Raw genomic sequence first — 115343 nt, forward strand, 5'->3', positions numbered from 1 at the left:
GCGACACTCCAAGGAGGGGATAAATTGAGTATTCGGGCGTAAAGAGACTTTTCGTCCATGATAGTAATCCCTGATCATAAAATATGCATTATGATATTATCAGCCACCATAACAAGGGAAGTCCCATTGATAAACACTTTATCGGCATCACCATACTGCACCACTTTTATCGTCAATCACAATATAGACACCCGCTACCGTTGCCGCCATAGGTACAATAATGCTTTGCCATTCAAATAAAGAAAAATATTTTCCCAAAATAAAACAGCAAGACAAGTAGTTAAGAATAGCGCCACTCACTACCACATCATTGACTATACTGCATACTGCAAGTTTCCTAATTTTGCCTCCGCGGAAAAAATAGAATTAATCACATAGCCATCAGTACTAAGGGCTAAGCTGTCATCCAAAGTGGGTCTGTCTAATCAAAATAAATTAAATTCACAATATATAATTTAAATATTTGTGAGCAACATCAAATGTTATATATAATTAAAATACTTAAATAAAAATAGTTGTGATTAATATCAAATTAACTTTACTACTCATCTAAAAAATAAATATGGCTGAATATAAAAATAAAATATATCAAATTAATTCATGAGGTTACATTTGAATTTTAATAGATTAAATCTAGAATTTATACTTATAAAAACTGGTATCAGATCACAGTTCTCATAAATTAACATTGTAAAAAAAGCCAACCCGTTTTAAATATATAGCAAATGGTGTGTTACTAGCATGACTAGGCAAGAACCTGAATTTTTATGCGTTTTTAAAAACGTATAAAAATTCAGGTTTTTTTTTACCTAAAGTTCCTGCTCAGTAACAAAATGTTACTTAATCTATAAAAACAAAATTAAAAATTAAAATTAAATGCTAATAAATAAGAATAAAGGTTGGTATATGAAAAAAAGTCGACTACTAAAAGGCTCTCTGCTCATCACTATGCTATTTTCCTCAGTACTAGAAGCTCAGGAATATAAGCTAGTTGATAGTCTAAGTAATGAACCATTAATAAAAGACAGTAAAATGGATTTATTTCTTAGAAATAGATTAAAATACTTAAATGAAAATGAGGTTGGAAAAACCTATATTCATACAGCATGGGCTCAAACGATCGGATTAGATTATCAATCAGGTTTATGGAAAGAAACTCTTGGCTTTGATGTATCTTACACTTATGTTGCAAAATTAGGAGCCAGCAATTATTTTGTGAGTAGAGACTTATTGTGGAATGATGGCTCAGGATTTAAATCATCAAATGCTAAAAGCTACAAGAAATTTAATAAACGCAATATTAAATTGCAGCTAGGTGATGACAAAGAATTAAATTTTAAAGCGAAATATGGTTGGCAAGCACCAGATAGATATACTGTATTAAAAAGCTCTTATGAATCAGCAGAAAATAGCTATTTAGGTTATACTGGCACACTCAAATATCATGATCTCTCAATAGATACATTATACATTGATAGTGTAATGGAACGATTTTCCCCCAACAAAGAAAAGCTACGTACCAGAAGTAATGAGGCTGTAGAATATATTGCAGCAGGTGGCCTTAATTATAACGCTAAAGCACTAAAGGCTACCTATAATTACGGATACGCTAAAGATTTTATTGATCGTCATTTCATTGATGTTAATTATATGCCGTATTCCGATATTACTCTCGGGTTTCGAGCCGTTGGAAATGTCCCTAAAGAAATGTATAAAAATATGCCTTTATCACGACAGGCAGCAAGTGGTAGTTCTTGGGTATATGAAGGTACGGTCAAATGGCAATATGACAGCCTAGGAATGAAGGTTGGCGTTGGATACACCGATGCAGCTAAAAAGGATGGTTCGCTCGGTTATTTTGATAGACACCCAGTTAAAAACGTTCGTTGGCGTTTAGACCCTATGTCTTCTGCCGCCTACCATTATCAGCGTGATGGGGAACTGGCACTTACTGGGCTAATTGACTACAAATATGCTGAGGATTTTTATTCCGCAATACAATTAAATTATGGTCAATTCGATTTCAAAAATAATAAAATTAAAACAGGAGAACTAAATATTATAAATGCTTGGCAGCCAAGTGACCCAAGATTAAAAAACTTTACGATATTTACTAAATTAACCAAAGCTTGGTTATATCAAACTGAAGGAAATCGAACGCAACCAGTCTTTAATGATAATGGTCATTATATAAGAAGAAATGCAATTGCCGCAGATATTATTTTTGACTATAAATTCAATATTTTTTAAACCCTAATCATGTGTAGAGGTGAAAAATGAAAAAAACAATATTAGCTATTAGTTTATTAACTTTATTTGGGCTACAAGCTCAAGCTAGCAACGATAAAATGCGTATTTTATTAGTTAATGACGATGGATGTGAAGCATTTGGTCTAACTGAATTAAAATCTCAATTAGATGCAAAAGGCTATGATGTTTGGCTCGTCGGCCCTTCAACCAATCAAAGTGGAATTGGTACCGCAATTACATTTAAAGCAGGTAAAGAGTTCGATATAAAAAAAATAAATGATCGTACTTATTGCTTCCCAGGTACTCCTGCGGATTCACTGGATTTTGGTTTACAAGGGCTATTGCGGGAAACACCACCTGATCTGGTTATCTCAGGCGTTAATGACGGGCCAAACACGGGGGCATCTCAATTAAATTCAGGAACAATATCTGCCGCAGCGCGTGCTGTACGCTTGGGTTATCCTGCAATTGCAGCCAGTGTTGGTTACATTATGACAGAGGAAGAGATGAAATCAGGTTGGCCTAGCACTCATAAATATTGGCCTGATTCAGTCACCTATGTTGTTGATCTCGTAGATGATTTAAATAAAAAATGGGTATCAGGCGAAAAAGTTCTTCCTGCTAAATCAGGACTAAGTATCAATTACCCAGCACTGCCTAAAGATAAAATTAAAGGCGTAAAATTTGTTGAAAATGAATATGCTGTTTCACCACAAATTTTATATGAAATAACCGCTGAGGGGAAAGCCAAACAAGTTATTAATCCTGATGCATTAAAAATGAGAGATGATAATTCTGATACTGGGTACCTTGATAAAGGATATATTACCTATACCATCTTTGATGGTGACTGGAATGCCCCTGAAGAAAAAGTCAAAGAATATAAAAATATTCTTAATATAAAATAACGTTATTATTTTAATAAATAGAGGCGTAAGGCATGAGCAATACAAACCAAAATTTCCAATTGATGGCTAAACCTTCAGGTTCAGTGTGCAATATTGATTGTACTTATTGCTTCTATTTAGAAAAATCAAAGCTTTATCCTAATAGAAAAAACCAATGGCGAATGACTGATGAGATTCTAGAACAATACATTCGCACTAATATAGAGCAACAACCTGCTGATATAATTGATTTTGTTTGGCAAGGTGGTGAACCAACTCTGCTTGGACTCGGTTTCTACAAAAAAGCTGTTACACTTCAACAAAAATATGCAGGTAAAAAAAGGATAAACAATTCATTTCAAACTAATGCATTAAACCTTGATAGTGATTGGTGCCAGTTCTTTAAACAACATAATTTCTTATTGGGCGTTTCAATCGATGGTGATCAATCTTGTAACGACCAATACCGATTAACTCGATCGAAAAAAAGCACTTTCGATCGCTTAACTAACAGTATTGAGCTACTCAATAAATATCGAGTAGACTTTAATACACTAACTGTTGTAAATAATTATAACGTAAAAAGACCGATTGAAATTTATGAATTTTTAAAAAGTATTGGCAGCTATTATATGCAGTTTATCCCTGTCGTTGAGCGGCAGGCACAACAAACAACGACGGAAGGATTATCACTCATTTCCCCTGAATTCTCAGGAAATGCTGACGTTACAGATTGGTCAGTGAACTCTTCAGACTATGGCCACTTTTTAAATACACTGTTTAACCATTGGCAAAAAAAGGATATTGGCAGCGTCTTTGTTATGAATTTTGAGCAAACCATGAGTCAAAGTCTTGGGTTCCCAAGTAGCTGTGTTACGAGTGAAACCTGTGGGGCAAATTTAATTATCGAAGCCAATGGCGATATTTATTCTTGCGATCACTTTGTTTACCCCGAAAATAAAATTGGTAATTTGATGGTCGAGACTGTTCCTAATATGTTGAAATCAAAAAATCATGAACGTTTTTCATCACTGAAAAAAGATAAGATCAGTCAAGATTGTTTAGCTTGCGAGTTTAAACCACTATGTCACGGTGGTTGTCCAAAACATCGGTTTTTAATTGATTCAAAAGGATTACCTAGGAAAAATTATTTTTGCGATGCCTATAAAATCTACCTATCGCACTCATTAGGAAAAATGAAAGCGATATTAAAAGAAATTCACGCCAATTAAGAAATAGTCAATTAGAATTAAATTAAAAACCGAGTTGTAAATGAAATGATGAAGTGACCCCATAAAGCTAAACTCGGTTTTTAATGAAAAACTTATAGCGCGTATTTTTCTATCGCCTTTGCAACCCCATCCGTATCATTACAACTGGTCACGTCCGTAGCTCGCGACTTTAATTCATCAGTTGCATTTTCCATTGCAATACAGGTTCCTGCAACATCAAACATGGGTAGATCGTTATTTTGATCACCAATACACATAATTTCGTGCTTACGTAAATCTAGCTGTTGTGCGAGTGCTTGTATTGCTAAGCCTTTATTCGCATTTTTATTTAACACTTCTAAAAAATACGGTGTACTTCTGACTAAAGTATACTGTTGAAAATAAGAAGATGGGATCTTTTTGATAACACTAGATAAGTAGTTTTCCTCGGAAGAAATCATCAATTTAGTAAATAAGATATCAGCCGGCATCTCATCCATTGGGACATAATGGATTAAAGTATTCGAGAGATAAGCTTCATGCGTAGTATAAAAACCAATAATTTTATTTGCCGTGAAAATTTTATTATCACCAAGCGCATGTAATGAAAGTGCCAGCTCTTCAGTTTGTGTATAAATTTTTTTATAGTCATCAAGATCTAATAAAAAGTCTATAAGATGACTGCCATTTGAAGCATCGTGAATAACACTACCATTGTTACTTATACAGTAGTTACCAGGTTTATCTAAAGCTAGCTGTTGTAGATAAGGTTGGATGCCTGAGTAAGGCCTACCAGATGCAAGAATAATATGTATGTTATTTCTTTGGGCTTGCTGAAGAATGTTCATAACATTATCACTGATTTGATGATGAGTATTTAATAACGTGCCATCAAGATCGATAGCAATTAGCTTTATAGCCATACGGTTTTCCTTTTCTATTCCCATTTTTAATGACAATAATATTTTTGCCAAGGGAAAATACTAATCAGGTTAATGCCTAGTCTCACCTAGTTACACACCCATACTAAATAATAATTAAAATTCAGATCTAAACTGAATTTAAAAGCCTTTCTATATGCAATGCTAAATAAATAATTTCCTCACGAGAAACAGGAAGGTTATATTCAGATTGTATCAGTGCCGCAATTTTTTTGGCACATGCAAAATTTTTCAGTAATTCCTTCTCAACCAACTCCTCAAGAACTGAGTTAAATTGGCTACTCTTGTCACGATTAGCCTGACAACGGATCAATAAATATTTTAAATGATTAATAAATCTAGAAAAGCTATCTGATTCTGTATTTACTTGAATATGAAATGAATAATTTACAATATTTACAATTTTATAAACTATTTGTGTAAACCTTAAAGTGTCACCAACGCTTTTATTATTTAATTTTGCATTAACAAAATGAAGTGCTATAAGAGATGCCTCACTTGGGGGTAGGCTTACATCAAGTTTTTCATTAATATAATCAACAGCAACTTTTCCCGCAATAAACTCAAGATGATATAAATAAGGCACTTCATAGAGAGAAATACTCATCTCCCTACTTTTACTTCTCTCTATTGCAAAAGTAATATGTTCAGAAAGTGTAATAACTAAGCTATCGCTTAGTTCTGCATTTAAAATTGGTTTACATTTATTGATAACTTCAATCGTCAATTTGATAATATCGATAGGGATATTATCAAGAAAATTATGTATATCATGATCATAGGGCTTGATAAAAAGCTCATCATTTTCATTACAGTGGTAGTTTTGACCTGCTTTAGATTTAAAGCCTATGCCTTTACCAATAATAACGACTTCTTGTTGGGCTTCGTTGTCTACAAGTATCACATTATTATTTATAACTTTTTTTATTAGGTACATATAGGCGACTTCCATTATTATACGTTATAAATGCAAAAAAACCTGAAATGACATGAAGTAACACTTCAGCATTTTCAGGTTTTTGCCTAGTCTAGCTAGTAACACACCAATTAATAATGTAGATATATCTTTTCTACTAGATAAAAGCAAGATTGGCACCTATTTTTTGTGATCGATATCGGAGTAAGTAGTTAGCATTTTTTGTCATCAAGAACAGTTATTATTTTAATAACACATTATTTTCCTAAGCAAAAATTAAAATTACATAATCTTTTTCTCGTTACAATTAAAATGATAACTTAATCTTAAGAAAATGGTATGTCTCTGTCGTACAGATCACAAATCTATTATTCTCATATTGTCTTTTATGAATAAAAATTCTATAAAGTAGCGGTAGGTCTGTAACTAGTTCGACTAGGCAATAACCTGAAATGTATTGAATTTCACTATTCAACAGTTTCAGGTTTTTTTATGCCTAACTTTTGAGTTACAGAGCATAACCTAATGAATAACAATGATTTTTAATGTATAAAAAGCATTATTATTCATCAATATTTTAGTATTACTTATTGGGTTATTTATAAAACAAAATAAGTCAGGCATAAACTTTGGCTTGAAATATAACAGGTGTGTAACTGGCAAGACTAGGCATTAACCTGAACAACACTTCCAAATGAAATTGGAGGCCGTTGTTCAGGTTTTTTTATAGGTATACTTATGGAAAGTAGACAAGTCGCAGAACAGATTATCGCTCTTATCGGCGGAAAAAATAATATTAGCCAGCATTGGCATTGTATTACACGCTTACGTTTCAATCTTCATAACAATGAATTAGTTAATGTAGAGAAACTCCGTGATATTCCGTGGGTACTGGGTGTTAATTTCCAAGGTAATCAATTACAAGTCATATTAGGCAGCCACGTTACGCATGTTTTCACTGAGTTACATAAAATAGTTGAACCTAATGGCTCAGCAATAACTGATGAAGCACCACAAGCAGAAATATCTGAGCCTAAACAAAATATTATTAATACTTTTTTTGATTTTCTATCGGGTATTTTCACCCCAATATTACCTGCTATCATAGGAACTGGGTTACTCAAAGGGTTACTCGCTCTATTTGATATGTCTGGCCTTATTCCTAATGGGAGCTCCGAGTACCGGATACTCTATGCCATTTCGGACTCAGCCTTCTATTTTTTACCTATTTTGCTAGCGTTTTCTGTTGCTCGTAAATTTAAAACCAATGAATACATTGCAGTAACCTTAGCTTTCATTCTAGTTTACCCAATATACCAAGGCGAACCTGCACTTTCTTTCTTTGGTATTAATATTCCTAATATTACTTATAATTTTACTGTTATTCCGATTATTCTTGGAGTCTGGTTACTAAGCTATATCAATCGATGGGTTGAGAAAATTATCCCTGCGAGTGTTAAAATTATTTTTGTGCCACTATTGGTGCTGATAATCTCATCAATTATCACTCTTTCATTACTCGCTCCATTAGGCTATTACATTGGTGAATATTTACAGCAAATATTTTCTTCTCTCTTTAATATTGCAGGCCCTATAGCAGGCTTTATTATGGGAGGATGTTTATCACTGTTAGTGATAACTGGCATGCACTATGCTTTTTTCCCAGCCACATTTTCAAACTTTAAAACATTAGGCTACGACTTTGTTTTATTACCTATTAGCTTATCCAGTAATCTTGCTCAGGCAGGTGCAACATTAGCTGTCGCCATCAAAAGTAAAAATACAAAATTAAAATCTATCGCCTATTCCTCTTCCCTTTCTGCAGTTTTTGGTATCACTGAGCCTGCAATTTATGGCGTTACCATGCGCTTGAAAAAACCTTTCTATGCAGCGTTGATCGGTGGTGCAGTAGGAGGTGGAATCATTGGTACATTCGCCGTAAAAACCTTTGCGTTTAGTATTCCTGGGATCACAGCCTTACCAACCTATGTTGAGGCTGGCACAGATAACTTTATGTTTATCTGCCTTGCAGTAATAGTTAGCTTTGCTTTGGCATTTATTATCACTCTGTTTCTAAAATTAGATGAGCCAGGACTTGAGCCTAATAAAGACGGTGTAACCACTTCCCATGAAAACGCGTCACCTCATCGTGAAATGGAAGAAAAAATACAGGCCCAAATGCCCCCTCATAATAAACAATCAACACATTCATTACTTGCGCCAATTTCAGGGGAAACATTACCACTCGAACAAGTACCCGATACCGTTTTTGCCAATAAAATCATTGGCGATGGTATTGCCATTATTCCTTCAGATAACAAAGTTTATGCGCCAACTGATGGTGTTGTTTCAATGGTCACGCCAAGTAAACACGCCATCGGTATTACAACCAATGATGGTTTGGACATCCTTATTCATGTAGGCATTGATACTGTTTCATTAAATGGCGAAGGGTTCACCCTCCATGTTAATGAAAAGGATAGCGTTAGATCCGGTGACCTACTTATCGAGTTCGATATTGAAAATATAACTAAACATTCATTATCAACAATCACCCCGGTTTTGATAACCAATTTTGACGAGTTCAGTGAATTACACCTAACAAATCAACAACATGTTACTTGTAATGAAACCACACTGCTCACCGTTAATTGATTTAGAAAGAGGAAATTATGAAATTAGATACTAAAAACACCAGTACAATCGGTTTTCCAAAAGATTTTTTATGGGGAGGTGCAACAGCTGCTAACCAAATCGAAGGTGCATTTGATCTAGGCGGTAAAGGCCTTTCTACCTCAGATGTCGCGGCATACAAAGACCCTTATGCAGACGGCGGAGTCAACAACTTTACCTTTAACGTCACGTCAAAAGAGCTTGAAGAGTATTTAAAACCTGAGTGTAAAGCGCTATTCCCTAAACGCTGGGGTATCGATTTTTATCATCGTTATGAAGAAGATATCGCATTATTTGCTGAAATGGGTTTTAAAGTATTCCGCTTATCTATTTCTTGGGCCCGTATATTCCCAAATGGTATTGATGAGCAGGCCAACGAAGAAGGTTTAGCATTTTATGATCGCGTTTTTGATGAGTTAGCTAAGTACGGCATTGAGCCACTTGTCACGCTTTCTCACTATGAAATGCCATTAACGTTAACGCAAAAATTCAACGGTTGGCAAGATCGTCGCCTCATTGATTTATTCGTAAAATTTGCGACTACTTGTTATAAGCGATATGAATCAAAAGTGAAATATTGGATCACGTTCAATGAGATGAACATGAATCTCAATAGCTTATATACCGGTGCAGGGACATTGCCAGATACCGTCAAAAACGTCGAAGAAGCGGCATACCAAGCCTCCCATAACCAATTTGTTGCTAGTGCAATTTCAATCAAACTCGGCAAACAGATGATGCCGAATGCAAAAATTGGCTGCATGATCTGCCGCTTAGAAACCTACGCAGAAAGTTGTAACCCAGAAGACCAATTACAAGCACTGAAAGAAGATCAAATCAATCTCTTCTACCCTGATGTTAGTGTACGAGGTGAATACCCAACGTATATGTTGCGTTATTTTGAAGAAAATAACATTAATATTCAGGTAGAGCCTGAAGACTTCAAAGTACTTAAAGAAGGTGTAGCAGACTTTATCTCACTAAGCTATTACATGACCTATGTCACCAAAGGCGGCCCTGATGCGAAAGAGTTATCTGGACACTTAGTGAGCAAGATCAAAAACCCATTCCTAACTCAATCTGAGTGGGGCTGGCCGATTGACCCTACTGGACTGCGTATCACACTGAATAAATTGTGGGATCGCTATGGTGTTCCTCTGTTTGTGGTCGAAAATGGCCTAGGTGCTCGTGATACTTTAAATCCAGATGGTACTGTTTCTGACCCATATCGTATCGAGTACATCAAAGAACACATTATCGCCATGAAAGAAGCGATTCGTGATGGCGTTGATTTAATGGGATATACCACATGGGGCTGTATTGACCTGATTAGCTGCGGAACATCACAAATGACTAAGCGTTACGGTTTCATCTATGTAGAACAAGATGATGAAGGTCGCGGTTCACTAAAACGTATTCCTAAAGAATCATTCTATTGGTACCAACGTGTAATCGCCTCTAATGGTGAAAACCTTGATTAATCAATAAATTATAGTATAAAAGCACCTTAACTCGTTAGCGATACCCGTTAAGGTGCTCTTGCTTCTACAAATCATGAGCATGAAAACATCATTATAACTAAAGTTATACGCATTGACTTTCCGGTAGTTGCCCATTTAGAAAACCCATCAAGAATGAGGGCAATTGCTCAACCTCTATGCCATCAACATCACAACGAATTGAGGACGAAAAAGACGATACCGCCAGCAACGATGCTGACCGTCAACATCAATACTCCGAAATAACGGTATAAGTAAAAAAGCACCGCAAAAAGCCCAAGGCCAATCACCGGAAAAAGAACCCTCCCCGGCCGAATACCAACATAATACCAGCCCACTCCCGGTACCATCATCTGCGGCCAATAAATCTCAACAATGGTCTTTGCAAAAAACATGCAACCAACCAGTAGACTAACCAGCAAAATATAATGGAAAAAGCGAAAGTACAGCCCCCCGTTACGCATTAGATTTTGGCTCGCTACCATTAGCCGCAGTGGCAATAACTGTGCCCAATTCCTGACTGTATCGGAGTAATTCGTTTTTATCTAGGCACTCGACGTGGTGTTTTATCTTACTATTCGAAAAGCCGAGTTCATGCGCTAGCATGTTGATAGAAAGACCTATGCCAGTACGACCCACTATGCTTTTTACCCATTTAATGATGGCTTTCTGATCTTCAGTCAGATAAACCGCATCAGAGGTCTCATCATGACCCAGCCCTTTAGCGATGCATGGAGCTCTGGTTGTCATTTTTTCTTCATCTATAACAATACGACCTTGCTCATATAGCTGCTTCATGCGACGAGCAAGCAGACCTTTTGAATCCCCCATAGTCTTGCCAATTTCATCGTAAATCGGCGGCGCCCCTTTTTCTTTGATGCATTTAATGAGGTCGTTAAATAACATCTGCAAATAGGCTGAGGGGAATTCCACTTTCAGGATCTGGGGTTCTGTATCGTTTTTGGGGAGTTGGTCGGACATGATTTTTTGGTCACCTCAAGCAATATTTGGCTGATTATAATAAGTATATCTACATCATGCGGGCTTTAATCTTGCTTACCCGCATTTGCCTTGAAGACGAGTTCTGGTATCAGACAGTAAAATTAACGCATTCTCCAGCAACTGAATTTCTATGTTGGAAGAAGCTTCATTGATGCTGAATTAATCCGCTCGTCCATCGCGTCTGGCTAGTCGCTCACACTCGGAATCACACCTGTAAAATGAGACATGTTATCACCTATTCGCTATGCTTACTGTATTGTAAAATAGTGAACGGTTCTAGAATGTTAGCGCTAAACCTAAAGAGCCAGTCTGATAGAGAATTTATAACAATTTGGCCATCCTTATTACCATAAAGAATTTGATCCTAAGATAGCTGAAAATTTGATTCGGTTAGCTGTATTATTTCATTTTATTACATGAATGCAATCTACTTTCATACAATAGTTTATTAAGTACAAGTTATATTATATTAAATAAAACGATAATAAACAGTAAATTATTAATCTTAAAAGAAAATAAATAATATTTACAATTAAGTTTAAATTTATTACTAAAAATGAAATTCAAATATAGACTAAAATAACAAATCAAAATAAGTTAACGACCAAGGATGCTTACCTATCAATCGCCGGTAATATAAAATATAAATCCAGTTTTTATTATGCTCAATATCTAACATATCTTAATAAGACACTAACTCTCTTCTTAAATAATGATAAGAACGTTCTCATATATACATATCGATTTACGATTTCCATCCACTGACTATAACGATAATATACCAACACCTTGTGTTGATATAAATAATAGCCTCTCTCGTTTTATTAATTCCTTAAATACTAAGCTCAGATATAACTAAATCTGCTCTGAAATAAAAAGAAAACGAACCTGTCCTAACACCTTACATTCCATTTTGACCAAAGAATATAGATTCTTACCCCTCACTACCACTACGTATCAACCCTCGGTAAAGATATTTATTATAACCTAGTCGATTATAACTTAGATAAATCAAATCTACAGGCAATGATGATGAAAACGAATCACAAAGCGTTGCCCTATCTCCAATCTAGCAGCCCAGTCCATTACACACCTGAAGGTAAGTATTGTTTAAATCAAAACGCCGTAACGTTTGAACCTGTTCTCTTCCTAACAGTTAAATAGCTAGTGTCTACACTGCTTTCTACGATTGGGCTAAAGTTTGATTTGCAGTTAATATATTGAAACTAAAAAACAATATATTTTTTGTTAGCGAATTATATGAGAAAATCAGTGTTTTCATTATGACCCCTCTTGAGTAGCCTGAATGGGAAAACTTATTCACCGATACCATAATGGTAACCCCATGTCACAGCAGTTAACTCATCATTATTGTATTATTGGAATACGTAATTAATTTTATTATTTTAAATATCAATATTTCCTATGATTTTAAATATTAATTTTTAAGTTTATTCTGTTTCCTCCTAATAATTTTAATATATTTCCAAAATGAAACAACTCATGGATTTTTGTTCAGCATATTTATTCTCTTAAGCCATAAAAACAAATCATTATCTTTCCTTTAGTTAAATAAAATAGAATGAAGAGTATATTAGACATAACTCAGCTATATCTACATTTGATTATCGTTAATTGATTTGTTATTTGTTTATTATAATTTACCTTTGACTTTTGTGTTTTTTACTCTATTTTATAATTAAATGTTTATTACTATTTCTATATCTTCTTTTTTAGAACATATTTAAAACTCTAATTTTTTCCAGCAATGATTATTTATTAAAAATAAACCTAGTCATTTTAGGAGTTATCATGGAATACAAGCTTAATAAGAATATCCCTATAGGAACTAATGCTACTGGATTACGAGAAGAATTCGATAGTATGGGAAAAGTAAATGTTCCCGCAGACCGCTATTGGGGTGCCCAAACACAACGCTCATTACAACATTTTAATATCGGTAATGACCTCATGCCAAAAGAGGTTTACCACGCCTACGGCTATGTAAAGAAAGCTTGTGCGTTAGTTAACTTTGCCGCTGGCAGATTACCCGATTGGAAAAAAGATGCCATTGTTATGGCTGCTGATGAGACTATCAGTGGTCAGCTTGATGACCATTATCCTCTCTATGTATGGCAAACAGGCTCTGGTACGCAATCAAATATGAATGTCAATGAGGTACTTTCTAATCGAGCAATCCAATTATTAGGCGGTACATTAGGAACTCAATCACCTATAGGTCCTAATGATGATGTGAATATGGGGCAATCGTCAAATGACTCATTCCCAACTGCAATGCATATCGCTGCAATTTTTGCGATTGATGAACAGTTAATCCCAAGCATTGAAAGTTTAATCCAAGTTATTGAAAAAAAAGCTGACTCATGGATGACCGTGGTTAAAATTGGTCGCACACACTTAGAAGATGCAGTTCCCCTCACCGTTGGGCAAGAGTGGCATGGGTGGGCAGGTCAGCTCAAAGACGCGTTGGAAGATATTAAACGCAGTAAATTAGACCTGTATAAACTTGCGATAGGTGGTACCGCGGTAGGTACGGGTTTAAACGCACCAAAAGGCTTTTCAAAAGATGTCGCTGAAAAAATTGCAGAATTAACACAAAAACCATTTGTTACAGCGCCAAATAAATTTACTGCTCAAGGCTCTTTAGATGCATTAGTACGTGCTCATGCGGCTATTCGAGGACTTGCGGTTGCATTGATTAAAATCGCCAATGACATGCGTTGGCTTGCCTCCGGTCCTCGTTGTGGCTTCAGCGAATTGATTTTACCGGCAAATGAACCAGGTTCTTCAATCATGCCAGGCAAGGTGAATCCAACACAGTGTGAAGCGATTGTTATGATTGGTATTCAAGTGATGGGAAATGACTCTGCAATATCTATTTCTGGTAGCCAAGGTAATTTTGAATTAAATGCAATGCGCCCTGTAATTATTAATAATTTATTACACTCGATTCGCATCATCTCTGATGGCTGCCATAAATTCAGAGAGTATTCTGTTGAAGGCACTGAATTAAATAACACCAAAATTACTGAGTACGTCAATAATAGCGTGATGCTAGTCACTGCTCTCTCTCCAATTATCGGATATCAAAATGCAGCTCATATCGCAGAAAATGCGATTGCAAAAAACATCACATTAAAAGAATCAGCTATTTCTTCAGGAAAAATAAGCGAAGAGGACTTCAATAAGTACGTCAATCCTATTGATATGACAGGTAATGGTTTATCTGGTGCTTAATTTATTTTTAAATAATCCAATTATGAGGTTTTTATATGTATAACCGCCAAGCTGAAATCGTTGTTGAGAATAACATTCGTAAAATAAAAACTACAGCAAGAGGATATCAAGTATTACGAGACCCATCCTTAAATAAAGGAACCGCGTTTACTGAAGAAGAAAGAAAAGCACTGGACTTAAACGGTATTCTTCCTCCTGTTATTACAGAAGATATGGAAGTGCAATTAGACCGCTCTTATCGCGCTTATCGTGAATGTCGTACAGACCTCGATAAACACATCTATATGTGGCGACTTCACGACAATAATGTCACATTATTCTACGCTTTATTGCAGCGCCATATGTTAGAAATGTTACCTGTCGTATATGACCCTGTTGTTGGTGAAGCCATTGAAAAATATAGCGAAGTGATAACACGTCCAAGAGGTTTATTCTTAAGCATCAATGAGCCCGAATTAATTGAAGAGAAATTACGTGCATTTGGTGCAGAAGGCAATGACATCCGACTGATTGTCACAACCGATGCAGAAGAAATTTTAGGTATTGGTGACTGGGGATCAAACGGTATCGATATTTCTGTTGGTAAATTAGCGGTATACACCGCTGCTGCCGGTGTTGATCCACATAGCGTCATTCCTGTTGTTCTGGATGTTGGTACAAACAATGAAAAACTATTAAACGACCCTTCATACGTTGGTAATAGACATGAACGTATTCAAGGCAAAGTATATGACGATTTTGTTGATGCCTACGTTAAAGCCGCAAGAAAACTTTTCCCAAATGCCGTCTTACACTGGGAAGATTTCGGTTCAACCAATGCACGCCGCATACTTGATAAATACCGTGCACAATTTGCCACTTTCAACGATGATGTACAAGGTACAGGGGCGATAGTACTGGCAGGATTATTAAACGCCGTTAAATTGAGCAAAACACCGTGGACTGAGCAACGTGTTGTTGTATTTGGTGCAGGAACAGCAGGTTGTGGGATCGCAGACCAGATCCGTGACCAAATGATCCGCAGCGGACTTACGCGTGAAGAAGCAATTTCACGTATTTGGCTCGTTGATCTGCCAGGTCTGCTAACATCAGACATGACAGATGACTTACTGTACTTCCAAAAAGACTACGTTAAAGATATCCAAAGCGTAAGCAACTACCCAAGAAAAGTTGTTGATGTTTCTGTGGAAGCACAAACACGCTGGCCTGCCATGGCGAACATTCTGGCCAAAAGCAATAAATCTAAAGGGATCATTGACCTTGCCTCTGTCATTGAGCAAGTAAAACCCACCATCTTAATTGGTACATCTACCCAACCAGGCGCATTTACCGAAAGCATCGTGCGTAACATGGCAAGTAATGTTGAACATCCAATTATTTTCCCTTTATCGAATCCAACATTATTACACGAAGCAACACCACAACATTTAATCGAATGGACTGATGGTCGCGTATTTGTTGCAACAGGCGCCCCCTTTGATGATGTCATTTATAAAGATGTTTGCTACAAGATTGGTCAAGCAAACAACGCAGCATTATATCCAGGGCTAGGCTTTGGAGCCATTGTATCGCAAGCTGAAAAAATTACTGACGAAATGATTTTCTCTGCGGTACAAGCGGTCGCAAGTCAAGCAACTCTAGGAGCGCAAGGCGCATCATTATTGCCATCTAACGAAGATTTGCGTATTACATCCAGTATCGTGGCATTAGAAGTGATGAGAATGGCAAAATCGCAAGGCGTGGCAAAAGTGGACCCAACGCTTTCAGAAGTGGAAGTTGTTAGAACTGCTGCATGGTGGCCAGTATACTTACCGGTAGAAGCTATTTAATTATTTAAATAATCATATTTATACCCTAAATAATTTAATATGTTATTAGTTTCCTCATTGTCACTTAAAGAACATTGAGTACTGTTTATAAATAAAACCTGACATCTTTAATCAGATGTCGGGTTTCTTTCATTTTACTAAGGTTATTGATAATGAAGTTATTTTCACACCTTGAACCACACACTCATCCACTTTTCTTTCTGTTGCTAACGTTTATTGGTGGTTTTGTAGACTCAAGCTCATTTGTTATTTTTGGTGTATTTACCGGGCATCTCACGGGAAACAGCGTACTGAGCATGATTTACATCTCTCAAATGAATTGGAGTATGCTCTTCATCTCAATTGTTTCTATATGTGGTGTTTTCTTAGGTACATTATCAGGTAGCTATATTCGAACAAAAACAGCTTCACTTTTAGCCTATTCATTAATTATTAGCTTTGAATTTATCTTCTTTGCAATCGTTTTTTCTCTCTACTTTTTTCTACCTGCTTTCTATTCCATGAATATCGCCGTCTTTTTGATCAGCCTATCAATGGGGTTACAAAATGGTTTCTTCAATAAAGTTGGTAGTGTCAGCATTCATTCTACCTATATCACAGGTATGACAACCTCTTGGATTGGAACGATAATAAAAAGAAATGAAAATGGAGATATCCAAAGAATAACCCTATTTCTCTTTATTATCTCATTCATTATCGGTGCACTAGCGGGAGGTTTTCTATCGGTAAATTACCATTTTCTAGGCTTTTCAAGCGTCATAGCGCTATTACTAATCGCTCTAATTTATAGTTTACTAATAAATAAAAAACGCAGCTTGTAAAATCCCTCCCCTTCTAAAGGTATCTTTAAATCAGAGCCTTTATGTAGGGGCTATGTTTTTATGCACAAGATTATTTTTAATATATATCAATTAATTAACCCATAAAATAAATAATACTAATCCGAAGTTGGGGGGACAGTCTTTGACAAAAAATAAAGTGAAGTGGATTTAGCAGAATCCGTTGTTCCGAAAAATTGCTCAGCAAATTTCCGATTTTACGCATACATAGCCACTATTAATGTTAATGTGCTAAAAGAAGTGCATAAAAATAATTTAACGTTGATAGATAAATAGTATCCACTCTCAATCCATTGGATCACATCAACAGCATGGCGCAGGCGCAGCGCTACCCCACGAAATAAAGTTACCTACCACGTAAAATGCACTATACCGCACCCGCCAGCACAATTTGGATCTAAAAATTATTTCAGTTTTAAAATTCTACAAAACATATCGCCAAGCCGCGCCAATACTAGGGGATTGCCGAAAATCTCAAACTGAAATGCGTAAAAAGAATTTCAGGTTTTAGATCACGCAATGGATCGCACAAAAAACACAACACAATGAAAAATATAGATAATTTATATTTTTAATGGATTTATTTATTCTCTAAAAATATTATCTCGATGATATTTTAGATATTTTTTATGCTTATTTTCTATTAAAAACGTCATATCATCATCAACACCTAAAACCTTTTTTTCAGCTTCAATCTTCGAAGAAACAATGATCTTTCCATTGTCATCAAAGGAAATTAAACCTTTATCAAATAAAGCATCTAGATGAGCTGATAATAGAAGGCCATTAAATTTATCAAGCTTTTCAGCCGTTGTTGAGACTGACCACGGTTTTATATGAGAAGCGACGAGAAGTTCTTTATATTTGATATTTGTAACTGAACACTTATTTTTCCATTTGTTGAGTAAACTTTTTCTAAATTTATCTTGTCCGATACGATATTTAGCAAGACCAAGTCGCACAGGATCTTCGATTTCTTTTAGTTTTTCTTTTAATTTAGATTCAGATTCAATCTTAGAATCTAAAATTGCATCTAGATCAAGCTCAGAGTCATATAGAGAAGCAATAGCATTATATAGTTCACTTGCAATATCTGAATTTTTTACAATAGTACCTCCTGCTTCTATATCCCAGCGCTGAGTATTATCATATAACTTTAGCTCATCTAAGGTAAAAATAGGATGTTGACTGAGAGTAGAAAAACGAATTTTTACTTTATTAGTTGTTTTTCCTGTTAATGGGTGGATTCCATCATAAGGAAATGAGCATACTGTACCTATACCAACGATCCCTTTTTCTGAAGGATTAATTTTTTTACCTAATCTAATAAGAAAAACTTTGTCTCCTATGAAGATATTTTTTTTCCTATGCGATACCCACTCTTCATCATGAGTTAAGCCGGTTTTTAATTTTTCAATAACACAATCAAACTCATCCCAAACCCAATCAGACCAAGGAAATAAAAAAGTATTCATATTCTCTGTCGCCATTTTGTCGCCATTGGCTTTTAGATACAAAAAAGCCACTTGCTAAGAAGTGGCTTAATGCGCTGATTTAACAGCTAAAATTTGGTGGCCCCTACTGGACTTGAACCAGTGACCAATCGATTATGAGTCATGCATAATACTTGTTCTCACATTTCTTAAATTGTTCTCAATCTGTTTTTTTATTATTAAAATTCATAATATTAAAATAAAAAAACGTTCTCATTCGTTTATTTTAATACCTAATTGTTCAAACACTACCTGACCCATTACCTGACCTGATATAATAATCAGGTCTCTCACATTATTGGTGATAATCAAATGAATTTAACCGAAACAGCCATTCGTGCTTTAAAGCCTAAAACCTCAGCCTACTATTCTTGGCACCAAAGTTCACAGAGAGGTACTGGGCGCATTGGTATCAAAGTACAACCCTCTGGGAAAAAAGTATTCTACTTTCGCTATTATGTAAACAAAGGCAAAAAAGAAAAGTTTATCCAAATTGGCCTATGGCCTGAAATGAAGCTAGCGACTGCAAATGAAATTGCTAAAACATATAGTTTATGGCTCAGCGAGGGTAAAGATCCAACCAATGAATTAGATATCCTTAAAAAGGAAGAACAGCAATTAGCCCAATTTAATAATAGCCAAGGTTCTTTTGAGCAATTGATACATGGCTATGTTAATAAAATGAAACAAGATAATAAACGTACATGGCAAGATGTCTTAAAAAGGCTGGAAAAAGAATGCTATGAGCAGATCCCTAGAGGCACAAAGGCAAAGGATGTAACACCAATCCAAATTAAAAACCTGTTAAGTACTATTATCCAACGTGGGGCGGTTGTACATTCAAATCGGATACGTTCATATTTAATGGCTGCTTTTAACTTTGGGATTAAGGCTGATAACGACCCTATGAATGCAAATAATGGTATCACATTTGGATTAGAGTCAAATCCTGTTTCAATGATACCTAAACAATCAGCTGCCGAAAAAGTCGGTAATACATGGTTAAACTGGGAAGAACTATCATTTATCATGAATTCAATAGCTGAAACCTCTGGTGTTGGTATCCTCATGCAACACTTAATTAGGCTATGTATATTTACAGGCGGACAGCGACCTTATGAACTCATTGCAAGTCAGTGGGGTAATATTGACTGGAAAACTAAAACACTACTTATTACATCTGATATTTCCAAAAATAAGCGCGAGCACCTTATTCCTCTCACAGATTCCGCACTATCAGAGCTTGAAGCTATCCAAAAACTCACCTCTCACCTCAATAGTAACTATATTTTTCCGTTATCTAAAGATGGAAAAAGACCAACAAGAACAGATAGCCTAGCACAAGCAATTGGCTACTTTAGGAAATACCATCCAGATTTTAAACACTTCACAGCAAGAGACCTTCGCAGAACCTGTAAGACCTTAATGGGTGAAATTGGAATAAGTAAAGAAATCCGTGATAGAATTCAAAATCATGCTTTGAATGACGTCAGTTCTAAACACTATGATAGATATGATTATCTAAATGAAAAACGCGCAGCTTTATCCCTATGGGAAGAAGAATTAAATCGAGTTTTATCATTACAAATAACTTAAAAACCTCACACAAAGGAGCTTTCACTCAAAAAATTTTTCATAAAAATACGACTATTTTATTTTTCATAGTAATATATAAAAAAACACAATAATATTAATGAGGTTATCATGAAAAGAATAAAATTTCTGAAATTATCGAAAATACTCAATGAGTATAACTTTAACTACAGAGATCTCCTTGCATACTGGTTTACTGATAGAATATATATTTTTTATCACTATGATAATCAAGACTGCTTTTTATATTTAAATTCGAAAGAAAAACTAGAGAAATCACCGACTACCTGTGATATAGAAAAACTAGTATCATGTTATAACTCTAAAAAGAACAAGCTTCAAAGTTTCACGTTTGACAAAAGATACAAATTAGAATTAGTAAGCGAATCACTCAATATGGATTTAAATATAAATTACAGATATAAAATAAAAGGATTAATATCAGGTTATTGGCCATTACAAATAAAAGGTAGTGTTAATTATACAAATGATGTATATCATATAATAGGAGATTCTTTCGATGGCATTAATATATCTATGCACGATGAACAATTCAAAGAATTAATGATTTCTGGAATTCCAGATATAGATAGAATCATTAATGATAATGATAGAGATATATTTAAATATCATAGTTTTGATTTAATCACTTTACCTAAAAAAGAAAAAGTGGCTATAGGCGAATTTTATATTTTAGAGAAAACTTTTTTAACTTTAGCTAAAAAAAACAAATGGAGACCCTATCCCGATATTAATAAAGGGAAAAGTAGAACATCCGCTCAGCAAAGTGAAGCCATTTATATTCTTTACAAAAAGCTATCAGATGATTTTTACGAATTGAAAAGTTCTAAAAATAGAAGTTATAGTTCTACTGAGTTTAATAAAGACTTAAATTTACTTTCAGAAAAAAAAGGAAATAAAATTAAATTTAATGAGGCAACCACTGCAGGATGGGTAAATTCTTATCCAGAAATAAAATTAATAAAAAAAACAAAATAACCGCTTCCCTCCTTTTTATTACAATTTCAGAAAGGAGGGGTTAATTTAAATTTATTCGTAAGAAATGATATTATCAACTATACCCGCGTTCATTGAAGTTGCTTAATTTTATGCAAAATAAGGGGCATGCTGACAATATAAATATTGAACTCAGTTCTGAACAGAAACGTACTCTTGAAGCACAGCATCGCAAATGTCGTGGCCGTACGTAGAATCTAGGACAGGATACGGTTCATACTGCTTTCTGCTGAAGGCTGGTCAAGCGGTATCAGAGGCTCAATCCCAGCGTATTAATGAAACGATAGTCCGTAGCCACCAGTAGGACTGGTTTAATAACGAAAAGCTGAAGCCTAAGAATGGTGGGATGTCCACTACACCGTGCTGGACATGAACAAGTGGCTGCACCGCAACAGTTTCAGTTACCGAAGACCCTAGGGTGTGCCGCATAAGTTCAGCGCAAAAGCTCAGCAGATGTTCGTGAAAACCTACAGCGCCTTGAAACAGCAAGCCGGTGATTAAGCAGCTGAGGCACAACCGCCACTTCCTCTCAGCCAAAAAGAATCCATTGCTTCTTCAGCTATAAATACCGTTCATCACCGAGACGTTGACTGATCGTATTAATGAGAACTTCCAGATGCTGAAAAATGCATCTTCAAGTTAATAGTGTATATACTAACTTATTGTCTTTGATATCACCTCTCATTTACCCATAATTAGATATAATGGTGTCCGATTAAATACTTATCACACACAAATTTCCTCCGTTAAGCTCATAGTATTATTTAGTGGTTTACCATACCTTTTTCTTCAAATGTCCATGGCTACTTTCCCAATATCTCGTCATCCAAATATCCCCAAAAACCTCAAAGTAAAAAATAAAAACAAATAAAACAATAAGTTGAAAATCCATTCTTTAATAAGGGTTCAATCGATTGCCAAGCTACCGTTATTTATATCACTATATACGTACCCAATAAATTTGCTAAGAAAAGATAACAATGGATACAAATACCCCAAACTCAACGTTACGTATGGAGCTTCTTAAACGTTATGGAGAACCTCGTGATCGCCTAGTTCGTGAAAAAGAGCGAAAAATAATCACATCGATATCCCGCACAACCGCATGGAAACTAGAACGGGAAGGTAAATTCCCTAAACGTAAGCAGCTAGGCCCTAAATCCTGTGCCTGGTTGTTAAGTGATTTACTGATATGGATTAATGAAAAGTAAGGCTCCTATTAGTCATAGCTGTATTAATTAAATAAAGACTAAATTGAATAAATAAATTTATCAAGTATTTTTTGATTAATTATTTATCAGGGTAACTTTATCTTTTTTTTACCATTCTGATTATTGCTATTTCTGCTATTAATAGCAGGAGTAGCAGTTAACTTAATTAGTTTTAAATAGAGAAATTTAAATATGAATAAAAATACATTCCCCATTGATGCTCTACCGAACATTATCAAAGATGCCATTAATGAAGTTCACAAAAATACCCAAGCGCCCATTCCTTTAATTGCTGTATCTGCTTTAGGAGTTATGTCTTTAGCTTGTCAGAACCAAATCAACGTTTTGAGATATAATAATGATAGTATGCCTGTCTCTCTTTTTTTTCTAACTTTAGCTGAATCAGGGGAAAGGAAAAGTACCGTCGATAAACTATTCATGAAACCCATTTATCAAATGGAGGCTGAACTTAATCAAAAATATCAAACTGAAATGAGTGCTTATCGCCATGATAAAAAGTTATTTGACCTCAAGAAAAAGTCATTATCTAAACTCATTACTACCGCATACCAAAAAGGTAATGACCTATCTGATTTTGAGGCACAATTTAAAGTTTTGTCTAATTCTGAGCCCAAAGAGCCCATTCTATATAAATTTTGTTTTAATGATGCGACACCACAAGCAATTAAAGATCACCTCAGCAAAGGCTCTAATTCCATAGGCTTGATGTCAGATGAAGCAGGAGTTGTTTTCGAGGGGAGAGCTCTGAATGAGCTCGGCTTCATTAATAAGATGTGGGATGGGAGCCCATTTTCTGTCTCTCGTAAGAGTGAAGAAGATCAATATATTAAAGATGCAAGAATGACATTATCCTTAATGGTTCAACCTACTATATTCAAAGAATTTATACAAAAAAAGGGAGATAAAGCTAAAGATATTGGCTTTTTTGCCCGATGTTTGATTAGCCAACCAGCATCAACCCAAGGTTATAGAATAATTACAGATACAACATCATACTCTGAATATTTAACTAAATTTCATCATCGCTTAACAGAAATATTATCATTAACAACAATACAAAATCGCAATAGAATTAATATAAGATATAACCTATCCCTTTCTGACGAAGCAAAAGCTCACTGGATTGATACTTATAATGATATAGAGAAAAATTTGATGGAATCAGGCACACTTTATCACCATAAGGAGTTTGGCTCTAAAATGGCTGAGCATTGGCTCCGCTTAGCAGCGATAATACATTATTTTTCATATGATAAAAAATTAATCTCATTAGATAGCTTACAATCTGCGGGAAAACTAGTTCACTGGTTTTATCTTGAACAACTAAAGTTATTTCCAGCTAATGATGAAATCTCCATGGCTAATCGAGATGCCGATACTCTATCTGTATGGCTAAATAATTTTTTTGATAAAAATAATATAAAAGAAATTAATAAGAACTACATTCGACAATATGGCCCTAACAGTTTAAGGGACTCAAAAAGATTGGATAAATCACTTGCTATATTAGCATCTAGACTTGAATTCTTTTCAAAGAAAAAAAATAAAACAACGTATATTTACCGATTTGATTTAAATGATTTATTACAGGTTAAAGATGGACCTTCTGAGTACATTCCCATGATGGAGGCAATAGGCAGTCAAAATTATTTAAACCAAGATTTTACAGTGAAACGTTAGGTATCATTGCATAGAATTACATTTAAATCCTTATTTTTTCTAGTTATACGCATTAACTCCAGAGTGGTTATTTGTTAATCAACCCTGATATAAAGGGGCTGAGTGATATTATTGATGTTGGATAGGTAATATACTTCTAATCTATTGCTGATCTATTTAATCTAATATCCAATATCTAGATCTATTAATTAACTGGCATATATCTACTAGCCATATAATCCTATTAGTGAATATCACTATAAATACATATTCATCATTAGGTATGTAATCGAATTAACCATTAACGCAAACTGGGTATAGGTAACCCTCATTACCTATACCCTACCCTTTAAATTAATCACTGAGCCATTACCCATGGCTCTAAGGTATACTTATGTCTAATGATAACGATTCCATGTATAACCCTGATTATATAAGAATCATAGAAAAGACCTTAACCCGTTCCTTAACTGACTATACACGTATTATGGCATTACGTGTAGACTTACGGTTTCCTGTCATAGATAACCACGGGGATATGCCAACCTGCTTTATTAACCTAGATAAAGTGATGTCTCGTTTCATTGATTCATTAAACGCTAAGCTTAAACATTATCAATACAGTAAAAGGCGAAAAGGTCAACGTACTTACCTTAACCGATTGCGTTACGTATGGGTAAAAGAACAATCCAGTTCTGAGCTCCCTCACTACCACTGTGTATTAATCTTCAATAAAGACGCCTACTATCACCTAGGAGACTATAACTTAGATGAACCGAGTCTAAGGACAATGATCACGTCCGCGTGGTACAGTGCGTTACAGCTCCAATTAGACCCTATCTCAGACCCGACTGGCGCATTAGTACACTATCCTAATAACGGTAAGTATTGCTTAAATCAGAATTCCTTAACGTTTGAAGCGGATCGAGCGATGTTGATGAATAGGCTAAGCTACTTAGCGAAAGAGCACTCGAAACATTATAATGCGAATTCTCGTAGCATAGGTTATAGCCTTTCATAATTGTAATAAGGATGATGTCAGTACGATAGTTCACTACCCTGAGAACTGTCGGTACTGTTTAAATCGAGAAGCCTTATCCTTTAGCGATGACTATAATACCGTAATAGAACGATTAAATTACCTAGCTAAAGAATATTCTAAACACTACAGTTCGAATTACCGTACGATAGGCTATAGTCAGTACTAGAAGCTGCTTAGGCAGGTAGTGGGCGCTATCTGCCTTTTAAAAGGGTTCCACTGATAGCCGCCATCTTCGTCTGTTAGGGACTAGTCTGATACGGGCTAATATCATGGAACAAAACGCCGAAGGCCGCTGCAACACGCCACCTTGGTTCAAGCTCTTTTTTCTCAACAGGAGTGCCACTGGTGTCAATGATCTTCAAAAAATCACCAAATCAATTTCCACATGCTGAGCTCGTATCAGGCACTGAACTGACCCTAGTTTATTGGACAGGGGCTTTTTTCGTTTTAACCCGTGCAAAATGAGATCATGATAGAAAGCATAACATGTTATCGGGATTGTAAGGCAACTCATTATCCTGAGTTAACATTGAAAAGCGGCCTCACAAGTAAAACCGCTATATTACGTCAGGGGTCAAAATTCAATTGCCAATATGGGGTCATTTTTACACTGCCAGTAACATTCTAAAGGAAAATAGATCCCTTTATCAAAATATCGTCATTAATTAAATCACAATACATCAATAATAGGACACGAATATGCGTATAACTGCGACGGCTTCCCCATGCCTAAAATCGGGAATGATTTCTGTTTTTATTACGAATTTAGGTAAATATAACGAAGGCGAACTGGTCGGTGAATGGCTTGAGCTTCCAGCAACCTCAAAAGAAATCGAACACTGTTTAATGCGGATTGGCATTGATGGTATTCACTATGAAGAGTATTTTTTGACCGACTATGAATCCTCCATTGATGGCCTTTCTTCCCACATTTTAGAATACAGTCTTTTAGATGAGTTGAACGAGTTAGCCACGCAATTAGCCATGTTATCGCCTGATGAAATTAACCTTTATCAGGCGGCAATTGAAATCGGTTCTTCAACGAGTTCAATCCATGATTTAATTCATTTAGCGGATAATTTAGATTCTTTCCAGCAATTATCGGGGGTCAATAATGAATATGATTTAGGTTATTACTGGATAGAAGAAAGTGGTTGTTATGATTTAGCACAACTTGGACATTTATCCCATTACTTTGACTATGAACGCTATGGACGTGATGTTTGTCTTGAACAAGGGGTTGTTTCCGCACTGCGTCGGATATGGTTGGCTATCTCACCGTTTTCCCCACGCCCGTGGGGGTGTTTCTCTATGCAAATTCAAAAAAAAAACAGACAAAATAAACAAAATAAAAAAGAGAGCCGAAGCCCTCTTTCATTATTTAAAATTTTTAGCACATTATCGTTGCGCGATTTTCGCCATAGTTTTGATTTCGTAGTAAAGGTTGGTTTCCATTCCACCGTATGGAGAAGGCTCATGGAAGCACATTAACCTTACTTCATAAACATAACCATCTTGTGTAAAACGACCACGATTATAACGAACTAATTCAGGTGCTGGATTATCCATCCAGCCATTAAACGTCATTTTATATTTGTCTTTAAAATGATTTTCTAAATCGTTCTGCGCTTTAAAACATTCTTTTTGGTCAACCACTGTGCCTTTTAAAGAAATAGACGTTGGCACTAATGGAGAAACAGGAATGTTTGCATCAGTAAACCATTTTTTCTCGATTTTATCAGCAGACTTATCTAATTTAACTACGTGCATTTCAAAGTTTCTGGTTGAAAGTTGCACTTGACCGCTTGGGTTAACAACTTTTTCATTTAATGGATAACCACCAACTTTTACAGTTGCAGACGCTGTGCTTGTAAAAACAAACGCAGTGAACAAAGCGATCATTAAACTTACATATTTTTTCATTTTTTATATCCTCTTTTATCTTAGAGCCTATCTCAATAAGAGCTAAATTCATCACCTTACCCAGCCATATCGATGTTTAAAAGTCAGTCTGTATAAGGTTTTGGTTACAGTGATAATATATTTTTTATGCGGTAATTAATCCCTATTGAGATAGGCTCTTAGTTGTGCTTATTATAGCATGGCTACTATAGGTTTTCCCCACGCCCGTGGGGGTGTTCTTTAGCAATTCTTCGGTGAGACCAATTATACGGTGGTAATAACCAAGTTTGACCTTTCGTTTTCACATCAATTGGAACTGGTTTAGCTGGCATAGTTATCTCCTTAAAAATCTAGACGACAACTATGCTGACACGGGGGGGTTATTGGGTGATCTCCATTCATGAAAATACGCAACATGAACATGGACCAGATAAAAATGATGATTTAATAAAGATGTGAATTGATATAGTAAGAACAGTGATTAAAAGAAGAGAATTTAAACCAGAATTAATCCAGCGATTATCCGTATAAATAATCAGCAACGGCTAGAGCGGATTTAAGTAGACACAAAGATCTTAATTTTAATTACATAAAGTCGTAACGGAGAGAAGGAGCACTACATCCGACCCTCTCCACGCCACAACAAAAGAAGCGTGTATTAATGGCGCCACTGCCAATCGTTTTTTTTCACTTCACCAAGTTTATAAAATTCGCTGACTAATTCAATATAATGTTCAAAATCACGATTGATTGAAATAAGACGATTACAAAGTTCCCAATCCACATTTTCTTTTTCTGTGGCTTGAATGAGAATTTGCGTATTCGCAATCTCTTCCTTATCAAGCAAAATACCCCCGATACTATGGGCGGCACAACGCATTGTGAGCTCTTTAAGCGTCTCATCCCCAGTGATTTCGGCAGCTGCAACTAAATAGCCAACATTGGCCCATGACGAGTTAGATAGAGTTTGAAAGAACACCTCTCTGACATTACTCATATTAATTCTTTTTTTGACTTCAAAAGACCATAAGCGTGTTCGCGGTTCACTGTATTCATTCACACAGGCTTTTAATCGTTTTTTGCCCTTATTGGACTCTTACTGCTATAAAATAAAAGGATTAAGCCTAAAACAAAGCTCAATCCTTGAAAAATAATTCACTTATATCATCTAATTATTTATTTTTACAGTCTGATTACCCCAACACTTTTTACCTCACCATTTTTTCAAATATTCTTCAACTTTTTGAATAAATGACTCTTTAGGGGCTTTTTTACACGCATCGACAATCAGGGGAGTTACCGTTTCGATACCACTAATATTTAAAGTGGGGTCTTCTACTTTTCCTTTTTGTGTCACAATCTCTGCTGCACCAATGGCGGTTGGATAAAAGTTATCATCGATGACCAAAAAATCTTCACACTTCCATTGCGATACAGGTTTAGTGTCCGTTGTTGCGAAAGCGGAAGTCGCCATTAAAGACATTGTAATAATACCGGCAAATAGAGCTTTATTCATAAATGTCACCTCATCGATAGTAGAACCTCTCAAGTATCCGTTTTAGTATAACTGATTTTTTAAAAAAGAAAGCTCTCTAAATTAGATGACCTTATAATCAGCGTTGTACATTGAATAACGTAATATGTTGTCAACCACGACGTTGATTATCTACAAACAATCACATTGAAATCATCAACGCTTACTGATAATTGGCACTAATTATACCATGGAGTTCAGCTTATAATTGACCACCCACACCTTTGAATTTTTCAACAAAAGCAGCGATTTTCTGAAAAACTGTTTGCTTCTGCGTTCGGTACTGTGGATTCAAAGGGCTAAGTTTGGGCAGCGCCTCATTCAGTGCAGTGCCATTTTCAGAAGCATACTCTCGCTTGAGTGATGAGGCCATATAGCGTTTGGCTGCTTCTTCATTGAGCTTTTCAGAGACAATAATGGCATCGGCTTCGCGCTTCTGTTCCGCCTGAGCGAACTTAAAGAAGGCGTCGATGATGCTGGCTTTGTCATTGATCTCATCAAGGTTTGTCTGATGAATAAAATCAACCACTAAGCTCTCTTTCGCTCTATTGCCCAGGCTACCGCGGATCATACGGCGGACTTCTTCAATCAAACCTTCTTTACTCTTGTTCTTCTTATTATGATCAAAAATCAGTTCAAGAATGTAATCGAGATTTATTTCTTGAGATTTAAGCAAATCAACTTCAAAGACGACATCGCCCCAGTCTACTGTTGACTTATCTTTGTCCTGGCCTTCTTTATCACGGCGTAGCCAGTCGCGGGTATCGTTGTAGGTTGAGCGATAATCTTGTATCGCACGCTCGCTAGGCATGTCGATGGTTTGCATTGCCTCAATATCCGCATCGTCCAAATAGTACTTTGACTTGAACTCTTCGACAGCTTGTTCATCACGAGTATCCAAGTTTTGCAACGCTTTTAAACCAGCAAATTCATCATAGTTTTGTAAAATATTTTCTGCTTTTAGGTATTCACCAAAAAGCTTGGCAAATTCTTTTTTATCTTGTTCTTTTTCAATGTGTTCTGAATTTGGAAAGCGTTCTTTCAACTCTTTTACGATATCGATAAAACCTCGACGCACTTGACCTGTAACAATATCGTTAAAGCCTTCCATATATTCCTTATAGCTCTTCTCCAGTACAACATTTTTGGTATTTTTGTCTCCAAACAAAGTGATGGCATCAATGGTTGCCTGCTCTAAGTCCCGGAAGGTGACAATATTGCCAAAGGTTTTAGTTGCATCATAAATACGGTTGGTGCGAGAAAATGCCTGCATCAAACCGTGATAGCGTAAATTCTTATCAACAAACAAGGTATTGAGCGTCGGTGCATCAAAGCCCGTTAAAAACATCCCCACCACAATAAGCAGATCAATTTCTTGATTCTTCACTCGCTTGGCAAGGTCACGGTAGTAGTTCTGAAAGCCATGACTGTCCACGCCATAGTTAGATTTAAACATGGCGTTATAATCCGTGATCGCGGCGCTCAAAAACTCTTTCGCACTGCTGTTCATGGCACTAACTTCAAAACTCTCATCTAAAATATCACCAATAGCATCCTGCTCTTCATTAGCTGCAAATGAGAAGATAGTCGCAATGCGAAGAGGTTTACTTGTGGATCCCTTTTCAGCCTCAGCTTGCAATGTTTTAAAGGTTTCATAATACGCTTTAGCAGCATCAACACTACTTACCGCAAACATGGCATTGAATCCTTTCGCACCAGAATAAGCGCGATGCGTTTTCTGGTTAAAATGACTCAGAATATACTGCGATATTTCACGGATCCGCATCGGGTGTAAAAATGCTTGCTTGTTCTCCGCAGCACTGAGTTTTTTATCGTCCTGTTCAGTCTCAATGCCCTTAAATTGCGGACGAACGTCGTTATAGTCCACTTTGAATTTGAGTACTTTTTCATCACGAATGGCATCAGTGATTACATACGTATGCAACTGCTGACCGAATACACTGCCCGTTGTTTCAGCACCCAAAGCGTTTTCAGGGAAAATTGGCGTACCCGTAAAGCCAAACTGATAATACTTTTTGAATTTCTTTTTCAGGTTTTTCTGCGCTTCGCCGAACTGACTTCGATGACACTCATCAAAAATAAATACCACTTGTTTTTGGTAAATAGGTAAATTGCTTTCACTTTTGATTAAGTTGTTGAGCTTTTGGATTGTGGTAACAACAATCTTGTTATCGTCTTTATCCAGGTTGTTCTTAAGCCCTGCGGTACTGTCTGAACCGTTCACACTATCAGGCGAGAAACGCTGATACTCTTTCATAGTCTGATAGTCGAGGTCTTTTCTGTCCACGACAAAAAAGACTTTATCAATAAATTCTAACTCCGTGGCTAGCCGTGCCGCTTTAAAGCTGGTGAGTGTCTTACCTGAGCCTGTGGTGTGCCAAATGTACCCACCACTTTCGGTATTACTCCAGTTCTTAGCGTTAAAGGCACTTTTTATTTTCCATAGGATTCGCTCGGTAGCCGCAATCTGATAAGGACGCATCACAAGCAAGGTATTACTGACATCAAATACCGAGTATTTGAAAATGACTTCAAGCAGGGTTTCTTTTTGGAAAAAAGTTGCCGTGAAATCTTTTAAATCTTCAATCAGCGTATTATCTGATTTCGCCCAGTTCATCGTGAAGTCAAAGCTGTTCTTGTCACGCTTAGTCGTATTGGCAAAATAACGCGTGTCGGTGCCATTCGAGATCACAAACAGCTGTAAGAACTTATACAACGAGTTCTCTTCATTAAAACTCTCTTTGCTGTAACGATGTATTTGGTTAAACGCCTCACGGATCGCCACACCACGCTTTTTCAGTTCAATGTGCACTAAAGGCAAACCATTGACCAAAATCGTCACATCGTATCGGTTGGCATAGCTTCCTGTTTGTTCAAACTGCTTAATAACCTGCACTTTATTGCGAGCAATGGTCTTCTTGTCAAATAGGTAGATATTTTCGATATGACCATCATCAAAAACAAAATCAAAGATATAATCACTATGCACTTTGCGGGTTTTATCGAGAATATTATCGCTTGGCGTGTTCAAGTATTGCTCACAAAAACGAGCCCACTCAGCATCGGTAAACTCAACTTTATTGAGGGCTTGTAGCTGTTTGCGCACATTCACTAACATGGCATCTGGTGTCGTTAGCGCAGGTAGATACTCATACCCCTGATTGCTTAGATCCTGAATGAGCTCACGCTCTAAATCACCTTCGCTCTGGTAGTTTTCACTTACCTGTGTTTGCTTTGTGTATTTGTCTAGGACAATAAAATTATTGGATTCTGCAATACTTTTGTAGGAGGTGGTCATTTATCTAGTCCTTTTTCTTTCTACCATCATTGAGCAATTTTTTTATTTCACGATCAAAATCAGACTCGATCTTTTGTTGTTTGTTAAATTGCTCATATTCGGCATGAGCTTTTTGCTCAGCAATCTTGCGTGAAACACTGCCATAACCTTCAAGTACCTGATACTCATTAAAGGCCAAAAACTTATTGACGCTTTCGGCGAACGCCTCCATGGTAAAGGTGTTTCTGCGTTCAATAATGCCTTCAATGTAATCAAAAAAAGACGAAACGGCACGTTCAAGTTTTTTGATCTCGTCTTCACTGAGGTAGTTTTTGGCAACAGTGGTATCCGATTTTAACACACGACCTGAAGGGGCGTTTTTGTACGTCGTCATGCCCATTAATGGTTGGTTGGCGTCAGCCTTCAATGCGATGATTTCCGCTGCTGTGTACCCTGTAATAGCGAAGTGAAATTTGTCTTGTATATGGGCATAAAACAGACGAGTAGTTTCTGATTTAGGATCGTAATCAATACTGCATTCAGCAAAGATATCGGTGATTTGCTGATAAATACGTCGCTCACTGGCACGAATGGAGCGAACTCGTTCCAGCAGCTCTTTAAAGTAATCTTTACCAAAGAAGCGACCATTCTTAAGACGTTCATCATCCATGGCAAAACCTTTGATGATGTAGTCCTTAATCAACTGAGTCGCCCAAATACGAAACTGTGTCGCCTGTGCTGAGTTTACTCGGTAACCTACTGAAATCACTGCATCTAGGTTGTAGTATTCCAGCTTGCGTTTAACTTCGCGTTTGCCTTCTTGTTGAACTGTTTCCAAAATGGAAATAGTTGCCTCACGTTGTAGTTCGCCTGAATCGTAAATATTATCCAAGTGCTTTGAAATAGCAGGAACCCCCACACCAAACAGCTGTGCAATGCGTTTTTGCGTTAGCCAGATGGTTTCGCCACTGAGTAACACTTCGACTTTTACCTCACCATTAGGCGCAGTATAGAGTAAGAACTCAGAAGTTTGGTCTTGTAGGCTGAGGTTAGGCATTCGCTTCTCCTTGCAGTTTAAAAGCGTCATTTTTTAAAAAATACACAAGTAAAATCAACTGCACTTTTTTGTTGGACGCTTGCCACAACTCTGCTATTTCCGTTAGCGCGTTACTCATTAAGCGACCTCATTTGAATGAGATTTTGGGAAATTCAACAATAGGTCACGATAATACTCGTATTGCTTTTGGCGTAGCTCGATTTCGCGGGGGAGACCTTCTTTTATGGAACTTGTTAACGTATTGAAATTATCTAATATCTTAACAATTCGGGTTTGTTCATTAATAGAAGGGACAGGAATTTTAAACTCCGACATCTGTTTCAAGTTTATATTTGGCTGAGCAGAAGTTTTATTAAACCTAGCAATATAATCGGTCATTGCTGTGGTCTGCATGTAGTAAAAAGCAAACTTTACATTTACCTCATGGCTCAAGCGAACAATAGCTAATGCTTGGTTGGTATTTGCAGGTAAAACACTCTTATCAACAATCGCGCACTTTCCAATAGTTGCCCCTGCTATAGCAAATAAAATATCACCTTCTTCTAATATTGAGCGTTTAAGTTCCCTATTGTGAACTTCTGGAGTAATAAACATAAACTTGTCTGGTTTGATTTGGTTATCATCAAAACTTTCCAGTTTAATAAAATTAACCCCGGAGCTTACAAATCCTTTTGGGGTTGTTCCTTTGGTAATAAGTCGGGTCACCTCACCCAACGTCTTCCACTCAACTTCACCCTCATCAAAACTCAACAACTGGTCGCGGTAGTAGTTGTATTGTTTTTTCCGCATGTTAAGCTCGGCTGTCAGCTCGGCTGTCAGCTCGGCTGTCAGGGCAGTGAATTTATCCAAAATTCGCACGATTTCAGATTGGATTGCCAGCGACTTTTCGGGGTTATCTGGGCAGGGGATGGGCACGAGAAATTTATCAGTATCTGGCGTTGCAATTTGAGGCATTTGCATTCGGCAACCGATACCCTGAAAGTACCGTTCATGCAATTTCAAAAAATGGTATATGAACTTAATATGAATCGCATTATTATCAGAGTAATACGACCACATTTCATTTTTATGTGAGAACGGTTTTTCGTAATACTCGAACTCAATTACACCTCGGGATTTTACAATAATGGACGGCTCTCGATTTACATCCTTTTCAGGTATGTCTTTAAAATCCACAAAGGCAACAGTTTTACCTCCTGCAAAAATTTTTAATGGGGCTCCATCCTTGTGAAGGGTTTTCATCTGCCCGGCCGTTATTTTTGTTCCCTTAGTGCGTACCAGAACGTCTTTCAATGGCAGCCACTCCACCTCTACACCATCCAAGAGTTTCTCTAAATAGTTTAAATGACTCATGCCTCAACCTCCTCACCTTCAATTTCCGCGACTATGGCATCAATATCACTGCGAAGCGCTTCAATCTTAGCAACAGTGGTTTTCAGTTCGGCATTAAGCTCGGTAATGTTCACTAGCTCGCGGTTGTCTTTCGCTTCAACATAACTGCTTACCGAAAGGTTATAGCTGTTGCCTGCGATAACATCCAAATCAACGGATTTGGCAAAGTGCTCCACGTCCTCTTTGCTAGCAAACACCTTCATAATGTCTTCAATGTGTTTATCAGTCAGCACGTTATTATTGGTTTCTTTTTTAAATAGATCGCTGGCATCGATAAATTGGGTGGTGGTGTCGGTTTTGTGCTTAGACAGCACCAAAATATTTACCGCAATGGTGGTACCAAAGAACAGGTTTGGAGCTAGTGAGATAACCGTTTCAACATAGTTGTTATCAACTAGGTATTGGCGAATTTTTTGCTCAGCACCGCCACGGTAAAAAATACCGGGAAAGCAAACAATGGCGGCACGGCCTTTGGCTGACAGATAATTCAATGCATGAAGCACAAAGGCAAAGTCGGCTTTAGATTTAGGCGCAAGCACGCCTGCGGGTGCAAAGCGGTCGTCGTTGATTAAGGTAGGGTCATCACTGCCAATCCACTTCACCGAATAAGGGGGATTCGAGACTATCGCATCAAAGGGTTTGTCATCTAAAAAGTGCGGTTCGGTTAAGGTATCACCCAGCTGAATATTGAACTTGTCGTAGTTAATGTTGTGTAAAAACATGTTCATACGCGCCAAGTTATAGGTGGTGTGGTTGAGCTCTTGGCCAAAGAAACCCTCCTCAATGATATGCGCATCAAAGTGCTTCTTGGCTTGCAAAAGTAACGAGCCCGAACCCGCCGCAGGGTCATAGATTTTATTCACACTGGTCTGTCCGTGCATGGCCAGCTGCGCGATGAGTTTTGAAACGTGCTGAGGGGTAAAAAATTCGCCACCGGATTTACCCGCATTGGCGGCATAGTTAGAAATCAGGAACTCGTAAGCATCACCAAATAAATCAATTTGGTTGTCTTCAAAATTGCCGAAGCTTAAACCTGCTACGCCTTTTAACACCGCTGCTAGACGTTTGTTTTTTGCCTCTACTGTATTGCCCAGACGATTACTGGTGGTATCAAAATCCGCAAACAAGCCTTTGATGTCTTTTTCTGAATCATAGCCATTGGCTGAGTTTTCAATGGCAGCAAAAATAGCCGCCAAATCCGTATTTAAATTTTCGTTCTTATGTGCATTGGCTGCCACATTGCTAAACAACTGACTAGGATAAAGAAAATAGCCTTTGGTTTTAATGGCATCTTCTTTAGCTAACTTGATATTTTCGTCATCGTCAGACATGGCAGCATAATTAACGCTCTCATCACCGCCTGTGATGTAGTTAACAAAGTTCTCACTGATAAAGCGGTAAAACAGCGTACCCAGTACATACTGCTTAAAATCCCAGCCATCCACTGAGCCTCGCACATCGTTGGCAATCGCCCAGATTTGGCGTTGAAGTTCGGCACGTTGTTGTAAACTTGTCATCTGTTAATTCCTGCTTTTCATTCGTTATAATTCGTTTATGGGTTGCGCAATGTTCCACTGTCGTTGAAACATCATCCGTCAAACCCTGGGGCTAAATTCAAATTGGCTACCCCATAAAGTGTCGGGGCATTCTTTAACCAAAGCTGATATTCAGGACCTTGAAGGCTATGTGCTTTGGTACAATCTACATGCCATTGGCGAAGCAAATAGCCAGCGGTAGCCGCTCTAATCTCAACCTTTAGAGCGCCCCCCGTCATGCCATAGTCTAACTCAATCGCTTCGCTGTGCTCTATACGTGGGTGTGGCACTAACTCTAGCTCTACAAAGCGATTCCATTGCCGGTCTTGGGGTTCGAGCTCCATTTCAGACAAAGTGGAGTCTTCAAGCACAATAGCTGCTTTAATTCGAGTCAATACAAAGTCACGAAATTCACCATGCTCGCGGTCAAAACCACGAACATGCCAACGCAGGCCATTGTCCACCAGCGTATGCGGCACAATTTCACGTATTGTTTCACCGCTCGATAACGACACATAGGTGATACGCAAGGCTTTGCCTTTATGGATGGCTTCGGTGACTTTCGCCACTATCGATAAACTCGGTTTGTTAAGGTGATAAGGCGCTTCACACGCAAAAGGCGGTTTTACCTTGCCAGTAAAGCCATCGCCGAACCCTTGGCTAATTGTCGCCAATGTTCGAACGACGTCGTAGTCGAACAAAGGTTCAAATGCTTCACCTCGCTTATGCAGCTTGAGCTTTTGGTCATACTCAATGTTACCTGGTGCAAGCACTCTGTATAGCGTGAAATCTTTCGTTGCTTGTGTAGCAGCTATGCTGAAGCGATCGACTAAATCTGCCCGTACCGCTTCTCCCTTAAACAATAAGGTGAAATCGATGTGAGCAATGCGATCCCGGATTGCTTGTGGCAACTGTGCTATCTCCGAAAGCCTATATGACTTCGCCCCTACCGTTTGTTTCAGATCATCATTTGTCATGCGTCTTGTTTATCCCATTCAACCAATGTCTTAATACTCTGTTTATCAAGTCATGACTGGCATCGCATAATAACATTAAACTGATCCGCTCAACGCAGTTATTCATCCACACTGACTCAATCATCTCTACGGGTTGAAGCTGGACTGATGGATATAAAACACGGAATAGGCTCCAACCTAATTAATTTTATTAGGCCTTATCCTATCATAAATTATTTTGTAAGGAAGACTAAAAACCTACCACAGAAGGGATTGTCAGAATGTCGTAACGGGCAATTTCTGAAGGTGAAAATATGACAGGTAACAGATGACGGATCAGCGATGAACTCTGAAAAAATAGCACCGCATAGTCCTGAGCACAAAACTAATCATCCACTCGGCACTCACCGTAAACGTGTTTAAATCGTGCTACCATGAATGCCATATTCTTTGTGCTCAGGACTGGCGGTTAGTGGAACGCCCTGAATGCCACGGGATATGTTCTTCGAGTTCTACACATCGGCGCTTCCTTGAATGGCGTGATACCGGTGTCTTTGAGCGCTTTTGGCTGAACGATTTGCTTGCATGTAAACAGCTGGACGGTAGGCTCTAAGTATTTGACCCTATATTTCCAGACACTTTTTATTACTTATTTCATTATGAGTTCGACGCCGCAGGTACTCTCGCGGAGAACGATAACCCAATGCACTGTGAGGATGTCATTCATTGTAATGCTCGAAGGCTGCCGCAAGATTCTTTACTGCCGTTAATCCGTTAGGTTTTGGCATTAAACTTATGTAGTCACGCTTCATAATTTTTACAAAGCTTTCCGCTATTCCATTACTTTGTGGACTCCGTACTGCCGTAAATCTAGGTGATAGGCCGAATTGTTTTGCGAACCACCGTGTTTCATGGGTTCGATGTGCTGAGCCATTGTCTGCCAACCACTCTACTGACCTTGTCGGTAATACGTTACCGAAGCGATGCTCCACAGCGCCTAACATGACATCTTGCACGGTTTCACTGTCGAAGCCTCCCGTACTGGCTGGCTGCCCAATGAAGAGCTTCGCGATCACAACAGCCTAAAGCGAATGTGACGCGTAGTTTTTCACCATCATCACATCGAAACTCAAAACCATCTGAACACCAACGTTGATTGCTTTCATTCACCGCCACTTTTCCTGTATGAGCTCGTTTCGAGACTGGGATTGCGGGTTTACGTTCCAACAATAATGCGGATTGCTTCATGATTCGGTAAACACGTTCGGCATTAATAATTGCGATATTTTCCTGCTCAGATTGCCGACGTAACATCGCCCAGACGCGGCGATAACCATACGTAGGGCTTATCAATCACGTTGACGAGCAAGCGCCTCGCTATCATCTTGAGGGCGTCGTCCTCGTTTATCTTTCCACTCACTTTTCCGTTTTGCTAGAACGTATAACTGCGCTCGTGATACACATAAGGTTCGGCTCACTAAGCTTATTTTCCATCCTTGGGTAATAAGGGCGCAAGGGCTATCCACTTTTTTCTCAAACATACTCGACAGCTTCTTTAAGAAGTTCATTTCCATTGTTTTTTGCCGAGCAACCGCTGTAGCTCTTGAATTTGCTTTATTGCAGAGGCTAGCTCAGAGGCAGGAACAACGTGTTCACCTGCTGTTACCGCGGTCAGGCTTCCTTCTTGATACTGTTTACGCTAAAGGAAAAGCCGGCTTGCCGCAACACTATGTTGGCGAGCAACTATGGAAATACTCATACCCAGCTAAAAACTTTGCTAAACTATAGCCATTTTGTCTTGTGAGGAACGTCATTTTCTGCGCTCAGAACCTAATATCTCGATCATGTTATCTCCAAGAACTAGTCTAAAAACTAGTATTAAGATTATCACTAATTTAAGTGATACCAACTGTCTGAAGATAGTGGTTCAAGATTACAGGAAATAAGTCTACTTATTTTGACATATAACCAGAATCAGGTCTTTTAATTTAGCGAAAAAATATCAAATATTCTACTGAATGAAAGAAGAATGATTCTTATGACAAATCTTGATTAGTAATCATAATTGTTTATCATGCAATTTATTTTTATCAACTTCATTTTTTTGAACATAATAATTAAGACTAAGCACCTAGGATGTGATAATTATACTCTTTATTATCCAGTTAACTTTCCGATGCGATGAACGTTTTAGCAAGGTTACTTAGCCATGAATAGAGTATTGCGTTTAACCAGTGACACCCAAAAAGCTGATTACAGTTTAAAGAATCAACAAGAACTGTTGGCATTATTAACTCAATATTTCCCAGCAAAATACCAATATTTATTTGCCCATGGTGAACAACAACCCGATGGTGCAATTATCTGGAGCACCTCAGTCTCCGGTCACCCCGTTTCACTATCATCTTTAGATAAAATTGAATTTTCAAATAATCACCGACTTCTTTGCGAAAGATTAAATGATATTCAGACACGAGCGAATAAATTACTTGAAGAAAAACTGATCACCCAAGAACAGCATCTTTTATTAAAGAAAGCTTCCGCCTTTCCTGATACTGAAAGTGTTTATATTATAAATAACCAGCCCGTTATAACATGGTGGCCGAGAATGTCACCCCTTGCGGTTCCTATCCCAGCCCCTGCGTCTATTCAACCCGCAGCCCTCATTGCTGCCGCCGCTGCGCCAGATAGAAATCGCTGGTTAGCCTCATTTGGCTTTTTAATTCTGCTATTACTTTTTGCATTACTATTTTCATGGTTAAGAGGCTGTTTTGACCCAAAAACACTCCCGGCTGTTGCCGAAAATACTCATGTCGAGCCAGCACCTAAGCCTATTCCTGAGTCTGTACTAGTTCCCGTTAATCCATTAACCCCGATGGAAAAATGCCTACAAGCAGAGATACAAAAACACGGACGGACTGATGCGAGAGGCAACAGCGTCTGTAATGTAAAACTCAATCCATCGGTCCGAAAAGTGTGCCCTGTGAACCGGAAACCCCAAGATGCACCTCAAGTTTTGATTATTTTCGATGCCTCTTACTCCATGAATATGAGCATGAATTTGACAAAGCAACAAATTGATTATATTGAAGAAAGTGGGAAACTGTTCGCAGGTTGGGATGTGGAACCAAGACGCATTAACGTGGCTAAAAAAGCGTTAGGAGAAATTGTTAAAAACATTCCTAATGACACAAACATTATAACTATAGTTGCAGCCGACTGCGAAAAAATTCAGTCAACAGGCAATATTACACCGAATAATCGCTCTAGCCTATTGAGTTTTATCAAGAGAATAGAGCCGGACGGCGGAACCCCATTGGCCGACTCCATCACTCAAGCAAATCGATCCATTAAGGACAACAACCGAGACACCATCATCATATTGATCTCTGATGGTGTTGAATCTTGCGAAAAAGACCCGTGTGCAGCAGCGAGAGCGTTAAAACGAGCTCACCCTAAAGCCGTAATCAATGTCATTGATATTATGGGTAGCGGGGCTGGAAACTGTGTGGCACAAGCTACAGGAGGAAAAGTCTTTACGGCAACAAATGCCAAGGACGTTGCCATGATGATGGAGAAAGCCTTCAATGATTACATTCCAGAAGGCTGTAATTAATTTTACATTATAATCTCATGTTATAGTGTAATATTAATTTATTACACTATAATAAAAATTAGGGACTGTCTTAGATAACTAAGATGGCATAGGAGAGCTCAATAAGAAAAAGCAGACTCAGTCAGTACAAACAAAAACGGGTCGTGTATTCAATATAGAGATCATCATAATAGATAGTGTTCACGTTCAATGAATGTCCCGATGATTTTGTCATGCATTTCAGGTGACTTCGAGTAACCTAACGTCTTACGGTTAAGGCGCTTTAAGCGGTTTCTTAGGTTCAAATTCTCTCTTTCTATTCCTATCTTATAAAACTTACTTGCTACATGTTTCTGCTTGGGAAATATCTCATAAGAACTGAACTTATCCGTGCACCAAAAAGCGACATTAAACCGAGACAGTAAAGCCAGTAACTAGAGAAGAGTCCTTTTGTTTCGACGACCAAACGTATGAGCAATAATCCGTTTTAGGCGGGGCTCCCACGCATACCAAAGTCAGCGTTGTTGCTTCTTGTTAGCCACAAAAGACCACTGTTCATCGACTTCGCAAAGGAGTTCAATGTGCAAATTATCAAGGGATAAAGACGTTACCTGCGTCGGTGAGAATTTTTTAAAGTGCGAACAACCGCATTAATGCTGATATGAAGTGCTCTAGCGGTATCACGAATACCCGCATTATTCATCGTGAGGTCAATTATTTTATCCTTTGTTCCCGGTTGGCAGGCACGATATTCATAGTCGAGTTGGAAGCTTCGGCAGCAATGTTGGCAACGATAACGTTGATGGCAAGCACTCTCTAATCCATGTTTTTTTACTGAGGGAGTTTGTTGACAAAATGGGCTCCTTACATTGATTTTGGCCATGAATATTCTCCGATAAATTACCCTATATTACAGGTTACTCACCAGATTGAATACATGACCATTTTTTGATATAGATTCGCCATTATTTCTCATTTCATACTCTTCTATTATATGCTATATGCGATTTTTCCTTATTTCATGACCAACATCAGTTTGAAAACTTAACATAATAGACAACACGTTTTTTGTCGATTAAAATAACAAATGAGGTCATGCAGTCCAAAAATATTAATTACCCAAAAATTATTATTTTAATTTAAAAAAATTAGGAAGATTAATGTGAATAAAGCTTTCCTACGTAGTGGTAAATTAGAAAATTATCTTCCATTGGGAGAAAATGGGCAGGCAGTTTATGTATCTGCATTACAACTTCGAGAAACACTACGCTTACAAAAAAAAAATAATATTGCAGATTGCCTTGCCATCCCCCAACCCAATGAAACTGGCGAGCGAATTGACTGGTATTCTCCTGTTGATGGTGAAATTATTTCTTGGACGACCGCATCTGAAGAAGAAAAAAACAATGCTTACACACGGCTAAAAAACAACCAAGATGAATTGAGAAATTTCAGTGAAAATAAGCAACAATCAGAGAACAAAGAGCAGCAATTATTTGGTGCACTACTGAATAAAACAATACAATTCCCTGATCAAGACCACGTTTATATTGTCGGGGGTCAGCCTGTTATTACATTTTGGGGATTCGTGAACGTGAACAAGCAGTCACGCACTGATCCCGTGGCCTGTTTAAAACCATTAGTTTCTCCCGCCCCAGTTGCACCAGCCGTTGCCCCTGTTGTTGAAGCCGCTCCGGTGATTGTGACCCAAAAACCGTGGTGGCGATTTATACTGTGGTTATTGCCTTTATTATTACTTCTTCTGCTAGCCGCTTTTTTTTTAAGGGGCTGTTTTAGTGTACCGATTGTGCCAACCGCTAACCTTGATACACCGAAGGTAAACCTACCGAATATCAATGTTCCCGCCGTTGAAGTTCCTAAGCCGAATATAAGTGTAGACCCAATGTTAGTGAAGCCGAGACAGACTAAAGTGGTTAACACACATAGCGTCAATGGTACGGTGGTCGTTCCTGATTTAGCCACCAATAGCCAAGTTGCGGACGCAGTGTATACCAACTTACCAAATACTCCATTAGTGAACCCTGCGGTGACGCCTGAGGGTACCAACGGCAATATCCCCGCAATATCACAAGACCCAAATGCGCCAACTACTCCTTTAGTTGACCCGACTCAATCTACCGCTGACAATACGCCTGCCAATAACCAACCAGCCGCCAATGTTGCAAATAATAGCGCAACTGTAAATACGCCAGCACCACTGAATATCCCGCAAGAAGCGGTTCAAAATGGGTCGGTGCAATTTTTAAATGGGCAGTGGAATGTAGGAGCTGGGGTTCAAGATCAAAAAACCGGGAAGCCACTCAGCCTGCAATACAATGTGAATAATGGCAAAGGTGACGTCATTATGACCCGCAGTGACGGCGTGACTTGTAGAGGCCCTATCTCGGCATCCATGAATTCCGGTGGGCTGAATATTAATAACCAAGCTCAAGCAAATTGCAGCGATGGTTCCTCCTATCGCATGCCCAATATTACCTGCCGCCCTGGCGCAAAAAACATCGCTGACTGCCAAGGTGAATACGATAAAAATCAAATATTCCCTATCTCAATGAAACGGGAGAGTAACTAATTCTATGTTAGCGCAATTAACTGATTATAAAGATAAAATCACACTTATTCGTGACAGCAATATCCAATTTTTGGATTTTGGTTTTACGCTATCCCAACGTAAAGAGTATGGCGAGTTCACCCGCAAAGGCGAAAATGGTCCATTACTGCGTTTAATCTATGATGAACGCAGCGACAAGTTTTTCTTCCCTGCCCCTAAAAATAGTATGCCGACAGCCTCAGAGCCTGAATTTAGTTTTTCCATCGAAGAGTCATTAAAGTTACTGAATGATATTTGGATCCCATTGCCATTTTTCCGATTTAATCCACCGAGATCATTTTCTAACGGCCCATATAACTGGGCTAGAGCCATTTTTCACCAATTGCCTGAACCCGATGAAGATGGAAACACACACCGTATTGTCGTCGCGTTTGATACCAGAATCGTGCCAAATCGCGAAAATACCACCTATCTCGCACCGAATGAAGATGATGTGCGCTCCGGAATTGGCTTTGCGCTCGCCTATTTAGGCCACGAAGTTGAAGATTTTTTAGAGTTTTCTTGGGTAGATAGCTGGTTGCGTGAAATTTTCAGTGAACAAGCAACATCAATACTCCGAATGTATCACGATGAATTGGAAGAGGCGCTTTCACAGTTCCAACATCAAGCCCACTACCTCAATCTGCTGCAAATTCTGGGTGAGAATATTAAGTTACCCGAAGTGAAGCTGAATGAAACCAAGTCCCAAGAACCACCGATTGAAGTGGATTTGATCTTAGACGTCGGAAACTCACGTACTTGTGGGATCTTAATTGAAGATCATAAAAACGATGATAAAGGCCTGACCCAGCTTTACGAGCTAACTCTCCGCGATTTAAGCCGGCCTTATTATGTTTACAACGAACCGTTCCAAAGCCGTGTTGAGTTCGCTCAAGCTGAATTTGGTAAGCAAGATTTTTCCGTCAGCAGCGGACGTAATGATGCCTTTATGTGGCCGACAATTGGTCGTGTAGGCCCCGAAGCTAACAGAATGGCATCTCAACGACTTGGCACTGAAGGGTCTACTGGGGTTTCCAGCCCGAAACGCTATTTATGGGACGATACCCCTTATTCTCCAGGATGGCGTTTTAGCCGCTCTTTTGGTCAAACCGAAAAAGAGCCATTGGCAACTGCAATCCCAATGACCTATTTGTTGAACGACCACGGTGAGCCGCTATTTCGTTTAGACGAAAATGATCGCATGCCCGTTTTCACACCAAACTATACCCGCAGCTCACTGATGACCATCATGCTTACCGAGGTTCTCACTCAAGCATTGACCCAGATGAACAGCTCGGCTCAGCGTTTAAAAATGAACCATGCCAGTGCGCCGCGCCAGCTACGCAATATTATCTTAACCATTCCCCCCGCCATGCCTAAACCTGAAAGAGTGATCTTCGAAAACTGCATGGAAAATGCCCTTGGGTTGATTTGGAAAGCGATGGGTTGGAACCCGATTGATAACCCCTTGACATTTAAAGGCAATGACGTTGATTGTCGCCCGCCGCTGCCCTCTATTCATGTGAAGTGGGATGAAGCCACCTGCGGGCAATTGGTGTATCTCTACAACGAAACACAGATCCACTTTGGTGAACGCACTGAAGCCTTCTTTAAAAGCCAAGTTCGCGATGATAACCGAGCACTCACTGGGGATTCTGTATTAAAAATCGCGTCGATTGATATCGGCGGTGGAACAACCGATCTGGTGATCACCCGTTATAAATTAGATGCGGGTAATGGCAGCAACGTTAAAATCGTTCCTACTCAGCTCTTCCGTGAAGGATTCAAAATTGCGGGGGATGATATTCTATTAGATATCATTCGCTTATGCGTATTGCCGGCACTACGAACCTCATTACTGGATTCGGGTATCTCCGACCCTGATGCGCTGATGTCCTCCCTTTTTGGTAGTGAAGGACTGGATGCAGGGCAGCAAGTTTTGCGCCAGCAGTTGACATTACAAATTTTCAGCCCAATTGGGTTAAAGATTTTGAATCAGTACGAAAATTATAACCCACTGAAAATTTGCGAAAATATTAACACGACCTTTGGTGAGTTTTTATCCCAGCAACCAACGCAAAAAGTGTTTCATTACATTAACGATGCCGTCAATAAAGAGCTTGGCGCAACCGATGTGTTTTCAATTCTCAATGTGCCTTTGCAAGTCAATTTTGCTCAGCTTCATGGGGAGTTTATTTCAGGGCAACGCATCAATATTACCTCCAGCCTGAAGGCCTTATGTGAGGTTTTACATTACTATTCCTGCGATATTTTATTGCTAACCGGTCGCCCTTCCCGCTTACCGGGCATTCAGGCACTCTTTAAGTTACTGCAACCGGTTCCACCATCCCGCATTTTACCTTTGCATGGATATAAAACAGGTGGTTGGTATCCCTTTAATAAAAAAGGACGGATTGACGATCCAAAATCTACCGCAGCGGTAGGGGCTATGCTCTGCTTACTCGCTGAAAATTCTCGCTTATTGAACTTCTATTTTTCTATCGGGAATTTCCGTCCTTATTCCACCGTTCGCTATTTGGGGATGTTGGATAGCCATAATACGTTAAGCGATGATGTCGTCTATTACCGAGATATTGACCTTGACCGCCCAGACTATCAACTCGATGAGCAGACCTCTTTTGAAGCTCGAGGTGCCGTCCGCTTGGGCTTTAGACAATTAAATAATGCCCGCTGGCCTGCTTCGCCACTCTACACATTGCGTATTAAGAACCCTAAATTGGCTCAAAAGCTCAGTGTGGAAAATGGCGTTATCCGCATGAAATTACAAGTCGAACAGCAGCGACAATCCCGCGATGACAACCCAGTAAGCCTTGAGCGCTTTGTGATTTCCGAGGTTGAAATGCTGGATGCATCGAATGTCAAACCACGAGATTTAAATTTCAAGCTCAACACATTAGCAGACAGTGGTATCGGTGAAACCAACTACTGGATGGACAGCGGGAGTGTATTAGTTAAATGAGTATGAATAATGAACAACAGCTGATTAATGGCTGGAATGCCATTTACCAAAATGCCGATAATGCAATTAACTGGATTAACACAGTCAGAGAGCATGCTCCTCGTCTAAACACTGAGGCTGATAACCTTATTTATCGCTTAAGACGCAGCAAAAACATTGCCAAAAATTTGGTGACAGCCACTCAACGCCCGATGTCGGTAGGCTTCTTTGGCTTATCTCAGGCAGGGAAGTCGTATCTTATCTCGGCATTAGCTGCGGGCAATAACGGACGCTTAAAAACCAAAATGTCCGGTAAAGAGCTGGACTTCATTGACCACATTAACCCACCCGGCGGCGGAAAAGAGGCAACTGGATTAGTCACTCGATTTACGCGCTCAGCGACCAAAGGCACAGACAGCCACCCCGTTGAATTACATTTATTCAACGAAGTGGAAATTATTAAAATCCTCGCGAACGCTTATCTGTATGACTTTAACCAAGAAAAAATTGATTACGTTTTAGACGAGCAAAAATTATCCCAGTTACTCACTCAGTTTGAACAGCAACGCGCCTCTGCACCAGTGGCGGGGATCTCCCACGATGACATGATTTCTTTATGGGATTATTTAAAACGTCACGCAGAAAACAGTCATAAAAAACTCGCATTAAGTTATTGGCCAAAAGCCGTTGAATTGGCACCGTACCTATCAATTTCACAACGGGCAAAACTTTTCGCCATTTTATGGGGTGAAATTCCTGAGCTAACAGAAGCTTACGAAATCTTCAGTCGCACCTTGGCGAAATTAAATTACGCTGAAATTGTCCTCGCTCCCCTCGAATCTTTAGTCAAAGAGCGCAATGGTGTCCTCGTTCAAGAGGACAGTATTATGAACGTCGATATGCTTGAGCGACTCAATAAAAGCATTGATAGCGATATTCAAGTCTGCCCAATCGAAGGGGAGCATGCAGGCTCACCGGTGTCGCTCTCTATTGCAGAATTGACCGCGTTGACCGTTGAAGTGGTGATCCCACTGCTTGATACCCCAAGCAAACCACTTTTTGAGCAGGTTGAACTGTTAGACTTCCCAGGTTACCGAGGCAGACTGGGCGTTGAGTCCATGAGTGGCATTCGTAATGCGGTGGACAGTGACGATGCTAACCCACTCGCCCAATTAATTTTACGTGGAAAAGTCTCTTATTTGTTCGAGCGTTACACGGATAACCAAGAGATGAACGTTTTGGTTGTCTGCACAGCATCCACCAAACAATCCGATGTCAAAGAAGTGGGCGGCGTGCTCACAGAATGGATCCACAACACCCAAGGTAAAGACGCACAAACCCGCGCTAAACGCCCATGTGGATTAATCTGGGCAATGACCATGTTTGACTTACGCATCTCTCAGTCACTCTCGCTCAATGAAGCCCTTTTACGCCAATCATGGGGTAAAGGTGGCATGATCAAAATGGCAATGTTAGAGCGTTTTGGTCAATACCCTTGGATGTCTGATTGGGTTGATAATCGCGCATTTGATAACACCTTTTTAGTACGCAAACCTCGCGTTCCGACCTCATTTATCCGCATGCAGAATGAGGAAGAAATTGCCTTTGATGATAGCTGCACAGAACATCTCCAATTAATGAAAAGAACCTATGTGGAAGATGAATTTGTTCAGCGACATATTCGCGATACCAGTAAATCCTGGGACAGTATGTTGCAGCTCAATGATGGTGGTATGTCCCGCTTGGCTAACTACCTCGAAACCGTTGCATTAAAACAACTGAAATTAGAGCGCATTAGCGAGCAACTTGATGAATTAAGAAAAGAATTGATCGGTAATCACCTTGAAAAATGGTATCAGTCTGGCGGTGAAGAAGAGCTATTAGTCAAAGCGAAAAATTCCGAATCCATCCTGCGTTTCATGCAGAAAGTGCCTTATCTGCAAGGGGCGTTTATTGATTACATCATGCCGAGCCGCAAAGACTTGTATGAGCTTTACATGCAAGAAGAAAATGCGCTTAGCAAAATCAAAGACCCGAAACAGTCTGACGCAGAGCCACAAAACGTCTCGATTTTCTCACTGGGTGCCAACGAGTTTGGTGGCGGTATCGACCTGTTTAGTGATGAGCCTGCTACCATTTCGGCCCCTGAAACCGATAAGCCACAAAGCTATGGGTATGAAATCATTTACCCACAAAAAGTCATTGCGCTTTGGATAAACCATTTACGCAGTTTACCGGATAATAATACGTTACTGACTTACCTTAATATCGAACAAGAGATCATGGTGACGTTTGTCGATGAGCTGATCACTGCCATTTCCCGCTTACAACTAGAGCAAAAGCTGGTGAATGCCTTGGCAGGAACAGAAACAGTCGGTGTTCTGCGAGATAAATTAGCGGAGTCCCAAGTGTCTCGCGTTCATAATATTTTAGGTGATTTCATCACTTGGTTTAATTTCAAAGACGATGGGGTTTTACGTCCAAACAGTAAAGTGAACGTTGGGCAAAAAATCTTTGAACGACCAGACCGCAATAGCGTGGAATGGGCCGATGACGAGCGCCTTGTGCGCCTCCCAGCCACACCGCTGAATTACACATTCTTATTTGTTTATGACTGGTTAATCGCTCTCGATACCGTCATTAAAGAAAACGCAGGTCACTCTGCGGGACGAGAAATTAGCGCTGAGCAGAATGCTCAACTTGGCCAAATTATTAAATCGATGAAATCATCATTGGAGTGAAACTGTGTTTAATCCAGAATTAAAGCCATTACAACCAGCTCGCCCTGGCAACGCGTTATTGACCATCCGTAATTGGGATGGCGAGCATGAAAATGTCAGCTTAACCATCCAACGAAACCAAGATGGTAACTACCTCAATGACAAAGGTGAGTGGGTCGGTAATGCCTTTGAAATTCAACTCTCATTTGAGTTAAATGGCGATGATTTACATATTGTTCTTGATAAAACCTTTGTTGACCCGCTGGTCAGCAACCTGCAAATGGCCTATCGATTCACCCTCAAAGATGATGAAGGAAATGAAGATAAGGGAACACTTAAAATTCATAATGGTGTTTTAAGTTCACTCGCTCAGGGACAACAAGATGTCATTCCATCTGGAGGAAGTGTTGTTCCTACCATTGATACCATCGATGATATCGAACCTGAACCCATCATTGAACCTGTTGAAGCCGTTGCGGAGATCCCGCCAGCCCCTGAACCGATTATTGAAAAAGTCGCTCTTGTAAAAACCAAAAAATCCCCAGTCATGGGCATTATCATCGCCCTGATATTGCTGCTAATTATCGCCGCGCTGGTGTGGTTTTTTCTGTTCAAAAACAAAAGTGAAGAGCCAGCGCCAGCTGCACCGGCTCAAACATACGCACCTGCCAATGGTATTGAAGGGGCGTGTAGCGTTGACAGTATGAAGTCCGGTGAAGCTCTCGCATTCGTACAAAACTGCTTAAAAAGCCACCCGAGTGATGTCGAGATTGTCTCGACCATTGATGCGGCTATAGCCAATAACCAATGTGATATCGCCCAGCGTTTGTATGCGTACAAAGCGCAAGCTGGAGATGCCAAAATCGCCTTTAAATACGCCCAAGAGTATGACCCGAATAATGCGTCATCCGGAAAATGTTTCTCCCCAGATAAAGAAACAGCCATCTATTGGTACGAAGTCACGGTGAATAATGACTCGCAAAATAGTGATGCAAAAGCCCGTTTAGAAGCCTTAAAGAAATAGAGGTCAATATGAAACAGTTTCTATGGTTAGGCTTTTTACTTGGAAGTACGGCTTTCACAAGCGCCGTATTGAGCAGCCCCGCCTATGCGGATGAACAAAAACCGTTGCTGCAAGCTGGCAAGAAAACACTTTATCAGCGGGTGTTAACTTATCCCGGTTGTGAACTTTCTGACAAAATTGCCACGAAAGGCAAAGAGCAGCCAGCCTTCAGCCGCTTCTATGTTTATCAGCGCCAAAACCAAGGTGCAACCGAGTGGTTGCATGTGGGGCCAGACCAATTCGGGAAAACCAGTGGCTGGATGAAAGCGGATTGTACTTCCGAGTGGAAAATGCAATTAACCCTCGCGATGACTAACCCCGCTGGGCGTAATCCAACTTTATTTTTAAAAGATAAAGCGACCCTTGAGGACATTTTGAATTCGGATAAACCGGATACAAAATACAATCCATTACTGGCCGATGTGACGAATAAAAAAGCCAATCCGGCGGTACTTGCCCGTGAACCGGATAACTTTGTCGATCAGAAAAAGAATTTCTATCTTCTGCCCGTCTTAGAATCCGATGAAGCCTTCACAGAAGCGGGCTACAAAGTCAGAATGCTGGAAGTGGCATCGGTCTCAACACCACCATCCCAAGCAGCATCAGCTCAAACATCGCCAGCCAATGCAGCATCTGCCGCTGACCAAGAGCAGATGATGCAGGGCTTCTCGGCCGCGGTTGTCTTTGTTATTGACTCGACTATTTCTATGGATCCATATATCGACCGTACCAAAGAAGCCATCGAAAAAGTGTATGCGCAGGTCGAAAAAGACCATCTGCTAGATAACGTTAAATTTGGTTTAGTGGCATTCCGTTCAAATATCAAAGCTGTCCCAGGCTTGGAATATGATGCGAAAATGTACGTAAACCCAAATGATGTGAAAGATGGGCCTGATTTCCTTGCAAAAGTGAAAGAGTTAAAACAAGCCAAAGTATCCAGTAGTCGATTTGATGAAGATTCCTATGCCGGTGTGATGATGGCGCTGGATAAAATTGATTGGACGCGGTTTGGGGCGCGCTATGTCATCCTGATTACGGATGCAGGGGCATTGCCTGCGGATGACCCGCTTTCCTCCACAAAATTAGATGCAGAACAAATTCGCCAAGAAGCCGCCTACCGCGGTGTGGCGCTCTACACATTGCATTTAAAAACTCCGTCAGGGAGCAAAAACCATGCTTCCGCACAGGCGCAATATGAAGCATTAACCTTGAACCCGTATATTCATAAATCCCTTTATTACCCGATTAACTCTGGTGATATTGCAAGTTTTGGGAAGATGGTCGACAGCCTTTCATCCGCAATAACCTCTCAAATTCAGATGGCTTATCGTGGTGAAAAAGGCATTGGCAGCGCCTTAAATGCCGATCCTAAGTATGGCAACGACAAAGAGACCAAACCGATGCTCTCTGATGCCCATGATCTTGGTTACGCCATGCGCCTTGCGTATTTAGGTGAAAAACAGGGCACCAAAGCGCCAAGTGTTTTCAAAGCGTGGATCAGCGACCGTGATGTGTTGAAGCAGAACGTACCCACCACTGAAGTCCAAGTGTTGCTGACCAAAAGCGAACTGAGCGACCTCAGCGAAGTGATGAAGAAGATTGTGAATGCAGCCAACGAAGGCATGATTTCGCCGGATAATATGTTTGAAAATCTGCGCTCTATTGCCGCCACCATGGGGAACGATCCTAAGCAAATCAAACAAGCATCCGGGACTAAACTCAGCGAAATGGGCTTACTGGGTGAGTATGTCGAAAATCTGCCGTATCTCAGTGAAGTTCTTGGTTTAGATGAAGAAACGTGGAAAAGCTGGGATGGGCTAGAGCAGGAGAAATTCATTCGTCGACTCAACAATAAACTTCAATATTATCAACGTTATAATGAAGATATTGACCGTTGGATCCCACTCGCACCGAATAGCGATCCTCGTGACTATGTTTACCCTGTGCCTTTGGAAAACCTTCCTTAATGTTGCACATTGAGCAGTTGTCACTCACACGAAATGACGGGGGACGTGATTTTCATGTCACCCTACCTTCTCTCGTGCTTGAGCCCGGTCAGGTATGCGCATTGACGGGATTAAGCGGCTGTGGAAAAAGCACATTGTTAGAAATTATTGGGTTGATTCTTCAACCTGATCAGCTCACCCATTACCAACTGACCTCAGAGCTCAATATTACCGAAGCCGTTCTGCATGATGATGCCAAGTTTTTGGCACAGTTGCGGGCAACGCATTTTGGTTTTGTATTGCAAAATGGTGGGCTTCTTCCTTATTTAACCGTACAACAAAATATTGTTTTGCCGAGAAAAATACTCTCCTTATCCACAAAATCTGACTGGCTAGATTTTGCAATTGATCACCTTCAATTACGCCATTTGCTCAATAATTATCCCCATCAGCTTTCTATCGGTGAGCGCCAGCGCGTGGCATTTGTCAGAGCCATCGCCCATCAACCGACTCTGTTACTTGCTGATGAGCCCACCGCGGCACTTGATCCGCTAAATGCGCAGTCCCTGTATTCATTAATTATTGAAATGGTGAAAAATTTAAACCTGAGCGCGCTGATTGTTAGCCATGACTGGACGCTGGTAGAGCAGTTTGGCTTTACCCAATATCATGCTGAAATAGAAGGGAATGGCAGTGTCTTTAGAAAAAAATAGTGCCATAAAAACAAAGTTTTCATTACTTAGCCGATTGGCATGGCAGGACTTACTCCATGACCGAAAGGTCGCCCTGTGCATTATTTTTTCATTAACATCAGTCATTGCCCCACTGTTACTGCTGTTCGGCTTAAAAAACGGCATTATCACGCAGCTTCATAATCAATTACTTAACGACCCAAGAAACTTAGAAGTACGCATGATTGGGAATGGAAACTACCCACCATCGTGGTTTGATGAGCTATCAAAACACCCTGATATCCAGTTTGTTATTCCTCAAACGCGCAGTTTAAATACCCAAGCTGATCTTGTTGCCGATAGCCAACATTTTGTCTCTAACGCTGAAATTATCCCCACCGCAAAAGGCGACCCGCTGCTCAGTGATGTGACGGCTCCTGTTGAAGCAAACACACTGGTGCTTTCCACCAGCGCCGCTGAAAAATTAGGCGCGAACAAAGGCGATACAGTGAATCTAGTGATCACTCGCAAACGAGATAACAACAGCGAGCGCGTAAAACAGTCCTTTCGCGTGGTCGATATTATTAGCGATGCCAAGTTTTCTCGTCCTGCCGCATTTGTGCCGTTATCCGTGCTGATTGCGATGGAAGATTACCGAGATGGCTACCAAGTTCCTCAGTTCAATATCACGGACGGCGAAAAGCCCAAAGTCAGAGAGAGCTTTGCAAAAGCCCGCATCTACGCCAGCAGTTTAGATGGAATAGCCCCTATCAATGACTGGTTTAATGAGCAACATATTGAAGTCACAACACAAAAAAGCCAGATTGATTCCGTTAAAGCCATCACCTACGTACTCAATATTATCTTTTCTGTGATCATGTGGATTTCGCTATTTGGCTGCATCGCGTCCCTGATTGGTGCATTTTTAGCAAACATCGATAGAAAACGTAAAGACATGGCCGTATTGCGGTTATTGGGCTTTCATCAGTTGGCCGTGACCTTCTATATCATCATTCAAGCCTTGCTCTTAACCAGCATCGCCTTCTTTATTGGCTTCTTGCTGTACCTTATCGGCAGCTATCTGTTCACTGGCTTATTGGGCGAACAATTACCTCAGAACGCCTTTGTGTGCCGACTTGAGCCAATCAACATCCTTATCGCTTTATTTACTGCGTTATTTATCGCGCTCTGCGTTGCAGGCATTGGGGCGTTACGTGCAGTGAAAATACAACCTGCGGAGAGCTTACGTGAAATCTAAAATAGCGTTAATCACACTGTCATTCGTTTTACTGCACAGCGGAATCACTTATGCCGCGCCGTGGGAAGAGAAATTCTTTAACCCGAAAGCGTTGCCGGATGACGTTATCTTGCCATTCCCTTGTGAGGGCAGCATGGTTTTTCGTAAAGTCGCTATCCCCGTGAATCAACCCTTGCAAGATTACAATATTACTTTAGGCCAAGAAGGGGACGATTGGGGCTATCTAGAACAGACTCGAACCGAGCATATTGCAGGAAGTTTTACAGAGAAAAATAAAGGCCGTTATTTCTTAATGGCGAAATACCCTGTCACCGATCTTCAATACGCTGCGCTAGAAAATACGCTGCAAGGGAAAGAGTGCCCTACTCCATCCAATAAATTGCGCTTACCGAAAGTCAATGTGAGCTGGTATGACGCAATGCAGTTTTCAGATAAATACAACCTATGGTTACGCGAGAAACACCCGAGCGCCCTGCCTGTTGAAGATGGTGCGAAAGGCTTTGCTCGTCTCCCGACGGAAACAGAATGGGAGTTCGCCGAAAGGGGTGGATTATCTGTTTCTGCATCCGACTTCCGTGACACCCGATTCCCTATGCCTGAAGGTATTCGTAACTATGTTTGGTCGGCAGGTGCTCAATCCGCCAATGGAGATTTACAGCTTACAGGCTTGCTACACCCTAACCCATTAGGGCTGCACGATATGCTAGGTAACGTCTCCGAGATGATGTTCGAACCGTTTAGACTCAATAAATTGGATCGCCAACATGGGCAAGCCGGTGGATTCATCGTGCGAGGCGGAAGCTATTTAACCCCAGAAAGTGATATCCGCAGTGCTTGGCGACAAGAAGAAGCCTATTACACCGATACAGGACCAACCAAGAATAAGTATACAGGTTTCCGCCTTGTCATCGTATCACCGACTTTAACCTCAAGAGATCGCATTAAAGAGATTGAAAAAGAGTGGCTTAAATTAGGTTCAGACTCATCCCCGGCTAACGGCCAACCACAGGTTAAAAGTAGCTCTATTAATAACCTAAGCGCCATCTCAGCAAAAGTGCAGGATGAAGCAATCAAACAGAAATTAACACAGTTAAAAGATGAGCTGAAAGCGAACGCTCAATTACGAGATGAGCAACGCGACCAGGCGATTAGAACCTCATTACAGTTGGGGGCATTTTTGTGTACCAAACTCAAAGATGATGGCGAGTTTTATGACCGCTTAGCGGATTTATATGAAAAAAATTGTGCAGCCAATGCTGCCGAAGGTACTTGCGAGAAACGGAAATCACAACTTGAAGAGCACAAAAAAGCCTTGGATTTTGTGGTGAATTACTACGCAGATACCTTAGTCGATATGGCCACAACCTACGATGCATCCTTAGTGAAGTCTCAAGTTAACGTTGTTAAACAAATGATGGAGGCCAGAGGAAAATCAAATTTACAAACCTACCTCTCGGCTTATGTTTCTAACTTAGATGGTTATTGGAAGAATGGAAAAGTTTCAAGAAATGAATGGCTTGATACATGTAAAAAACAACAATAGGAATTACGCTAAATGAATAAAAAATTAATAGGTACATTTTGTTTGATAGTCACAATGGTATTGACAGGGTGTCAAACAACTCGCTCAAAACCAGATGTTGACCCGCGTTTATCACAAAATGAAGACATTGAGTTTTTCAGTAAATCCGGAGTTACCGCTTGTATGGGTGGCGCGGCAGTTGGTGCGCTCGCCTGTTTAACCGCAAATAGTAATAACAGAACAGCGTGTATGATTGCGGCGGCAGTTGTTGGTTGCGGTATTGGTGTCGGTACGAACGCTTACCTTGATAACCAACGCAAAAAATACTCGAACAAAGAGCAACTGTTAAATGCCATGATTGCGGATATTCAGCAAGAAAACCAACGCCTAAAAAGCGCATCCAGCACCGCAAAATCGGTTATTGCTGATGACAAACGCGAACTGGCTAAAATCAACCAAGCCATTGCCCAAAAACGTTTAGACCAAAAAGCGGCGGAGAAAAAACTGAAAGGTATTGATGCCAACATTGCCTCTCTACAAAAATCTCTGACAGACATGAAAAAACGTCAAATAGAATGGAAAGAAATTTCTGAGAAAAGTACGGCACAAGGTATGAAAACTGCGCAGTTAGATACACAAATTGCGGAAATGAAAACGCAAGTAACGTCTTTAGAAAAAGAGTTAGATAGCCTGTATTCTCAGCGTACTGCTATTAAAATCAGCTAATTGAGGGCATATTTTGAAGCTATTACCGTTAATCACATTAGGTTCAGTATTGGTTCTTTCTGGTTGTGCGACCAACGTAGAAGATTGCGACCCCACAACTGGTGACGTCAATATTATTACCAAATTTAACTGCAAATACTCTGGCACTTACGATAAGAGGATTGAGTTAAAACAGGAAAAACTTGAACACGAGAAAGTGTTAAATAATGAGTTTAAAGCTGTTTTTGCGGCAATTGAAAATGAAAAACGCCAAGTCAATGCTGACTTAAAAAGCCAACAGAAAAGCCAGCAAGCGTTAAACAATTCAATCAATAACTTGTTAAATCAAGCAAGAGCCAAATCTAAAAACAGTAAGAGTATTCAAAATCAAATCTATTCTATTGACCAAAAAATGAAGGAAAATCAGAACGCTCCCGAACGTTCCGTAATGCAAAAACAACTCGAATTAGAGAGTTTAAAAAACCAAGTTTTAGATTTACAAAAAGATTTAGATTTGAAATAAGTGATAACACGTTAGACATTAGGGTGAGTGGTTTAACATGACCACCAGCCCTAATTATTCCTCAAATTAGTATCGACCGTAACATCGAATTCAAAATGCTCTCACACTTTATTTATTGAGTAATTTATATGCATCGAATGCTTATTGAATTCCTTCGTCACAAACTGTGCTATAAAGGCTTTGGCAAGTACTTTAATTTTTCCTCTATTTTTCCATGTCCATATATAACACCGAGGCTATACTGTACCGCAGCATTCTCTTGTTTTGAATTAGCATTCCAAAAAAACTTAATTAATACCCTAACCCGAGCTCACTCAGCCACTTAACACTGATACTAGCTGCAGTCTGGGATTGGTCATTATAGATCCTTTTTATAAATCAACATTATTACAAAAAATCTCAGATATATATTATCTCCTTGAATAGCTATCATTTTCTTTTATTTCAAGGAGTAATATGCATCAGAACGCTCACTTTAAAACCCTCCTATCGACTCTACCGACTTCATTCCAAACCTCTTTTTTCAACCAACTCAGTCACCTAATCAACTACTCTCCCATCATCGGTTTGATGGGTAAAACGGGAGCGGGAAAATCCAGTCTGATCAATGCACTGTTTCAATCGTCATTATCACCTGTGAGTGATGTTTCAGGCTGCACACGCCAAGCCCAACGCTTCAGCATGACGATGAACAACCATACTCTCACTTTTGTAGATTTACCCAGCGTGGGGGAAAGCCTTGAGCGGGATAAAGAGTACCACCAGCTCTATCGCAACTTATTACCGGAATTCGATTTAATCATTTGGGTACTCAAGGCCGATGACCGAGCATGGTCTTCTGATGAACAGTGCTATCGCTTTCTCACGCAGAAATGCGGTTACCAGCCTAATCAATTTCTATTTGTCTTGAACCAAGCCGATAAAATAGAGCCTTGTCGCCAGTGGGATGAATACAAGCATCAACCATCCTCAGAGCAGACCTATAACTTAAAATTAAAGCAACAAGCCGTCATAACCGCCTTTAAGCCACATCATCCTGTGATAACAGTTTCTGCGGTCGAAAACTATCAACTCACTGAATTAGCAGAGCAACTCATACAGGCGTTACCGGCGCAAGCCAGTAGCGGGGTAGCTAGGCAACTGAACACCCCTTACCGGACGCAATCCGTGGAGAACGCCGCACGTAACGATTTTGGGCAATGCGTCAGTGATATCGTCAATACTCTGATAGATATCCTTCCCCTGCCTGCATTAATAAAAGGAACGATGAATACAGTCAAAAATAGCATCGTATCCGTTGCTAAATCCCTGTGGAGCATATTCTTTTAGCTTCTTACATTAATACAACATTGATGACATCAAGCGCCAGTCCTTAACGGGATTGACGCTTTTTTATTTCTTTTTCTTGGAGTATCAACTGATGAATAATACAACTGAATCCGCTATTGCAATGACACTCGTCCCCAATGAACAACGCCTGGATTTTTGGATCAACCACTTCGGAAGCGTGAAAGGCTGGAGCACCTTTGAAGTGGTCATCTTTACCACTATGGGGCAGTTTTGTGATAACTATCAGGGTGGATATTGGGAATATTGCACCTTATCCAATGGTGGCGCTTTTATTTATCCCGATTTACCTCAAGAGACACTGACGCTGTTCAACCCACATAACGACAATGAAGCCAACGTCGGCATTGCCGTGTGTTTGATGATGTACAGCTTATGGTCATTTCAAACGGAAAGTGACATCCTCGTCGATCGCTTTTATCAATTGCGTGATTATGCGGCGCAACACCCAGAACGTTCCGCCATTTTCAATCTAATCGATTAACCACGTCCTTATTTACGCTTTCGTATTATCTGATTCATTATAAAAGCATCATCAGACTAACCCATTAATTAACTTACATTTATTTTTATATCTATATTATTTTAGTGAATCAATCATCAGAATGAGTCACTAAAAATGATACTCAATATACCTATCATTTCGAGAAAGCTCTGCACCGCAAGGTGTAGGGCTTTTTTGCTTATTACTGTCTATCAATATCGACTGAATTGGAGTTCTATTATGTTTACTTTACAAGAGCAAGAATCAACGGTTATCAAAACCAACCTCGTCAATTCCCGTGGTCGTAGTACCTTCTGGCGTTTTTACTTTAGTACTGTGCCAGACTGGCAACGTATTGAAGGCGATATCTTTAATCTGATGGATAAGATGTGTGAGGTCTATCAAGGTGCTTTCTGGGAGTTCAGTATGCTGTCTAATGGCGGCGCATTTATCTGGCCTGATATGCTCGAAACCTCCCTGCAAATGTTTAACCCGCATAACGGAAATGAAGCTGAGTTAAGCCCTGAAGCAGCCGGTATTGCTGTCTGTTTACTGGTGTATAGCATCTGGTCATTTAAAACCGAAAGCCCTGTGCTGGTGGAATATTTTTATCTGTTGCGTGATTACGCTATACAGCATCCGGAGCAAGCTCAAATCTTTCGCCTTATAGACTGATTTATCAGTCACGGTTTTATCTTTCCCCCACCAGCAATCTTTAATTTAATCCATTTATCGAATGATTTATCAGTTTAATTATTGAGGAGAACCCATATGTCTCGTTTAGCTTCCCGTTTTGGCAATGCTTGCTCTATTCGTCGTGACCGCCCGCTAACCATTGAAGAATTATTCCGCACAGTACCTAGCGTATTTTCAGAAGAAAAACACGAATCCAGAAGTGAACGATATACCTATATCCCAACTATTACCTTATTGGATAGTCTTCAAAAAGAAGGCTTCTATCCGTTCTTTGCTTGCCAGACTCGTGTACGTGATGCTAGTCGCCGAGAGCACACCAAGCATATGTTAAGACTTCGACGCCATGATCAAATTACAGGAAATCAAGTGCCTGAAATCATCTTACTCAATAGCCATGATGGCTCAAGTAGCTATCAAATGTTACCCGGCTTCTTTAGAGCCATTTGCTGTAATGGCCTCGTTTGCGGTGACACGTTTGGTGAAGTGAGAGTACCGCACAAGGGCGATGTGGTGAATAAAGTCATTGAAGGGGCTTATGAAGTGTTAGATACGTTTGATGCTATCGCTGAAAAACGTGAGCAAATGCAGTCCTTACTATTACCGCCACCAGCACAACAGATCTTCGCCCAAGCCGCTCTCATGTATCGTTATGGCGAAGAACATCAACCGATCACTGAAGCCCAAGTGTTACAACCTCGCCGCTTTGAAGATAAAAAAGACGATCTTTGGACAGTGTACCAACGTTTGCAGGAAAATTTAATCAAGGGAGGATTATCAGGCAGGAATGCCAAAGGTAAACGCGCTCGCACGCGTTCAGTGAATGGAATTGATGGGGATATTAAGCTCAATAAAGCGTTGTGGGTACTGACAGAACAAATGCATGCTCATTTTGCTGGACGCGAACAACTATAGCTACAGTAAACATTAAATAATCGAATCTTACGGTGAACGCGATGAAACTATCAGAACGTCAACTAAAAACCTTGGGTAATGTGAAACTCAATTATGGCTCACTCAGCAACAAAAGGACGCTCAACTCGCTGGAGAAAAAAGGCTTAATCCACTGGCATACATCAAACCATTGGGTCTTAACGGAGTTCGGTTTTCATATCGATAACATGAGGAAACGGCGTTGCTTATAAAGCGTTAGCGCTAACATAAAGACTTATCCCGTATTTTGGTGCTTGATAATATCGAGCATACCAACCTATTTAATAAAGGAGAGCATTCTTTAAACATCATTTTATTCCTGTCCATTTTGACTCACTCTCTCATCAACTCTTTTTCTTATTTAAGCACCGAAACAACAGTTGATCGATTACGCCGATCGATAACCGTTTATTGATAGTTACGATCGATATAACCGATCGTATTTTAATTATTAATAGGTAAAACAGATCAATTAAGTTAAACTGTCTCACGCTAAATTATCTTTATGTCAGTGATATTAAGGTGATTGAGTCAAATCTTTCATGCCTTCCACTGACATAACGCGATTCAACCATACTTAATGTGATATTGATTAAAAGGAAATCAATCATGAAAAAAGCGTTTATTGTTCCCGCCCTAATGGGGTGCATTTCATTACCAGCATTCGCTAACACGGATGACAGTAAAACGGGGCTTTATGTCACGGGTAAAATGGGCGCATCCATTGTGCAAATGTCTGGCCAGCAGTTTGTCTACAGCGGCTATGCTGATGCCGGTGATAATGGTACAAAAAATGGAGATAGCCATCGTACTGGCGTATTTGGTGGTGGACTTGCGTTAGGTTATGACTTTTCCAATCAGTTTGATATCCCTGTTCGCGCTGAATTGGAGTTTATGGCGCGTGATAAAGCGAATTCAACCTACAATATCCGCGACCGTGTGCGTAATGGCGTACATCAAACTCGTGATATTAAAAACCAAATCAAACTCAATACGTTAATGGTCAATGGGTACTACGACATTAAAAATAGCTCAAATTTCACGCCGTATATCTCTGTCGGGCTAGGCTATGCGGCCGTGGATTTTAAAACCACCCGTGCTGATGCTTATACCCCAGGACTCTCTCTGCATGATACTCACACGCATACCGCCAATAACTTTGCCTGGAGTGTCGGTGCGGGGGTGAACTATGCCATCAATGACGATTGGGATATGGGGCTGAGTTATCGCTATTTAGATGCCGGAAAAGCCGACATCACGACAGCGGTAGGTGATGGGGAAAATACGTCAAAAATCAAAGTGAAGGCCAACGATATCATGCTTGGTTTGACTTACCGTTTTTAATCTCTGTCATTCAGCCTTAAAGATTACCCTCAACTTACCTAGCCAACATGCCTTTTTGATGTTGGCTATTTTATTGATTAAACAAAAAAACAACCGCGGTTAAATTTTAACCACAAAAAAATTGTAATAAAAAGAGGTAAAAATGAATTCAATTAATCATATTCGTTTAGGTGTTGAACGAATTTTTTTCATCATTAGCTTAGTGCTAGTATTCGGTTTTACAGTCATCATCGCCAATCACTATAAGGTCCACATTGGGGATATTTGAATGTGTGAAGTATTGATGTAACTATTGTAATAGGTGAGTATTATTTTATTCACCTCTCCTTTAATCACTACATTTAGCTCAATCATTAAATCGAAAATTTACTTATTTGAATAAGATTAAGCTAGAAGTCTAAATCTGTAGTTATCTGACCCAAAACCTTACCTGACCCATTACCTGACCCAAAATCAGCTAAAAACAAAAAGGAGTTAGATGATTAACATCTAACTCCTTGATAAATTTGGTGGCCCCTGCTGGACTTGAACCAGCGACCAATCGATTATGAGTCGACTGCTCTAACCAACTGAGCTAAGGGGCCGAAGTGGGAGGGATTATACTTGCAGTTTTATCTTAGGTCTAGTATTTCGAAACTGTATGGTGAAATTGTGTGCAAAGCAGTTACCACACCTATAATTTAAAGCCATCACATAATGAAAAACTATTATTTTAGGTTTCAATTTGCAACTTAATACACCTTCCGTCCTTGATGAGATACCTAACAGACATACAAGTGATACTTGATACTACCTTAGTTTAAATTATCAACATAAATAATAACATAAAGGAAACCTTTTTTATTAAACATCCTTTATTGAATTATTTGATACAGAACAACAATCTTATCATTTAGATCTCACAATATGGGGTATAAATAATTCGCATATAGGACAACAATGATGAAAAAAGTACGTGCAGTTCAATATGGTTGCGGAAAAATGGGTAAATTTTTGATCCGTTACTTGCAAGAGCATGGCGCTGAAGTTGTAGCGGCTTTTGATATCAATGACGCTGTTATAGGCAAAGATATAGGCGAAATAGCAGGAACCACACCAACCGGCGTCAAAGTTCAGCCGCTTCATGAAGCAGATAAAACCCTTGAAGCATTAAAACCGGATGTTGGGATCATTGCCACACTGAGTACCATGGCAGATTTAGAAGACGCATTTTCTTTGTTTGCACGCCATGGCGTTAATGCCATTTCAACAGGGGAAGAAGCCCTTTATCCGTGGAATTCATCACCTAAAATTACCCAAAAACTTGATGCATTAGCAAAAGAAAATAACTGTACCTTAGCAGGTAGTGGCTACCCAGATATGTATTGGGGTGTGTTAATCGACACCTTAGCAGGCTCAATGCATAAACTGGTGAAAATCAAAGGTTCTAGCTGCTATAACGTTGAAGATTATGGTATTGCTTTAGCCATCGGTCATGGTGCAGGCTTAACTGTTGATGAATTCGATAAGCAAATTGGTAACTATAATGACTTACCCTATGATGTGATTTCACAAAAAATTGAAAGCGGTGAATATGCACCACCGTATATGTGGACACAAAATGGTTGGCTCTGTAGCCGTCTTGGACTCACCATCACGAGCCAAACTCAGCGCTGTGTACCACAGATTGCCCAACAAGATATCTATTCAGATACCTTAAAAATGACCGTAAAAAAAGGTGATGTACTTGGCTTGTCCGCAGTCGTGATCACCGAAACTGCTGAAGGTGTTACCCTTGAAACAGAGTGTATTGGGAAGATTTTGACCGCTGATGAATGTGATAAAAACAGTTGGCAGTTGATTGGTGAGCCAGATACCAGTATTGAGGTCAACAACCCTGCGACAGTAGAGTTAACCTGTGCAAACTTAGTAAATCGTATTCCCGCTCTCATTGATAGCCCAGCAGGCTATATCACGACAGAAAAAATGCCCAATAACGTCTATATGACGAAACCAATGCATGAGTATCTATAATTCAACTTTAGCCCACCTGTTGGTGGGCTACTTACCATTACGTTAACGCGGCTTCACCATTTGCCATTCTAAATGGTGTTTTATCGCAGGCCATTCTGATTCTATAATGCTGTAAACACAGCTATCACGTAGTTCACCTGTTTTAGTTTTCATATGGTTGCGAAGAATACCATCAAGCTTTGCCCCCAACCGTTCAATAGCACGGCGGCTTTGACTATTTAAGAAATGAGTCCGAAATTCCACTGCAACACAGTTTAATTCGTCAAACGCATGTTTTAACAACATATATTTAGCTTCTGTATTCAATATGGTGCGCTGTACTTCTGCGCCATACCAAGTTGCCCCAATTTCAACACGGCGCACTGCATTATCCACACGGTTATATGACGTGATGCCTACAGGTTTATTTGTTCGCTTATCGATAACCACAAAAGGTAAACATTCCTTTTTTTGCCAACGTTCAAGGCGGCTTTCAACATCTTGAGTAAAATGCTCAGGTTCAGGGACTAGGGCATACCACAATTTATGCAGCCCATCTCGCCGAATAGTTTCTGCAAGTTCGGTGTCATATTGGTGAGATAAAGGCTCAAGGCGAACATATTCACCTTCTAAAGTGATTGCTTGGCAAATCTCTTTCATGGTCAGTTCCTGTTCGAAGAAATAATCATTTTGCGGGAATATAAATTTGAATGTTATTGATAATTTATTTATATGACGAAATAATAAAATCCTGCGATATATTTAGATTAACTCCACATTTTTCATTAAAAGTCATGATAAAAATCACAAAAAATTAACATCATTACCAATTTATAAACGTGTTACGCTACAGTTAACTCATCTGACCTGTTAATTAAATCCCGAATGGGAGTTCGATGATGAGCAATTTTCCACACCTTTTTACCCCTCTCGATTTGGGGCACACGGTCTTAAAAAATCGAATATTGATGGGCTCTATGCATACAGGGCTTGAAGAACACCCGCAAGGAAGTGAACGACTTGCACATTTTTATCGTTTACGCGCTGAAAATGGGGTCAGTCTCATCATTACAGGGGGAATAGCACCTAACCCTGAAGGGGCACTTACCGCACATGGTGCCGTCTTAAATGAAGAAAAACAGCTGCCTTTTCATCGGCAAATTACTGATGCCGTTCATCAAGCTGATGGCAAAATTGCCCTACAAATTTTACATGCTGGCCGTTATGGTTTGCACCCTGCCTTAGTTGCGCCTAGCGCTATTCAAGCTGAAATTATCCCTTTTATGCCTAAAGCGCTGTCTAATGATGACGTGCAAAAAACCATTGCAGATTTTGTAACTACGGCTAAGTTAGCTCAACAAGCCGGATATGACGGTGTTGAAATCATGGGTTCTGAAGGCTATTTGATTAATCAGTTTATTACTAAAAGGACAAATCATAGAACTGATGAATGGGGAGGCAGTTACGCTAACCGTATTCGTTTTGCAATTGAAATTGTTCGTCAGATCCGTGAAGCCGTCGGCACAAATTTCATTATCATTTATCGACTGTCTATGTTGGATCTCGTTGAAGATGGCTCGACATGGGATGAAGTTGAGCAACTGGCAAAACAGGTTGAAGTTGCCGGTGCAACCATGATCAATACAGGTATTGGCTGGCACGAAGCTCGTATCCCCACCATTGCCACTCAAGTACCTCGCAGTGCTTTTAGTTGGGTAACCCAAAAGCTCATGGGTAAGGTAAATATCCCACTAATAACCACTAACCGAATCAATGACCCCTTTGTTGCAGAACAAATCCTCGCAAATCAACAAGCTGATATGGTTTCCATGGCTCGCCCATTCCTTGCCGATGAATCTTTTGTTCGCAAAACTGAGGAAAATCGAGCTGATGAAATTAATACCTGTATAGGTTGTAACCAAGCTTGCCTCGATCTGATTTTTAGTGGCAAGCTGGCCAGTTGTTTAGTCAATCCAAGAGCCGTTAGGGAGTTCGACTATCCAAACGAAAAAGCCGCAATTAGCAAATCTGTCGCTATTGTCGGTGCAGGTCCCGCGGGGCTTTCCTGTGCGATTTACGCCGCTAAACGTGGGCATCGCGTCACTTTATTTGAAAAATCTAATCATATTGGTGGCCAATTTAATCTTGCGAAAAAAATCCCAGGTAAAGAAGAGTTTCATGAAACCATCCGCTATTTTAGTCGCCAATTACAATTATTGAATATTGATGTTCGCCTTGAACAACAGGCCAACGTTTCCAATTTATCAGGCTTTGATGAAGTCATTATTGCAACGGGAGTGACCCCACGAAAGATCCAGATTGAAGGTGTCGATCACCATAAAGTGATTTCTTATCTTGATGTAATCACCAAACAATGCACTGTGGGTAAAAGTGCGGCTATTATAGGTGCTGGAGGCATTGGTTTTGACGTTGCAGAGCTATTAACCCAAGAAGGAAAAAGTAGTAGCTTAGATACGACTCTATTTAATAAAGAGTGGAATATTGATACCACTGTTCGTGCCAAAGGGGGCATCAACCCACCAGAAAAAACAACGGTTCACTCAGCTCGCCATCTTTATTTACTTCAACGTAAAAATAGTAAAGTTGGGGCTGGACTTGGGAAAACAACAGGATGGGTTCATCGTCTCTCATTGATGAAACGTGGTGTCCAAATGCTAAATGGGGTTGAGTACATGCGAGTTGATGATGAAGGCCTGCATATCCGTTATCAAGATAAAATCCAGTGTTTACCCGTTGATAATGTGATCCTATGTGCAGGGCAAGAGCCTTATCGCCCGTTAAAAAACCAATTAGCAGAACGTGGTATTAACGCCTATGTTATTGGAGGCGCGGATGTTGCTGCTGAACTTGATGCACGTAGAGCTATCGAACAAGGTATGAAGATCGCCTATCAACTTTAATCAGATAACCGCTTAGATAAGGGCCGAGATGATTGATATCACCTCGGCCCTATTGTATTAAACAAATAGCGGATTAATCATTATGGGATAATTGTGTTTCTGCGTTCGCTAACTTATCATCTTCAGATAAACACACTGCCGCAGTGAACAATACGTCAGTTGATGAATTCAACGCAGTTTCTGCTGAATCTTGCAGTACCCCAATCATGACACCCACAGCAACAACCTGCATGGCAATTTCATTCGAAATACCAAACATATTACAAGCTAGTGGGATCAATAATAATGACCCACCTGCAACCCCTGATGCACCACATGCGCACACCGCAGCCACCACACTTAATAATAACGCCGTTGGGATATCAACAGGGATACCTAATGTATGTACCGCAGCTAACGTTAGAACGGTGATTGTCACCGCAGCACCCGCCATATTAATGGTTGCGCCTAACGGAATCGATACCGAGTAAGTATCTTCATGCAGATTCATACGGCGACACATTGCCATATTCACAGGAATGTTCGCAGCAGAACTACGGGTAAAGAATGCAGTAACACCACTTTCACGCAGGCAAGCTAATACCAAAGGGAATGGGTTACGTCTAATTTTCCAGTATACAATCAAAGGGTTAACAATAAAGGCGACAATCAACATGCAGCCAATTAATACAGCTAGCACATGGATATAGCCTTTTAAGGTATCAAAACCGGTCGTCGCGATAGTGGCGGAAACCAGACCAAAAATCCCTAATGGCGCTAAGCGGATCACCACACGCACTAATTGCGTCACAGCATTAGATAAGTCATGAACCACATTTTTAGTTGTTTCATTTGCGTGGCGTAATGCAATACCAAGACCAATAGACCATGCTAAAATACCGATATAGTTGCCTTTGATTAAGGCATCAACAGGGTTAGCAAAGATATTAATCAACAAGCCTTTTAAAACTTCAGCAATATTACCCGGCGGGTTCAGTTGAGAATCCCCCACCGCTAAAACTAAGTTTGATGGGAACAGGAAAGAGCCGATAACCGCAACAAGCGCTGCAAAAAAAGTTCCTAAAATATACAAGACCAAAATTGGCTTGATACTGGTTTTTTGCCCTTTGCGGTGATTAGCAATTGATGACATGACTAGCACCCATACTAATACTGGCGCCACTGCTTTTAGTGCACTAACAAATAGATCACCAAACAATCCGACGTTTTTTGCGGCTGAAGGCCATAGCCATGCCAGTAAAATACCCGCAACTAGACCAACTAATATCTGCTTAACTAGACTACCTTGGCTAATGACTCGCCATAACCCTGTTTTATTTTTATCCATGATAGACCTATATTATTTATATTTATTAGGAATTAAATGTGTTTGCACAGCAAGTATAAGGAATAATAGTTGCCTGAAAAGGCAATTATTCAAAATATACACAATGATTGATCTTTTTTAACAAACATTTTACACATCTGTGATCTGAATAGAGTTTTGTTTCTTATAGTAGAATGCCATATTAAAAATGAGATAGGATTTTCAGTAGGTTAAAATAAAAATCCCCTGCGTTTATACAAGGGATTTTAAATCAACTAGATTAGTGTTTAGCTTCGTTACGCTTATTGACGACCGTATTAATAATTAAAGTCATAACTAATATGCTCGCAATGACCCCTAAAGAAATCGGTGTTGGAATATGGTAAATATCAATCAGCAACATTTTTATACCGATAAAACTTAAAATCACTGCTAAACCATATTTTAACATTGAGAATTTCTCTGCTACACCTGACAACAAGAAATACATTGCACGTAGGCCTAAAATAGCAAACAAATTAGATGTCAAAACAATGAAGGGATCAGTTGTCACGGCAAAGATAGCGGGTATGCTATCAACCGCAAAAATCACATCGCTAATCTCAACTAAGATCAAAACCAAAATTAACGGTGTTGCGAATAAGATACCATTTTGTTTAATAAAGAATTTTTCGCCATGTAACTCATCCGTCATACGTAGATGAGAACGAACCCACTTAACTAACGGTTTATCGTTGATAGGTGAATCATCTTCTTTAGCAAATGCCATTTTCAACCCTGTAAATAACAGGAATAGACCAAAAATATACAATATCCAGCTAAATTGAGTGACTAACCAACTACCTGCGAAAATCATAATCGTACGTAATACAATAGCACCTAATACACCGTAGACTAATACACGTCGCTGTAAGCTGGCAGGAATCGCAAAATAGCTAAATAGCATTAACCACACGAATACGTTATCAACCGCTAATGCTTTTTCTAATAGGTAACCCGTTAAAAAGGCCAGTGTTTGGCTATCTGCAAACTCACGCCCTACGTTATCATTAAGATACCACCAAAAACCTGCGGCAAAAATCAATGATAACGTAACCCACACGATACTCCATGCCGCAGCTTGCTTCATCGACATGGCTTGCCCTTTATGCTTTCCTTGCCAAAACAGGTCAACAAGTAACATGATTAAAATAATAATTGCAAAACTGCCCCATAAAACGGGGTTGCCTACTGAGTGCATTTTCCTTTCCTTTAAAAACAAAAACGGCTGATATCCAGAAGACATCAGCCGCTTAAATTCTTTAACCTCAGATTGCTATCTTTTGGGTTGTAAATTATGAGCAAACCTCGCCTTCTGGCAAGGTCTCACTTACAACACAAATGACCTGAAGACAGGAAATTGTGGTGCTCGGCTACCGGGTGTAGTGTGTACACCGTAATGACGATAAACCGACAAGAAGAAGTTACTCCCCTTTGCTATGCGTATAAGGTACGGTAAATAGTCTCAAAATGCAATAATTAGCTGAGTGTATTTTATCACTGTTTTTTAGATTAAAAGGTAAAGTAATGGCAATATTTCTTATTATCTCCACTAAAAGGTGGATTAAACACCAATTTTAAGCACTTTAAATTGTTAATCACTGAGTGATAAACTGTAAAAATAAGGCAAAACTTAAATGAATACTAAAAATAAGCTTAAAATTTGCTGTTTAGTTATTTTCTGTTTTGTTAAAGTGTGCGTGATTTACACTAACAGCCTGAGGAAACAACATTTTCACTTTGGCATTCACTTAATCCATTTCTCCCTGCCCAACAACAAGTTTGTTGTTATAGCCGTTTAGGAAACATTAATGGAATTAGTTAAAGAACTTTTTTTAGCCCTTTGGCACCAAGATTATGTCACCCTGTCTAACCCAGCGTTAGTCTGGTCGATTTACTTCATGCTGTTCGCTATCTTGTTTTTAGAAAACGGGGTGTTACCTGCGGCGTTTTTACCGGGTGATAGCCTATTGATTTTAGTCGGTGTACTCATCGCTAAAGGTACATTGAGTTATCCACTCACCATTGCCATTCTAACCGCTGGTGCTAGCTTAGGCTGCTGGGTCGGTTATATCCAAGGGCGATGGCTGGGGAACACACGTCTCGTCAAAGGATGGCTCGCACACTTACCTGAACACTATCACCAACGTGCTCATGGCTTATTCCATCGTCATGGGCTTGCAGCATTATTGATTGGTCGCTTCTTAGCCTTTGTTAGAACATTACTCCCGACTATTGCTGGCCTCGCAGGCCTACAAAATGGCCGTTTCCAAGTATTTAATTGGTTAAGTGGCTTATTATGGGTGCTTATTTTAACAGCTATTGGTTATGGTTTCGGTAAAAGCCCTATTTTCCTACTCTATGAACATCATATTATGAATATTTTGATGTTAATTCCTGTAGGCTTACTGATCCTCGGCTTAATCGGCAGTATCGCTGTTGTGGTAAAAAAGAAACTCTCAAGTAAAAAAGCTAATTAATCCCTATTGCGGGAACACCGTTGTTCCCGCACCTCCAGTTTTACTTAATTTTACGTCTTCCTTCCCCGCTGTCTTACGCACTTTAGGTCTTTGATTAAATGGATTTTTTAGGGATTTTGTTTTTTATATTTCATCTAAATCTATTATTAGCCATTGAATAATACATTGCACTTAATACAAAAATGTTTATTGTTAATACAGTTAAGAGTTCATTTCTATTGATAGGAGGTTCTACATGTCATCAAATCATTCATCAGAAGAACTGCGTGCAGAGCTCAGAGCATTAGCAGATTCTTTAGAAGCGGTGCTCAGTGACACTGGCGAAAAATCGAAAGAAGAGATTGAAAGCCTAAAATCTAAAGCCAAAGACGTACTATATTCATCTCGTGCGAAACTCGGCCAAACTACCGAAAGAATTACCGAACAAACTAAAGAAATGGCTGGTCGTGCAGATAATTATGTGCGCGAAAATCCGTGGACAGGTGTAGGTATCGGTGCTGCCGTCGGTGTAGTTCTTGGCGTACTGCTCGCAAAACGTTAGTCGCCTATGGAACCAAATCAACAACGTCAGGGCCCCGGTAAAGGGGTCCTTGAAATACTGCAACGTATAGCCAGTATTACCGTTAACCTTGTCGAAACTCGCCTTCAACTTATCGCTGTTGAGTTTGAAGAAGAGAAAGTTAACTTTATTCAACTATTACTCTTAGTTGGATTAGCCCTGCTTTTTACTGCTTTTGGGCTAATGTGCTTGATCGGCTTAATTTTTTGGTCTGTTGACCCCATATACCGTTACCAAGCACTTGCAATTACCACTGGGAGTTTAATTCTCCTTGCCATTATTTTTGCTATTTGGGCATTAAAAAAAGCCAAACAGTCCACGTTATTAGGTTCGACTCGGGAACAATTGAGTCAAGATGCTCAAGCTTTAGCGAGAAAAAACCATGAGCAATAATAAGCGCCAGTTATTAGCAGCCAAAAAGCAATTATTGATTAAGAAAATCGAACGCCAACGCAGTGACCTTGCAAGCACATCTGAGGATTGGCTGCAGGTCACAGCCCCATATGACCGAGCTTGGAAAACATTTATTACCTTCCGCCCTCTATTTGTCGCTGCCACGGGGCTACTTTCTATCTACACCTTAAAAAAACCTAAAAGATTTCTCCAATTAGGCAAAAAAGCACTCACAATCTGGGGCATTGCTCGTACCGTTAAGAGCACCATTAACGCCACTAAAAAATAGTCATTAAGAATTATTAGCTATATATCAATTAGATAGCTAATTTTCTTATCATCACCTTATGTCCCCCAACCATTTCATTCAATATTTTTGCATATCATTGTTAATAAGCTTTACTTTTTATTGAACAAGTAACTGGCTATTATAAATTCATCAAACGTTTTCTTGCCTATTTGTGCTGAAAGCAACATAAAAAATCGATAGATATCGCAACTTAATGATATTTAATGACCTATTAGTCTGGAGAATCTCGATGAAAAATTTAGAAAATGGTGCGATATTATTAGCTCGTATCATGATGCCAATCCTATTTATTGTTGCTGGATATGGGAAATTAGGTGATGCCTATGCAGGTACACAACAATATATGCAAGCTATGGGGGTTCCCGGCTTTTTATTACCATTAACGATTTTGCTTGAATTAGGTGGTGGGCTTGCGGTCTTATTTGGTTTCTTAACCAGAACCGTTGCTTTGTTTACTGCCGGCTTCACTGTTTTAACCGCTTTATTGTTCCATACTGATTTTAGTGTTGCGCCAAACAGTTTGATGTTTATGAAGAACTTTACGATTGCTGGGGGCTTCTTACTTTTAGCCATCACAGGTCCAGGTAAATTCAGCATTGACGCGTTATTGAACAAAAAGTGGTAACCCTTGTTTCATTATAACCCTTATTTATTTGATTTTATTTGTTTGTCCAATTCATACCTCCCCTCGGGAGGTATTTTTTTGTCCAAAATAAAGGTGTTGAATCAGTTGAAGAGAATATCACTTAGATGAGGAGTTCTCAGTAGGCGGCAAATTGAGTCATCCCGTGAGCATACATAAGTATGTGACTCGGGTGACTCAATGAAGTCAATCTCCCTACGGCTCAAAATATAACGAGTTTACACCCTAAATAATTTGGGGATTTCTCGGAGACACCACGACTTAGCCTCCCCCATACTATCGCGACGCCATGCCATAATAATATTTGTTTGATGGCTAAACTCAGGACCAACCACTTTCAAGCGTCCTTCGCGAATATCTTGCTCCACCAGCGGGTATGGCATCGTTGCCACTCCAAGCCCTGCCAGTAAAGCATTATGTTTATCTTCAATGGTCGATACCGTCAAACGTTGCTGTTTATCCAAAAGCTGTACTGTGATCACCGGACGCTCTCTCGCCGTATCAGCTACTGCAATCCCACGGTATTTCACACGTGTGCTATCGGAAAGCGGTTCTGGTTCTAAGTGGATTGGATGCTCTGGACTTGCGACATAAATATGGCTAATGGTATATAACGATTTAGAGTTAATCTCTGAAGAAGAACGAAAATGCATATCAGGGGCAATCACAATATCCGCTTTACCATTTTCCAGGCGTTCCCACGCACCTGCTAACACCTCAGTAATCAAAGATAACTGTGTTTCGGATTTTTCAGCTAATCGTTCAACCAGTGGGAATAATGATTGTGCAGGTACCAGCGCCTCACACACTATCGTCAAATGGGTCTCCCACCCTTTAGCAAGGGCTTCTGCATCTGACGTTAATTTATCTGCGGCTTCAAGTAGAACTCTCCCTCTATCTAACAACATTCTGCCAACATTGGTAAATTTGGTTCTATGTCCTGAACGGTCAAATAAAATTACATCGAGTTCCTCTTCTAGCTTTTGCATGGTATAGCTAAGCGCAGAGGGTACTCGGCCCAATTCTTCTGCTGCCGCTGCAAAACTACCACGTCTATCGATTGCATCCATCACCCTTAATGATTCAAGCGTTAGTGCTCTCTCTTTACTCATGATGTATCTCTTTCAGGAAATTTGAATAAGGAAAACAGATTAACTGGCTAACAATTCAACGTCTAGCTATTTATTATAACAATAGATTATTAACTTATTTATTCTTGAATGGGAGTTAACCATTATGATGACACTGAGAGCCGCTAATCATTGCGGAAAAGCAGACTATGGTTGGCTACAAGCGCGTTACTCTTTTTCATTCGGCCATTATTTTGACCCCAAATTTATGGGTTTCAAAACATTAAGAGTGCTAAATCAAGAGGTTATCGCACCAACAAACGCATTACAGCCGAGAATGTATCCTCATGTCGATATCTTAAACATTATTCTAAAAGGACATGCTCAATACCGTGATAGCCTAGGTAATGCGATTCAAGCCAGTGAAGGGGAATGTGTGCGCTTCTCCCCACGGCCAGATCTTAGCTACAGTGAACAAAATATCTGCCCTCAGACTCCGTTAACTCGCTTACAACTTTGGTTAAACGCTTGCCCACAACAAGAATCACTACCGTTACAAAAAATAGTTATTAATGAAAACGAGAACCAATTAATTGCCTCTCCCAGTGGTGAATATCAAAGCCTCCAGTTACGTCAACAAATTTGGATCAATCAAATTCATTTGGAGTCAGGGAAATCATACACGATGGTACTAAAAGGGCAAAATGCATTTATACAATCAATACATGGAGGAGCCACCTTACGGACTCAACAAGGTGAAAATTTGACCATGAATTGTAATGACGGTGTATTTATTCAAGACGATCATAAAATCGAGATCATGGCAAATACAGATTTTCGAGGTCTGTTGATCGATCTTGGTGGAACATAACTAACCGATTTTACATTACATTATCTGTTAGGTTATTGACTCAAAATCGCCTTAACCAATAAAAATAGGTCAAAATTTGCGAACGGATTCGCAAATTTAATCATTTAACTGTCATACATATTGACACGCCTGTGTTAGAGTCCTGCCATTAGCGAGAAAGAAAATGCATTATTTTCTGGCTCAAATGCTTTTGGTTTTGCTATTTAAAGGTGTTCTCGTGGCTCTATTCACTCAACAGCGACACAATCAAATATTTGCTCAAATTCTCAATGAGGTGGTTTCTCAAGATGAATTAGCAAAACGTTTTTCCGTTTCCACACGAACTATCCGCTCTGACATCAATGAAATCAATGAATTGATTCAAGATTATAGTGCTCACATAGTGTATGAACGCGGTCATGGTTATCGCTTGAAAATTGAGGATGAAGCACTATTTGCCACCTTTACACAGCAAAAAGATGAAGACAGTAATATTCCACGGACGAGTAAAGAACGCATTGATGCTTTATTGTTGAAATTATTAATGTTATCTCTTCCCGTCAAGCTTGATGACATTGCAGAAGAATGGTTTATCAGCCGAGGAACCCTACAGCAAGACATGGGCTCTGTTCGGGAACAGTTACAAAAGTACCAAATTACTTTGGAAAGCATTCCCCACCAAGGTATTCGCCTAAATGGTAGTGAGTGGGCCATTCGTGCTTGCATGACCGAAACCTTATGGCGTCGGTATTCAGCCCAGTTAACCCCTGAATTAGCGACTTTCCGTCCTGATAGCTTAGATAATTTAGACCTAACCTATATTGATAAAGTGATCCATAACAGTATGAATCGCTTTGATATTCGGATTAGTAATGAGGGGCATCTATACCTCATTTTTAACTGTGCCGTGACAATATTACGGATCACTCGCGGTCATGAGCTCACCTCCGCCGTTAAAAATGATGACTGTGAAGAAGTGATCCGCAAAGCCTGCGATGAAATATCCAAGGGGCTTATTTACTTTCTTGGCAATGATCTTTCCGCAGCAGAACTCAGTTATTTACATGATCAAATCATTGCACAGCGTATTGGTAACCAAGACTCCAGTACGCAAAAAAGTGGTAGTCACAATGAGTTGTCCGAATACATTTTGAATTATATTAATGAGTTATATAACTATGACTTACGTAATGATGAGAAACTGAAGAAAGACCTGAATACCCACCTTGCTGCGTTGATAACACGCTTGCAATACCATATTTCGACGCCAAATCCATTACTGTCAGATATTAAACAGTACTACCCTTTTGCCTATGATGTTACTCTCAGTGCATTAACCAGTGTAAGTAAGCAATTACTTCCACATCCCATCAGTGAGGACGAGCTAGGTTACTTAGCTGTTCACATTGGTGTGAGTCTTGAACGCAATTATGGTGCAGGTTCAATTCGTCAAACTGAAGTTTTAGTCGTCACGGATGCAGGAAACTCAACGTTCCGTGTAGTGGAATCAAAAATCATGCGTGAATTTCCACAGCTTAAATTTAGTCGAGGTTTGACATTACAAGAGTATGAATCCCTTGAAGAAGTCACTGAAGATTTTGTGATTACTACCGTGCGGATCTCTGAAAAAAATAAGCCAGTTATCAAAATAGCGCCCTTTCCTACACCATACCAATTAGAGCAAGTTGGCCGTCTTGCAATGATTGACCAAACTCGCCCTTATATTATCGAGCGTTTCTTTGATGAGCGTTTCTTTATGGTCATTAATGAAAAAATTAGCCAAGAAACACTATTCCAAACGGTGTGCCATAAATTACAGCAAGAAGGCTATGTAACTGCCGACTTTTACCCTTCCTTGCAAGAACGCGAATCCATTGTTTCTACCTTACTTGGTGAGGGAATTGCTTTACCTCACTCTTTAGGGCTACTTGCCAATAAAACGGTGGTTGTGACAATTGTTGCCCCTCAAGGTATTGAATGGAATAAAGAAACCAAAGAAAATGCCTATGTCATTTTCTTACTAGCAATCAGTAAGGTCGATTACGAAGAAGCGATGGCAATCTATGACCTGTTCGTCACGTTTGTAAAAGAAAAAACAACTCGCCGCCTTATTGGTGTGAAAAACTTCAATGAATTCCAAGCGATAGCTAAAGATAGTTTAGCCCGTATCCAATAATAACATCGTCACTTCCACTTAGTAGTGGAAAAAGGGGAGTGACGGCTTTTTACGTGATCCTAACCACAATTTCATCAATTCTTTCTCTCTATAACCAGACTGGTTCCCCACTCAAAATGGTTAAGTGGAAACCATTATTGCCAATATTAAATAATTTCCATTTATGACTTCCGGTTTCACTTCCAGTTGCCTTTTCTATTTCCACTCCACAAAAATAATACATAACAAGCTGATATTTAATTAATTTTTATACCAAATAATTTGTAAATACCCTTTATTGATGATTGATTGAAATCAATTTTTCCACTTAACTTCCAAATAGCTCAAAAAACGCCCCAAAAAATACCTTTGTAGTTTCCAAATTATTTCCACTTAAAAGTGGAAATTCTCTGCCTGCAAAAATCACCAATAACAGACTAAGGTATAAGGCATAAGGAACAGAAGTAGTCTAACTTGCAATATTACTTTGGATTTTAAATAGTTATGAGTGAATCAGTTGTAGTTTTTAAAATGTTAGAACACAACCTCGATATTGATGAGGTGACACAAAAACTGCTAGCAGTAATTACTGACTGGCTCAAGCAGGAGGACTGCTACACCACTGATGTACAACAACAAATGTTGGAATCTCATCTACGTGCCATGGTTGCCAGAGCAAAAACCGGTGAAGCCTTACCCGAAGTCGATATCAGTTTGTTTGATGAAATATCGGCACATTCACTTGCCTTAGCGCAACGGGTTGTCGACACATTGTCCGGCTTAGCACAGGAAGAGGCTTATTTACTCTCTGTTCACTTTGAAGTCGCTCGTTCGAATGATTAATTTTTAAATTGTAGGATTGGAGAATATTTATATGAAACAGATGGTTGTTGTAATCGGAGATCGCCTAGGTAAAGGTCAAAAAGTGGCTGCGGGTGTGGAAGCTGCGGGTGGGAAAGCCATTGTTGTTCCCGGTGTGGCGGCAGATATGAAGCTTGGTGATGTCATGAACGCAGAGCAAGCCGACCTTGGGATTTCATTTTGTGGCAGTGGTGGCGCAGGCGCAATCACCGCACAAACGAAATATGGTTATAAAGCTCGTTATGGGATGCGCTCTATCGAAGAGGGAGAAACTGCAATTGCAGAAGGTTGCAATGTGTTAGGTTTTGGTTTTATGGACAAGGAAGAGTTAGGCGAGCGCTTGGTAAAAGCATTCAATAAAAAATACGGCAACGCTTAATGAAAAAATCTATCGAAACGGTTGTGCGGGTTACAGGGCAAGGTGATACCAAGCAAAAAGCCATTGCGGACGCCTTAAATTCAATTCAAAAAACCGTACTGAAAAACAGCACAGACATCATCCTGCGGATAGAGCCAAAGGATGTTGAGGTTGTTAGTGCTCACTCACACTCGCGGACAGAAAAGTTTCTTTTTATCTTTTTGCCACGCAAACGTGAACATTTTCGTGTTGTGCTCGACGTTTCGCTGGATGTTACCTTACTTTCTGTCAACGAAATACCATTTACAGAACAATAATAGCAATCAGGTCTGGAGTTAATTCCATGAGTGAAACTGCATCTTTTTTAGAAATATTAGGCATGTCCCTAATCATAGGTGGACTCTGCGGCTTTGGGTTAGGCGCAGGCGCGGCACGTATGTTCCACGCTCCAACCATACAGGGTATGGGGGCATTCCGCACATTGGGCGAACTTAATGCGTGTGAAGGCGACCCTGCATCACACTTCTCTTTCGGCTTAGGCTTCTTCTTTAACGCATGGGCATCTTCGGTCGCGGCAGGGGCATTTACCCAAGACGTTGACCACCGCATCATCCCAAACTGGGGTGCCGCTGCACTGTTGACGAAAAATCGCAACGTTGCAGAAACGCTACATAATCCGAAAAAAATGGCAATTGCTTGTGCCATTATCGGTGCAATCGTTGTTGCATTCTTAAACACCACCGCATCTGCGGTTCCTGTGGCACTACAAACTACTGCGGTTAATGTCTTGGTTCCCGCTGCCAACTTACTCGTTAACACCGTCATGCCAGTGATTTTCTGGTTAGCTGCGATGGATGCAGGTCGCCGTTCTGGTTTCTGGGCAACCTTGTTTGGTGGCTGTGCGCAATTAATCATGGGTAATGCTATCCCAGGTTTAGTTTTAGGGATATTGATTGGTAAAGGTGTTGATGACAACGGCTGGAACCGTATTACTCGAACTATGATGATCACCGTCGTGCTGTTGTTCGTATTGAGTGGTTTCTTCCGCGAATTTGACCTGAAGATGATCACCTCTTTCAACCTAGATAAACCATTGTGGCTTGAATATGTCCACGGACTGCTAAGCGGGAAATAATCATGACAACGGAAATTAACAAACAAGACTTTTGGTATGCAGAATGGTCCTTCCCTATCTTTGTTGGTCTGCTTTCCGCAGGGATCTTTGCGGGTACCCATATGTATGTCGTCTATGGCTTTGGGGCATTTAACGAAGTCGCTTTCGTTGCCATGTTACGCGCAGGGTTAGATACTGGGGTCTATGGTGCTGTTGCCGCTTTTGGTGCTAGCTTCCTATTTGCACGGATCATCGAAGGGTCATTAGTGGGTATTTTGGACATCGGGGGCGCACTGCAAACGGGTCTTGGCTTAGGCGTTCCTGCCCTGTTCTTAGCCGCAGGTTGGGATATCTTAGTCACAAACTTCTGGATCTCATTACTCACGGGTTTGTTCCTAGGGGTATTAATCGGTTTACTGATTGTTTTTGCGCGTAAATTCACCATTGCCCAAGCCAACTCAACCTTTGGTGCAGACGTCATGATGGGGGCAGGTAATACATCAGGCCGTTTCCTTGGCCCATTAATTATCCTTGCTGCGATGGCTGCATCAATTCCAATCGGAATTGGCTCTTTAATCGGTGCATTAATTTTCTATGTATGGCAAAAACCCGTTGCCGGTGGCGCAATTTTAGGTGCGATGCTATTCGGTTATTTCTTCCCAATCGTCGCTTAATTCACATTCTCCCGGGGCATCTGCTCCGGGTTATTTAATAACATAAATTAAAAACAGACTCGAAGAAATAGTTCAAAGGGCAGCGAAAGTGCAGCCAACAACGCTGCGGTTGACATCATTTAGAATACGCACTTAGGCATACTCTAAATAATTCAAATTGCAGCTAGGCGGCAAACGACGATATCCCTAGGAGCATACACCAGTATGTGACTAGGGTAGCGGAAGTGCTGCCAACAACGCTGCGGTTTGAAGTATGACGAGTATGACATCGAGTATAAAGAGGACAACTATGTATTCTCTAATCATCAAACAAGGTAAGCGTATCGATGGCTCGATTATCGATATTCTTATCAAAGATGGAAAAATCGAAGCAGCAGGTCCTGAGTTGGCCTGTAACCAACAAGCTGAAAAACTTATTGATCTCAAAGGTAAAACCTATGTCAGCGCCGGATGGATTGATTCTCACGCACACTGTTTTGTTGAGTCGCCTATCTACTTCGATGACCCCGACTTAGCGGGAGCTGCAGGCGGAGTCACCTCACTGGTTGATGCAGGTAGCGTTGGCGCTGATGATATTGATAAATTTTATCAGCTCACACAAAAATCAAAGACTAATGTCTTTTCTTTATTAAATATTTCTCGTATTGGCATCATTGCACAAAATGAATTGTCGGATATGAATAATATTAATGAAACATGCTTCCAAGAAGCCATTGAGCGCCATCGTGGCTTTATTGTGGGTATGAAAGCCCGAATGAGTAAAAGCGTTGTTGGTGATAACGGAATTGCGCCTTTAGTGAAAGCTAAAGAAATGCAGAAAAAACATAATCTCCCGCTAATGGTTCATATTGGCAATAACCCACCTGACATTGATGAAGTTGCCAATTTACTCACCCGTGGCGATATTATTACCCACTGCTTTAATGGTAAGCCAAATAAAATTTTGGGGGATGATGGTTATCTAAAACCATCAATTGCGAGAGCGCTGGCTCGTGGGGTGATTTTAGACGTTGGTCACGGCGGTGAAAGCTTTAGCTTCAAAGTCGCGGAACAAGCCATGCGTATCGGCACTTACCCAGACATTATTAGCTCGGATATTTACCAGCGCAACCGCATCAATGGCCCTGTTTATAGCCTGGCTTTTGTGATGACCAAATTCCTCTGCATGGGCTTTAGCGCAGAGCAAGTCTTACGCTGCGTCACAGAAAAAGCGGCTGATTTATTATCATTACCTGCCAAGGGTTACCTAAGACCGGGCTTTGATGCCGATATTACCCTATTTGATTTAAAAGAAGAGCCGACTGAACTCACCGATGCAGAAGGCGAGCACCGCACAGGGACTCACCGTTTTGTTCCTGTTGCTGCCATTGTCGGTGGAAAACACATTATTCATGCACAAGGCGAATCTGAACATGCAATCGATTTATGAGAAGTATCAATTAAGACACGTTATTAATGCCTCTGGCCGCATGACAATATTAGGTGTTTCAACGCCAACGCCTGAGGTTGTGGAGCGTGTTGCTTATGGACTCAATAATTATTTTGAAATTAAAGACCTAGTTAATAAAACTGGTGAATACATTGCAAATTTATTGAATGTTGAAGCCGCCGTGGTGGTTTCTTGTGCTTCCGCAGGGATTGCCCAAGCCGTTGCCGCTGTCATTGTAAAAGATGACGATGATTTATTACTCAACCTGCATTCCTCTAGCAAAGTAGTTCCACGCGAAATTATTTTACCTAAAGGTCACAATGTTAACTTCGGTGCACCTGTCGACACCATGGTGGCATTAGGTGGCGGTAAAGTGGTTGAAGCAGGCTTTGCCAATGAATGCAGCGCCGCACAACTCGCTGCTAAAATCACCCCAAATACCGCCGCTATTTTATACATTAAATCGCACCATACCGTTCAAAAAAGTATGTTAACCGTTGAACAAGCTGCCAAAGTGGCTCATGACCACCAGCTTCCTCTGATTGTTGATGCTGCGGCGGAAGAAGAGCTGACCACCTACTACGAAGCTGGTGGGGATATCGTGATTTATAGTGGTGCTAAAGCGATTGAAGGCCCAACTAGTGGGCTTGTCATCGGTAAAAAACAGTATGTGGAATGGGTAAAACGCCAAAGCCAAGGCATTGGGCGTGCAATGAAAGTCGGCAAAGAAGGCATTTTAGGACTCACTCTCGCCATCGAACAATACCTCACAGCCACCAAAGAAACAGGGGCAGAGATGGTCAATCGCATGGCTAAATTCATCAGTGACCTCAATGCCATTAAAGGAATATCTGCTCAAGTGGTTTGGGATGGTGCAGGCCGTGATATTGCGCGTACTGAAATCAGCTTTGATGAAAAAGTGATTGGCAAAACCACTTATCAAATCATGGCCGACCTAAAACAAGGTGATACCGCCATTTACTTCCGTGAATATAAAGCCAACGAAGGCAAAGTTGAAGCGGATATTCGCAGTGTCAGCACTGAGCAACTTGATGTTATTTCACAGAATATTCGTTTGTTAGTAGAAGGAATTTAAAATGAAATTGTCACCGAATTTTTATCGTGACCGCGTCTGTTTAAACGTATTGGCGGGCAGCCATCAAAATGCAAAAGATATCTATGCCGCAGCAGAAACCTTCGTCGTCGTCGGTGTGTTATCTAAAAATTACCCAGACTTAGAAAGTGCTATTGCAGATATGCGCATTTACGCACAAGAAACGGATAATGCGTTATCTGTTGGCCTTGGCGCTGGCGACCCAAATCAATCAACGATGGTGTCTTTGATCTCAAAAGAAGTGCAACCACAGCACGTTAACCAAGTATTTACTGGCGCACCGATTAGCCGTGCATTATTAGGCCAAAATGAGACCTTCGTTAATGCATTAATTTCACCAACAGGCACTGTTGGAATGGTTAAAATTTCTACTGGCCCATTAAGTTCCCAAGCGCCAGACGGTATTGTGCCGATTGAAACTGCCATCATGATGCTAAAAGATATGGGTGCTGATTCTGTTAAGTTCTTTAATATGAAAGGATTAACATATATAGAAGAATATAAAGCCATCGCCAAAGCTTGTGCTGAATTTGATTTTTCTTTAGAGCCAACAGGTGGCATTGATTTAGATAACTTTGCAGAAATTTTGCAAATCGCCCTTGATGCAGGTGTGAAGAAAATCATTCCTCATATTTATAGTTCCATCATTGATAAAGAAACGGGCAATACTCGCCCAGAAGATGTACGTCAATTATTACAGATGGTTAAGCAAGCGGTTAATTGAAGCATTAGTCTGTCATATAGAAGAAAATAAATATAAGCGAGACATTATAATATAAGTCATTGTGACAATGACAAAACAACAAATCTTCCCACTCATCAAGTATGAGTGGTTTTTTTATTATATTAATGACCTATCATTTTGGCATTCGGTATAATATGGAACCAATAATTATCCGGCACAGGGCTCCCCCAAACACCAAAGTAAGCAGCAATCCCGATGGCAGTAAATAAAACCCCCAGAGTTAAAACTAACATAATTACACCAGACAATGGGATTTGGCGCTTCTGTCTTGGCACTTGCAATGAAAAATTCAGCGTTGAGGAAACAGGGCAAGATTCCACGCATGTCATACAACCTGTGCACTCCACCGTTCTTACCTCAATGAGCTTATCGACGGGAATACGCGACGGGCAGTTTTTGGCACATTTTCCACAATCAATACAGCTTTCCACATTTCGACGGATCTTCACGGGGGAAAACAACGAAAATAGCCCCAATAATGCGCCATAAGGGCACAGGTAACGGCACCAAGCATTACGGATAAATAAGCTAATCACCACAAGAACAACTACACTGGAAAGTGTCACGCCACTAATGTAGCGAAAGAAATCCAACATTTTTATATCAATGATAATGCCATAAGGTGACATCATAAAATATTGGATCATCTGCGCAGACATGGAAAATGCAATATAGAGAAAAAAACTTAATAACACGTATTTTAAGCTTCTTAGGGGGATGTCTAGCCATTTAGGTAAACTGATTTGCTTTTGATAACGAAACACCTTCTGCCCTATTTTCCCCGTGTATTCAGATATTGTACCTATCGGGCACATCCACGAGCAAAAGGCTTTTTTCAATAATAAGCTAATAATAATGAAAGAGACTAAAAGAAACATCGAAGCCGCATGGATTACAGGAAAACTACCTGTTTCTATGGTGTATTTTAAATTCATCAACCCTGCAATAGGCAACCAGCCTTCAATCCCTCCAGGGCGAGGAAGATAGGGCGTAGCGCCACCGGTTTCATAGTAACGAACCCAATAATAGAAAGTAATGCCAATATAAACATTGATAGCCAATAAGATTAGCTGTACCACTTTTCGCCACGTTGATGCGTTTCGCCAATCATTCCAAGGAAGCTTACCGCCCACCGTACCGGGACGACGTATATAGCGAATATGGGGTTTCTTTGCCATTTAGCCTATCTCTTTAACATGCATTTAAAATACCACTATTGTATTTACATATTCAGAAGGCGTATTGATTTGCATCAGAGCGTTGTGATATTGATGATTTGATGCAATAAATAGTGAAGAAAAACCAGAAAAGAAAGAATAAAAAATATCTTATACCGAATCAAAACATAACATTTTTTCTAAATAATTCGAGTTGTGCCAAGGCGGCAAAATGAGGAAATCCCTAGGAGCATACACGAGTATGTGACTAGGGTTGACGAATGAAGCCAACACAAGACAGCTTGAAGCACTATAAACTCAGATTTTTTCTAAATAGTTAGTGCTGTAACAAGGCAGCGAAGTGAAGACAGTACAGGAGCATACAAAAGTATGTGACCCGTATGGCTGAATGGTGCTAACGCCGTAACAGCGCTAAATATGACGAAAAAATGGGAGTTGGCCGATAAGCCGGGTTCTGTCGTGGACAACCATTCATCTAGGCCAGCACTTGCGCACTGGCTCCAGCAACCTACCCGAGTTCAATGCGGGCCGCACCATATGAACCCCTATTTGGTCTTGCTCCGGGTGGAGTTTACCGTGCCACGAACTGTTGCCAGTCGCGCGGTGCGCTCTTACCGCACCCTTTCACCCTTACCTGATCCTGTAAACAGGCCATCGGCGGTTTGCTCTCTGTTGCACTTGTCGTAGGCTTGCGCCTCCCAGACGTTATCTGGCACCCTGCCCTATGGAGCCCGGACTTTCCTCCCCTCTACCCGTCTCCCTAAGGGACTACGATAAAGCAGCGGTTGTCTGGCCAACTCCGCGGCGAATTATAGGCACTTTGTTGCAGCTTGTACAGACTCTAACGCGTTCATTTACCACTTATATAAATCAAAGTAAGGTGTTCGCATAAAAATCATTCATCACTTTAATTATCAAGCATCAATTTATACAGCATATTTTTCTTTAGCCCGTAGATTTCCGCGGTGATCGCTGCGGCTTTTTTAGGTGGTAACTCTTTTTGTAATAAATTCAAGGTACGAACCACATCCGGTGAAATCGCAGAATCATCTTCAGGCTTCTTATACCCTTCAACAATTAACACCATTTCGCCACGATGGCGGTTCTCATCTTCTTTAACCCACGCTAATAATTCCCCAACAGGGCGGCCTTCAATAGACTCCCACGTTTTCGTGATTTCACGTGCTAAAACAACATGGCGCTCTGGCCCCCAGACTTCGACCATATCTGCTAAACTATCTAACAAGCGATGGGTTGATTCATAGAAAATCAATGTTCGAGTTTCTTGTTCTAGTGCTTGCAAAACGTCTTTACGACCTTTAGTTTTGGCAGGTAAAAAACCTTCGTAGCAAAAACGATCGGAAGGCAAACCGGCAGCAGAAAGCGCTGTAATTGCAGCACAAGCTCCGGGCAAAGGAACAACTCGAATACCCGCTTCACGGCAACGATTGACTAAATGATAACCTGGATCATTAATTAAAGGTGTACCTGCATCAGAGACTAATGCGATACTATCGCCTTGTTGAAGTTTGCTAATTAATTGATCTGCCTTTTGCTGTTCATTATGATCATGCAGAGCAAACAGTCGTGCATTAATCGCAAAATTCTGTAATAGAATGCCGGAATGCCGAGTGTCCTCTGCTGCAATAAGGTCAACATGTTTAAGAACATCCAACGCACGTTGTGTGATATCGCCCATATTACCAATGGGGGTAGGAACGATATACAGCGTGGATGCCATAACCACTGCTTGATTAGGTTGGTTCATTGTTTCATCCGAATAGCCGGTTTAAAATTAAGCAATTGAAAAATACACCATTGGATACAGTATGCGTCCTTCAATTTTTTTGCATTTGAAAAAAGGGTTAATCTGCACAGCAATGCTGTCCACATTTGCACTGTCAGGGTGCCAAATTGTCTCGGATTACTTCCCGTCACCGAAAAAAACACCTGAGCAAAGTACGTCTGATGCCAGCAACTATCAAGCTATCATTGATGCAGCGCAAGGCAAGCCTTCAATAGAAGCGCTGCGTGCTTATATTAGCCAAGAGCCTTTATTAACGACAGCCGCTGAGCGCCAAGCCAACATTGATGGCCTATGGAGAATGTTAACACAATTGACACCAGAACAGATTCACGGAATTGGTGCAAACGAAAATATTCTCCAAGGTTGGGTAGACCTACTCGATATTTACCAAAACAATCAAGACGATCCCGATGCATTGCAAACAGGTTTCAATGATTGGAAAACACGCTATTCTAATAACCCTGGGGTAATGACAACACCAACTCAATTAATTCAAGCAATGCTACCTCGTGTTGGTAGCAGCCCTAAAATTGCGTTGTTTTTACCAATGAGTGGCCAAGGCGAAGTCTTTGGTAAAGCCATCATGCAGGGCTTTATGGATGCACAAAAAGGCATCCCTCAAGCGCCTGCGGTCTCAGCTAGCACTCTCCCGGCTCAAACGCAGGATAGTGGCAATGATGTATTAGACCAAATTTATGCAGAAGTTGCAGCGGCAACAGACAATGCTCAAACGTCAACTGACAGTGATATCGTCACATCCACGTTACGTATTGATGCAACACCGACGAATACACAAAGCATCAAAGTGTTCGATACGACCAACCAACAGATGCCTCAATTACTTGAGCAAGCTAAAAGTGAAGGTTTCAACCTTATCGTCGGGCCATTATTGAAAACAGACGTACAAACTATTGCCCAAACAGGAGCACCTGTTAGTGTTCTGGCACTCAATGAGCTTGATGATAACCAATTGTCTCCTCAGCCAAACCTTTGTTATTTCTCACTGTCACCAGAAGATGAAGCCATCAATGCCGCTGCTTATATAAAAGCACAAGGGAAACAAATGCCTCTGGTATTAGTTCCAGCAAATGCATTTGGCGACAGAGTTGCTAAAGCCTTTGCACAAGGGTGGCAAGAAAAAGGCGGCGCCACAGTATTAATGCAAACCTTTGGGTCAGTTCCCTCATTAAAAGAATCCATCAACAGTGGTGCTGGAATTCGCATGACGGGTACCCCTGTAAATACAGGCTTACAATCCACTGAATCGCTATCCACTGAATCACTAGCCATTGAGCCTACCGGTACCGTTGATGCGGTTTATATTGTTGCAACACGCGATGAACTCACCCTAATCAAACCAATGATTGAAATGGCAATTAGTTCTCGCGCACGTCCAGCGCTGTATGCTAGCTCACGCAGCAATCAAGCGGGCTCTGGCGCAGACTTCCGTTTCGAAATGGATGGTGTGAAATTTAGTGAAATTCCACTATTAGCTGGAGCAAATAACAATTTGCGCAAACAAGCTCAACAAAAATTAAATAATGATTATTCCCTATTTCGTTTATATGCCATGGGTATCGATGCATGGTCTTTAGCGAATAATTATGACAAATTGCAACAATCAGGACAATTACGTATCAATGGTGCATCCGGTGCTTTAACGACAAATACAAATTGTGTTGTATTCCGTGAATTACCTTGGTTACAGTTCAATCAGGGTAAAGTCGTCCTCGCTGAATAAAATAAATAGTTAAGCCATCAGGAAGATGGCTTTATCAGACAAGGAGGTCATGAAAATGATCAAAAAACCCTTAACATGGCTAATTGGCCGGTACTATGAAAACCAAGTACTGATGTTTTTGCAACAACAAGGGTTAACATTTGTTCAGCGGAATGCGAAAAATCGAGCAGGTGAAATCGACCTCATTATGCGCGATGATACAGGTTGGGTATTTGTTGAGGTACGTTTTCGTAACAATAGTGATTACGGAGACGCACTTTTATCAGTAAACTGGCATAAGCGTAGAAAGTTATTGGCAGCAGCTAAATTGTGGCTTGCACATAAACAAGAAAGCTTCGAAACAAGTTCATGCCGTTTCGATATTTGTGCCATCACTGGCAACCAGTTTGAATGGCTACAAAATGCATTCAACCAAGATGACTTTAATTAACAAATAACTACCTGAATTAATTAGCAGGTGTCGATGATACCGCTACAGCACAAAGTATAACGGATAAATTTTACAGGAAAGAACCAGTGCTTGATCGAATAAAAGTGTGTTTTACTGAAAGTATTCAAACCCAAATAGCAGCAGCGGAAGCTCTGCCTGATGCCATCTCAAGGGCGGCAATGATGATGGTGCAGTCATTACTTAATGGTAATAAAATTTTATGTTGCGGTAATGGCGCATCTGCAGCCACTGCACAACGTTTTGCTGCTAGTATGATCCATCGATTTGAAACCGAGCGCCCAAGCCTCCCAGCGCTAGCGCTTAATACTGATAATGCCGTATTAACTGCGATTTCTGGCAGTAAGCACCCTTCTGAAATTTATGCTAAACAAGTTAGGGCGTTGGGCCAACATGGTGATGTGCTAATGGCAATTTCTACTCATGGTAATAGTAGCGATATTATTAAAGCCGTTGAAGCTGCGGTAACGCGAGATATGACCATCGTAGCGTTAACCGGCTATGATGGCGGAGAGCTCGCAGGGTTATTAGGCCCACAAGATGTTGAAATTCGTATACCATCCCAGCGAAGTGTTCGAATTCAAGAAGTTCACCTTCTTACCGTAAATTGTCTGTGTGACCTCATAGATAATACCCTTTTCCCTCATCAGGACGATTAAGGAGATAAAATGCGATTAATACCTATTTTTGCTGTAGTTCTCAGTACGATTCTTTTACAAGGCTGTATTGGCGCAGCTGTCGTTGGCTCAGCAGCGGTAGCCACAAAAAGTGCAACAGATCCTCGTACTGTGGGTCAACAAGTTGATGATGGCACCTTAGAGGCACGAGTCAGTGGACAATTGAATAAAGATAAAGACATCACTGGTAAGGCTCGTATTATTGCGACAGCCTATAAAGGCAATGTGCTGCTAACGGGGCAAAGTCCTGATATGGCTTGGGCTGAGCGCGCGAAGCAAATTGCCTCTAACGTTGATGGCACAACGGCTGTTTATAATGAAGTTCGTAGTGGTGAACCTGTTGATTTAGGCACCGCCTCAAAAGATACTTGGTTAACAACTAAGGTTAAATCTAAAATTCTTACTAGTGATAGCGTGAAATCAGGTAGCGTGAAAGTGATTACTGAAAATGGTGAGGTTTTCTTACTTGGTATATTAACAAGACAAGAAGGTGATGCCGCAGCCAAAATTGCCAGTGAGACAGACGGCGTTCGTCGAGTTACAACTGCTTTCACATATCTCAATTAATCATAAACGATAATATATTGCTCTAAAAACAAAAGCCATGCGTTAAAAACCATGGCTTTTTTATCATTGTGATATTAACTGATTATTTTTCAGAAAATTCTTACCGCCCAACAGGTGCATCTGATTCAAGATCCACGCCTGTCTTTTCAAAACATATAAAGATGGTGATTTTACGCTATAGCGATGGGGATTTGGTAAAACAGCTACTAATAATGCAGCTTCATTCATTGTAAGCTTGCTAGCAGGCTTATTGAAAAATTTTTTTGCTGCCTCTTCAACCCCAAAAACCCCATCACCGAACTCCACAATATTAAGATAAACAGTCAATATCCTTTTCTTAGACCACATAAGCTCCATAACTGGAGTCATAGCGGCTTCAATCCCTTTTCTTAACCAACTTCGTCCATCCCATAACCATAAGTTTTTTACTGTCTGTTGTGAGATTGTTGACGCCCCTCTAACTGAGTGTTTATTGATCATATTATGCTTATAAGCTCGCTCAATAGCATCGAGATCAAAACCCCAGTGGTATGGAAAGTTTTGATCTTCCGCTGCAATTACAGCTAAATAAACATACGGAGAAATGTGATCTTCACCTACCCATTCAGAACGAGAAACATAAGAAAAATTTATATTTATCCATGCGCTTATTTGCCGCTCGACCATCACCGCAGAAAATGGCACAGGTACAAATTTAAAAATAAGAACTGAAGAAAACCACACCACAAGTAATAAAACTGTGATCTTCATTAACCTGCGCCACAAATTAGAAACAATAGTTAGCATTCAAATAATCACGCCATTTCCAATACTTTCTTAACGAGTTTATTAATACCTATATTTGCTTCAGAAATTGATTGCGCCAGCATATAAGCAGGTGTTGTAACAACTCTGTTAACTTGGTCAACAACAATGTCATCCACGGCACACTTTATGTGTTTACCCCCCATACTTTCTATTTTAGCAATCGTTTCAGTATCATCACCAATAGTTAGTTCTACTGATGTATTTAACATTTTCGGAAGCATCACAGGTGCAATACACATCAGCCCTAGCGGCTTTTTTTGTTGGTGCATTTGACGTACTAAACTTAATAGTTCTTTATTAATTTCACACTCACTTCCTTTAACTGCAAAATTACACAAATTCTTTGCAGCACCAAAACCTCCAGGAATAATGAGGGCATCTAGCTTTGAAGCGTCTGCTGACGATAAAGGTGATATTTTTCCACGTGAAATCCTAGCAGACTCCTCTAATTGACTACGATTTTCTTTTTTTTCTTCGCCAGTTAAATGATTTATAACAGTAGGTTGCAGTTCATCAGGAGCAAAAAAATGAACCTCGGCATTATTTTGATTCAAAGCAAGCATTGTTAGCACTGACTCATGGATCTCGCTTCCATCAAATACACCACAGCCACTTAAAATAACCGCAATTGATTTCATATCTTCCTCCATTTGTAGTAAATTATCTCTCAAGCCATAAGGCGCATAAACATCAATCTTCATCACAGATTTTAATGAATCTTGTAACAGATACGCTAAATTTTGGTATCTTGATGTTAGCCTTTATAGTGGCATAGCTAATTTAATGATTTGCAAAAAACAAAAAACATATGCAAATCAAAGATTTCCCTGGTGTTGGCGCAGTATTCGCGCACCCCGACTTCGGTTGGGGTTATTTTTTTGTACGCTCATCAACCCAGTTTCTCAAAGTTTCTATATCTGCTTTCCAATCTTGTTTTAATTCATCAACCCATTCTTGTACGTTATCCCACCATGCAGGCAAATCAGGCGATTGGATCTGCTGAGCAATTTTCTGTAAATTCTTCAAGCCAACAGAACCAGCAGCCCCTTTAATTTTGTGCGCTTCTTCAACAATGCCTTTTTGATCTTTCGCAATCATATTTGAGTCAAGAATAGCAAGGTAACCTGGCAACATTTTTTCAAATACGTTTAGGCCATCATGAATTAGCTTAGGTCCAACTAATTCAATGTACTGCTCTAGCATGTCACAATCTAACCTTGATTCATCAACTTTTGATGCTATAGAGTCACTTTGTTGTATCTCATTGTGTTGGGAAGCGTGTTCCCCCCAAAATTGTTCTATAACTTGAGTCAATGCGGGAACCGATAACGGCTTGCTGAGCACACCATCCATTCCTGCATCAAGGTATTCTTTTTTATCTTTAAGCACATTTGCAGTTAAAGCGATTAATGGCGGTAAATCATCATGCTCATACTGTTGCTTGAGTTGTTTTGAAATATCAAAACCTGTCATATCCGGTAATTGAATATCCAATAGCACTAAATCGTACTCGCCAGGGGCAAACATTGCTAAAGCATCCTTACCATTCATTGCAACATCAACAGTATTACCCAAGTTCTCTAATACAGAACAAGCGACCACCACGTTTAGCTCGATATCTTCTACAAGTAAAATATGTAATGCAGGTAATGGGTAGTCATCTTCCATGTCTTGATGTTCAACCACGTCATCCTCAACAACAGGGGCGATAATAGACAATGTGAAAATAGAACCTTGTCCAATTTCGCTTTCAACGTGTATATCCCCCCCCATATTTTGTGCTAATCGACGTGATACAGAAAGGCCAATTCCCGTTCCTGTCGCGGGTTTGCCGCCAGCAGAGTCTGTTACTTGGTAATACATAGCGAAAATTTTATCTAATTCATCTTGAGGTATACCGATGCCGCTATCTTGAACTCTAAAAAACAGTTTGTTATCCGCTTCTTGCCAAATACTTAATTTTACCTCACCTTTTTGTGTGAACTTAACGGCGTTTCCAATCAAATTCCACAGTATCTGCCGCAAACGAGTTCCATCTGTTAAAATTGTTTTTGGCAGTGAAGGGGCTACATTCATAACAAATTTAAGCCCTTTAGGTTGAACTAATAACCCACTTAAATTTTCTAAATCATTTACAAACTCAGATAATGCGATTGGCTGGTTATCTAATTGCACTTTACGACGCTCAATTTTGTCCATCTCAATAACGTCATTAAAAATATTACCTAAAGTAATCGCACTAACATGAATAGTTTTTAAATAGCTAGATTGTTCCGAAGTTAAGTCGGTATCTAGTAAAATACGACTTAACCCAACAATGCCATTAAGCGGCGTACGAAGCTCATGGCTAATAGTAGAAATAAAGGTGGTTTTTTCCCTACTGGCGTTTTCCAAAGCCTCTTGATAGCGTTTACGCTCCGTTATATCGCGTCCAAACCCCATTAACCCATGTCTTTTGCCAACACGATCGTAAAAAGGCACTTTGCGTAACTCGAAACATGCTTTACGTCCATCTGGATAGACCAACCATTGCTCATAAGTTAGAGACACATTGTGGCGGAAAACTTTTTCATCTGTTTCCATCACTTTAGAGGCTATCTCTACATCATAAATATCCAAAGGAGTGAGGCCAACTAAGTGTTTTTCACTTTTGCCTGTTAGGAGTTCCATCGCACGATTGCAACCCGAAAATTCGTTATTTTCATTTCGGTAGTAAACTAAATCAGGTGATGCATCAAGGAATGAACGCAGTAAAACAGATTGTTGCTCAAGCTCAATCTGTGTTTGTTCTCGGTATTTCATTTCTTGTTTGAGCTGCTCAAGTAACTCTAAATGCGCGCTTTCTGCTTTTTCTCGTTCTTGAATTTCAAGGTTAAGTTGTTCAATATTACCTTGTAATTGGGCGTTTAATTCAGCATCGCGCTTTCGCATAACCTCAAGCTTATCAACCATCCGTGATAAACGCTGCCGTGACTCCTCAAGTTGCTCAACCACTACTGATAAAAAATAAACAGCCAATGGCGTAATTATTAACCCAAAGAAAATCGACCCGACCATGTCAAGGCTATCAACATGTCCTCGCAAGAAGATGGCTACCGCCATCTGCATGATCATAGCGAGAACAACTAGTGCAGATGCAAGTAATAGGGAAAAACGCACCAACCCAAGTTTCATCATCAAATCAACATAGTATTGCGCAAGGCCGCGAAGTACTTTCATAACCACCCCTTAGTTAAATTCCCTTTGAATCATATACCAAACAGGGCAGTTTCGGATGTTAATTAATTCGAAATATCGATCCTGCTCATTCAATAGCCATTTTTTATCATTAATGATAAATAACAAGTAGGTATTCTCTTTGTTTTAGCTCGGGTAAAAATGCTTCTGGAGTAGTTCTTCATCATAGTCTTTTGAAAACTCAAACAATAATACTATTGTTCCTTACGTTTGGGCGCTAAACTTAAGATAATACTCTGAGCTACCAGTAGTAAAATCAGACAAAATTCAAGTTCAGTAAGGAAGACAATGAGTTCACATTATTTCGGGCTAAAACGTAACGAACCGCCTAAAAAAGCGCTGGAAATTCGTAAAATAGAGTTTGTTGAAATCTATGAGCCCGATAATGCAATTGAAATTAAGCAGCAAGCAAGCCGTTGTCTCTCTTGCGGAAGCCCTTTTTGTGAATGGAAATGCCCACTCCATAATCCAATTTCTCATTGGCTAAGACTTGCCGCAAAAGGGCGTATTATTGAAGCCGCCGAGTTATCGCACCATACCAATAGCCTCCCCGAAATTTGTGGTCGTGTTTGCCCTCAAGAAAAACTATGCGAATTAGCCTGTGTGCTGCACGATACATTTGGTGCAGTAACTATTGGCCATATTGAACGTTATATCAATGATACCGCCTTTGCTCTCGGCTGGCGCCCCAACCTTTCTCATGTTGCTCCGATTAATAAACGGGTTGCTGTTATCGGTGCAGGCCCTGCGGGACTAGCTTGCGCCGATGTTTTAATTCGTAATGGCGTTGCAGTGACAGTTTTTGATAAACATCCAGAGATTGGTGGGCTACTTACATTTGGTATTCCAGCCTTTAAATTAGACAAAAAAGTTATGGTTCAGCGGCGTGCTATATTTATGGAAATGGGAATTGAATTTCAACTTAGTACTGAAGTGGGCGTTGATATCCCTTTAAATACGCTTATTAACGATTATGACGCGATTTTTGTTGGTACAGGTGTCTATCAAGCTATTCATGGAAAGATTCAAAGTAATGCTTCTCAAGGCGTTTATGACGCACTTCCCTACTTAATCGCAAATTCTCGTCATTTAATGGGGATTCCTTCACTAAATCATCAGCCTTATATCGATTTACGCGAAAAAAGTGTTGTTGTTTTGGGGGGAGGAGATACCGCCATGGATTGTATACGTAGTGCTATTCGCCAAGGAGCCGCACAGGTAAGTTGTATATACCGACGCGATCAGCAAAGTATGCCAGCCTCTCAAAAAGAGCAGTTCCATGCATTAGAAGAAGGCGCACAATTTCACTTTAATACTCTTGCTATTGAAGCCGTCATCAGTGAACAGCAGCAGGTTATAGGTCTACGCACTGTTCGCACGCAAAAGGGAATATTTGAAAATGGACGGCATCAAGTAGAAGCGATTGAAAATTCAGAATGTTTCATACAAGCCGATGCTATAATTATCGCTTATGGCTTTCGCCCTCACCCTCAGCCTTGGCTAGAAAATCAAATGATAAAACGAGACGAACGCGGGTATATTATAGCGAATAGTGACAGTCTATTTCCATTTCAAACATCTCATGAAAAAATATTTGCGGGAGGGGATATTGTTAGAGGTTCAGACCTCGTCGTAACGGCTATCGCAGACGGTCGCAGTGCAGCGGAAGGAATACGACTATTTCTTGGCGTTTAGAGAAAACAAAACAGAGGAGCGAGCCCTCTGTTCATCTATGCTATTTATTTGGCAATACGTATCATTTGACGACACGTAGAGCAGGACGGCCATTTGGTGGCTTTGGTGGCTCATCCCCTGAAGGTTCCTGCGGGTTTTCATTGGTTGATTCCGCATCATGAACTAAGGAGAGACTTTCTTCTTGTTCTTCAACTTCTTCAATACCAGATGATAACTGTGCATCATAAGCGGCTTCAGGCTCAAACATCATGCCGGAACCATTTTCACGTGCATATACAGCGATAATCGCAGCCATAGGCACATAAACTTGACGAGGAATGCCGCCAAAACGTGCGTTAAACCGGACCTCTTCGTTAGTTATCTCGAAATTACCTACAGCGCGAGGCGCAACATTCAATACAATTTGCCCATCACGAGCAAATTCCATTGGAACGTTAACAGCAGGAACGGTGACATCAACCACCAAATGTGGAGTCATATCGTTATCGAGCAACCACTCATAGTGTGCGCGTAACAAATAAGGGCGACGTGGTGACATTGGCGCCATTTCCATCATTTATTTAGCCTCTCGTAGACAAACGCATTTCGCGCTCAGACTCAGTCAATGATGCTAAGAATGCATCACGAGCAAAGACACGTTGCATATATAACTGTAAGTATTTGCTACTTGATGGATTCAATTCAATACCAAGTACCGGCAAACGCCATAACAATGGTGCTAAATAGCAATCAACTAAACTAAATTCTTCGCTCATGAAGAATTCCATTTCAGCAAAAACAGGTGAAACCGCGATTAGCTCTTCAGATAATTGACGACGGGCATTTGCAGCTTCTTGCGCACTACCTTTCTCAATTTTGCTCATCAGGGAATACCAGTCATTTTGAATACGATGCATCAATTGACGGCTCGTACCACGAGCAACTGGGTAAACAGGCATCAATGGTGGATGAGGAAAACGCTCATCAAGATATTCCATAATAATGTGTGGGTCATAGAGTGTGAGGTCACGATCAACCAGCGTAGGAACGCTCTGATATGGGTTGAGAACGATCAGATCTTGAGGTAGATGACCGGGTTCGACATGTTCAATTTCAACACTAACCCCCTTTTCAGCCAAAACAATACGAACCTGATGGCTAAAAATGTCAGTTGGGCCAGAGAACAATGTCATTACCGAACGTTTATTAGGAGCGACAGCCATTAAAACCTCCAAAATACAAAATGGACGAAATGTAATTAATTTAAATTACCCATTACCCATTTTAAAATCCCCTGTGTTCTGCTTTCATTTATCCATAACTGAAAGCCAACACAACCCTCCCGCATGATAAAGGCGAGAAATGTGAAATAAAAAAACAGGCGCATATTCTAACAGATTTTGAGCTACTTAGGGGAAGAATAGGGAAAAAACCATAGATTTATTTTAGTTGAAGATAAACATCATACAAAAATAAGAACAAAAAACTAACATTTAACAAATAAATAAACCAAAAAGCTTAAAGTTAACTCCAATCTTTAAAGGTGCTAGACAATAAAAATAAGTCTTATTTTTACCATCAATAAAAGATTTCAATTTTAAAGTATTTAATTATCTTTTTCTGCAAATTGTATTAATTCATTTTTAGGACCATAAATATTTGAGTCATTATTTATAATAATTAACATAAATAATAGGCAATAAAAAACCCGCCATAAAGACGGGTTTTTTCATCAACTTTATGCCTAAAAGGCAACCAATTAACGTTTGGAGAACTGTGGACGGCGACGTGCTTTGCGCAGACCCACTTTTTTACGTTCAACAGAACGCGCATCACGGGTAACGAAACCAGCTTTACGCAGATCAGAACGAAGAGTCTCATCATAAGCCATCAGTGCACGAGTAATACCGTGACGGATTGCGCCTGCTTGACCTGAAATACCGCCACCTTTAACAGTGATGTACAGATCCAGTTTTTCCAACATTTCAACCAGTTCTAACGGCTGACGAACAACCATGCGCGCAGTTTCGCGGCCAAAGTATTGTTCCAGTGTACGTTGATTGATTGTGATGTTACCGCTACCCGGCTTAATAAAGACACGAGCAGATGAGCTTTTGCGGCGACCAGTGCCGTAGTATTGATTTTCAGCCATTGCTATAATCCCGATTAAATGTCAAGAACTTGCGGTTGTTGAGCCGCGTGGTTGTGCTCATTACCTGCGTAAACTTTCAGTTTACGGTACATTGCACGACCCAGAGGTCCTTTTGGCAACATGCCTTTAACCGCGATTTCAAGCACACGCTCAGGACTGCGAGCAATCATTTCTTCGAAAGTTGCTTGCTTGATTCCACCTACATGGCCTGTATGACGATAGTAGATTTTGTCTTCGCGTTTATTGCCGGTAACAGCAATTTTTTCTGCATTCAGAACGATGATGTAATCACCAGTATCCACGTGCGGAGTATATTCCGCTTTATGCTTACCGCGCAGACGGCTAGCAATTTCAGTTGCAAGACGGCCTAATGTTTTGCCATCTGCATCAACAACGTACCAGTCGCGTTTTACGGTCTCTGGTTTAGCTGTAAAAGTTTTCATTAAAACTTACCCAATATTGAAGTTACACGTTGGTGAACACTCATGTTCATAAGCTTTCTGAGGTTCACACGACTTTTTGTCCAGTAAACCTACCCCTTCGAGCAGCCTAACTGGCATTAATGCGTTATTTTTTGGGAAATAAAAAACAACGCTGTAACGTGGGGTCGCAAGATTATAGAGAAGTCAGCAACAAAAATCGACCCCAAATGCATTTTTTTTACGTTAGTTCAAATAAACAGCGCAATTTGCAGTTAAATTGCGCGTTTTTAATTAATTCCGCCGATAAAACACACTAAAAAATAGACTTAAGTTAAATGCGGGATCTTCAGGTACTCTTCACTTTGCATTTCTTGTAGGCGAGATAAGCAGCGTTGATACTCAAATGCTAGAAGTTGGCCTTGATAAAGAGATTCCATCGGCACCGCTGCATTAATCACTAACTTGACTTTGCGTTCATAAAATTCATCAATTAACGCTAAAAAACGCCGCGCAGGGTTTTCATCTTTTGTTCCCATAACAGGTACATCGTACAATAACACGGTGTGATAACAGTTAGACAAGTAAATATAGTCATTTTGGCTACGAGGCTCCTCACACAATACGCTGAAGCCTATCGCTAGCACGCCTTCTGCGGCTCGGATAGCTTGCATTTTACGGTGGTTAACCTCTAAAACAGGGTTTGCTTCCCCTTGTTTTCCTGCCAATTTCACAAACATATCATCAAGATGCTGGCGGTTTTCACTATTAATCGGTGATAAAAATAAATGTGCTTGCGTTAATGTCCTTAAGCGGTAATCAATACCCGCATCAACATTCATTACATCACAATATTTTTTAATTTGTTCAATTGCGGGTAAAAAACGCGCTCGCTGCAAACCATTTCGATAAAGGTTATCAGGAATAATGTTTGACGTCGCAACCAGTGTTATCCCTCTAGAAAACAACCCTTCTAGCAAAGTGCCTAAAATCATTGCATCCGTAATATCTGAAACAAAAAATTCATCAAAGCATAAAACATCGGTTTCTTTTTTAAATTCATCGGCAATGATATCAAGTGGGTTTTCCTGTCCTTGTAGCGCCATTAAATCTTCTTGAACCTTTTTCATGAAGCGATGAAAATGTAAACGAAGCTTACGAGTGCCAGGTAAGCTTTCGTAAAACATATCCATTAACCATGTTTTACCACGCCCAACGCCACCCCACATATACAGCCCCTGTACTGGCGTAATAGACGTTGCTGCTGTAGTTTTTCCTAAAAGTCGGCTAAAACGTTGCTTTAAGCCAGAAGGTTTGGCTTGAATAGTTAAAGACGTGGTATTAGCAAGCTGCTGATATATTTTATCTAGGCGTTCGACAGCAAGTTTTTGTACATCATCAGGCTGATAGTTTCCATCAGCTAGCGCTTGTTGATAACGCATTATAGGGGTCATCGGTGACATTAACTGAATAATCCTTAAAAAATTTTCGGTTTTTTTACCGTTATTTGATATACACTGCCTTTATTATAACCAGATTCAGTTATCATTTAACTTTCGGTTAACGAATCAATATAGAGTAAGGAAATTCAACTTAAGATTCCACTCTTAAGTTGTTAACGGTTTTAGTTTACCTAGTTCAAGTTTTGTGGGTTTTATCATCAGTTAATCGCCCAAATTACAATATGTTGAGATGCTTTACTTGACGCTTACATCCAACTTGAATTATTTAAGGTATAGTAACGGTAACGACGCTTAATTTCTGCGAACTAATTTCTGCGAACATTGAAGTAATGAAGGAGTCAGCATGACCTGGGAGTATGCATTAATCGGATTGATTGTTGGTTTTATCATCGGTGCATTAGTTGTCCGCTATGGTAATCCAAAACTTCGTCAACAAAAAACAGCGCAAGCCGAGTTAGACAAAAAAAGTACTGAGCTTGAAGAGTATCGCAAAGAACTTGTCAGCCATTTTGCTCGCAGTGCAGAGTTGCTAGATAAAATGGCACGAGATTACCGCCAACTGTATCAGCACATGGCACAAAGCTCATCGGAATTAATGCCTGATATGCCGGCACAAGATAACCCATTTAACTATCGCTTAACTGAGTCTGAGGCTGATAACGATCAAGTGCCAGTTAAAATGCCACCAAGAGATTACTCTGAAGGAGCATCCGGTTTATTCCGCCCAATTGAAGAGAAAGAAAAGTAATTTTTCTATCCCTTTTCACCAGTAAGCGCTGCTTACTGGTGATTTCCTATAAAATTAGCTAAATTTTACTATTCCACACAGATCTTCTGCTGCTAAATACTCATTTAATAATTCTGAACAAAATTTCTATCCAAAAGGATTTTAATGATTTATTTAGCAACTGTATAGAAGTTCAAGTTTCACTTAGGTTGCATGTAAATAGATGTAAAAGAGTGGATATCCACTACCCGTTAGAGGAACTTTTCCGCATAATCGGTGGTCATAGTCTTCAGTAAAATTGAATCTGATGCCAACCAATATCTCAATTTATTGTGTTACTGTTGTATTACTATCCAAAATGCACTCATAATAAATTGATAATTTATTCTTAAGAGAATCGACTGAATTATGAAAAGAAAAAACTTTTTTCTTACCGCTGTAGCAATGAGTTTAGGTTTATCACTAGCAGCTATCCCTGCCGTAAGTAGCGCAGCATTACCTGCGACCTTACCCGTAACGGCACAAAGCCAAAACATGCCAAGCTTAGCACCAATGCTTGAAAAAGTATTACCTGCTGTCGTGAACATTCACGTATCTGGTACGCGTGTTCAAAACCAACAAATTCCAGACGAACTTAAATTCTTCTTTGGTCCAAATGGCCCACAACAGCAACAAAGCGTGCGCCCATTTGAAGGCCTTGGCTCGGGTGTGATTATCGATGCGCAGCAAGGTTATATTTTAACCAATAATCATGTTATTGATGGTGCAGATAAAATTCAAATCCAATTAAATGACGGCCGTGAAATCGACGTTAAATTAATAGGTAAAGACCCACAAACAGATATTGCCTTACTAAAAATTAGTAATGATAAAGATATCAAAAACTTAACTTCTGTTAGTATCGCTGACTCAGACAAACTCCGCGTTGGTGACTTTGCTGTCGCCGTAGGTAACCCATTCGGTTTAGGGCAGACTGCAACGTCTGGAATTATTTCTGCATTAGGCCGTAGCGGATTAAATCTTGAAGGTTTAGAAAACTTTATTCAAACAGATGCCTCCATCAACCGTGGTAACTCTGGTGGCGCATTAGTTAACTTAAATGGTGAGCTAATCGGTATTAATACTGCAATTTTAGCACCGGGTGGTGGCAACATTGGTATTGGTTTTGCTATTCCAAGTAACATGGCTAAAAACCTAAGTGAACAATTAATTAAGCACGGGGAAGTCAGACGCGGTCTCTTAGGAATTAAAGGTACTGAAATGAACTCTGATATCGCTAAAGCATTCAATATTGATGCTCAGCGTGGTGCCTTTGTGAGTGAGGTTATTCCTAAATCATCAGCAGCTAAAGCCGGTATTAAATCCGGTGACGTTTTAGTCTCTGTCGATGGTAAGCGCATTAATAGTTTCGCGGAACTAAGAGCTAAAATTGGTACTAGCCAACTTGGTAAAGAAATCACGATTGGCCTGATCCGTTCTGGTAAGCCAATGGAAGTTAAAGTCGTTCTTGAAAACGATGAAGGTACAGCAACAAAGGCTGAAAAACTGAGCGAGTCTTTATTAGGTGCAACGATTTCCAACGCCATTGTTAGTAATACCAAAGGTGTGCAAGTTGATAATGTCGCGCCAAAATCACCTGCTGCGGCTATTGGTCTTATGAAAGGCGACTTAATTTTTGGTGTCAATGATACTCGCGTTGAAACTATTGAACAGTTCCGTAAGATTATTGATGCCAAACCGCCAGTACTAGCAATGAAAGTATTACGTGGCGGTGAGACTTTATATTTATTAATGAAAAATTAATTCATAAAAGTCATCATAAAATCAACAAAACAGGTACAGTATCACTCTGCTGTACCTGTTTTTTTATGTTATGCTCAGAGCATGTTTAAGCAATAACTAAATATTCTATCTATTATGATAAAGAAACTAACTTTATCCGTCACGCTTGGCCTATTAACTGCTTTGATTATTATCTTCGCGGTTCCTTCGTTACGCCCTCAAGGCTTGGCAGATTTACTGTATGGTAAAACCGATAGCGAACCTGTTAGTTATAATAAAGCTGTGCGTCGCGCTGCGCCTGCTGTCGTCTATGTCTATAGCAGCTCTAAAGGGAGCTTTTCCCAATCTGGTCGTGAGCTAAAATCACTCGGCTCAGGGGTGATAATGAGTCAAAACGGCTACATCATTACCAACAAACATGTTGTTGATAACCCAGATCAAATACTCGTTGCTTTACAAGACGGTGCTATATTTGATGCCCTATTAGTCGGTTCTGATCCTTTAACTGATTTAGCAGTACTGAAAATAGACGCTGACAATCTGCCCGTGATCCCAATCAATAGTCAACGTATCACTCATGTGGGAGACGTCGTTCTGGCTATTGGTAATCCTTATAATATTGGGCAAACAGTAACCCAAGGCATCATCAGTGCAACTGGTCGAGTCGGATTAAGTTCAACACGCCGGCAAAACTTCTTACAAACCGATGCCTCAATCAACTCGGGTAACTCTGGTGGAGCCCTAATCAATACTGAAGGTGAGTTAGTGGGTATTAACACACTTTCATTTACTGCGGGTCAAGGCATTAGCTCTGAAGGGCTAGGTTTTGCAATCCCAACCGCCCTTGCAACCAAAATTATGGACAAGCTGATCCGCGATGGTCGAGTGATCCGGGGTTATATCGGTATCACTGCACGTGAGCTCCCTCAAATTAGAACTAATAATAATAATATCAATCAAATCCAAGGATTACGGGTATTCCAAGTCGCACCTAATAGTCCAGCAGCTAAATCGGGTATATTACAAGGGGATATTATTTTATCTGTTGATGGTAAACCCGCTGTTTCGGCCGCAGAAACCATGGATTTAGTAGCTGAAATTCGCCCTGGTAGTAAGGCAGCCGTACAAATTTTACGAGATGGTGAAGTTAAATATGTTGATGTCATTATTGAGGAAATCCCTGAAGGGCAAGCAGGCTAACCGATTGATTATCCTATACAAATAAAAAGATTGCTCTTAAATAGAACAACCTTTTTGGTTAAATAAATAATAATTTATTCACACAACCAAAGCTATTAATCTTCGGAATGAATTCGCTGAATATCTGCACCTAAACCACGTAGTTTGTCTTCAATGTGCTCATAACCACGGTCAATATGGTAAATGCGGTCAACCGTTGTCGTGCCTTCAGCGATACATCCTGCAATCACCAAGCTTGCTGAAGCACGCAAATCTGTCGCCATCACTTGTGCCCCTGTCAGTTTTTCAACTCCGTGGCATAACACCGTATTACTTTCAATTTCTGCATGAGCCCCCATACGAATAAGCTCAGGAATATGCATAAAACGGTTTTCAAAAATGGTTTCAGTTATCATACCTGCCCCTTCTGCCACAAGGTTTAATAGGCTAAATTGCGCCTGCATATCTGTTGGAAAACCTGGGTGTGGCGCAGTACGTAAGGTGACAGCTTTTGGACGCTTGTCTTCCATATCAAGGCTGATCCAATCCTCGCCGACTTCAATTTTTGCCCCCGCTTCACGCAGTTTTGCTAGTACAGCATCTAAAGTGTCTGGGCGTGCATTACGGCAAATAACTTTCCCGCGTGAAACTGCAGCTGCAATTAAAAATGTCCCTGTCTCAATACGATCAGGTAAAACTTGGTAAGTCCCACCACCTAAACGTTCCACACCTTCAATCACAATACGGTCAGTTCCTGCCCCCGTAATTTTTGCGCCTAAAGTATTTAGGAAGTTTGCGGTGTCTTCGATTTCTGGTTCACGAGCCGCATTTTCAATCGTTGTTGTGCCTTCAGCTAAAGTTGCAGCTGTCATAATAGAAACAGTCGCACCCACACTGACTTTATCCATTACAATGCTTGCACCTTTCAAACGACCATCTACTGTTGCTTTCACATAGCCATCCTCTAGAACAATATTGGCACCTAATTGTTCTAGACCAGAAATATGTAAATCAACAGGACGCGCACCGATTGCACAGCCACCCGGTAAAGAAACTTCACCATGACCAAAGCGAGCAACTAATGGCGCTAATGCCCATATAGAGGCGCGCATCGTTTTAACAAGGTCATAAGGAGCACAATAAGTCGTTACTGTGCTTGCATCAACGTAAACAGAACCGTTGCGCTTGACCTTAGTGCCAAGCTGGTTCAGTAATTTAATAGTAGTATCAATATCCCTCAAATGTGGGACATTCTGTATTTCTACAGGCTCTTCAGCCAATAGAGCCGCGAACAGGATTGGTAATGCCGCGTTTTTCGCGCCAGATATAGTGACCTCACCCGATAGTCGGGTTGGACCTTTAACTAAAAACTTATCCATTCAAGTATTCTCGTGTGTCGAATTTTACAGGCTGTTCGCTTAGGCTTTGAAATCAAAGGCCACTAAGTTTACGATCGCGCTCCCATTGCGCAGGGGTGTACGCTTTAATGGACAAAGCATGAATGCGGTTATCCGCAATATACTCCATCAAAGGCGCATAAATTGCTTGCTGTTGCTTAACACGGCTCATGCCGTCAAACATGTCACCGACGGCAATAACCTGAAAGTGGCTGCCATCACCAGTAACAATAGCCTCATCCAGAGACAGTTTTTCCATCAATACTTGCTTAATTTCGTTGATATCCATAATGACTCAGTTTTATTAATTATTTGTGATTTATACACCTAAAAATTCGAGTTGCAGGTAGGCGACAAGCGAAGATAAGCGGGAAACATAGATAAACTATGAGACTCGGCTAACTGAGCATAGTCAACACCGCTGCAACTTGAAGGATTACAGGTATATAATATTACTCTACATATCTCGAATTGCATGTATAGGGACGTCGCAATACGAATAACAAGAGCATAAACCTCTATCCTAAAGGATTAAGCCTCACACTTAAACCAAAGAAAACGCCTCTCGTGCCCAAAAGCACATAGAGGCGCTTATTTTTACATAACTTGACCTAATTTAGGATACTTAACCTAACTTAGTACCATTGTTTGAACCCCATACAGCTCTATCAACGTGTTCAAGTTATCACTGGTGCCAACGACATTCAGTGGACGTCCCTTCGTTTGAAACTCACCCTTTAAACGAACTAGCATTGCCAAACCCGTTGAATCTACATGTGTTAGGCCAGAAACATCTATGTTCTCGATATGATCTAATAATGAGTTTCTTTTATCCCAAAACGTCATCAACGAATCACGATCTAACGTGCCAGTGAATTGCAACGTTGTTTCAGTGATTTCCCACGTTAACGAATGGCTCATTACTTTTTCTCTTCTAAAGTAATTGGCGCTTTGGCACTAATTTCTAATTGTTTAGTTAAACCATCAATGCCTTGCTTACGTAAAATATCACCCCATTCATTCTGTTTAGTGGTGATCATACTCACGCCTTCTGCGATCATGTCATAGGCCTGCCAATAACCTGTTTTACTGTTTTTACGCCATTGGAAGTCTAAACGAACAGGTGGACGACCGTTGCTGTCTGTAATTGTCACACGAATAGCAACGATGTTTTTATCACCGATTGGCTGTTCTGGCGCTATTTCATAAGTTTGCCCGTGATACATCGCCAGCGCTTGACCATACACTTGTTCTAAATACGCTTCGAACGCTTTAAAATACGCATCACGTTGCTCTGGTGTAGCGCCTTTATAATAAGTCCCTAATACTAATGCCCCTGCATATTTAATCTGTACGTAAGGTAGCAACTCCTCGCGAACAATTGTTCTTAAGTACTGTGGATCTTGCTTAATTTTCGATTGTTCCGATTTTAATCGGTTAAAGGTTTTCGCCGCTGCCTCATCCATTAATTTATAAGGATTTGTTTGATCTACTGCCATCGCAAATGGGGCAATAACCAACATGGCAACCATCAGTAAACGTTTAAACATAATTTATTCCTTTATTATTCAAAGGGAACTGCAAATTATTTTGCAGATGGCTCTGTCCCTTGGCTATCATTACTTTTATACAAGAACTGTCCAATCAGATCCTCTAACACCATTGCTGGTTTAGTGTCTTCAAGGCGATCACCATTTTTCAAGATAGAAATTCCTAATTCTTCATCATCAGGCCCAATATTCATCGCGATGTATTGTTCGCCTAATAAGCCAGACGTGCGAATTGATAGAGAGCTTGAATCTGGAATGTTGTCATATTCGCTTAGCAAATCAATCTTCACATCAGGAACATAGTTTTTCTTGTCTAACGTGATGCTCGCCACTCGGCCAATCACTACCCCACCAACTTTGATTGGAGAGCCTTCTTTTAAGCCACCAATATTTTCAAAAGAAGCAGATATTTGATAGGTAGATTGGCTTCCAATCGATTTCAAATCAGCAACTTTCAAACACAAAAAGATAATTGCTGCTATCGCTAGCAACATGAAACAACCAACCCATATTTCACTTTTTTTACTTTGCATGACTTAGTTCCCAAACATCAGTGCGGTAAGTACAAAATCCAGTCCTAAAACAGACAATGATGCATGCACAACGGTTCTTGTTGTTGCTTGGCTGATCCCTTCCGAGGTTGGAATTGCATCATAGCCATTAAATAGAGCTATCCAAGTTACTGTGATAGCAAAAACGACACTTTTGATTACACAGTTAACAATATCTAATCGCCATTCAATTGAAGATTGCATTGATGCCCAGAAAAAACCTTCATCAATACCTTTCCAATCAACACCAACTAGTGCGCCACCTAAAATACCAACAGCGACAAAAATCAAAGATAACAATGGCATACTAATGAATCCGGCCCAAAAACGTGGAGCTATAACACGCCTTAGCGGGTCAACAGCCATCATTTCAAGGCTAGAAATTTGTTCGGTAGCTTTCATTAAACCGATTTCTGCGGTTAATGCAGAACCTGCCCGCCCCGCAAATAACAATGCGGTCACCACTGGTCCTAATTCACGCAATAGCGAAAGTGCCACCATCATGCCTAAACTTGCTTCAGCACTAAATGTAGTTAATACAAGGTAGCCTTGTAAACCAAGCACCATACCAATAAATAACCCGGATACTGCAACAATCAGCAAAGACTGTACGCCAATAGCATACAGTTGCTTCATCAGAAGCGGCCACTGCTTACGAAACTCCGGTTTACCTAATAAGGCGCGAAACAGCATATAGCCAGCTCGGCCAAACGCAGAAAAAACTTCAATCCATCGGCGTCCGAAGGCTGATATCGCCTTTATTATCATCTTATTTTACCCTAATAAATCAGCCAGATAATCATTGGCGGGAAAACGGAATGGAACGGGACCATCGGCAATGCCATCCAAGAATTGGCGTACCCTTGGGTCTCGGTTCTCGCGTAGCTCATCCCCTGTGCCTTGAGCAATAACATGTTGCTGCGCAACAATATAGGCATTATCTGCAATGCTCAACACCTCAGGAACATCATGGGACACCACCACACATGTTACTCCAAGCGCTTGATTCAGCTCGTCAATCAGTTTGACTAAAACCCCCATCGTAATTGGATCTTGCCCCACAAAAGGCTCGTCGAACATGATTAAATCCGGGTCAAGTGCAATCGCACGTGCTAATGCGGCACGCCTCGCCATTCCACCCGATAGCTCAGACGGCATTAATTTTGCAGCGCCACGTAACCCCACTGCCTCTAATTTCATCATCACTGTAGTATGAATCAACGATTCGGGTAAATCTGTATGCTCACGCAGTGGAAAAGCAACATTGTTGAAAACATCCATATCCGTGAATAATGCCCCCGACTGGAATAACATGCTCATTTTTTTACGCGACTGATACAGCTTTGAACGCGACAATGCGGGTATGTTGTCACCATCAAACCAAATTTCACCTTCACTTGGCCGCAACTGGCCACCAATCAAGCGCAGCAATGTGGTTTTACCAATTCCTGATGGCCCCATAATTGCCGTAATTTTCCCACGAGGAACTGCCAGATTAATATTTTCAAATATTTTCCGACTCCCGCGAGTAAAGGACATGTTCCGTACTTCAATTAAGTTGTCTGTCTGTGCTTGCATTGTTAAATAACTCGTTATACATCATGTCTGAATATGCTTTTATCCGTTCAGATGTTACCGAAAGATAAACTGAAAATCGTCAAATATCACAATAAAATAGAATTTATAGTATTATAGCGTCGAAAATATGATAAGTAATTCTACAGCTGCTTTTTATCTCAGCAAAATAGATATTTTCTTATGTAATTTACCTATAGTTAGGAAAATATTTCATAAAGAACAGCGAATAGCTCTTAGAACGCCGTAATTTACTGACATAAGAATACGCGAATTCGCGGGTATATTTTTAGTTCAAGATGCTAATGAAACAGTATTTTACCTATCTCAAATATAAAAGAAAATAACGACTAGGTGCAAAAATATCATTAAAAATGGCTTAACAGACAAAATACTTACCGATACTAAGTATTCGTTATACAATTTGATTTCGCGAATCCGATTAACTTAAAAGCTACGCATGGAACTAGAAATGTCAAACTTCGATTTTCAGAAAGTAGGTAAAGAAGTTCTCCATATCGAACACGAAGGATTAAAAAACCTCGAACAATATATTAATCATGATTTTGACCGTGCTTGCCAGTTGATTTTCAGCTGTGAGGGCAAAGTTGTCGTTATGGGAATGGGAAAGTCGGGGCATATTGGACGTAAGATTGCCGCAACATTAGCCAGTACAGGCACACCGTCATTTTTTGTTCATCCGGGAGAGGCTAGCCATGGCGATCTTGGCATGATCACCAATAAAGATGTGGTGTTAGCTATCTCAAATTCAGGTGAGTCTGGGGAAATTTTAGCCCTACTACCTGTTTTAAAAAGAATTAAAGTTCCCTTAATCTGTATGACTAATAACCCTGATAGTAATATGGGGAAATATGCTGATATCCATTTATGCATAAAAGTTCCCCAAGAAGCTTGCCCTCTTGGATTAGCACCAACAACCAGTACAACCGCGACACTGGTTATGGGGGATGCTCTCGCCATTGCTTTATTAACGGCACGCGGTTTTACTGCTGATGATTTTGCACTTTCGCATCCAGGTGGCGCACTTGGGCGCAAACTTTTACTTCTTGTTCGTGATTTAATGAATACGGGAGATGATATCCCCCATATTCCTAAAAGCGCGTCTTTACGTGAAGCTTTAGTTGAAATTACACGTAAAAAACTAGGAATGACGGTGATCTGTGATGCCAACATGAATATCGAAGGTATTTTCACCGATGGGGACTTACGCCGCATCTTCGATATGGGCATTGACCTGAATAATGCTAAGATTGCCGACCTCATGACCCCTGGTGGAATTCGTGTTTCTCCAACTACACTAGCGGTTGAGGCGCTAAATTTAATGCAATCTAAGCATGTCACGTCTTTACTCGTTGCTGATGGCGATAAGCTAATTGGTGTGCTGCATATGCACGATTTACTTCAAGCAGGTGTTGTTTAACATAAGGAAACATCATGATGTCTGTAAATTTGGATACCTGCTACGGCCCTGTTGCCAAAACTATTTTAGCTAAAGCAGAGAAAATTAAATTATTGATCTGCGATGTTGACGGTGTTATGTCTGATGGCTTGATTTATATGGGAAATAATGGCGAAGAACTCAAAGCATTTAATGTTCGTGATGGTTATGGCATTCGCTGTTTATTAACGTCTAACATTGAAGTGGCTATTATCACCGGCAGAAAAGCAAAACTCCTTGAAGATAGAGCACAAACGTTAGGCATTACATATCTTTACCAAGGTCAAAGCGATAAGATTTTGGCGTATCGCGAACTGTTAGATACACTACAGTTAACAGATGAAGAGGTCGCTTACATTGGCGATGACCTGATTGACTGGCCAGTGATGGCAAAAGTAGGCTTATCCGCCGCCGTCGCTGATGCACACCCTTTATTATTACCCAAAGCTGATTACATCACTCGGATCGGCGGTGGCAAAGGTGCAGTCCGTGAACTTTGTGACCTCATCCTTCTTTCCCAAGGTAAATTGGAAGAAGCGAAAGGTTTATCGATATAACGAATAGATTGAATTCATGAGCAATGTGAAAAAGTGGTTAGTCATTATTTTATCCTTAATAGCTCTAGGCCTTATTGGCTGGAATTTAGCGGGTACTGACTCTGCAAACTCAGAGGATAAAGTAATCAATGATGGACAACCCAATTATCAAACTGATGATTCAGTGACTTTTGTCTATAATCCAACCGGAAATTTAGCGTATAAACTCGTTTCCGATAAAATAGATAATTACACTGAAGGGAAAATTACGTGGTTTTCAAAGCCAATTTTAACCACTTATAACGAAGCGGGTGAGCCAACGTGGACAGTTACAGCCTTCAAGGCGAGGCTTACCAATGATAGAGTTTTATATCTATATTGTGATGTTCAGGTCGATAGCTTAACCAAAGACTCACAAATCCAACGAATTACAACTGAGAGTGCAGTTGTCAATTTGACAACACAAGACGTTTCATCTGACGATAAAGTGACCATTATCGGTCAAGGTCTTAATTCAACGGGTTTAAAAATGAAGGGAAACCTTCGCACCAGAACCGCTGAATTAATCGAGGACGTGAAAACTCATTACGTGTTACAACCAGAAGAGCATTAAAATGAATCAAGTAACTAAGAAGCGTTTTATTCAAGGAGCTGTTGCCAGTGCAATTTTGGCGCTTAGCCTTCCTGCGATGGCCTTAAAAAGTGACACGCAGCAGCCAATGACGATTAATTCAGTCAAACAATCTCTTGATTTAGAGAAAAACGTCACCATTTTTACGGATGATGTCGTTCTCAAACAAGGCTCTATTGATATTAGAGCGAATAAAGTTGTGGTCACTCGACCAAGCGGCGACTCTGATAAAATCGTCATTGAAGCTTTCGGCAGCCCTGTTACGTTTTATCAGTTACAAGATGATGGCAAACCCATTAAAGGCCATTCTAATAAAGCACGTTATGAAGTTGATAAACAACTGGTTACTTTAACGGGCAATGCCTACCTTGAACAACTAGACAGTAATATTCAAGGTGACAAAATCACCTATACCGTCCCGACGCAGCAAATGGAAGCATTTAGTGATAAAGGCAAGCGTGTAACGACCGTGCTCCTACCAGCACAGCTACAAGAAAAAGGCCCTGCCGCGAATAAAAATTCATCAGCAAACACGAGTAAGAGTAAATAATCGTTATGGCAACACTAACCGCAGAAAATCTGGCTAAATCCTATAAAAAACGCAAGGTTGTTGAAGACGTCAGCCTTGAAGTTAAATCAGGTGAAATTGTTGGTCTATTGGGGCCAAACGGTGCCGGTAAAACAACAACCTTCTATATGGTGGTCGGTATTGTTCAGCGGGATGCAGGTAAAATTCTGATTGATGGTGAAGATATTAGCCTTCTGCCGTTGCATGAGCGTGCACGTCGAGGGATCGGTTATCTTCCTCAAGAAGCGTCTATTTTCCGTCGCCTAAGCGTTTATGATAACCTAATGGCTGTTTTAGAGATCCGCCATGACCTGAACTCACAACAGCGTAAAGAGCGTGCTGAAGAATTGATGGAAGAATTTAGCATTACTCACCTTCGCGATAGCATGGGGCAATCTCTATCTGGGGGTGAACGTCGCCGTGTTGAGATTGCACGAGCACTCGCCGCTAACCCTAAGTTTATTTTACTTGATGAGCCGTTTGCAGGTGTCGACCCAATTTCAGTTTTAGATATCAAAAAAATTATTCAACACTTAAGAGATTACGGATTGGGCGTATTAATTACTGACCATAACGTGCGTGAAACATTAGATGTATGTGAAAGAGCATACATTGTGAGCCAAGGTCACTTGATTGCTCATGGAACGCCAGCCATGATCTTAGAAAACGAGCAAGTTAAACGTGTTTATTTAGGTGAAGGTTTCCGTTTATAAACCACCGTGTCATTTTTTTCAGGGGGAATAAAGCACATTCATGAAGCAAAGTTTGCAGCTTAGAGTCAGTCAACAACTCGCAATGACCCCTCAGTTGCAACAGGCTATTCGCTTGTTGCAACTGTCTACACTTGAGCTACAACAAGAAATCCAACTCGCTCTCGAAAGCAATCCACTTCTTGAACAAGAAGAGCTTAGTTCTGACGTAGAAACGATTGACGCCTTGAATGATGGCACGGATAGCAGTGAACTTGACACCAAAGATGCTTTAGAAAATCATGATATCCCTGATGAGTTACCTTTGGATGCTGATTGGGATGAAATCTATACTGCTGGAACACCTTCTGGTACTAGTACTGACTATAGTTTTGATGAACTTCCTGTTTATCAAGGTGAAACCACGCAAACTTTACAGGATTATCTGACTTGGCAATCTGAACTTACGCCCTTTTCCGATACAGATAGAGCAATAGCGACTGCAATTATTGATTCAATTGATGATTCCGGCTATCTCACTAGTACAATCTCTGATATTCATGAAGGGATTGATAATCCTGAAATTAGCTTAGAAGAAGTGGTTGCCGTTCTAAAACGCATTCAGCATTTTGACCCATTAGGTGTCGCCGCTCAGGATTTAAAAGAGTGTTTGCTTATCCAACTTTCACTGTACCCGAAAGAAACCAGTGGGCTGCAAGAAGCAAGGCTAATTATTAGCAATCATATTGATTTACTGGCTAACCGTGATTTTAGGCAACTAAGCAAGTTAACCCGTTTAAAAGAAAATACTCTAAAAACTGCGATAGATCTGATCCTGACACTAAATCCTAAACCAGGCCAATCCATCAATACAGGGGAATCAGAATATGTTATTCCTGATGTTTTAGTGAAAAAAATAGCGGGACACTGGCAAGTTGAGCTAAATACAGATAGCATTCCTAAGCTAAGTATTAATAATCATTATGCTTCGCTAGCTGATAATTCAACAAACGATGGTGATGCACAATATATTCGTAACCATCTACAAGATGCAAAATGGTTAATTAAAAGCCTTGAAAGCCGCAATGAAACATTATTAAAAGTGGCAACCTGTATTGTAGAGCAACAACAAGAATTCTTTGAGTTGGGTGAAGAACATATGAAACCGATGATATTGGCCGATATTGCCTATCAGGTAGATATGCATGAATCAACCATCTCTCGAGTAACAACTCAAAAGTTTCTCCATAGCCCTCGAGGCATTTTTGAGTTGAAGTATTTTTTCTCCAGCCATGTCAGTACGGATACAGGTGGTGAAGCCTCCTCAACCGCAATTAGAGCGTTGGTGAAAAAACTGGTTGCTGCGGAAAACCCAGCAAAACCATTGAGTGACAGTAAATTGACGAGTATGCTGGCAGAACAAGGTATTCAAGTCGCTCGTCGAACTGTTGCTAAGTATCGTGAATCGTTATCTATTCCGCCCTCAAACCAGCGTAAACAACTGGTTTAATTGATAAAGTAAGGAAGGTTGTATGGAATTTCAGATTACTGGACACAATATTGAAGTTACTCCAGCATTGCGCGAAACTGTTGAGAAAAAACTCAAGAAACTAGAGCAATTGTTTGATCGTATTAATAGTATCCAAGTTGTCTTGAAAGTTGAAAAAATTCAGCAAATTGCTGAAGCAACCGTGCAAGTCAATGGAGCAGAGCTCCATGCATCCGCGGAAGAAAACGACATGTATGCAGCTATCGACTTGCTAGTAGACAAGCTATCGCGCCAATTAACCAAACATAAAGAAAAATTGAGACAATATTAATACATTGATACGGCTTATTAACTAGCCGATGAATGTTTCAAACCAGATGGTGGCATACATCATCTGGTTTTGTAGTCCTAAGTGAACAAAAAAATGAATAGTGATACAGAAATCCAATTAAACGTTGTTTTATCATCAGCCTGTACACGTAATAATGTTGTATGCACGAGTAAAAAACGCGCCTTAGAAATTATTAGTGAGCTCGCTGCCGTTGAGTTGGAATTACCTGAAAATACGGTATTTGAAGCGTTATTAACCAGAGAAAAAGTAGGCACTACAGGTATTGGCGGCGGTATTGCCATTCCTCATGGAAAACTAAGCGAAAGCGAAAGTGCACGCGCAGTCGGTGTATTTTTACATTTAGAGGAGCCAATTGCGTTTGATGCAATTGACAACCTGCCTGTAGATTTGCTTTTCGCTTTACTTGTGCCATCTGACCAATGCAAAACGCACCTGCATACGCTGTCTCTTATTGCAAAAAAACTCGCAGATAAAACACTTTGTAAGCGTCTGCGTTCTGCACAAAGCGATGATGAGCTATACAGTATAATAACAGAGTAAGTGATAAATTATGTTTCTTGTCATAGCCAAATGATATTGTTATGGTTTCTATTTGTATGACAAGATATGGCTTATAAAGAAACACATCATTAGGAAACAAAGGAGAGTAAGCTCATGGTGCTGATGATTGTCAGCGGCCGTTCCGGTTCGGGAAAATCCGTTGCCTTACGTGCTCTGGAAGATATGGGTTTCTATTGCGTGGATAACCTACCCGTTGTGTTACTGCCGGAGTTAGCAAATTCACTGGCTGATCGTAACATTTCAGCAGCGGTGAGTATTGACGTGCGTAATATGCCCGACAATCCAGAGGTTTTTGAAGAAGCGATTGATAAATTACCATCAACCTTCTCTCCACAACTGTTGTTTTTGGATGCCGATCGCAACACCCTTATTCGCCGTTACAGTGACACGCGCAGGTTGCACCCCCTTTCAAGTAAAAATTTATCTCTTGAAAGTGCAATAGATGAAGAAAATGAATTACTTGAGCCGCTACGCTCTCGTGCTGATTTAGTCATCGATACCTCCGAAATGTCAGTTCATGAATTAGCTGAAATGCTAAGAACACGTTTACTGGGCAAACGTGAGCGTGAATTAACAATGGTGTTTGAATCTTTTGGTTTTAAGCATGGTATTCCTATTGATGCAGACTACGTATTTGATGTGCGCTTTTTACCGAACCCACATTGGGACCCTAAATTGCGACCAATGACAGGGTTGGATCGCCCTGTGGCTGCATTCTTAGATAGGCATACTGAGGTTCATAACTTTATTTATCAAACTCGTAGTTATTTAGAGCTATGGTTACCGATGTTAGAAACCAATAACCGTAGCTATTTGACCGTGGCGATTGGCTGTACAGGTGGAAAACACCGTTCCGTGTATGTGGCTGAGCAACTTGCCGACTATTTTCGTTCCCGTGGTAAAAATGTGCAATCACGCCATAGAACACTAGAAAAACGCAAGTAACAACTCAATGACCGTTAAAGCCACCATAACGCTCAAAAACCGCCTCGGTATGCATGCAAGACCGGCAATGTTACTCTATGATTTAGTTCAACAATTTAACTCAAAGGTTATTTTGCGAAATAATAGTCAAATTGAGGCCGAGGCCGATAGCGTTATTGCAATGTTGATGTTAGACTCGGAACAAGGCAGTAAAATTGATATTGAGGTTAGCGGCTTAGATGAGAACCAAGCGTTATCCGCAATCATTAACCTATTTGAGAGTGGCTTTGACGAAGAATAGTCAATTTTAGCTACCCAATGAACATATCAATCTGCGCTTTTTTAAAGGTAGGCTTAGAGTGTGTGATCCCGATCTCTTCCCTTTAATGCTTATAGCGCCTAATATTTTAAAATAAATTTAATTTCTAGCGACACCCCCTACCTTTTGGGTGGGGGGTGTTTGCTTTGTACGTCTCTATTGGAGTGTGGTATGACAAAGCCAACAATTATTATCAATGATTTAGATGCTGAACGTTTAGATGCACTGATGGAACAACCTGCTTATGCAGGTACACCCGTTGCAGAAGCGCTCAACGATGAATTAGACCGTGCAGATATTCTAAGTCCGCAAGAGATCCCTGCGGATGTGGTCACCATGAACAGCACCGTGCGCTTTTTAGATTTAATCAGCAACGAAGAACGCACGCGCACTTTAGTGTACCCTGCATCCTTAAAAGATAGTGCGGAACAACTGTCTGTCATGGCACCTATTGGAGCAGCACTATTAGGTCTACATGTGAATGA

The 115343-nt window shown here is 40.1% G+C and carries 106 protein-coding genes, 1 tRNA gene, 1 other RNA gene and 4 pseudogenes (1 of these 112 running past the window's edge); 71 read left to right on the plus strand and 41 right to left on the minus strand.

Annotated elements, in window-relative coordinates; translation table 11 throughout:
* Positions 1 to 147: 147 nt before the first annotated feature.
* A complete protein-coding gene (locus ACLPIE_RS00005; RefSeq protein WP_430258578.1) occupies positions 148 to 300 on the minus strand; it encodes a hypothetical protein in 153 nt (50 codons plus the stop codon).
* Between the two features lie 606 nt (positions 301 to 906).
* Here ACLPIE_RS00005 and ACLPIE_RS00010 point away from each other — a divergent pair.
* From ACLPIE_RS00010 to ACLPIE_RS00020, 3 genes are read left to right on the plus strand one after another with little or no spacing between them, the layout of a single operon-like run.
* Positions 907 to 2250 (plus strand): OprD family porin, encoded by a 1344-nt coding sequence (locus tag ACLPIE_RS00010; protein ID WP_104873237.1) that lies wholly within the window; start codon positions 907 to 909, stop codon positions 2248 to 2250.
* 26 nt (positions 2251 to 2276) lie between these two features.
* Positions 2277 to 3158, plus strand: a complete 882-nt coding sequence (gene surE / locus ACLPIE_RS00015; protein WP_104873236.1) for a 5'/3'-nucleotidase SurE — start codon at positions 2277 to 2279, stop codon at positions 3156 to 3158.
* Positions 3159 to 3190: 32 nt separating this feature from the next.
* On the plus strand, positions 3191 to 4369 hold the full coding sequence (locus ACLPIE_RS00020) for an anaerobic sulfatase maturase (protein WP_104873235.1): 1179 nt from the start codon (positions 3191 to 3193) through the stop codon (positions 4367 to 4369).
* Between the two features lie 92 nt (positions 4370 to 4461).
* Here the strand turns inward: ACLPIE_RS00020 and yidA are convergent, their stop codons facing one another.
* Positions 4462 to 5271 (minus strand): sugar-phosphatase, encoded by an 810-nt coding sequence (gene yidA / locus ACLPIE_RS00025; RefSeq protein ID WP_430258580.1) that lies wholly within the window; start codon positions 5269 to 5271, stop codon positions 4462 to 4464.
* A 127-nt stretch (positions 5272 to 5398) separates the two neighbouring features.
* Complete coding sequence (locus ACLPIE_RS00030) at positions 5399 to 6241, minus strand: PRD domain-containing protein (protein ID WP_104873234.1); 843 nt, start codon at positions 6239 to 6241, stop codon at positions 5399 to 5401.
* 702 nt (positions 6242 to 6943) lie between these two features.
* Here ACLPIE_RS00030 and ACLPIE_RS00035 point away from each other — a divergent pair.
* Both ACLPIE_RS00035 and ACLPIE_RS00040 read left to right on the plus strand, forming a co-directional pair.
* Positions 6944 to 8860, plus strand: a complete 1917-nt coding sequence (locus ACLPIE_RS00035; RefSeq protein WP_430258582.1) for a beta-glucoside-specific PTS transporter subunit IIABC — start codon at positions 6944 to 6946, stop codon at positions 8858 to 8860.
* Positions 8861 to 8877: 17 nt separating this feature from the next.
* Positions 8878 to 10359: a glycoside hydrolase family 1 protein gene (locus ACLPIE_RS00040; RefSeq protein WP_104873232.1), complete on the plus strand. Its 1482-nt coding sequence runs from the start codon at positions 8878 to 8880 to the stop codon at positions 10357 to 10359.
* 188 nt (positions 10360 to 10547) lie between these two features.
* On the opposite strand, the gene ACLPIE_RS00045 is transcribed toward ACLPIE_RS00040, so the two are convergent.
* Together ACLPIE_RS00045 and ACLPIE_RS00050 are read right to left on the minus strand one after the other, a co-directional pair.
* The gene (locus tag ACLPIE_RS00045; RefSeq protein WP_158660878.1) at positions 10548 to 10772 is read right to left on the minus strand and encodes a hypothetical protein; all 225 of its coding nucleotides are present in this window, start codon (positions 10770 to 10772) and stop codon (positions 10548 to 10550) included.
* A gap of 61 nt (positions 10773 to 10833) precedes the next feature.
* Complete coding sequence (locus ACLPIE_RS00050) at positions 10834 to 11358, minus strand: LexA family protein (RefSeq protein WP_430258584.1); 525 nt, start codon at positions 11356 to 11358, stop codon at positions 10834 to 10836.
* 951 nt (positions 11359 to 12309) lie between these two features.
* On the opposite strand from ACLPIE_RS00050, the gene ACLPIE_RS00055 reads away from it, so the two are divergent.
* From ACLPIE_RS00055 to ACLPIE_RS00070, 4 genes are all read left to right on the plus strand, one after another.
* A complete protein-coding gene (locus ACLPIE_RS00055) occupies positions 12310 to 12543 on the plus strand; it encodes a YagK/YfjJ domain-containing protein (RefSeq protein ID WP_430258937.1) in 234 nt (77 codons plus the stop codon).
* 648 nt (positions 12544 to 13191) lie between these two features.
* Positions 13192 to 14637, plus strand: coding sequence for a class II fumarate hydratase (gene fumC, locus ACLPIE_RS00060; RefSeq protein ID WP_104873228.1), 1446 nt, complete (start codon positions 13192 to 13194; stop codon positions 14635 to 14637).
* A gap of 35 nt (positions 14638 to 14672) precedes the next feature.
* The gene (locus tag ACLPIE_RS00065) at positions 14673 to 16466 is read left to right on the plus strand and encodes an NAD-dependent malic enzyme (protein ID WP_104873227.1); all 1794 of its coding nucleotides are present in this window, start codon (positions 14673 to 14675) and stop codon (positions 16464 to 16466) included.
* 152 nt (positions 16467 to 16618) lie between these two features.
* Positions 16619 to 17287 carry a YoaK family protein gene (locus tag ACLPIE_RS00070; RefSeq protein WP_104873226.1) on the plus strand — a complete coding sequence of 223 codons (669 nt, stop codon included), beginning with the start codon at positions 16619 to 16621 and terminating at the stop codon, positions 17285 to 17287.
* 602 nt (positions 17288 to 17889) lie between these two features.
* Here ACLPIE_RS00070 and ACLPIE_RS00075 read toward each other — a convergent pair.
* The gene (locus tag ACLPIE_RS00075; RefSeq protein ID WP_430258586.1) at positions 17890 to 18795 is read right to left on the minus strand and encodes an HNH endonuclease; all 906 of its coding nucleotides are present in this window, start codon (positions 18793 to 18795) and stop codon (positions 17890 to 17892) included.
* Positions 18796 to 19110: 315 nt separating this feature from the next.
* Between ACLPIE_RS00075 and ACLPIE_RS00080 the strand changes: the two genes are divergently transcribed.
* From ACLPIE_RS00080 to ACLPIE_RS00110, 7 genes and pseudogenes are all read left to right on the plus strand, one after another.
* On the plus strand, positions 19111 to 20394 hold the full coding sequence (locus tag ACLPIE_RS00080; RefSeq protein WP_115167876.1) for a tyrosine-type recombinase/integrase: 1284 nt from the start codon (positions 19111 to 19113) through the stop codon (positions 20392 to 20394).
* A 108-nt stretch (positions 20395 to 20502) separates the two neighbouring features.
* Entirely contained in the window at positions 20503 to 21390 is an 888-nt protein-coding gene (locus tag ACLPIE_RS00085; RefSeq protein WP_115167877.1) for a hypothetical protein, read from the plus strand.
* A 998-nt stretch (positions 21391 to 22388) separates the two neighbouring features.
* Positions 22389 to 22619, plus strand: a complete 231-nt coding sequence (locus ACLPIE_RS00090) for a helix-turn-helix transcriptional regulator (protein WP_115167879.1) — start codon at positions 22389 to 22391, stop codon at positions 22617 to 22619.
* 192 nt (positions 22620 to 22811) lie between these two features.
* Positions 22812 to 24320 (plus strand): YfjI family protein, encoded by a 1509-nt coding sequence (locus ACLPIE_RS00095; RefSeq protein ID WP_430258588.1) that lies wholly within the window; start codon positions 22812 to 22814, stop codon positions 24318 to 24320.
* 373 nt (positions 24321 to 24693) lie between these two features.
* Positions 24694 to 25320, plus strand: coding sequence for an inovirus Gp2 family protein (locus ACLPIE_RS00100; RefSeq protein ID WP_196717872.1), 627 nt, complete (start codon positions 24694 to 24696; stop codon positions 25318 to 25320).
* Positions 25307 to 25507 (plus strand): YagK/YfjJ domain-containing protein, encoded by a 201-nt coding sequence (locus ACLPIE_RS00105; RefSeq protein ID WP_226693778.1) that lies wholly within the window; start codon positions 25307 to 25309, stop codon positions 25505 to 25507. Before ACLPIE_RS00100 ends, ACLPIE_RS00105 begins: the two co-directional genes overlap by 14 nt.
* A 533-nt stretch (positions 25508 to 26040) precedes the next feature.
* Positions 26041 to 26580 (plus strand): annotated as a pseudogene (locus tag ACLPIE_RS00110) (antirestriction protein ArdA); the annotation flags it as partial.
* A 159-nt stretch (positions 26581 to 26739) separates the two neighbouring features.
* On the opposite strand, the gene ACLPIE_RS00115 reads toward ACLPIE_RS00110, so the two are convergent.
* The 10 genes from ACLPIE_RS00115 to ACLPIE_RS00160 form a co-directional block, all read right to left on the minus strand.
* Entirely contained in the window at positions 26740 to 27264 is a 525-nt protein-coding gene (locus tag ACLPIE_RS00115) for a hypothetical protein (protein ID WP_430258590.1), read from the minus strand.
* Positions 27265 to 27449: 185 nt separating this feature from the next.
* Complete coding sequence (locus ACLPIE_RS00120) at positions 27450 to 27575, minus strand: hypothetical protein (protein ID WP_430258592.1); 126 nt, start codon at positions 27573 to 27575, stop codon at positions 27450 to 27452.
* Between the two features lie 326 nt (positions 27576 to 27901).
* Positions 27902 to 28240, minus strand: coding sequence for a hypothetical protein (locus ACLPIE_RS00125; RefSeq protein WP_430258594.1), 339 nt, complete (start codon positions 28238 to 28240; stop codon positions 27902 to 27904).
* A 216-nt stretch (positions 28241 to 28456) separates the two neighbouring features.
* On the minus strand, positions 28457 to 28759 hold the full coding sequence (hdeA, locus tag ACLPIE_RS00130) for an acid-activated periplasmic chaperone HdeA (RefSeq protein ID WP_042116316.1): 303 nt from the start codon (positions 28757 to 28759) through the stop codon (positions 28457 to 28459).
* 220 nt (positions 28760 to 28979) lie between these two features.
* Positions 28980 to 32096: an HsdR family type I site-specific deoxyribonuclease gene (locus ACLPIE_RS00135; protein ID WP_430258596.1), complete on the minus strand. Its 3117-nt coding sequence runs from the start codon at positions 32094 to 32096 to the stop codon at positions 28980 to 28982.
* A gap of 4 nt (positions 32097 to 32100) precedes the next feature.
* Positions 32101 to 33132 carry a virulence RhuM family protein gene (locus tag ACLPIE_RS00140; RefSeq protein WP_243210018.1) on the minus strand — a complete coding sequence of 344 codons (1032 nt, stop codon included), beginning with the start codon at positions 33130 to 33132 and terminating at the stop codon, positions 32101 to 32103.
* Positions 33125 to 33250 carry a hypothetical protein gene (locus ACLPIE_RS00145; protein WP_430258598.1) on the minus strand — a complete coding sequence of 42 codons (126 nt, stop codon included), beginning with the start codon at positions 33248 to 33250 and terminating at the stop codon, positions 33125 to 33127. The genes ACLPIE_RS00140 and ACLPIE_RS00145 overlap by 8 nt, the downstream gene beginning before the upstream one ends.
* A complete protein-coding gene (locus tag ACLPIE_RS00150; protein ID WP_430258600.1) occupies positions 33250 to 34485 on the minus strand; it encodes a restriction endonuclease subunit S in 1236 nt (411 codons plus the stop codon). The genes ACLPIE_RS00145 and ACLPIE_RS00150 overlap by 1 nt, the downstream gene beginning before the upstream one ends.
* Positions 34482 to 36041: a type I restriction-modification system subunit M gene (locus ACLPIE_RS00155; RefSeq protein WP_430258602.1), complete on the minus strand. Its 1560-nt coding sequence runs from the start codon at positions 36039 to 36041 to the stop codon at positions 34482 to 34484. Before ACLPIE_RS00155 ends, ACLPIE_RS00150 begins: the two co-directional genes overlap by 4 nt.
* 71 nt (positions 36042 to 36112) lie before the next feature.
* Positions 36113 to 37036, minus strand: coding sequence for a WYL domain-containing protein (locus ACLPIE_RS00160; RefSeq protein ID WP_430258604.1), 924 nt, complete (start codon positions 37034 to 37036; stop codon positions 36113 to 36115).
* Between the two features lie 314 nt (positions 37037 to 37350).
* On the opposite strand from ACLPIE_RS00160, the pseudogene ACLPIE_RS00165 reads away from it, so the two are divergent.
* Positions 37351 to 37616 (plus strand): annotated as a pseudogene (locus ACLPIE_RS00165) (transposase); the annotation flags it as partial.
* 22 nt (positions 37617 to 37638) lie between these two features.
* Here ACLPIE_RS00165 and ACLPIE_RS00170 read toward each other — a convergent pair.
* Positions 37639 to 38807: pseudogene (locus ACLPIE_RS00170) on the minus strand (IS3 family transposase).
* A gap of 417 nt (positions 38808 to 39224) precedes the next feature.
* On the opposite strand from ACLPIE_RS00170, the gene ACLPIE_RS00175 reads away from it, so the two are divergent.
* A complete protein-coding gene (locus ACLPIE_RS00175) occupies positions 39225 to 40631 on the plus strand; it encodes a vWA domain-containing protein (RefSeq protein ID WP_430258606.1) in 1407 nt (468 codons plus the stop codon).
* A 164-nt stretch (positions 40632 to 40795) separates the two neighbouring features.
* On the opposite strand, the pseudogene ACLPIE_RS00180 reads toward ACLPIE_RS00175, so the two are convergent.
* Positions 40796 to 41493, minus strand: a pseudogene (locus ACLPIE_RS00180) (IS1 family transposase).
* A gap of 279 nt (positions 41494 to 41772) precedes the next feature.
* On the opposite strand from ACLPIE_RS00180, the gene ACLPIE_RS00185 reads away from it, so the two are divergent.
* The 17 genes from ACLPIE_RS00185 (at position 41773) to ACLPIE_RS00265 (ending at position 61654) form a co-directional block, all read left to right on the plus strand.
* The gene (locus ACLPIE_RS00185) at positions 41773 to 43200 is read left to right on the plus strand and encodes an SrfA family protein (RefSeq protein ID WP_136134723.1); all 1428 of its coding nucleotides are present in this window, start codon (positions 41773 to 41775) and stop codon (positions 43198 to 43200) included.
* A gap of 4 nt (positions 43201 to 43204) precedes the next feature.
* Positions 43205 to 46198: a virulence factor SrfB gene (locus tag ACLPIE_RS00190; protein ID WP_136134722.1), complete on the plus strand. Its 2994-nt coding sequence runs from the start codon at positions 43205 to 43207 to the stop codon at positions 46196 to 46198.
* Positions 46195 to 48918, plus strand: coding sequence for a putative virulence factor (locus tag ACLPIE_RS00195; protein ID WP_136134721.1), 2724 nt, complete (start codon positions 46195 to 46197; stop codon positions 48916 to 48918). Before ACLPIE_RS00190 ends, ACLPIE_RS00195 begins: the two co-directional genes overlap by 4 nt.
* A 4-nt stretch (positions 48919 to 48922) precedes the next feature.
* The gene (locus ACLPIE_RS00200) at positions 48923 to 49921 is read left to right on the plus strand and encodes a hypothetical protein (RefSeq protein WP_136134720.1); all 999 of its coding nucleotides are present in this window, start codon (positions 48923 to 48925) and stop codon (positions 49919 to 49921) included.
* Positions 49922 to 49929: 8 nt separating this feature from the next.
* The gene (locus ACLPIE_RS00205) at positions 49930 to 51927 is read left to right on the plus strand and encodes a vWA domain-containing protein (RefSeq protein ID WP_136134719.1); all 1998 of its coding nucleotides are present in this window, start codon (positions 49930 to 49932) and stop codon (positions 51925 to 51927) included.
* Positions 51927 to 52619 (plus strand): ABC transporter ATP-binding protein, encoded by a 693-nt coding sequence (locus tag ACLPIE_RS00210; protein WP_136134718.1) that lies wholly within the window; start codon positions 51927 to 51929, stop codon positions 52617 to 52619. The genes ACLPIE_RS00205 and ACLPIE_RS00210 overlap by 1 nt, the downstream gene beginning before the upstream one ends.
* Positions 52594 to 53835, plus strand: coding sequence for an ABC transporter permease (locus tag ACLPIE_RS00215; protein WP_136134717.1), 1242 nt, complete (start codon positions 52594 to 52596; stop codon positions 53833 to 53835). The genes ACLPIE_RS00210 and ACLPIE_RS00215 overlap by 26 nt, the downstream gene beginning before the upstream one ends.
* Positions 53825 to 55378 carry a formylglycine-generating enzyme family protein gene (locus tag ACLPIE_RS00220; protein ID WP_136134716.1) on the plus strand — a complete coding sequence of 518 codons (1554 nt, stop codon included), beginning with the start codon at positions 53825 to 53827 and terminating at the stop codon, positions 55376 to 55378. The genes ACLPIE_RS00215 and ACLPIE_RS00220 overlap by 11 nt, the downstream gene beginning before the upstream one ends.
* 12 nt (positions 55379 to 55390) lie before the next feature.
* Complete coding sequence (locus ACLPIE_RS00225; protein ID WP_136134715.1) at positions 55391 to 56083, plus strand: coiled-coil domain-containing protein; 693 nt, start codon at positions 55391 to 55393, stop codon at positions 56081 to 56083.
* 13 nt (positions 56084 to 56096) lie between these two features.
* Positions 56097 to 56585: a hypothetical protein gene (locus ACLPIE_RS00230; RefSeq protein ID WP_226617111.1), complete on the plus strand. Its 489-nt coding sequence runs from the start codon at positions 56097 to 56099 to the stop codon at positions 56583 to 56585.
* Between the two features lie 456 nt (positions 56586 to 57041).
* Positions 57042 to 57914, plus strand: coding sequence for a GTPase family protein (locus ACLPIE_RS00235; protein ID WP_430258610.1), 873 nt, complete (start codon positions 57042 to 57044; stop codon positions 57912 to 57914).
* Between the two features lie 91 nt (positions 57915 to 58005).
* Positions 58006 to 58416 (plus strand): antirestriction protein, encoded by a 411-nt coding sequence (locus tag ACLPIE_RS00240; protein ID WP_430258612.1) that lies wholly within the window; start codon positions 58006 to 58008, stop codon positions 58414 to 58416.
* Positions 58417 to 58656: 240 nt separating this feature from the next.
* Positions 58657 to 59091: an antirestriction protein gene (locus ACLPIE_RS00245; protein ID WP_164527732.1), complete on the plus strand. Its 435-nt coding sequence runs from the start codon at positions 58657 to 58659 to the stop codon at positions 59089 to 59091.
* Between the two features lie 96 nt (positions 59092 to 59187).
* A complete protein-coding gene (locus ACLPIE_RS00250; protein WP_076914184.1) occupies positions 59188 to 60024 on the plus strand; it encodes a DUF932 domain-containing protein in 837 nt (278 codons plus the stop codon).
* Between the two features lie 41 nt (positions 60025 to 60065).
* Complete coding sequence (locus ACLPIE_RS00255; protein WP_072063288.1) at positions 60066 to 60254, plus strand: hypothetical protein; 189 nt, start codon at positions 60066 to 60068, stop codon at positions 60252 to 60254.
* A 397-nt stretch (positions 60255 to 60651) separates the two neighbouring features.
* Positions 60652 to 61386, plus strand: a complete 735-nt coding sequence (locus tag ACLPIE_RS00260) for an outer membrane protein (protein WP_144140893.1) — start codon at positions 60652 to 60654, stop codon at positions 61384 to 61386.
* Between the two features lie 142 nt (positions 61387 to 61528).
* A complete protein-coding gene (locus ACLPIE_RS00265) occupies positions 61529 to 61654 on the plus strand; it encodes a hypothetical protein (RefSeq protein WP_255456454.1) in 126 nt (41 codons plus the stop codon).
* 239 nt (positions 61655 to 61893) lie between these two features.
* Here the strand turns inward: ACLPIE_RS00265 and ACLPIE_RS00270 are convergent.
* Positions 61894 to 61970 (minus strand) — tRNA-Ile (locus tag ACLPIE_RS00270).
* A gap of 355 nt (positions 61971 to 62325) precedes the next feature.
* Between ACLPIE_RS00270 and ACLPIE_RS00275 the strand changes: the two genes are divergently transcribed.
* Positions 62326 to 63399 carry an NAD(P)H-dependent amine dehydrogenase family protein gene (locus ACLPIE_RS00275; protein WP_430258615.1) on the plus strand — a complete coding sequence of 358 codons (1074 nt, stop codon included), beginning with the start codon at positions 62326 to 62328 and terminating at the stop codon, positions 63397 to 63399.
* A 42-nt stretch (positions 63400 to 63441) separates the two neighbouring features.
* Here ACLPIE_RS00275 and ACLPIE_RS00280 read toward each other — a convergent pair whose 3' ends face one another.
* Positions 63442 to 64038, minus strand: coding sequence for a GNAT family N-acetyltransferase (locus ACLPIE_RS00280; RefSeq protein ID WP_430258617.1), 597 nt, complete (start codon positions 64036 to 64038; stop codon positions 63442 to 63444).
* 239 nt (positions 64039 to 64277) lie between these two features.
* Between ACLPIE_RS00280 and ACLPIE_RS00285 the strand changes: the two genes are divergently transcribed.
* Positions 64278 to 66299: a 2,4-dienoyl-CoA reductase FMN-binding domain-containing protein gene (locus ACLPIE_RS00285; protein ID WP_430258939.1), complete on the plus strand. Its 2022-nt coding sequence runs from the start codon at positions 64278 to 64280 to the stop codon at positions 66297 to 66299.
* Positions 66300 to 66372: 73 nt separating this feature from the next.
* Here ACLPIE_RS00285 and sstT read toward each other — a convergent pair whose 3' ends face one another.
* Positions 66373 to 67626, minus strand: a complete 1254-nt coding sequence (sstT, locus tag ACLPIE_RS00290) for a serine/threonine transporter SstT (RefSeq protein ID WP_430258619.1) — start codon at positions 67624 to 67626, stop codon at positions 66373 to 66375.
* Positions 67627 to 67885: 259 nt separating this feature from the next.
* Positions 67886 to 68845 carry a TerC family protein gene (locus tag ACLPIE_RS00295; protein ID WP_430258621.1) on the minus strand — a complete coding sequence of 320 codons (960 nt, stop codon included), beginning with the start codon at positions 68843 to 68845 and terminating at the stop codon, positions 67886 to 67888.
* A 610-nt stretch (positions 68846 to 69455) separates the two neighbouring features.
* Here ACLPIE_RS00295 and ACLPIE_RS00300 point away from each other — a divergent pair.
* The 5 genes from ACLPIE_RS00300 to ACLPIE_RS00320 all read left to right on the plus strand — a co-directional run bounded on the left by ACLPIE_RS00300 (position 69456) and on the right by ACLPIE_RS00320 (position 72011).
* Entirely contained in the window at positions 69456 to 70124 is a 669-nt protein-coding gene (locus ACLPIE_RS00300; protein WP_430258623.1) for a DedA family protein, read from the plus strand.
* A gap of 235 nt (positions 70125 to 70359) precedes the next feature.
* On the plus strand, positions 70360 to 70665 hold the full coding sequence (locus ACLPIE_RS00305; protein ID WP_430258625.1) for a DUF883 family protein: 306 nt from the start codon (positions 70360 to 70362) through the stop codon (positions 70663 to 70665).
* A 6-nt stretch (positions 70666 to 70671) separates the two neighbouring features.
* The gene (locus ACLPIE_RS00310; RefSeq protein WP_430258627.1) at positions 70672 to 71076 is read left to right on the plus strand and encodes a phage holin family protein; all 405 of its coding nucleotides are present in this window, start codon (positions 70672 to 70674) and stop codon (positions 71074 to 71076) included.
* A complete protein-coding gene (locus tag ACLPIE_RS00315; protein ID WP_430258629.1) occupies positions 71066 to 71365 on the plus strand; it encodes a YqjK-like family protein in 300 nt (99 codons plus the stop codon). Before ACLPIE_RS00310 ends, ACLPIE_RS00315 begins: the two co-directional genes overlap by 11 nt.
* A 250-nt stretch (positions 71366 to 71615) precedes the next feature.
* Positions 71616 to 72011: a DoxX family protein gene (locus ACLPIE_RS00320; RefSeq protein ID WP_430258631.1), complete on the plus strand. Its 396-nt coding sequence runs from the start codon at positions 71616 to 71618 to the stop codon at positions 72009 to 72011.
* Between the two features lie 236 nt (positions 72012 to 72247).
* Here the strand turns inward: ACLPIE_RS00320 and ACLPIE_RS00325 are convergent, their stop codons facing one another.
* Positions 72248 to 73141: a LysR family transcriptional regulator gene (locus ACLPIE_RS00325; RefSeq protein ID WP_430258633.1), complete on the minus strand. Its 894-nt coding sequence runs from the start codon at positions 73139 to 73141 to the stop codon at positions 72248 to 72250.
* Between the two features lie 124 nt (positions 73142 to 73265).
* Here ACLPIE_RS00325 and ACLPIE_RS00330 point away from each other — a divergent pair, with 124 nt between their 5' ends.
* The 10 genes from ACLPIE_RS00330 (at position 73266) to dagF (ending at position 82378) form a co-directional block, all read left to right on the plus strand.
* Positions 73266 to 73970 carry a pirin family protein gene (locus tag ACLPIE_RS00330; protein WP_430258635.1) on the plus strand — a complete coding sequence of 235 codons (705 nt, stop codon included), beginning with the start codon at positions 73266 to 73268 and terminating at the stop codon, positions 73968 to 73970.
* Positions 73971 to 74154: 184 nt separating this feature from the next.
* On the plus strand, positions 74155 to 76125 hold the full coding sequence (locus ACLPIE_RS00335; RefSeq protein ID WP_430258941.1) for a BglG family transcription antiterminator: 1971 nt from the start codon (positions 74155 to 74157) through the stop codon (positions 76123 to 76125).
* Between the two features lie 483 nt (positions 76126 to 76608).
* Positions 76609 to 76947: a transcriptional antiterminator gene (locus ACLPIE_RS00340; RefSeq protein WP_430258636.1), complete on the plus strand. Its 339-nt coding sequence runs from the start codon at positions 76609 to 76611 to the stop codon at positions 76945 to 76947.
* 31 nt (positions 76948 to 76978) lie between these two features.
* Positions 76979 to 77344 (plus strand): SFCGS family glycine-rich protein, encoded by a 366-nt coding sequence (locus tag ACLPIE_RS00345; RefSeq protein ID WP_369308646.1) that lies wholly within the window; start codon positions 76979 to 76981, stop codon positions 77342 to 77344.
* Positions 77344 to 77640: a DUF4312 family protein gene (locus ACLPIE_RS00350; protein ID WP_430258638.1), complete on the plus strand. Its 297-nt coding sequence runs from the start codon at positions 77344 to 77346 to the stop codon at positions 77638 to 77640. The genes ACLPIE_RS00345 and ACLPIE_RS00350 overlap by 1 nt, the downstream gene beginning before the upstream one ends.
* Before the next feature lie 26 nt (positions 77641 to 77666).
* A complete protein-coding gene (locus ACLPIE_RS00355) occupies positions 77667 to 78458 on the plus strand; it encodes a DUF4311 domain-containing protein (protein WP_430258640.1) in 792 nt (263 codons plus the stop codon).
* A gap of 2 nt (positions 78459 to 78460) precedes the next feature.
* The gene (locus ACLPIE_RS00360; protein ID WP_430258641.1) at positions 78461 to 79111 is read left to right on the plus strand and encodes a DUF4310 family protein; all 651 of its coding nucleotides are present in this window, start codon (positions 78461 to 78463) and stop codon (positions 79109 to 79111) included.
* A 289-nt stretch (positions 79112 to 79400) separates the two neighbouring features.
* Entirely contained in the window at positions 79401 to 80540 is a 1140-nt protein-coding gene (locus ACLPIE_RS00365; RefSeq protein WP_430258642.1) for an amidohydrolase/deacetylase family metallohydrolase, read from the plus strand.
* Complete coding sequence (locus ACLPIE_RS00370; protein WP_430258643.1) at positions 80524 to 81636, plus strand: DgaE family pyridoxal phosphate-dependent ammonia lyase; 1113 nt, start codon at positions 80524 to 80526, stop codon at positions 81634 to 81636. The genes ACLPIE_RS00365 and ACLPIE_RS00370 overlap by 17 nt, the downstream gene beginning before the upstream one ends.
* A 1-nt stretch (position 81637) precedes the next feature.
* Positions 81638 to 82378, plus strand: a complete 741-nt coding sequence (gene dagF, locus ACLPIE_RS00375) for a 2-dehydro-3-deoxy-phosphogluconate aldolase (protein ID WP_430258644.1) — start codon at positions 81638 to 81640, stop codon at positions 82376 to 82378.
* Positions 82379 to 82500: 122 nt separating this feature from the next.
* Here dagF and ACLPIE_RS00380 read toward each other — a convergent pair whose 3' ends face one another.
* From ACLPIE_RS00380 to rsmI, 3 genes are all read right to left on the minus strand, one after another.
* Entirely contained in the window at positions 82501 to 83577 is a 1077-nt protein-coding gene (locus ACLPIE_RS00380) for a 4Fe-4S binding protein (RefSeq protein WP_430258645.1), read from the minus strand.
* Positions 83578 to 84004: 427 nt separating this feature from the next.
* Positions 84005 to 84378, minus strand: an RNA gene (gene rnpB, locus ACLPIE_RS00385) — RNase P RNA component class A.
* 106 nt (positions 84379 to 84484) lie between these two features.
* Positions 84485 to 85345: a 16S rRNA (cytidine(1402)-2'-O)-methyltransferase gene (gene rsmI / locus ACLPIE_RS00390; protein WP_430258646.1), complete on the minus strand. Its 861-nt coding sequence runs from the start codon at positions 85343 to 85345 to the stop codon at positions 84485 to 84487.
* A gap of 61 nt (positions 85346 to 85406) precedes the next feature.
* Between rsmI and ACLPIE_RS00395 the strand changes: the two genes are divergently transcribed.
* From ACLPIE_RS00395 to dolP, 4 genes are all read left to right on the plus strand, one after another.
* Positions 85407 to 87125: a penicillin-binding protein activator gene (locus tag ACLPIE_RS00395; protein WP_430258647.1), complete on the plus strand. Its 1719-nt coding sequence runs from the start codon at positions 85407 to 85409 to the stop codon at positions 87123 to 87125.
* Between the two features lie 49 nt (positions 87126 to 87174).
* Complete coding sequence (locus ACLPIE_RS00400) at positions 87175 to 87555, plus strand: YraN family protein (RefSeq protein WP_430258648.1); 381 nt, start codon at positions 87175 to 87177, stop codon at positions 87553 to 87555.
* An 86-nt stretch (positions 87556 to 87641) separates the two neighbouring features.
* Positions 87642 to 88232 carry a DnaA initiator-associating protein DiaA gene (diaA, locus tag ACLPIE_RS00405; protein ID WP_430258649.1) on the plus strand — a complete coding sequence of 197 codons (591 nt, stop codon included), beginning with the start codon at positions 87642 to 87644 and terminating at the stop codon, positions 88230 to 88232.
* A 9-nt stretch (positions 88233 to 88241) separates the two neighbouring features.
* Positions 88242 to 88817 carry a division/outer membrane stress-associated lipid-binding lipoprotein gene (gene dolP / locus ACLPIE_RS00410; protein ID WP_430258650.1) on the plus strand — a complete coding sequence of 192 codons (576 nt, stop codon included), beginning with the start codon at positions 88242 to 88244 and terminating at the stop codon, positions 88815 to 88817.
* A gap of 63 nt (positions 88818 to 88880) precedes the next feature.
* Here dolP and mtgA read toward each other — a convergent pair whose 3' ends face one another.
* From mtgA to arcB, 3 genes are all read right to left on the minus strand, one after another.
* On the minus strand, positions 88881 to 89603 hold the full coding sequence (gene mtgA / locus ACLPIE_RS00415) for a monofunctional biosynthetic peptidoglycan transglycosylase (RefSeq protein WP_430258651.1): 723 nt from the start codon (positions 89601 to 89603) through the stop codon (positions 88881 to 88883).
* An 8-nt stretch (positions 89604 to 89611) separates the two neighbouring features.
* Complete coding sequence (elbB, locus tag ACLPIE_RS00420) at positions 89612 to 90262, minus strand: isoprenoid biosynthesis glyoxalase ElbB (RefSeq protein ID WP_430258652.1); 651 nt, start codon at positions 90260 to 90262, stop codon at positions 89612 to 89614.
* A 232-nt stretch (positions 90263 to 90494) separates the two neighbouring features.
* Positions 90495 to 92843, minus strand: coding sequence for an aerobic respiration two-component sensor histidine kinase ArcB (gene arcB, locus ACLPIE_RS00425; protein ID WP_430258654.1), 2349 nt, complete (start codon positions 92841 to 92843; stop codon positions 90495 to 90497).
* 306 nt (positions 92844 to 93149) lie between these two features.
* Here arcB and ACLPIE_RS00430 point away from each other — a divergent pair, with 306 nt between their 5' ends.
* The gene (locus ACLPIE_RS00430) at positions 93150 to 94556 is read left to right on the plus strand and encodes an FAD-dependent oxidoreductase (RefSeq protein WP_430258655.1); all 1407 of its coding nucleotides are present in this window, start codon (positions 93150 to 93152) and stop codon (positions 94554 to 94556) included.
* A gap of 61 nt (positions 94557 to 94617) precedes the next feature.
* Here ACLPIE_RS00430 and sspB read toward each other — a convergent pair whose 3' ends face one another.
* The 5 genes from sspB to zapE all read right to left on the minus strand — a co-directional run bounded on the left by sspB (position 94618) and on the right by zapE (position 98569).
* Positions 94618 to 95112 carry a ClpXP protease specificity-enhancing factor gene (gene sspB / locus ACLPIE_RS00435; protein WP_430258656.1) on the minus strand — a complete coding sequence of 165 codons (495 nt, stop codon included), beginning with the start codon at positions 95110 to 95112 and terminating at the stop codon, positions 94618 to 94620.
* Between the two features lie 4 nt (positions 95113 to 95116).
* The gene (gene sspA, locus ACLPIE_RS00440) at positions 95117 to 95758 is read right to left on the minus strand and encodes a stringent starvation protein SspA (protein WP_430258657.1); all 642 of its coding nucleotides are present in this window, start codon (positions 95756 to 95758) and stop codon (positions 95117 to 95119) included.
* A 536-nt stretch (positions 95759 to 96294) separates the two neighbouring features.
* Positions 96295 to 96687 (minus strand): 30S ribosomal protein S9, encoded by a 393-nt coding sequence (gene rpsI, locus ACLPIE_RS00445; protein WP_004258235.1) that lies wholly within the window; start codon positions 96685 to 96687, stop codon positions 96295 to 96297.
* Positions 96688 to 96701: 14 nt separating this feature from the next.
* Positions 96702 to 97130, minus strand: a complete 429-nt coding sequence (rplM, locus tag ACLPIE_RS00450) for a 50S ribosomal protein L13 (protein ID WP_004258237.1) — start codon at positions 97128 to 97130, stop codon at positions 96702 to 96704.
* A gap of 305 nt (positions 97131 to 97435) precedes the next feature.
* Entirely contained in the window at positions 97436 to 98569 is a 1134-nt protein-coding gene (zapE, locus tag ACLPIE_RS00455; RefSeq protein ID WP_430258658.1) for a cell division protein ZapE, read from the minus strand.
* Between the two features lie 343 nt (positions 98570 to 98912).
* Here zapE and zapG point away from each other — a divergent pair, with 343 nt between their 5' ends.
* The 3 genes from zapG to degS all read left to right on the plus strand — a co-directional run bounded on the left by zapG (position 98913) and on the right by degS (position 102278).
* Positions 98913 to 99317, plus strand: a complete 405-nt coding sequence (zapG, locus tag ACLPIE_RS00460) for a Z-ring associated protein ZapG (protein ID WP_430258659.1) — start codon at positions 98913 to 98915, stop codon at positions 99315 to 99317.
* A gap of 387 nt (positions 99318 to 99704) precedes the next feature.
* Positions 99705 to 101099, plus strand: coding sequence for a Do family serine endopeptidase (locus tag ACLPIE_RS00465; RefSeq protein WP_430258660.1), 1395 nt, complete (start codon positions 99705 to 99707; stop codon positions 101097 to 101099).
* Positions 101100 to 101213: 114 nt separating this feature from the next.
* Positions 101214 to 102278 carry an outer membrane-stress sensor serine endopeptidase DegS gene (gene degS / locus ACLPIE_RS00470; RefSeq protein ID WP_430258661.1) on the plus strand — a complete coding sequence of 355 codons (1065 nt, stop codon included), beginning with the start codon at positions 101214 to 101216 and terminating at the stop codon, positions 102276 to 102278.
* 95 nt (positions 102279 to 102373) lie between these two features.
* Here degS and murA read toward each other — a convergent pair whose 3' ends face one another.
* The 7 genes from murA to mlaF all read right to left on the minus strand — a co-directional run bounded on the left by murA (position 102374) and on the right by mlaF (position 107333).
* Positions 102374 to 103636 carry a UDP-N-acetylglucosamine 1-carboxyvinyltransferase gene (gene murA / locus ACLPIE_RS00475; protein ID WP_430258662.1) on the minus strand — a complete coding sequence of 421 codons (1263 nt, stop codon included), beginning with the start codon at positions 103634 to 103636 and terminating at the stop codon, positions 102374 to 102376.
* A gap of 52 nt (positions 103637 to 103688) precedes the next feature.
* Positions 103689 to 103943 carry a BolA family iron metabolism protein IbaG gene (ibaG, locus tag ACLPIE_RS00480; RefSeq protein ID WP_430258663.1) on the minus strand — a complete coding sequence of 85 codons (255 nt, stop codon included), beginning with the start codon at positions 103941 to 103943 and terminating at the stop codon, positions 103689 to 103691.
* Positions 103944 to 104284: 341 nt separating this feature from the next.
* A complete protein-coding gene (gene mlaB, locus ACLPIE_RS00485; RefSeq protein ID WP_430258664.1) occupies positions 104285 to 104575 on the minus strand; it encodes a lipid asymmetry maintenance protein MlaB in 291 nt (96 codons plus the stop codon).
* On the minus strand, positions 104575 to 105204 hold the full coding sequence (gene mlaC, locus ACLPIE_RS00490; RefSeq protein WP_430258665.1) for a phospholipid-binding protein MlaC: 630 nt from the start codon (positions 105202 to 105204) through the stop codon (positions 104575 to 104577). The genes mlaB and mlaC overlap by 1 nt, the downstream gene beginning before the upstream one ends.
* 35 nt (positions 105205 to 105239) lie before the next feature.
* Positions 105240 to 105737, minus strand: coding sequence for an outer membrane lipid asymmetry maintenance protein MlaD (gene mlaD, locus ACLPIE_RS00495; RefSeq protein ID WP_430258666.1), 498 nt, complete (start codon positions 105735 to 105737; stop codon positions 105240 to 105242).
* Positions 105738 to 105740: 3 nt separating this feature from the next.
* Positions 105741 to 106523 (minus strand): lipid asymmetry maintenance ABC transporter permease subunit MlaE, encoded by a 783-nt coding sequence (mlaE, locus tag ACLPIE_RS00500; protein ID WP_430258668.1) that lies wholly within the window; start codon positions 106521 to 106523, stop codon positions 105741 to 105743.
* Between the two features lie 6 nt (positions 106524 to 106529).
* A complete protein-coding gene (gene mlaF, locus ACLPIE_RS00505) occupies positions 106530 to 107333 on the minus strand; it encodes a phospholipid ABC transporter ATP-binding protein MlaF (RefSeq protein ID WP_430258670.1) in 804 nt (267 codons plus the stop codon).
* A 469-nt stretch (positions 107334 to 107802) separates the two neighbouring features.
* Between mlaF and kdsD the strand changes: the two genes are divergently transcribed.
* The 11 genes from kdsD to rnk all read left to right on the plus strand — a co-directional run.
* Positions 107803 to 108771 carry an arabinose-5-phosphate isomerase KdsD gene (gene kdsD / locus ACLPIE_RS00510; RefSeq protein WP_430258672.1) on the plus strand — a complete coding sequence of 323 codons (969 nt, stop codon included), beginning with the start codon at positions 107803 to 107805 and terminating at the stop codon, positions 108769 to 108771.
* 14 nt (positions 108772 to 108785) lie between these two features.
* Positions 108786 to 109346: a 3-deoxy-manno-octulosonate-8-phosphatase KdsC gene (gene kdsC, locus ACLPIE_RS00515; protein WP_430258674.1), complete on the plus strand. Its 561-nt coding sequence runs from the start codon at positions 108786 to 108788 to the stop codon at positions 109344 to 109346.
* Between the two features lie 16 nt (positions 109347 to 109362).
* Positions 109363 to 109938 carry an LPS export ABC transporter periplasmic protein LptC gene (lptC, locus tag ACLPIE_RS00520; RefSeq protein ID WP_430258676.1) on the plus strand — a complete coding sequence of 192 codons (576 nt, stop codon included), beginning with the start codon at positions 109363 to 109365 and terminating at the stop codon, positions 109936 to 109938.
* 1 nt (position 109939) lies between these two features.
* On the plus strand, positions 109940 to 110506 hold the full coding sequence (lptA, locus tag ACLPIE_RS00525) for a lipopolysaccharide ABC transporter substrate-binding protein LptA (RefSeq protein WP_430258678.1): 567 nt from the start codon (positions 109940 to 109942) through the stop codon (positions 110504 to 110506).
* 5 nt (positions 110507 to 110511) lie between these two features.
* Positions 110512 to 111237 carry an LPS export ABC transporter ATP-binding protein gene (gene lptB / locus ACLPIE_RS00530; RefSeq protein ID WP_430258679.1) on the plus strand — a complete coding sequence of 242 codons (726 nt, stop codon included), beginning with the start codon at positions 110512 to 110514 and terminating at the stop codon, positions 111235 to 111237.
* A gap of 40 nt (positions 111238 to 111277) precedes the next feature.
* Positions 111278 to 112723 carry an RNA polymerase factor sigma-54 gene (rpoN, locus tag ACLPIE_RS00535; protein WP_430258681.1) on the plus strand — a complete coding sequence of 482 codons (1446 nt, stop codon included), beginning with the start codon at positions 111278 to 111280 and terminating at the stop codon, positions 112721 to 112723.
* A 22-nt stretch (positions 112724 to 112745) separates the two neighbouring features.
* Positions 112746 to 113033 (plus strand): ribosome hibernation promoting factor, encoded by a 288-nt coding sequence (gene hpf, locus ACLPIE_RS00540; RefSeq protein WP_430258683.1) that lies wholly within the window; start codon positions 112746 to 112748, stop codon positions 113031 to 113033.
* 93 nt (positions 113034 to 113126) lie between these two features.
* Positions 113127 to 113594 (plus strand): PTS IIA-like nitrogen regulatory protein PtsN, encoded by a 468-nt coding sequence (gene ptsN, locus ACLPIE_RS00545; RefSeq protein WP_430258685.1) that lies wholly within the window; start codon positions 113127 to 113129, stop codon positions 113592 to 113594.
* 114 nt (positions 113595 to 113708) lie between these two features.
* On the plus strand, positions 113709 to 114560 hold the full coding sequence (gene rapZ / locus ACLPIE_RS00550; protein WP_430258687.1) for an RNase adapter RapZ: 852 nt from the start codon (positions 113709 to 113711) through the stop codon (positions 114558 to 114560).
* A 7-nt stretch (positions 114561 to 114567) separates the two neighbouring features.
* Entirely contained in the window at positions 114568 to 114840 is a 273-nt protein-coding gene (npr, locus tag ACLPIE_RS00555) for a PTS phosphocarrier protein NPr (RefSeq protein ID WP_430258689.1), read from the plus strand.
* A 189-nt stretch (positions 114841 to 115029) separates the two neighbouring features.
* Positions 115030 to 115343, plus strand: partial view of a nucleoside diphosphate kinase regulator gene (gene rnk / locus ACLPIE_RS00560; protein WP_004908251.1) — the 5' portion only. 97 nt of this gene lie beyond the right edge of the window; 314 of the gene's 411 nt are visible here — the first part of the coding sequence; it begins with the start codon at positions 115030 to 115032; its stop codon lies off the right edge, out of view.

It is taken from the genome of Providencia sp. Me31A, assembly GCF_050487165.1.
GTDB lineage: Bacteria > Pseudomonadota > Gammaproteobacteria > Enterobacterales > Enterobacteriaceae > Providencia.

What these genes read in the sequence shown, in the direction of transcription:
- ACLPIE_RS00010 (WP_104873237.1), top strand. Translation starts at nt 907, where the DNA reads ATGAAAAAAAGTCGACTACTAAAAGGCTCTCTGCTCATCACTATGCTA.
- surE (WP_104873236.1), top strand. Translation starts at nt 2,277, where the DNA reads ATGAAAAAAACAATATTAGCTATTAGTTTATTAACTTTATTTGGGCTA.
- ACLPIE_RS00020 (WP_104873235.1), top strand. Translation starts at nt 3,191, where the DNA reads ATGAGCAATACAAACCAAAATTTCCAATTGATGGCTAAACCTTCAGGT.
- yidA (WP_430258580.1), bottom strand. Translation starts at nt 5,271, where the DNA reads ATGGCTATAAAGCTAATTGCTATCGATCTTGATGGCACGTTATTAAAT.
- ACLPIE_RS00030 (WP_104873234.1), bottom strand. Translation starts at nt 6,241, where the DNA reads ATGGAAGTCGCCTATATGTACCTAATAAAAAAAGTTATAAATAATAAT.
- ACLPIE_RS00035 (WP_430258582.1), top strand. Translation starts at nt 6,944, where the DNA reads ATGGAAAGTAGACAAGTCGCAGAACAGATTATCGCTCTTATCGGCGGA.
- ACLPIE_RS00040 (WP_104873232.1), top strand. Translation starts at nt 8,878, where the DNA reads ATGAAATTAGATACTAAAAACACCAGTACAATCGGTTTTCCAAAAGAT.
- ACLPIE_RS00045 (WP_158660878.1), bottom strand. Translation starts at nt 10,772, where the DNA reads ATGTTTTTTGCAAAGACCATTGTTGAGATTTATTGGCCGCAGATGATG.
- ACLPIE_RS00050 (WP_430258584.1), bottom strand. Translation starts at nt 11,358, where the DNA reads ATGTCCGACCAACTCCCCAAAAACGATACAGAACCCCAGATCCTGAAA.
- fumC (WP_104873228.1), top strand. Translation starts at nt 13,192, where the DNA reads ATGGAATACAAGCTTAATAAGAATATCCCTATAGGAACTAATGCTACT.
- ACLPIE_RS00065 (WP_104873227.1), top strand. Translation starts at nt 14,673, where the DNA reads ATGTATAACCGCCAAGCTGAAATCGTTGTTGAGAATAACATTCGTAAA.
- ACLPIE_RS00070 (WP_104873226.1), top strand. Translation starts at nt 16,619, where the DNA reads ATGAAGTTATTTTCACACCTTGAACCACACACTCATCCACTTTTCTTT.
- ACLPIE_RS00075 (WP_430258586.1), bottom strand. Translation starts at nt 18,795, where the DNA reads ATGGCGACAGAGAATATGAATACTTTTTTATTTCCTTGGTCTGATTGG.
- ACLPIE_RS00080 (WP_115167876.1), top strand. Translation starts at nt 19,111, where the DNA reads ATGAATTTAACCGAAACAGCCATTCGTGCTTTAAAGCCTAAAACCTCA.
- ACLPIE_RS00085 (WP_115167877.1), top strand. Translation starts at nt 20,503, where the DNA reads ATGAAAAGAATAAAATTTCTGAAATTATCGAAAATACTCAATGAGTAT.
- ACLPIE_RS00090 (WP_115167879.1), top strand. Translation starts at nt 22,389, where the DNA reads ATGGATACAAATACCCCAAACTCAACGTTACGTATGGAGCTTCTTAAA.
- ACLPIE_RS00095 (WP_430258588.1), top strand. Translation starts at nt 22,812, where the DNA reads ATGAATAAAAATACATTCCCCATTGATGCTCTACCGAACATTATCAAA.
- ACLPIE_RS00100 (WP_196717872.1), top strand. Translation starts at nt 24,694, where the DNA reads ATGTCTAATGATAACGATTCCATGTATAACCCTGATTATATAAGAATC.
- ACLPIE_RS00115 (WP_430258590.1), bottom strand. Translation starts at nt 27,264, where the DNA reads ATGAAAAAATATGTAAGTTTAATGATCGCTTTGTTCACTGCGTTTGTT.
- ACLPIE_RS00120 (WP_430258592.1), bottom strand. Translation starts at nt 27,575, where the DNA reads ATGCCAGCTAAACCAGTTCCAATTGATGTGAAAACGAAAGGTCAAACT.
- ACLPIE_RS00125 (WP_430258594.1), bottom strand. Translation starts at nt 28,240, where the DNA reads ATGAGTAATGTCAGAGAGGTGTTCTTTCAAACTCTATCTAACTCGTCA.
- hdeA (WP_042116316.1), bottom strand. Translation starts at nt 28,759, where the DNA reads ATGAATAAAGCTCTATTTGCCGGTATTATTACAATGTCTTTAATGGCG.
- ACLPIE_RS00135 (WP_430258596.1), bottom strand. Translation starts at nt 32,096, where the DNA reads ATGACCACCTCCTACAAAAGTATTGCAGAATCCAATAATTTTATTGTC.
- ACLPIE_RS00140 (WP_243210018.1), bottom strand. Translation starts at nt 33,132, where the DNA reads ATGCCTAACCTCAGCCTACAAGACCAAACTTCTGAGTTCTTACTCTAT.
- ACLPIE_RS00145 (WP_430258598.1), bottom strand. Translation starts at nt 33,250, where the DNA reads ATGAGTAACGCGCTAACGGAAATAGCAGAGTTGTGGCAAGCGTCCAAC.
- ACLPIE_RS00150 (WP_430258600.1), bottom strand. Translation starts at nt 34,485, where the DNA reads ATGAGTCATTTAAACTATTTAGAGAAACTCTTGGATGGTGTAGAGGTG.
- ACLPIE_RS00155 (WP_430258602.1), bottom strand. Translation starts at nt 36,041, where the DNA reads ATGACAAGTTTACAACAACGTGCCGAACTTCAACGCCAAATCTGGGCG.
- ACLPIE_RS00160 (WP_430258604.1), bottom strand. Translation starts at nt 37,036, where the DNA reads ATGACAAATGATGATCTGAAACAAACGGTAGGGGCGAAGTCATATAGG.
- ACLPIE_RS00175 (WP_430258606.1), top strand. Translation starts at nt 39,225, where the DNA reads ATGAATAGAGTATTGCGTTTAACCAGTGACACCCAAAAAGCTGATTAC.
- ACLPIE_RS00190 (WP_136134722.1), top strand. Translation starts at nt 43,205, where the DNA reads ATGTTAGCGCAATTAACTGATTATAAAGATAAAATCACACTTATTCGT.
- ACLPIE_RS00195 (WP_136134721.1), top strand. Translation starts at nt 46,195, where the DNA reads ATGAGTATGAATAATGAACAACAGCTGATTAATGGCTGGAATGCCATT.
- ACLPIE_RS00205 (WP_136134719.1), top strand. Translation starts at nt 49,930, where the DNA reads ATGAAACAGTTTCTATGGTTAGGCTTTTTACTTGGAAGTACGGCTTTC.
- ACLPIE_RS00210 (WP_136134718.1), top strand. Translation starts at nt 51,927, where the DNA reads ATGTTGCACATTGAGCAGTTGTCACTCACACGAAATGACGGGGGACGT.
- ACLPIE_RS00215 (WP_136134717.1), top strand. Translation starts at nt 52,594, where the DNA reads ATGGCAGTGTCTTTAGAAAAAAATAGTGCCATAAAAACAAAGTTTTCA.
- ACLPIE_RS00225 (WP_136134715.1), top strand. Translation starts at nt 55,391, where the DNA reads ATGAATAAAAAATTAATAGGTACATTTTGTTTGATAGTCACAATGGTA.
- ACLPIE_RS00235 (WP_430258610.1), top strand. Translation starts at nt 57,042, where the DNA reads ATGCATCAGAACGCTCACTTTAAAACCCTCCTATCGACTCTACCGACT.
- ACLPIE_RS00240 (WP_430258612.1), top strand. Translation starts at nt 58,006, where the DNA reads ATGAATAATACAACTGAATCCGCTATTGCAATGACACTCGTCCCCAAT.
- ACLPIE_RS00245 (WP_164527732.1), top strand. Translation starts at nt 58,657, where the DNA reads ATGTTTACTTTACAAGAGCAAGAATCAACGGTTATCAAAACCAACCTC.
- ACLPIE_RS00250 (WP_076914184.1), top strand. Translation starts at nt 59,188, where the DNA reads ATGTCTCGTTTAGCTTCCCGTTTTGGCAATGCTTGCTCTATTCGTCGT.
- ACLPIE_RS00255 (WP_072063288.1), top strand. Translation starts at nt 60,066, where the DNA reads ATGAAACTATCAGAACGTCAACTAAAAACCTTGGGTAATGTGAAACTC.
- ACLPIE_RS00260 (WP_144140893.1), top strand. Translation starts at nt 60,652, where the DNA reads ATGAAAAAAGCGTTTATTGTTCCCGCCCTAATGGGGTGCATTTCATTA.
- ACLPIE_RS00265 (WP_255456454.1), top strand. Translation starts at nt 61,529, where the DNA reads ATGAATTCAATTAATCATATTCGTTTAGGTGTTGAACGAATTTTTTTC.
- ACLPIE_RS00275 (WP_430258615.1), top strand. Translation starts at nt 62,326, where the DNA reads ATGATGAAAAAAGTACGTGCAGTTCAATATGGTTGCGGAAAAATGGGT.
- ACLPIE_RS00280 (WP_430258617.1), bottom strand. Translation starts at nt 64,038, where the DNA reads ATGAAAGAGATTTGCCAAGCAATCACTTTAGAAGGTGAATATGTTCGC.
- ACLPIE_RS00285 (WP_430258939.1), top strand. Translation starts at nt 64,278, where the DNA reads ATGAGCAATTTTCCACACCTTTTTACCCCTCTCGATTTGGGGCACACG.
- sstT (WP_430258619.1), bottom strand. Translation starts at nt 67,626, where the DNA reads ATGGATAAAAATAAAACAGGGTTATGGCGAGTCATTAGCCAAGGTAGT.
- ACLPIE_RS00295 (WP_430258621.1), bottom strand. Translation starts at nt 68,845, where the DNA reads ATGCACTCAGTAGGCAACCCCGTTTTATGGGGCAGTTTTGCAATTATT.
- ACLPIE_RS00300 (WP_430258623.1), top strand. Translation starts at nt 69,456, where the DNA reads ATGGAATTAGTTAAAGAACTTTTTTTAGCCCTTTGGCACCAAGATTAT.
- ACLPIE_RS00305 (WP_430258625.1), top strand. Translation starts at nt 70,360, where the DNA reads ATGTCATCAAATCATTCATCAGAAGAACTGCGTGCAGAGCTCAGAGCA.
- ACLPIE_RS00310 (WP_430258627.1), top strand. Translation starts at nt 70,672, where the DNA reads ATGGAACCAAATCAACAACGTCAGGGCCCCGGTAAAGGGGTCCTTGAA.
- ACLPIE_RS00315 (WP_430258629.1), top strand. Translation starts at nt 71,066, where the DNA reads ATGAGCAATAATAAGCGCCAGTTATTAGCAGCCAAAAAGCAATTATTG.
- ACLPIE_RS00320 (WP_430258631.1), top strand. Translation starts at nt 71,616, where the DNA reads ATGAAAAATTTAGAAAATGGTGCGATATTATTAGCTCGTATCATGATG.
- ACLPIE_RS00325 (WP_430258633.1), bottom strand. Translation starts at nt 73,141, where the DNA reads ATGAGTAAAGAGAGAGCACTAACGCTTGAATCATTAAGGGTGATGGAT.
- ACLPIE_RS00330 (WP_430258635.1), top strand. Translation starts at nt 73,266, where the DNA reads ATGATGACACTGAGAGCCGCTAATCATTGCGGAAAAGCAGACTATGGT.
- ACLPIE_RS00335 (WP_430258941.1), top strand. Translation starts at nt 74,155, where the DNA reads ATGCTTTTGGTTTTGCTATTTAAAGGTGTTCTCGTGGCTCTATTCACT.
- ACLPIE_RS00340 (WP_430258636.1), top strand. Translation starts at nt 76,609, where the DNA reads ATGAGTGAATCAGTTGTAGTTTTTAAAATGTTAGAACACAACCTCGAT.
- ACLPIE_RS00345 (WP_369308646.1), top strand. Translation starts at nt 76,979, where the DNA reads ATGAAACAGATGGTTGTTGTAATCGGAGATCGCCTAGGTAAAGGTCAA.
- ACLPIE_RS00350 (WP_430258638.1), top strand. Translation starts at nt 77,344, where the DNA reads ATGAAAAAATCTATCGAAACGGTTGTGCGGGTTACAGGGCAAGGTGAT.
- ACLPIE_RS00355 (WP_430258640.1), top strand. Translation starts at nt 77,667, where the DNA reads ATGAGTGAAACTGCATCTTTTTTAGAAATATTAGGCATGTCCCTAATC.
- ACLPIE_RS00360 (WP_430258641.1), top strand. Translation starts at nt 78,461, where the DNA reads ATGACAACGGAAATTAACAAACAAGACTTTTGGTATGCAGAATGGTCC.
- ACLPIE_RS00365 (WP_430258642.1), top strand. Translation starts at nt 79,401, where the DNA reads ATGTATTCTCTAATCATCAAACAAGGTAAGCGTATCGATGGCTCGATT.
- ACLPIE_RS00370 (WP_430258643.1), top strand. Translation starts at nt 80,524, where the DNA reads ATGCAATCGATTTATGAGAAGTATCAATTAAGACACGTTATTAATGCC.
- dagF (WP_430258644.1), top strand. Translation starts at nt 81,638, where the DNA reads ATGAAATTGTCACCGAATTTTTATCGTGACCGCGTCTGTTTAAACGTA.
- ACLPIE_RS00380 (WP_430258645.1), bottom strand. Translation starts at nt 83,577, where the DNA reads ATGGCAAAGAAACCCCATATTCGCTATATACGTCGTCCCGGTACGGTG.
- rsmI (WP_430258646.1), bottom strand. Translation starts at nt 85,345, where the DNA reads ATGAACCAACCTAATCAAGCAGTGGTTATGGCATCCACGCTGTATATC.
- ACLPIE_RS00395 (WP_430258647.1), top strand. Translation starts at nt 85,407, where the DNA reads ATGCGTCCTTCAATTTTTTTGCATTTGAAAAAAGGGTTAATCTGCACA.
- ACLPIE_RS00400 (WP_430258648.1), top strand. Translation starts at nt 87,175, where the DNA reads ATGAAAATGATCAAAAAACCCTTAACATGGCTAATTGGCCGGTACTAT.
- dolP (WP_430258650.1), top strand. Translation starts at nt 88,242, where the DNA reads ATGCGATTAATACCTATTTTTGCTGTAGTTCTCAGTACGATTCTTTTA.
- mtgA (WP_430258651.1), bottom strand. Translation starts at nt 89,603, where the DNA reads ATGCTAACTATTGTTTCTAATTTGTGGCGCAGGTTAATGAAGATCACA.
- elbB (WP_430258652.1), bottom strand. Translation starts at nt 90,262, where the DNA reads ATGAAATCAATTGCGGTTATTTTAAGTGGCTGTGGTGTATTTGATGGA.
- arcB (WP_430258654.1), bottom strand. Translation starts at nt 92,843, where the DNA reads ATGAAAGTACTTCGCGGCCTTGCGCAATACTATGTTGATTTGATGATG.
- ACLPIE_RS00430 (WP_430258655.1), top strand. Translation starts at nt 93,150, where the DNA reads ATGAGTTCACATTATTTCGGGCTAAAACGTAACGAACCGCCTAAAAAA.
- sspB (WP_430258656.1), bottom strand. Translation starts at nt 95,112, where the DNA reads ATGATGGAAATGGCGCCAATGTCACCACGTCGCCCTTATTTGTTACGC.
- sspA (WP_430258657.1), bottom strand. Translation starts at nt 95,758, where the DNA reads ATGGCTGTCGCTCCTAATAAACGTTCGGTAATGACATTGTTCTCTGGC.
- rpsI (WP_004258235.1), bottom strand. Translation starts at nt 96,687, where the DNA reads ATGGCTGAAAATCAATACTACGGCACTGGTCGCCGCAAAAGCTCATCT.
- rplM (WP_004258237.1), bottom strand. Translation starts at nt 97,130, where the DNA reads ATGAAAACTTTTACAGCTAAACCAGAGACCGTAAAACGCGACTGGTAC.
- zapE (WP_430258658.1), bottom strand. Translation starts at nt 98,569, where the DNA reads ATGTCACCGATGACCCCTATAATGCGTTATCAACAAGCGCTAGCTGAT.
- zapG (WP_430258659.1), top strand. Translation starts at nt 98,913, where the DNA reads ATGACCTGGGAGTATGCATTAATCGGATTGATTGTTGGTTTTATCATC.
- ACLPIE_RS00465 (WP_430258660.1), top strand. Translation starts at nt 99,705, where the DNA reads ATGAAAAGAAAAAACTTTTTTCTTACCGCTGTAGCAATGAGTTTAGGT.
- degS (WP_430258661.1), top strand. Translation starts at nt 101,214, where the DNA reads ATGATAAAGAAACTAACTTTATCCGTCACGCTTGGCCTATTAACTGCT.
- murA (WP_430258662.1), bottom strand. Translation starts at nt 103,636, where the DNA reads ATGGATAAGTTTTTAGTTAAAGGTCCAACCCGACTATCGGGTGAGGTC.
- ibaG (WP_430258663.1), bottom strand. Translation starts at nt 103,943, where the DNA reads ATGGATATCAACGAAATTAAGCAAGTATTGATGGAAAAACTGTCTCTG.
- mlaB (WP_430258664.1), bottom strand. Translation starts at nt 104,575, where the DNA reads ATGAGCCATTCGTTAACGTGGGAAATCACTGAAACAACGTTGCAATTC.
- mlaC (WP_430258665.1), bottom strand. Translation starts at nt 105,204, where the DNA reads ATGTTTAAACGTTTACTGATGGTTGCCATGTTGGTTATTGCCCCATTT.
- mlaD (WP_430258666.1), bottom strand. Translation starts at nt 105,737, where the DNA reads ATGCAAAGTAAAAAAAGTGAAATATGGGTTGGTTGTTTCATGTTGCTA.
- mlaE (WP_430258668.1), bottom strand. Translation starts at nt 106,523, where the DNA reads ATGATAATAAAGGCGATATCAGCCTTCGGACGCCGATGGATTGAAGTT.
- mlaF (WP_430258670.1), bottom strand. Translation starts at nt 107,333, where the DNA reads ATGCAAGCACAGACAGACAACTTAATTGAAGTACGGAACATGTCCTTT.
- kdsD (WP_430258672.1), top strand. Translation starts at nt 107,803, where the DNA reads ATGTCAAACTTCGATTTTCAGAAAGTAGGTAAAGAAGTTCTCCATATC.
- kdsC (WP_430258674.1), top strand. Translation starts at nt 108,786, where the DNA reads ATGATGTCTGTAAATTTGGATACCTGCTACGGCCCTGTTGCCAAAACT.
- lptC (WP_430258676.1), top strand. Translation starts at nt 109,363, where the DNA reads ATGAGCAATGTGAAAAAGTGGTTAGTCATTATTTTATCCTTAATAGCT.
- lptA (WP_430258678.1), top strand. Translation starts at nt 109,940, where the DNA reads ATGAATCAAGTAACTAAGAAGCGTTTTATTCAAGGAGCTGTTGCCAGT.
- lptB (WP_430258679.1), top strand. Translation starts at nt 110,512, where the DNA reads ATGGCAACACTAACCGCAGAAAATCTGGCTAAATCCTATAAAAAACGC.
- rpoN (WP_430258681.1), top strand. Translation starts at nt 111,278, where the DNA reads ATGAAGCAAAGTTTGCAGCTTAGAGTCAGTCAACAACTCGCAATGACC.
- hpf (WP_430258683.1), top strand. Translation starts at nt 112,746, where the DNA reads ATGGAATTTCAGATTACTGGACACAATATTGAAGTTACTCCAGCATTG.
- ptsN (WP_430258685.1), top strand. Translation starts at nt 113,127, where the DNA reads ATGAATAGTGATACAGAAATCCAATTAAACGTTGTTTTATCATCAGCC.
- rapZ (WP_430258687.1), top strand. Translation starts at nt 113,709, where the DNA reads ATGGTGCTGATGATTGTCAGCGGCCGTTCCGGTTCGGGAAAATCCGTT.
- npr (WP_430258689.1), top strand. Translation starts at nt 114,568, where the DNA reads ATGACCGTTAAAGCCACCATAACGCTCAAAAACCGCCTCGGTATGCAT.